Annotated in this window: 104 protein-coding genes, 1 tRNA gene and 1 pseudogene (2 of these 106 cut by a window edge); 80 read left to right on the plus strand and 26 right to left on the minus strand. The window is 46.5% G+C overall.

What is annotated here, in order from left to right; genetic code table 11:
* The 7 genes from FS818_RS01780 to FS818_RS01810 all read left to right on the plus strand — a co-directional run.
* A protein-coding gene (locus FS818_RS01780; protein WP_145329048.1) for a PrkA family serine protein kinase crosses the window boundary here: on the plus strand, window positions 1-1,470 show its 3' portion. The gene continues 426 nt to the left of window position 1, outside the view; the window shows 1,470 of its 1,896 coding nt (coding positions 427-1,896); its start codon lies beyond the left edge, outside the window; it ends in the stop codon at window positions 1,468-1,470.
* A gap of 240 nt (window positions 1,471-1,710) precedes the next feature.
* Window positions 1,711-2,706 carry a globin-coupled sensor protein gene (locus FS818_RS01785; RefSeq protein ID WP_145329050.1) on the plus strand — a complete coding sequence of 332 codons (996 nt, stop codon included), beginning with the start codon at window positions 1,711-1,713 and terminating at the stop codon, window positions 2,704-2,706.
* 141 nt (window positions 2,707-2,847) lie between these two features.
* Window positions 2,848-3,879: a LacI family DNA-binding transcriptional regulator gene (locus FS818_RS01790; RefSeq protein ID WP_145329052.1), complete on the plus strand. Its 1,032-nt coding sequence runs from the start codon at window positions 2,848-2,850 to the stop codon at window positions 3,877-3,879.
* Between the two features lie 368 nt (window positions 3,880-4,247).
* Window positions 4,248-7,508, plus strand: a complete 3,261-nt coding sequence (locus tag FS818_RS01795; protein ID WP_145329053.1) for an endo-1,4-beta-xylanase — start codon at window positions 4,248-4,250, stop codon at window positions 7,506-7,508.
* Window positions 7,509-7,799: 291 nt separating this feature from the next.
* Window positions 7,800-10,283 carry a bifunctional diguanylate cyclase/phosphodiesterase gene (locus FS818_RS01800; protein ID WP_145329055.1) on the plus strand — a complete coding sequence of 828 codons (2,484 nt, stop codon included), beginning with the start codon at window positions 7,800-7,802 and terminating at the stop codon, window positions 10,281-10,283.
* 200 nt (window positions 10,284-10,483) lie between these two features.
* The gene (locus FS818_RS01805; protein ID WP_145329057.1) at window positions 10,484-11,443 is read left to right on the plus strand and encodes a HipA domain-containing protein; all 960 of its coding nucleotides are present in this window, start codon (window positions 10,484-10,486) and stop codon (window positions 11,441-11,443) included.
* Window positions 11,440-12,165, plus strand: a complete 726-nt coding sequence (locus FS818_RS01810; RefSeq protein ID WP_145329059.1) for an HIRAN domain-containing protein — start codon at window positions 11,440-11,442, stop codon at window positions 12,163-12,165. Before FS818_RS01805 ends, FS818_RS01810 begins: the two co-directional genes overlap by 4 nt.
* Window positions 12,166-12,603: 438 nt before the next feature.
* Here the strand turns inward: FS818_RS01810 and FS818_RS01815 are convergent, their stop codons facing one another.
* Window positions 12,604-14,040 (minus strand): SpoVR family protein, encoded by a 1,437-nt coding sequence (locus tag FS818_RS01815; protein ID WP_145329062.1) that lies wholly within the window; start codon window positions 14,038-14,040, stop codon window positions 12,604-12,606.
* Window positions 14,037-15,203 carry a sporulation protein YhbH gene (gene yhbH, locus FS818_RS01820; protein WP_123065012.1) on the minus strand — a complete coding sequence of 389 codons (1,167 nt, stop codon included), beginning with the start codon at window positions 15,201-15,203 and terminating at the stop codon, window positions 14,037-14,039. Before yhbH ends, FS818_RS01815 begins: the two co-directional genes overlap by 4 nt.
* A gap of 257 nt (window positions 15,204-15,460) precedes the next feature.
* Here yhbH and FS818_RS01825 point away from each other — a divergent pair, with 257 nt between their 5' ends.
* The 9 genes from FS818_RS01825 (at window position 15,461) to FS818_RS01865 (ending at window position 25,405) form a co-directional block, all read left to right on the plus strand.
* A complete protein-coding gene (locus FS818_RS01825) occupies window positions 15,461-16,801 on the plus strand; it encodes an MFS transporter (protein ID WP_260984476.1) in 1,341 nt (446 codons plus the stop codon).
* Window positions 16,802-17,160: 359 nt separating this feature from the next.
* Window positions 17,161-18,429: a sulfotransferase family protein gene (locus FS818_RS01830; RefSeq protein ID WP_145329064.1), complete on the plus strand. Its 1,269-nt coding sequence runs from the start codon at window positions 17,161-17,163 to the stop codon at window positions 18,427-18,429.
* Complete coding sequence (locus FS818_RS01835) at window positions 18,426-20,357, plus strand: asparagine synthase-related protein (protein ID WP_145329065.1); 1,932 nt, start codon at window positions 18,426-18,428, stop codon at window positions 20,355-20,357. The genes FS818_RS01830 and FS818_RS01835 overlap by 4 nt, the downstream gene beginning before the upstream one ends.
* 41 nt (window positions 20,358-20,398) lie before the next feature.
* On the plus strand, window positions 20,399-20,536 hold the full coding sequence (locus FS818_RS01840; RefSeq protein ID WP_123065008.1) for a paeninodin family lasso peptide: 138 nt from the start codon (window positions 20,399-20,401) through the stop codon (window positions 20,534-20,536).
* Window positions 20,537-20,674: 138 nt separating this feature from the next.
* A complete protein-coding gene (locus tag FS818_RS01845; protein WP_145329067.1) occupies window positions 20,675-21,619 on the plus strand; it encodes a phosphoenolpyruvate carboxykinase (ATP) in 945 nt (314 codons plus the stop codon).
* On the plus strand, window positions 21,616-21,915 hold the full coding sequence (locus FS818_RS01850) for a lasso peptide biosynthesis PqqD family chaperone (protein ID WP_145329069.1): 300 nt from the start codon (window positions 21,616-21,618) through the stop codon (window positions 21,913-21,915). The genes FS818_RS01845 and FS818_RS01850 overlap by 4 nt, the downstream gene beginning before the upstream one ends.
* Window positions 21,916-21,919: 4 nt before the next feature.
* On the plus strand, window positions 21,920-22,402 hold the full coding sequence (locus FS818_RS01855) for a lasso peptide biosynthesis B2 protein (protein ID WP_145329071.1): 483 nt from the start codon (window positions 21,920-21,922) through the stop codon (window positions 22,400-22,402).
* Complete coding sequence (locus FS818_RS01860) at window positions 22,392-23,588, plus strand: nucleotidyltransferase domain-containing protein (RefSeq protein ID WP_145329073.1); 1,197 nt, start codon at window positions 22,392-22,394, stop codon at window positions 23,586-23,588. The genes FS818_RS01855 and FS818_RS01860 overlap by 11 nt, the downstream gene beginning before the upstream one ends.
* A complete protein-coding gene (locus tag FS818_RS01865) occupies window positions 23,585-25,405 on the plus strand; it encodes an ABC transporter ATP-binding protein (RefSeq protein WP_145329075.1) in 1,821 nt (606 codons plus the stop codon). Before FS818_RS01860 ends, FS818_RS01865 begins: the two co-directional genes overlap by 4 nt.
* A 124-nt stretch (window positions 25,406-25,529) precedes the next feature.
* Here FS818_RS01865 and cysC read toward each other — a convergent pair whose 3' ends face one another.
* The gene (gene cysC / locus FS818_RS01870; RefSeq protein WP_145329077.1) at window positions 25,530-26,168 is read right to left on the minus strand and encodes an adenylyl-sulfate kinase; all 639 of its coding nucleotides are present in this window, start codon (window positions 26,166-26,168) and stop codon (window positions 25,530-25,532) included.
* A gap of 150 nt (window positions 26,169-26,318) precedes the next feature.
* On the opposite strand from cysC, the gene FS818_RS01875 reads away from it, so the two are divergent.
* Complete coding sequence (locus FS818_RS01875) at window positions 26,319-26,726, plus strand: hypothetical protein (protein ID WP_145329079.1); 408 nt, start codon at window positions 26,319-26,321, stop codon at window positions 26,724-26,726.
* 99 nt (window positions 26,727-26,825) lie between these two features.
* On the plus strand, window positions 26,826-27,605 hold the full coding sequence (pdaA, locus tag FS818_RS01880; protein WP_145329082.1) for a delta-lactam-biosynthetic de-N-acetylase: 780 nt from the start codon (window positions 26,826-26,828) through the stop codon (window positions 27,603-27,605).
* A gap of 158 nt (window positions 27,606-27,763) precedes the next feature.
* On the opposite strand, the gene FS818_RS01885 is transcribed toward pdaA, so the two are convergent.
* Window positions 27,764-28,612, minus strand: coding sequence for a DegV family protein (locus FS818_RS01885; protein ID WP_145329084.1), 849 nt, complete (start codon window positions 28,610-28,612; stop codon window positions 27,764-27,766).
* A gap of 111 nt (window positions 28,613-28,723) precedes the next feature.
* Window positions 28,724-29,200, minus strand: coding sequence for a hypothetical protein (locus FS818_RS01890; protein ID WP_145329086.1), 477 nt, complete (start codon window positions 29,198-29,200; stop codon window positions 28,724-28,726).
* A gap of 184 nt (window positions 29,201-29,384) precedes the next feature.
* Here FS818_RS01890 and FS818_RS01895 point away from each other — a divergent pair, with 184 nt between their 5' ends.
* Window positions 29,385-29,771, plus strand: coding sequence for a DUF423 domain-containing protein (locus FS818_RS01895; protein ID WP_145329088.1), 387 nt, complete (start codon window positions 29,385-29,387; stop codon window positions 29,769-29,771).
* A gap of 152 nt (window positions 29,772-29,923) precedes the next feature.
* Here FS818_RS01895 and FS818_RS01900 read toward each other — a convergent pair whose 3' ends face one another.
* The gene (locus FS818_RS01900; protein WP_145329090.1) at window positions 29,924-30,523 is read right to left on the minus strand and encodes a hypothetical protein; all 600 of its coding nucleotides are present in this window, start codon (window positions 30,521-30,523) and stop codon (window positions 29,924-29,926) included.
* Window positions 30,524-30,796: 273 nt separating this feature from the next.
* Between FS818_RS01900 and FS818_RS01905 the strand changes: the two genes are divergently transcribed.
* The gene (locus tag FS818_RS01905; protein WP_090920088.1) at window positions 30,797-31,099 is read left to right on the plus strand and encodes a YunC family protein; all 303 of its coding nucleotides are present in this window, start codon (window positions 30,797-30,799) and stop codon (window positions 31,097-31,099) included.
* A 137-nt stretch (window positions 31,100-31,236) separates the two neighbouring features.
* Here FS818_RS01905 and mtnA read toward each other — a convergent pair whose 3' ends face one another.
* Window positions 31,237-32,301, minus strand: coding sequence for an S-methyl-5-thioribose-1-phosphate isomerase (gene mtnA, locus FS818_RS01910; RefSeq protein ID WP_145329092.1), 1,065 nt, complete (start codon window positions 32,299-32,301; stop codon window positions 31,237-31,239).
* A 23-nt stretch (window positions 32,302-32,324) separates the two neighbouring features.
* Window positions 32,325-33,542, minus strand: a complete 1,218-nt coding sequence (gene mtnK / locus FS818_RS01915) for an S-methyl-5-thioribose kinase (protein WP_145329094.1) — start codon at window positions 33,540-33,542, stop codon at window positions 32,325-32,327.
* A 296-nt stretch (window positions 33,543-33,838) separates the two neighbouring features.
* Here mtnK and FS818_RS01920 point away from each other — a divergent pair, with 296 nt between their 5' ends.
* From FS818_RS01920 to FS818_RS28665, 11 genes are all read left to right on the plus strand, one after another.
* Window positions 33,839-34,300: a Dps family protein gene (locus FS818_RS01920; RefSeq protein WP_090920097.1), complete on the plus strand. Its 462-nt coding sequence runs from the start codon at window positions 33,839-33,841 to the stop codon at window positions 34,298-34,300.
* A gap of 153 nt (window positions 34,301-34,453) precedes the next feature.
* The gene (locus tag FS818_RS01925; protein ID WP_145329096.1) at window positions 34,454-35,032 is read left to right on the plus strand and encodes a DUF1802 family protein; all 579 of its coding nucleotides are present in this window, start codon (window positions 34,454-34,456) and stop codon (window positions 35,030-35,032) included.
* Between the two features lie 441 nt (window positions 35,033-35,473).
* Window positions 35,474-36,256, plus strand: a complete 783-nt coding sequence (sufC, locus tag FS818_RS01930) for a Fe-S cluster assembly ATPase SufC (protein ID WP_145329098.1) — start codon at window positions 35,474-35,476, stop codon at window positions 36,254-36,256.
* A 24-nt stretch (window positions 36,257-36,280) separates the two neighbouring features.
* Window positions 36,281-37,585 (plus strand): Fe-S cluster assembly protein SufD, encoded by a 1,305-nt coding sequence (gene sufD, locus FS818_RS01935; RefSeq protein WP_145329100.1) that lies wholly within the window; start codon window positions 36,281-36,283, stop codon window positions 37,583-37,585.
* The gene (locus FS818_RS01940) at window positions 37,582-38,802 is read left to right on the plus strand and encodes a cysteine desulfurase (RefSeq protein WP_145329103.1); all 1,221 of its coding nucleotides are present in this window, start codon (window positions 37,582-37,584) and stop codon (window positions 38,800-38,802) included. The genes sufD and FS818_RS01940 overlap by 4 nt, the downstream gene beginning before the upstream one ends.
* Window positions 38,792-39,223, plus strand: a complete 432-nt coding sequence (gene sufU, locus FS818_RS01945; RefSeq protein WP_090920111.1) for a Fe-S cluster assembly sulfur transfer protein SufU — start codon at window positions 38,792-38,794, stop codon at window positions 39,221-39,223. The genes FS818_RS01940 and sufU overlap by 11 nt, the downstream gene beginning before the upstream one ends.
* 20 nt (window positions 39,224-39,243) lie before the next feature.
* Window positions 39,244-40,641, plus strand: a complete 1,398-nt coding sequence (gene sufB / locus FS818_RS01950) for a Fe-S cluster assembly protein SufB (protein WP_090920114.1) — start codon at window positions 39,244-39,246, stop codon at window positions 40,639-40,641.
* A 147-nt stretch (window positions 40,642-40,788) separates the two neighbouring features.
* On the plus strand, window positions 40,789-41,358 hold the full coding sequence (locus FS818_RS01955; protein ID WP_145329105.1) for a Crp/Fnr family transcriptional regulator: 570 nt from the start codon (window positions 40,789-40,791) through the stop codon (window positions 41,356-41,358).
* Between the two features lie 125 nt (window positions 41,359-41,483).
* Window positions 41,484-41,837, plus strand: a complete 354-nt coding sequence (locus FS818_RS01960; protein ID WP_145329107.1) for a darcynin family protein — start codon at window positions 41,484-41,486, stop codon at window positions 41,835-41,837.
* A gap of 163 nt (window positions 41,838-42,000) precedes the next feature.
* Window positions 42,001-42,714 carry a M23 family metallopeptidase gene (locus tag FS818_RS29465; RefSeq protein WP_145329109.1) on the plus strand — a complete coding sequence of 238 codons (714 nt, stop codon included), beginning with the start codon at window positions 42,001-42,003 and terminating at the stop codon, window positions 42,712-42,714.
* Window positions 42,715-42,858: 144 nt separating this feature from the next.
* Complete coding sequence (locus FS818_RS28665; protein WP_167375722.1) at window positions 42,859-42,999, plus strand: hypothetical protein; 141 nt, start codon at window positions 42,859-42,861, stop codon at window positions 42,997-42,999.
* 85 nt (window positions 43,000-43,084) lie between these two features.
* Here FS818_RS28665 and FS818_RS01970 read toward each other — a convergent pair whose 3' ends face one another.
* On the minus strand, window positions 43,085-44,131 hold the full coding sequence (locus FS818_RS01970; protein WP_145329111.1) for an HD-GYP domain-containing protein: 1,047 nt from the start codon (window positions 44,129-44,131) through the stop codon (window positions 43,085-43,087).
* Window positions 44,132-44,257: 126 nt separating this feature from the next.
* Window positions 44,258-44,998 (minus strand): molybdenum cofactor biosynthesis protein, encoded by a 741-nt coding sequence (locus tag FS818_RS01975; protein ID WP_145329113.1) that lies wholly within the window; start codon window positions 44,996-44,998, stop codon window positions 44,258-44,260.
* A 119-nt stretch (window positions 44,999-45,117) separates the two neighbouring features.
* On the opposite strand from FS818_RS01975, the gene FS818_RS01980 reads away from it, so the two are divergent.
* The 7 genes from FS818_RS01980 to FS818_RS02010 all read left to right on the plus strand — a co-directional run bounded on the left by FS818_RS01980 (window position 45,118) and on the right by FS818_RS02010 (window position 51,896).
* The gene (locus FS818_RS01980; protein ID WP_145329115.1) at window positions 45,118-46,548 is read left to right on the plus strand and encodes a bifunctional metallophosphatase/5'-nucleotidase; all 1,431 of its coding nucleotides are present in this window, start codon (window positions 45,118-45,120) and stop codon (window positions 46,546-46,548) included.
* Window positions 46,549-46,617: 69 nt separating this feature from the next.
* Window positions 46,618-47,739 carry an HD-GYP domain-containing protein gene (locus FS818_RS01985; protein WP_145329117.1) on the plus strand — a complete coding sequence of 374 codons (1,122 nt, stop codon included), beginning with the start codon at window positions 46,618-46,620 and terminating at the stop codon, window positions 47,737-47,739.
* Window positions 47,740-47,964: 225 nt separating this feature from the next.
* The gene (gene yfkAB / locus FS818_RS01990) at window positions 47,965-49,101 is read left to right on the plus strand and encodes a radical SAM/CxCxxxxC motif protein YfkAB (RefSeq protein WP_145329119.1); all 1,137 of its coding nucleotides are present in this window, start codon (window positions 47,965-47,967) and stop codon (window positions 49,099-49,101) included.
* Between the two features lie 46 nt (window positions 49,102-49,147).
* On the plus strand, window positions 49,148-50,494 hold the full coding sequence (locus tag FS818_RS01995; RefSeq protein ID WP_145329121.1) for a hemolysin family protein: 1,347 nt from the start codon (window positions 49,148-49,150) through the stop codon (window positions 50,492-50,494).
* 272 nt (window positions 50,495-50,766) lie between these two features.
* Window positions 50,767-51,057, plus strand: a complete 291-nt coding sequence (locus FS818_RS02000; RefSeq protein WP_145329123.1) for a spore coat associated protein CotJA — start codon at window positions 50,767-50,769, stop codon at window positions 51,055-51,057.
* Window positions 51,029-51,304, plus strand: coding sequence for a spore coat protein CotJB (locus tag FS818_RS02005; protein ID WP_090920142.1), 276 nt, complete (start codon window positions 51,029-51,031; stop codon window positions 51,302-51,304). Before FS818_RS02000 ends, FS818_RS02005 begins: the two co-directional genes overlap by 29 nt.
* Before the next feature lie 22 nt (window positions 51,305-51,326).
* Window positions 51,327-51,896 (plus strand): manganese catalase family protein, encoded by a 570-nt coding sequence (locus tag FS818_RS02010; RefSeq protein ID WP_145329125.1) that lies wholly within the window; start codon window positions 51,327-51,329, stop codon window positions 51,894-51,896.
* Between the two features lie 412 nt (window positions 51,897-52,308).
* On the opposite strand, the gene FS818_RS02015 is transcribed toward FS818_RS02010, so the two are convergent.
* The 4 genes from FS818_RS02015 to FS818_RS02030 all read right to left on the minus strand — a co-directional run bounded on the left by FS818_RS02015 (window position 52,309) and on the right by FS818_RS02030 (window position 55,919).
* Window positions 52,309-53,301, minus strand: a complete 993-nt coding sequence (locus FS818_RS02015; protein ID WP_145329127.1) for a 3-oxoacyl-[acyl-carrier-protein] synthase III C-terminal domain-containing protein — start codon at window positions 53,299-53,301, stop codon at window positions 52,309-52,311.
* 62 nt (window positions 53,302-53,363) lie between these two features.
* On the minus strand, window positions 53,364-53,705 hold the full coding sequence (locus FS818_RS02020) for a hypothetical protein (RefSeq protein WP_145329129.1): 342 nt from the start codon (window positions 53,703-53,705) through the stop codon (window positions 53,364-53,366).
* A 192-nt stretch (window positions 53,706-53,897) separates the two neighbouring features.
* On the minus strand, window positions 53,898-54,266 hold the full coding sequence (locus FS818_RS02025; protein ID WP_145329138.1) for a carboxymuconolactone decarboxylase family protein: 369 nt from the start codon (window positions 54,264-54,266) through the stop codon (window positions 53,898-53,900).
* A gap of 15 nt (window positions 54,267-54,281) precedes the next feature.
* Window positions 54,282-55,919, minus strand: coding sequence for a thiamine pyrophosphate-binding protein (locus tag FS818_RS02030; protein WP_145329140.1), 1,638 nt, complete (start codon window positions 55,917-55,919; stop codon window positions 54,282-54,284).
* A gap of 282 nt (window positions 55,920-56,201) precedes the next feature.
* Between FS818_RS02030 and FS818_RS02035 the strand changes: the two genes are divergently transcribed.
* The 9 genes from FS818_RS02035 to FS818_RS02075 all read left to right on the plus strand — a co-directional run bounded on the left by FS818_RS02035 (window position 56,202) and on the right by FS818_RS02075 (window position 67,353).
* Entirely contained in the window at window positions 56,202-57,182 is a 981-nt protein-coding gene (locus FS818_RS02035) for a Gfo/Idh/MocA family protein (protein WP_145329143.1), read from the plus strand.
* Window positions 57,183-57,211: 29 nt separating this feature from the next.
* The gene (locus tag FS818_RS02040) at window positions 57,212-57,898 is read left to right on the plus strand and encodes an HAD family hydrolase (RefSeq protein ID WP_145329144.1); all 687 of its coding nucleotides are present in this window, start codon (window positions 57,212-57,214) and stop codon (window positions 57,896-57,898) included.
* Between the two features lie 286 nt (window positions 57,899-58,184).
* Complete coding sequence (locus FS818_RS02045; protein WP_145329146.1) at window positions 58,185-59,075, plus strand: carbohydrate ABC transporter permease; 891 nt, start codon at window positions 58,185-58,187, stop codon at window positions 59,073-59,075.
* A gap of 22 nt (window positions 59,076-59,097) precedes the next feature.
* A complete protein-coding gene (locus FS818_RS02050) occupies window positions 59,098-59,979 on the plus strand; it encodes a carbohydrate ABC transporter permease (RefSeq protein ID WP_145329149.1) in 882 nt (293 codons plus the stop codon).
* Window positions 59,980-60,095: 116 nt separating this feature from the next.
* Window positions 60,096-61,841 (plus strand): cache domain-containing sensor histidine kinase, encoded by a 1,746-nt coding sequence (locus FS818_RS02055; protein ID WP_145329151.1) that lies wholly within the window; start codon window positions 60,096-60,098, stop codon window positions 61,839-61,841.
* A gap of 14 nt (window positions 61,842-61,855) precedes the next feature.
* Complete coding sequence (locus FS818_RS02060; RefSeq protein ID WP_145329153.1) at window positions 61,856-63,463, plus strand: response regulator; 1,608 nt, start codon at window positions 61,856-61,858, stop codon at window positions 63,461-63,463.
* 129 nt (window positions 63,464-63,592) lie between these two features.
* Window positions 63,593-64,993 carry an ABC transporter substrate-binding protein gene (locus FS818_RS02065; protein ID WP_145329155.1) on the plus strand — a complete coding sequence of 467 codons (1,401 nt, stop codon included), beginning with the start codon at window positions 63,593-63,595 and terminating at the stop codon, window positions 64,991-64,993.
* 93 nt (window positions 64,994-65,086) lie between these two features.
* Window positions 65,087-65,422 (plus strand): cupin domain-containing protein, encoded by a 336-nt coding sequence (locus FS818_RS02070; RefSeq protein ID WP_145329157.1) that lies wholly within the window; start codon window positions 65,087-65,089, stop codon window positions 65,420-65,422.
* On the plus strand, window positions 65,419-67,353 hold the full coding sequence (locus FS818_RS02075; RefSeq protein ID WP_145329159.1) for an alginate lyase family protein: 1,935 nt from the start codon (window positions 65,419-65,421) through the stop codon (window positions 67,351-67,353). Before FS818_RS02070 ends, FS818_RS02075 begins: the two co-directional genes overlap by 4 nt.
* 146 nt (window positions 67,354-67,499) lie before the next feature.
* Here FS818_RS02075 and FS818_RS02080 read toward each other — a convergent pair whose 3' ends face one another.
* Genes FS818_RS02080 through FS818_RS02100 form a run of 5 tightly spaced genes read right to left on the minus strand, consistent with a single transcriptional unit; the run spans window position 67,500 to window position 73,846 of the window.
* Window positions 67,500-68,678, minus strand: a complete 1,179-nt coding sequence (locus tag FS818_RS02080; RefSeq protein ID WP_145329161.1) for a YheC/YheD family endospore coat-associated protein — start codon at window positions 68,676-68,678, stop codon at window positions 67,500-67,502.
* Window positions 68,679-68,715: 37 nt separating this feature from the next.
* Window positions 68,716-69,822, minus strand: coding sequence for a YheC/YheD family endospore coat-associated protein (locus FS818_RS02085; protein ID WP_145332714.1), 1,107 nt, complete (start codon window positions 69,820-69,822; stop codon window positions 68,716-68,718).
* Window positions 69,822-71,195: a YheC/YheD family endospore coat-associated protein gene (locus FS818_RS02090; RefSeq protein WP_145329163.1), complete on the minus strand. Its 1,374-nt coding sequence runs from the start codon at window positions 71,193-71,195 to the stop codon at window positions 69,822-69,824. The genes FS818_RS02085 and FS818_RS02090 overlap by 1 nt, the downstream gene beginning before the upstream one ends.
* 11 nt (window positions 71,196-71,206) lie before the next feature.
* Window positions 71,207-72,448, minus strand: a complete 1,242-nt coding sequence (locus FS818_RS02095) for a YheC/YheD family endospore coat-associated protein (RefSeq protein ID WP_145329165.1) — start codon at window positions 72,446-72,448, stop codon at window positions 71,207-71,209.
* A 30-nt stretch (window positions 72,449-72,478) separates the two neighbouring features.
* Complete coding sequence (locus FS818_RS02100; protein ID WP_145329167.1) at window positions 72,479-73,846, minus strand: YheC/YheD family endospore coat-associated protein; 1,368 nt, start codon at window positions 73,844-73,846, stop codon at window positions 72,479-72,481.
* 233 nt (window positions 73,847-74,079) lie between these two features.
* Here FS818_RS02100 and FS818_RS02105 point away from each other — a divergent pair, with 233 nt between their 5' ends.
* From FS818_RS02105 to FS818_RS29170, 4 genes are all read left to right on the plus strand, one after another.
* A complete protein-coding gene (locus tag FS818_RS02105) occupies window positions 74,080-74,427 on the plus strand; it encodes a YlbF/YmcA family competence regulator (RefSeq protein WP_090920200.1) in 348 nt (115 codons plus the stop codon).
* A 109-nt stretch (window positions 74,428-74,536) separates the two neighbouring features.
* Entirely contained in the window at window positions 74,537-74,821 is a 285-nt protein-coding gene (locus FS818_RS02110) for a hypothetical protein (RefSeq protein ID WP_090920203.1), read from the plus strand.
* 211 nt (window positions 74,822-75,032) lie between these two features.
* Window positions 75,033-76,367 (plus strand): DRTGG domain-containing protein, encoded by a 1,335-nt coding sequence (locus tag FS818_RS02115; RefSeq protein ID WP_145329169.1) that lies wholly within the window; start codon window positions 75,033-75,035, stop codon window positions 76,365-76,367.
* 130 nt (window positions 76,368-76,497) lie between these two features.
* A complete protein-coding gene (locus FS818_RS29170; protein WP_260989765.1) occupies window positions 76,498-76,620 on the plus strand; it encodes a hypothetical protein in 123 nt (40 codons plus the stop codon).
* Window positions 76,621-76,658: 38 nt separating this feature from the next.
* Here FS818_RS29170 and FS818_RS02120 read toward each other — a convergent pair whose 3' ends face one another.
* From FS818_RS02120 to FS818_RS02130, 3 genes are all read right to left on the minus strand, one after another.
* The gene (locus FS818_RS02120; protein ID WP_186331516.1) at window positions 76,659-76,979 is read right to left on the minus strand and encodes a YtpI family protein; all 321 of its coding nucleotides are present in this window, start codon (window positions 76,977-76,979) and stop codon (window positions 76,659-76,661) included.
* A gap of 92 nt (window positions 76,980-77,071) precedes the next feature.
* Complete coding sequence (locus FS818_RS02125) at window positions 77,072-77,560, minus strand: sporulation membrane protein YtrI (RefSeq protein ID WP_123067379.1); 489 nt, start codon at window positions 77,558-77,560, stop codon at window positions 77,072-77,074.
* A gap of 20 nt (window positions 77,561-77,580) precedes the next feature.
* Window positions 77,581-77,910, minus strand: a complete 330-nt coding sequence (locus FS818_RS02130; RefSeq protein ID WP_090920214.1) for a YtrH family sporulation protein — start codon at window positions 77,908-77,910, stop codon at window positions 77,581-77,583.
* A 294-nt stretch (window positions 77,911-78,204) separates the two neighbouring features.
* Here FS818_RS02130 and FS818_RS29175 point away from each other — a divergent pair, with 294 nt between their 5' ends.
* The 8 genes from FS818_RS29175 (at window position 78,205) to FS818_RS02175 (ending at window position 88,758) form a co-directional block, all read left to right on the plus strand.
* Window positions 78,205-82,371, plus strand: coding sequence for a DNA polymerase III subunit alpha (locus tag FS818_RS29175; protein WP_260989766.1), 4,167 nt, complete (start codon window positions 78,205-78,207; stop codon window positions 82,369-82,371).
* 506 nt (window positions 82,372-82,877) lie between these two features.
* A complete protein-coding gene (locus FS818_RS02145; RefSeq protein ID WP_145329171.1) occupies window positions 82,878-83,369 on the plus strand; it encodes a phosphatidylglycerophosphatase A family protein in 492 nt (163 codons plus the stop codon).
* A 282-nt stretch (window positions 83,370-83,651) separates the two neighbouring features.
* Complete coding sequence (locus FS818_RS02150; RefSeq protein ID WP_090920220.1) at window positions 83,652-83,840, plus strand: glutamate decarboxylase; 189 nt, start codon at window positions 83,652-83,654, stop codon at window positions 83,838-83,840.
* A 340-nt stretch (window positions 83,841-84,180) separates the two neighbouring features.
* A complete protein-coding gene (gene accD, locus FS818_RS02155) occupies window positions 84,181-85,074 on the plus strand; it encodes an acetyl-CoA carboxylase, carboxyltransferase subunit beta (protein WP_145332717.1) in 894 nt (297 codons plus the stop codon).
* Window positions 85,075-86,178 carry an acetyl-CoA carboxylase carboxyltransferase subunit alpha gene (locus FS818_RS02160; RefSeq protein ID WP_145329173.1) on the plus strand — a complete coding sequence of 368 codons (1,104 nt, stop codon included), beginning with the start codon at window positions 85,075-85,077 and terminating at the stop codon, window positions 86,176-86,178.
* A 107-nt stretch (window positions 86,179-86,285) separates the two neighbouring features.
* Window positions 86,286-87,713, plus strand: a complete 1,428-nt coding sequence (gene pyk / locus FS818_RS02165; protein WP_090920229.1) for a pyruvate kinase — start codon at window positions 86,286-86,288, stop codon at window positions 87,711-87,713.
* Window positions 87,714-87,815: 102 nt separating this feature from the next.
* On the plus strand, window positions 87,816-88,352 hold the full coding sequence (locus tag FS818_RS02170) for an acyl-CoA thioesterase (protein ID WP_145332718.1): 537 nt from the start codon (window positions 87,816-87,818) through the stop codon (window positions 88,350-88,352).
* A gap of 1 nt (window position 88,353) precedes the next feature.
* Window positions 88,354-88,758 (plus strand): FxsA family protein, encoded by a 405-nt coding sequence (locus FS818_RS02175; RefSeq protein ID WP_090920522.1) that lies wholly within the window; start codon window positions 88,354-88,356, stop codon window positions 88,756-88,758.
* 122 nt (window positions 88,759-88,880) lie between these two features.
* Here the strand turns inward: FS818_RS02175 and ytvI are convergent, their stop codons facing one another.
* Complete coding sequence (gene ytvI, locus FS818_RS02180) at window positions 88,881-89,999, minus strand: sporulation integral membrane protein YtvI (protein WP_145329175.1); 1,119 nt, start codon at window positions 89,997-89,999, stop codon at window positions 88,881-88,883.
* Between the two features lie 494 nt (window positions 90,000-90,493).
* On the opposite strand from ytvI, the gene citZ reads away from it, so the two are divergent.
* From citZ to FS818_RS02200, 4 genes are all read left to right on the plus strand, one after another.
* Window positions 90,494-91,606 (plus strand): citrate synthase, encoded by a 1,113-nt coding sequence (citZ, locus tag FS818_RS02185; protein WP_123064199.1) that lies wholly within the window; start codon window positions 90,494-90,496, stop codon window positions 91,604-91,606.
* A 147-nt stretch (window positions 91,607-91,753) separates the two neighbouring features.
* Window positions 91,754-93,046, plus strand: coding sequence for an NADP-dependent isocitrate dehydrogenase (gene icd / locus FS818_RS02190; protein ID WP_145329177.1), 1,293 nt, complete (start codon window positions 91,754-91,756; stop codon window positions 93,044-93,046).
* Between the two features lie 28 nt (window positions 93,047-93,074).
* The gene (gene mdh / locus FS818_RS02195) at window positions 93,075-94,016 is read left to right on the plus strand and encodes a malate dehydrogenase (RefSeq protein WP_145329179.1); all 942 of its coding nucleotides are present in this window, start codon (window positions 93,075-93,077) and stop codon (window positions 94,014-94,016) included.
* 135 nt (window positions 94,017-94,151) lie between these two features.
* Window positions 94,152-94,577: a hypothetical protein gene (locus FS818_RS02200; protein WP_145329181.1), complete on the plus strand. Its 426-nt coding sequence runs from the start codon at window positions 94,152-94,154 to the stop codon at window positions 94,575-94,577.
* 270 nt (window positions 94,578-94,847) lie between these two features.
* On the opposite strand, the gene FS818_RS02205 is transcribed toward FS818_RS02200, so the two are convergent.
* Entirely contained in the window at window positions 94,848-96,413 is a 1,566-nt protein-coding gene (locus tag FS818_RS02205; protein ID WP_145329183.1) for a histidine kinase N-terminal 7TM domain-containing diguanylate cyclase, read from the minus strand.
* A gap of 422 nt (window positions 96,414-96,835) precedes the next feature.
* On the opposite strand from FS818_RS02205, the gene FS818_RS02210 reads away from it, so the two are divergent.
* The 12 genes from FS818_RS02210 to FS818_RS02265 all read left to right on the plus strand — a co-directional run bounded on the left by FS818_RS02210 (window position 96,836) and on the right by FS818_RS02265 (window position 110,340).
* Window positions 96,836-97,708: an SDR family oxidoreductase gene (locus FS818_RS02210; RefSeq protein ID WP_186331518.1), complete on the plus strand. Its 873-nt coding sequence runs from the start codon at window positions 96,836-96,838 to the stop codon at window positions 97,706-97,708.
* Window positions 97,709-98,056: 348 nt separating this feature from the next.
* Window positions 98,057-98,398 carry a cupin domain-containing protein gene (locus FS818_RS02215; protein ID WP_145329187.1) on the plus strand — a complete coding sequence of 114 codons (342 nt, stop codon included), beginning with the start codon at window positions 98,057-98,059 and terminating at the stop codon, window positions 98,396-98,398.
* Between the two features lie 277 nt (window positions 98,399-98,675).
* Window positions 98,676-100,505, plus strand: a complete 1,830-nt coding sequence (gene pnpS, locus FS818_RS02220; protein ID WP_145329189.1) for a two-component system histidine kinase PnpS — start codon at window positions 98,676-98,678, stop codon at window positions 100,503-100,505.
* A 138-nt stretch (window positions 100,506-100,643) separates the two neighbouring features.
* Window positions 100,644-101,372, plus strand: coding sequence for a response regulator transcription factor (locus FS818_RS02225; protein WP_090920260.1), 729 nt, complete (start codon window positions 100,644-100,646; stop codon window positions 101,370-101,372).
* A gap of 150 nt (window positions 101,373-101,522) precedes the next feature.
* Window positions 101,523-102,719 (plus strand): methyl-accepting chemotaxis protein, encoded by a 1,197-nt coding sequence (locus FS818_RS02230; RefSeq protein ID WP_145329191.1) that lies wholly within the window; start codon window positions 101,523-101,525, stop codon window positions 102,717-102,719.
* A gap of 252 nt (window positions 102,720-102,971) precedes the next feature.
* Window positions 102,972-103,727, plus strand: a complete 756-nt coding sequence (gene pstB, locus FS818_RS02235; protein ID WP_145329193.1) for a phosphate ABC transporter ATP-binding protein PstB — start codon at window positions 102,972-102,974, stop codon at window positions 103,725-103,727.
* A gap of 63 nt (window positions 103,728-103,790) precedes the next feature.
* Window positions 103,791-104,450: a phosphate signaling complex protein PhoU gene (gene phoU, locus FS818_RS02240; protein ID WP_145329195.1), complete on the plus strand. Its 660-nt coding sequence runs from the start codon at window positions 103,791-103,793 to the stop codon at window positions 104,448-104,450.
* A 247-nt stretch (window positions 104,451-104,697) separates the two neighbouring features.
* Entirely contained in the window at window positions 104,698-107,352 is a 2,655-nt protein-coding gene (gene polA, locus FS818_RS02245) for a DNA polymerase I (protein WP_145329197.1), read from the plus strand.
* 60 nt (window positions 107,353-107,412) lie between these two features.
* A complete protein-coding gene (gene mutM / locus FS818_RS02250; protein WP_145329200.1) occupies window positions 107,413-108,240 on the plus strand; it encodes a DNA-formamidopyrimidine glycosylase in 828 nt (275 codons plus the stop codon).
* A gap of 149 nt (window positions 108,241-108,389) precedes the next feature.
* Window positions 108,390-109,154 (plus strand): MntP/YtaF family protein, encoded by a 765-nt coding sequence (locus FS818_RS02255; RefSeq protein ID WP_186331520.1) that lies wholly within the window; start codon window positions 108,390-108,392, stop codon window positions 109,152-109,154.
* A 29-nt stretch (window positions 109,155-109,183) separates the two neighbouring features.
* A complete protein-coding gene (gene coaE / locus FS818_RS02260) occupies window positions 109,184-109,780 on the plus strand; it encodes a dephospho-CoA kinase (RefSeq protein ID WP_145329203.1) in 597 nt (198 codons plus the stop codon).
* Window positions 109,777-110,340 (plus strand): lytic transglycosylase domain-containing protein, encoded by a 564-nt coding sequence (locus FS818_RS02265; protein WP_090920282.1) that lies wholly within the window; start codon window positions 109,777-109,779, stop codon window positions 110,338-110,340. The genes coaE and FS818_RS02265 overlap by 4 nt, the downstream gene beginning before the upstream one ends.
* Before the next feature lie 97 nt (window positions 110,341-110,437).
* On the opposite strand, the gene FS818_RS02270 is transcribed toward FS818_RS02265, so the two are convergent.
* A complete protein-coding gene (locus FS818_RS02270) occupies window positions 110,438-110,659 on the minus strand; it encodes an alpha/beta-type small acid-soluble spore protein (protein WP_017689472.1) in 222 nt (73 codons plus the stop codon).
* A 115-nt stretch (window positions 110,660-110,774) separates the two neighbouring features.
* Here FS818_RS02270 and nrdR point away from each other — a divergent pair, with 115 nt between their 5' ends.
* Both nrdR and FS818_RS02280 read left to right on the plus strand, forming a co-directional pair.
* Complete coding sequence (nrdR, locus tag FS818_RS02275; protein ID WP_090920285.1) at window positions 110,775-111,242, plus strand: transcriptional regulator NrdR; 468 nt, start codon at window positions 110,775-110,777, stop codon at window positions 111,240-111,242.
* A 205-nt stretch (window positions 111,243-111,447) separates the two neighbouring features.
* Window positions 111,448-111,520, plus strand: a tRNA-Ala gene (locus FS818_RS02280).
* A gap of 74 nt (window positions 111,521-111,594) precedes the next feature.
* Here FS818_RS02280 and FS818_RS02285 read toward each other — a convergent pair.
* Window positions 111,595-112,045 (minus strand): annotated as a pseudogene (locus tag FS818_RS02285) (Lrp/AsnC family transcriptional regulator).
* Between the two features lie 341 nt (window positions 112,046-112,386).
* Here FS818_RS02285 and FS818_RS02290 point away from each other — a divergent pair.
* The 3 genes from FS818_RS02290 to FS818_RS02300 form a co-directional block, all read left to right on the plus strand.
* Window positions 112,387-113,856, plus strand: a complete 1,470-nt coding sequence (locus tag FS818_RS02290) for an MFS transporter (protein ID WP_260989768.1) — start codon at window positions 112,387-112,389, stop codon at window positions 113,854-113,856.
* Between the two features lie 222 nt (window positions 113,857-114,078).
* Window positions 114,079-115,041 carry a helix-turn-helix transcriptional regulator gene (locus tag FS818_RS02295; RefSeq protein ID WP_145329207.1) on the plus strand — a complete coding sequence of 321 codons (963 nt, stop codon included), beginning with the start codon at window positions 114,079-114,081 and terminating at the stop codon, window positions 115,039-115,041.
* Between the two features lie 106 nt (window positions 115,042-115,147).
* Window positions 115,148-115,343, plus strand: partial view of a type 1 glutamine amidotransferase family protein gene (locus tag FS818_RS02300; protein WP_145329209.1) — the 5' end (the start) only. It continues 431 nt past the right edge of the window; 196 of the gene's 627 nt are visible here — the first part of the coding sequence; its start codon is at window positions 115,148-115,150; the stop codon falls past the right edge of the window.

Here is a 115,343-nt window from a genome sequence, read left to right on the forward strand (position 1 = left end):
CTGCATCTTATTCCGCTGGAGCTTCGGCCTGATGTGGAGAAAGAGATCGGAGTGCGCATTGAAGGCAACCTGTGCCCTTCCTGCCAGATGAGACTTCGTACCGAGTATGGAGGGGACATCAGTAAAGTTCGGGTAGAACGTGTCATTATCTCAGAAGATAATCGGGTGGGTATTGGTACATTCAGTCCATCAGATCCGAAATCCCAGGACATTGCTGACCTTACAGGCAGTATAGATTTCTCCACCATTACCGAATTTGGATCGGAATCGGATCCACGGGCGTATCGTTTCGACGGGGAGTTAAATAAGGCCAACCGCGGTTTGATGGAGTTCCAGGAGATGCTGAAATGTGACGAAAAATTTCTGTGGAATCTGTTATCCCTGACACAGGAGGGCAACTTCAAAGCAGGACGGTTTGCGCTCATCAGTGCAGATGAAATGATTGTCGCACACACAAACGAATCGGAGTATAAGTCTTTTATCTCAAACAAGAAAAACGAGGCTTTACAGTCACGGATGATTGTAATGCCGATTCCGTATAACCTGAAGGTGTCGGAAGAAGAGAAAATTTACGCCAAGCTGATTCAGCAAAGTGATATGAAACATGTGCACATTGCTCCGCATGCGCTACGTACAGCGGCGATCTTTTCCATACTTACACGATTAAAGGAAACGAAAAAACAAGGCATGGATCTGGTGAAAAAAATGCGGATGTACGACGGCGAAGAGGTTGAAGGGTATAAAGAAGCCGATCTTCGAGAAATGCAAAATGAATATTTGGACGAGGGCATGTCCGGTATCGATCCGCGGTACGTCATTAACCGGATATCCAGCGCTTTGATTAAGCAAAACCTTCAGTGCATTAACGCGCTGGATATCCTGCGTGCGATTAAGGATGGGCTGGATCAGCATGCTTCGATCACTAAGGAAGAACGCGAGCGGTATTTGAACTTTATCGCGCTGGCACGTAAAGAGTATGATGAACTTGCGAAGAAGGAAGTGCAGAAAGCATTTGTATATTCGTTCGAAGAGTCAGCCAAAACGTTGTTTGAGAATTATCTGGATAACATTGAAGCGTTCTGCAACTGGTCTAAAATCCGTGATCCGCTAACAGATGAGGAGATGGACCCGGATGAGCGGCTGATGCGTTCCATTGAGGAGCAGATTGGTATCTCCGAGAATGCGAAGAAAGCGTTCAGGGAAGAGATTCTGATTCGGATCTCGGCATACTCCCGTAAGGAACGAAAGTTTGAATACAGTAGCCACGATCGTCTAAGGGAAGCCATTGAGAAAAAGCTGTTTGCTGATCTCAAGGACATCGTCAAGATTACGACGTCTACGAAAACACCGGATGCCACTCAATTGAAGCGCATGAATGAAGTCATCAAACGTCTTATCGAAGAGCATGGATATACAGCTGCAAGTGCCAATGAATTGTTAAGATACGTGGGAAGTTTGCTTAACCGTTAACCTGCAGCACCATTCCGAATTAGGTCCTGAAGATTTGTTGTGAGGCTCCTTCGCAACAGATTCAGGGCCTTTTTATATTAAAATGAACCAGTTAAAAACAATATTTGACAAATAAATATAATTAATCCCACATTAAATAGTTCTTAGGGTATATGTGTGTTTAGGTAGTTTAGTCTATAATCAATTAAAATTGTTTTAATTATTGGTTGAAAAGTGGATAAGGAGTTGATCCGATCGGATATGAGCAGCATTTCGGCAGAAAGGCAAAAACAACTGGATTATGTAGGGGTAACAGCCCAGGATTTGAAACTACTTGCCGATCATCGGCCTGTCTTCGAAAAAGTTGTTGAAGATGTGGTGGATCATTTCTACAAACATGTGGGGAAGTACCCAGAATTAACGGAGCTGATTGCCCGATTTTCCAATATTGAACGATTGAAGGAAACGCAGCGGATGTATTGGTTATCCATGACAGACGGCATCGTGGATGATGCATATATTGAACAGCGGATCACCATTGGATTGGTGCATTCACGGATTGGACTCACGAGCAACTACTATCTGGGTGCCTACATGGCTTACCTGGATATTGCCACAACCATATTTCAGCAACTCATTCCGGATTCCTGGCACTATGTCATCCATGCACTGAGCAAAATGTTCAATCTCGATTCACAGCTCGTTCTGGAAGCTTATGAAAAAAAAGAAAAAGAGCAGCTCCACCAGCTCGCTGCAGATCAGGATGATACACTTCAAGCGATTACTCAAATTACGCAGGAGCTTACCGGTATGATTACGGAATTAAATGAAAATGCATTGTCCATCTCCGCTGTAGCGAAGGAAACCGTCGTGTCTCAAGATCAGGCCAATGTGCTCTTGAAGGAATTAACCGAAGAGATGCAGCAGATCGAAAAAATGGGTGAACTGATTCGGGAAATTTCCGATCAAAGTCACCTTGTCGGCTTGAACGCTGCAATCGAAGCGGCACATGCCGGAGAGTTCGGACGCGGATTCGAAGTGGTCGCAAGTGAAGTGCGCAAGCTGGCGGCAAGCTCTAGAGATGCGCAAAGCAAAATCCAATCCAATCTGGATCAGATTATGGAGATTTTAGAAAGAGTGCAAAAAGAGTCTGATCGTACATCAAGCGGGGCGCAGAGTCAGGCTTCGCGTTCATCCGAACTTGCCGTTTTTGCGACAGCGATGGAGAGGCTTGCCACGGATTTGAGAAAACTGTAGACGTAATGTGAACCCCGGATATGCTTAGAACCTTCGATACCGTTTCTCGCTCTAATAAGCTATAATGGGTAGACAAACCTGCGGGTGTTATAGATCATATAGCCGGAGACAGGCGATTTAAAAAGAGGTCGAGGTGATTAGATGGCTTCTATCCATGATGTAGCCAAAGAAGCGGGAGTATCTGTTGCAACCGTTTCCAAAGTATTGAACGACTATCCGGACGTTAGCGAAAAAACACGTAAAAAAGTAAATATAGCCATCGAGCTATTAAAATATCAACCGAATGTGGTTGCTCGTGGACTGGTTAAACGCCGTTCATGGACAGTGGGGGTACTGCTTACCGTTCCGTTTACGAATCCGTTTGTATCGGAGTTACTTGAAGGGATCAAAACAGCCTTGGAAAATAGCGGTTATGATCTTGTTCGATTATCAACACGATTTGATGACCCTACATATTCTTTCATCAAGCATTGCCGCAGCCGAAATGTGGATGGTGTTGTTGTTTTCGGGGAAGGCCGGGAAAACAAAAGTATTCAGGAACTGGTTTCAGCAGAGATTCCAACGATGTTCATTGATACCGATCTGTTTGGCAAACGTGCAGGTTACATTACGACAGACAATGTAAATGGTGTTGCTATGGCAGTGAAGCATCTGTATGAACTAGGGCATCGTAAGATTGCCTACATTTCAGGTACGCTGGGACCTGCTGTTGCTAACCTTCGTTTAGACGGGTACAAGGAAGGGCTTCGTTTATGTGGTGTTCCTTATGCGACGATCTATCTGGAAGTCTGTGACTATTCATTTGATGGCGGTGCCAAGGCAGCTCGGCGTTTGCTGGCTCTTAGGGAACAACCTACAGGTATTATCTGTGCCTCGGATATGTCTGCTTTTGGTGCGATTCATGAGATTGAGAAACATGGTTTCAGTGTGCCGGAGGATATTTCAGTGGTCGGATTCGACAATACGTATTATGCTGAGGTGTTTAAGCCGGGTTTAACAACGGTGAATCAGAATATCTACACCATAGGTATTCGAGCGATTGAATATCTGATTGCGATGATTGAAAATCCAACCTATACACCTCCTGTCGTGACGGAACCATCGAATTTAATTGTTCGTCAGACGACAGCGCCAGTAAATGAAGTGTATCCGGAACTACCCGCACAGCCATAGGCTGTGCTTTTTTTGGTACCGAATAATACGTTATTACTACAGCGTGAAAGACACAGACGGCGATCATAAGTATAAAAAGAGGGGGGTGGACACTAAATTTCCATATGTACAGTAAAAGGCATGATGACATAAATTTGATAATGTAACCGCTTACTTAAAAGTAAAGCAGGTTCCCAAGGGCGCAATCAGGCTCACTTGAGGAGGTTAAGAACCGTGCATTGAAGTTCCTGATTCCATCCGTGCGACGTAATATGTTGCCAGTTAACAGACCAGCAGAGGAAATCCATGCATGCAGAAGTGTGTTGTGAAATGCCCGATGTTTGACCGCGTTACAGGATGGATGACGAAATTCACAAGGAGGAATTGACGTGCGGGGAAAATGGTTGAGGTTATGCTTGGCAGCAGCGCTGATTTTTAGTTTATTGCCAGGCATCGGAGCAGGAGAACAGAAGGCAAGCGCAGCAAATGCAGGCGACATTTTGTTGTCTCATTCGTTCGAGGATGGCACGACCCAAGGCTGGACAGCCCGGGGTGGAGTGACGGTTGGCGTGACTGGAGATCAGGCTTACCAAGGTACACGTTCTCTGAAAACAACAGGTCGTACAGAGGCCTGGAATGGACCTTCGTTGTCATTGTCGGATGTGGTGGACAAGAATGCTGTCGTTGAAATATCTGGTTACGTAAAACTGGTTGCAGGTTCAGCACCGGCTAATCTGAAATTCACCGTGGAACGCCGCGATGGCAACGGGGATGCGCAATATGATCAGGTTAACGCAGCCGAGCAAGTAACCGATCAGAAATGGGTGAAGCTGCAAGGACAGTATAGTTATGAACAAGGTAGTGGCCTGCAATTGTATCTGGAGAGCACGGATGCAACAGCGGCTTATTTGTTAGACGAGTTCCAGATCCGACTTGTTAAACCTGCTCCAGAGATTCCGGGTGAACCAGGAGAACCGGGCAAAGCCTTGTTTAAAGCGGACTTTGAAGACGGTAATATCGGAAACTGGAAAGCTCGTGGCACTGAAAAGCTGGAGGTAGTCAGCGGCATCGGACACAATAGTAACCGCAGTTTGAAAACCTCCTCCCGAACGGAAACTTATCATGGACCGTTGGTAGAGGTGTTGCCTTACCTGCAAAAAGGAAGCACGGTTCATGTGTCCTTCTGGGCGATGTATGATGAAGGGCCTGCAACACAGGTAATCAACGGCTCATTGGAGAAGGAATTTAATGGTGACGCAGCTAAGCTGGAATATGCGACCTTTGCTTCCACCACGCTGAATAAAGGCCAGTGGAAGAAGATTGAAGCGGATATCATCGTGCCGGCAGAAAGCACAGGTGTAAGCGGATTGCGGATGTACGCCGAGACACCGTGGAAGCAGTCTTCTGAAGTGACGGAGACAGACACAATTCCGTTCTACATTGATGATGTTCAGATTACAGCGACGGAAGCGATTGCAATTGAGAAGGATATCCCTGATTTGGGAAAAACACTGGGTACATCTTATGCGCTTGGTGCAGCGATTGACCAAACGGCTCTAAACCCACAAGATCCGCACTCGGATCTGCTTAAGAAACATTTTAAAAGTATTACTGCAGGCAACTTCATGAAAATGGATGCCATGCAGCCGACGGAGGGCAATTTTGTCTGGTCCGAAGCAGATCGTCTGGTTAACTTTGCTGCAGCGAACAATATGGAGGTCAGAGGTCATACGTTGCTCTGGCACAGTCAAGTGCCGAATTGGTTCTTTACCGATCCAAATGATCCATCCAAGCCAGCTACACGTGAGCAACTTCTGAAACGTATGAAAACACATATTCAAACGATTGTGAGCCGTTACAAGGGCAAAGTGCATACGTGGGATGTTGTCAATGAAGTCATCTCCGACGGCGGCGGTCTGCGTGATCAGGCGAGCAATTCGAAATGGCGGGATATCATCGGCGACGTAGACGGCGACGGAGATGACAGTGATTACATTGAACTGGCTTTCCGTTATGCGCGCGAGGCTGATCCTGACGCGGTACTGGTAATCAATGATTATGGTATTGAAGGTAGTGTCAGCAAAATGAACGACATGGTTAAACTTGTGGAGAAATTGCTGGCTAAAGGAACACCGATCGATGCTATCGGTTTTCAAATGCATGTGTCGATGTATGGACCGGATCTAAAGCAGATTCGTGAAGCGTTCAACCGCGCTGTTGCTCTAGGGGTTCATATTCAAGTGACAGAGCTGGACATGTCGATCTATTCAGGGAACTCGGAGCAGGAAAAACCGGTAACGGATGAGATGATGCTGGAGCAGGCTTACCGTTACCGTGCGTTGTTTGACCTGTTCAAAGAGTTTGATGATCGTGGTGTCATGGACAGTGTGACGTTATGGGGGCTTGCCGATGACGGCACATGGCTGGATGATTTCCCGGTCAAAGGCAGAAAGGATGCACCTTTGCTGTTTGACCGTAAGCTGAAAGCTAAACCGGCTTATTGGGCGTTAGTTGACCCGGCATCCTTGCCTGTATATCGTAATGAGTGGACAGCCGCGCAATCCAAAGTATCCTTGCCTGACCGTAAAGGGCAGGAGGATATTCTCTGGGGAGCTGTTCAGGCCAAGCCGGTTTCACATGTCATCGAAGGCACAGCAGGTACTACAGGTCAAGTGAAGACATTATGGGATGGAAAAAAACTGAACCTGCGCATTGATGTCAAAGACGCTACACGTCAAAAAGGCGATCAAGTAGAGGTGTTTGTCAGCCCGGAAGATTTGGCAACGAGCAAGAAAAACACGACACCGAAGGATGGGCAATACATTTTCAATCGGGATGGCGGCAAAGGCAAAGATCAGAAGCTGTACCAAGTGCAGGAGAATAAATCGGGATATATTGTTTATGCATCACTACCGTTCTCCGCAGCTGATCTAGCCGAAGGTAAGGTACTATCTCTGGATTTCCGCATTACAGATAAGCAGCCTAACAATAAAACTTCCGTTATTGTCTGGAACGATACGAATAATCAGCAACCGCAGAAAAAGGAAAGTCGGGGCAAGCTTAAGTTAGGTCCTGCATTAAAACAAGTCAAAGTTTCAAATGGAACTCCTGTTGTAGACGGTAAGGAAGATAAGCTGTGGAAAAAAGCAGTGACCATCACAACGGATGTTAAGGTTGCCGGAAATGGCGGTGCTAAAGCCAAGGCGAAGTTGCTGTGGGATGAAAAGTATCTCTACGTACTTGCTGATGTCAAAGATCCTTTGCTCAGTAAAAAAAGTGCTAATGCACATGAACAGGATTCCATCGAGCTATTCATTGATCTGAATAAAAATCAAACGAGCAGTTATGAAGACGATGATGCACAGTATCGGGTTAATTTCGATAATGAAACTTCGTTCGGGGGGAATGCCCGTAAAGAGTTGTTTAAATCAAGCACACGTCTGACGAAGGAAGGGTATGTGGTAGAGGCAGCTATTCCGCTGGAGAATGTTAACCCTAAGCAAAGTAAATGGATCGGGTTCGATCTGCAGGTGAATGATGACGGTGCTGGAGATGGAAAACGTAGCAGTGTTTTCATGTGGAGTGATCCTTCAGGCAATTCGTACCGCGATACGTCCGGATTCGGTAGTCTGCTATTGGTGAAGAAGTAGAGTTACTGACCAGGCTTTCGATTAAACTGTTTAATGAAGTGTAACAAATATGTGACTAGGGTGAAATGCGCTGTGCTTCTGGAAATAAGTGTTGATTTTCAGGGCTGGGACGTTTAGACTATAAACATTCATCATTAGCGGGTTTCATTGTATGCCAATCGGTTTATGACTAAGTCGCTAGTCGCAAAGTCAAATGCTACGGAGGGAGTGCCTGTCATCTAGGCAGCGCACTCGCTTCTTTTTTACATTTAACATACATATGAGCATTACCCGGCTGAAAGGACAGAGTGAGTGGAGCACATACATGGCACGTACAATCTACAACTTGTTATTTTATCCTATTTCATTGCGTCGTTAGCCTCTTATGCAGCACTTGATCTTGCAGGCCGTGTATCTTTGACGAGCGGAAGAGCGCGTCACTGGTGGGTTGCTTGCGGGGCAATCTCTATGGGACTGGGTATCTGGTCGATGCACTTTGTCGGCATGATCGCTTTTGTGTTGCCAATTCACGTTTCCTATTCCGTGGACAAGGTGATCTTGTCCGTTTTGTTAGCTATTATCGCGTCGGGGGTAGCATTGGAATTTGCAGGTCGCCCGTCCAACCGGATTAGCAAACTTGTGTTTGCCGGATTGTTGCTGACCGCAGGTATCACCTCTATGCATTATGTGGGCATGGCAGCGATGTCCATTCCGATAACTTACAAGCCGGGCCTTGTGGTGTTATCCGTTCTGATCGCGGCACTTGCTTCCTATGCAGCGCTGTGGCTGATGTTTTTTTTCAATCGTCCGGAATCCAGACATCATTGGGTCTATAAAATAGGTAGCGGACTCATTATGGGATTGGCTATTACAGGCATGCACTACACCGGAATGGCGGCAGCCCATTTTCATCAAGTTCAAGCAATCCCTGAGAGTCTAAGCAGACAGCTGGAGTCAGAGGTTCTTGCTTACCTTATTGCGGCGGGAACGTTTGTGGCCATTGGTCTCACGTTATTCGGTAATTTCATCAATCAACGGATGGTTCAGAAAGATCAACGTATTCGTGAAAATGAACAGTGGTATCATGCCCTGTACCATAATCATTCGGATGCCATCGTTTCTGTGGATCGCGAAGGTATCATTAAAGGCATTAACGCTGTAGTTACCACAATTACTGGATATTCTGAGAAAAGGGTGATTGATCGCCCGATTAATCAGATTATCGAACAGATTGATGTGGAGTGTTCAAGTAAAGATACCATTCACGCTTGGGATCAGCCGGATCTGGAACAAAGGCATTATATGGCGAAGATGAAAAATACACAAAATGAACTCCTTGACTTAAGTATTGCGGTCATTCCGGTCATTATTGATGACACCCATGTCGGAAGCCATATCTTGATTAAAGATATCACGGAAGAGACCCAGGCACAGCAAAACATTCGGCATCAGGCTCTGCATGATCCGCTTACGGGTCTGCCTAATCGACGCAAGCTGGATGAGGTACTGGCTAATACCATCCATGCGTGTGAACAAAAACAGCATAAGTTTGCTGTGATGGTTATGGATATCGACCGTTTCAAAATGATTAATGACTCCTTGGGTCATTCTATTGGCGACGTGTTTCTGAAGGAAGTTAGCCACCGTATTGTCACGACTATCGGTGCTTCTCATCCTCAGGCAACGACCAATGTTACGCTAGCCCGAATGGGCGGAGATGAGTTCACGATGGTGGTCACGGGGGAACAAGCGGATGAGAGGCAAGTGGTTTGTCTTGCCGAAAAAATTGTGGAAGCGATTAAGCAACCGTATCGTTTGAAGGAAAATGATTTTTACGTTACAGCAAGTATCGGTATTGCTATGTACCCTGAACATGGGGCAGGAACGGATGCTTTGATCAAACATGCGGACTCCGCCATGTATGAAGTCAAGAAAAACGGAAAGAACGGTTACCAGTTCTATACGGCTCAGCTCGACTCTGAGCTTTACGAACGGATTGAGCTCGAAGGTTATCTAAGGAAGGCACTGGAGCGCAATGAGATGGTACTGTATTATCAGCCGCAGATTCGTACGCTGGACAGCCGAATGATCGGGGTAGAGGCTCTGATTCGCTGGCAACATCCGCTTAAAGGGCTGCTTGCACCCGATGTATTTATCCCGCTGGCCGAGGAGACAGGCATGATCTATGATATTGGTAACTGGACGATTCGTGAAGCCTGCAGACAGATGAAGCTGTGGCACGCTAGTGGTGGGCCGCTGATTCCGGTGTCAGTGAACTTGTCCAGCCAGCAATTTCATCAATCGAACCTGGTGGAGCAGGTACAGAATGCTTTAATTGAGACAGGTCTGGAAGCCAAATATCTGGAACTGGAAATTACAGAGAGCATGATGATGGATGCAGCGGTGTCCACGGCGATTCTAAACGAGCTATCCGCTCTGGGTGTGAAGATTAGTCTGGACGACTTCGGCACAGGATACAGTTCACTAAGTTATCTGAAGCATTTCCCGATCCACAAACTCAAGATCGACCGCTCGTTTGTCACGGATATCACCGAAAGCCACAGCGATCAGGCGATCGTAGCCACAATTATTTCGATGGCCCAGAATCTTAAGATGGAAGTGATCGCTGAAGGGATTGAGACCAAAGGCCAGCTCGATATTTTGATGCAAAATGACTGTCGGGAGATTCAGGGTTATTATTTCAGCAGGCCGTTACCAGCAAGTGAAGTGGAAAACAATTTCTTTGTACCCCTGCGTTTGCTTGGGGAACGTAATACGGTATTTCATTCGGTATAAACGGCCAAGCGGCAAATCTCGAAGTAAGAGATTTGTCGTTTTTTGTTAAGTTAATAAGTAAGAGCTATATAAAATTCTTGTATGATATAATTGTTAGCAAGGAAATGAACTGTTGGTAAGTTAACATTGAACATTTTTTTAAGATAGTTATCCTTGCAAAAGAATTTAAGTTAATTTTGTACACGGGAGCAGATCAGTATATGAATACTATCCTTGATATTAGTGATTGGAAAAGCGAAACATTGAGTGTTTCTGGCTCCAAAGAAAAGAGATGGTACCGACATCCAGAAACGAATAAATTAGTGTTATTTAAATTGCCCGTGTCTTTGACAACCGGTAATAATCTCATAGAGGAAGTAACTGGGGAGATGTGGTCCGAGAAGTTGGCCTCTGATATCGGGGGATTATTAGATTTTAATGTGCATAAAGTTGATGTTGGCTGTATCAAAGCAAGCACTAGTTTCTTTCAAGATTATTATCTAGATGAATCAAGATTTAAGGACGTGTCTTTGATCTTTGGAGCTTTGTGTCATTCATTTATAGAAGAAGATCTCGAAAGTCTTATTGAGGGCGCTGATATGATTATGGAATTTGATGATAGTTATGATCGTCAGCGCTTAAAGGGAAGAAAAGAGATATATAGCTTCGATTTGTTATTAAGACTGTTTTCCCAAAGGAATATGTTGGATGATTTATATAAAATGATTATTTTTGATACTCTAATAGGGAACACAGATAGACATCAGGACAATTTCGGTATTATTAGGGATGAGGTTTCCTCAAGGATCACTTTTGCACCTTTCTATGATAATTCATCTTCACTAGGAAGAGAGTTGCCAGAACGTAGAATAGAACTTATGTTCAAGGATAAGCAAATGTTCGATGCATATCTGTTTAATAAGAAGGCGTCTCCGCAGATACGCTGGGGAAATATTGATAATAATACTAAATTAAATTTCTTTACGTTTTTGAAAGAAGTGATTAAAGTTTCTCCAGATATTAAAAAATTCGCTTCTTCACTTTTTAAATTATCAGATGATAAAATTAACGAATGTATAAATAGAGTACCTTCTATTGTAATGAGTGATATTCAAAAGGAATTTGTTAACAAATTCCTGATTGTAAGGCGTGACTTAATGTTAGAGGAGTTATTGAGATGAAACCAATTTATAATAAACTTTTAGTATTTTGGAAAGGTCCAAACGGAGAGAATTTCTTAGTGGGTATTTTAGAAAAGAAGAATAAACAATATATTTTTAGATACGAGAATAACTCTCTTAATGCTGCTAAAGAACATGGTTTTTCACCCTTTATCGGATTAAGTGACGAAAATAAAGTGTATAGAAGTGATAAATTATTCTCGGTTTTTGAGCGCAGAACGCCAGGAGCTAACAGAGGAGCATTTAAAAAGTTATTAGAAGAAAATAATCTTAGTGATGGAGAAGATTTAGTTTGGGATTATTTATGTTTAACTAAAGGGAGATTAGCGACAGATTCGCTCTCTCTAATCGCACCTGTTGTATTTGAGAATAAATCGTTATTCTTAGATAGCGAAGTTGCCGGATGGTCGTATACAAAGGAAAATAATACAGCACTTTCAAAGGATACAAGATTAATTTTGCAAGTCGATCGAAACAATGAAAATGATGACAAGGCTATTATGATTTTAAACTCTGACACAAAAGAAAAAGTTGGATATATTATGAAACCATTCAACTATCTATATTACTATTTGTTAGAAAAAGGGTTCTCTCTTGTGGCTAAAATTTATATTTTTGATAAAAAAGAAGGAAGACCTAGTTTTCTGATTTACTGTTCTGAAATTACAAAAGAACTGATTGAGGGAGAGAAGGAACTTCAATATTTAATTGAATATAGATAGGGCGAGTTTAGTGATGTTTATCGATAAGAGGTTGAGCCAAATGAAATTTAGTATGAGAACATTAGATGAAACTGTCATTGAACTGGATTCTGATTCTGATATACGACAAATGATCGAAATATCCGAGAATGATATTGAGGAAGGCTTAATATTTTCCTCTACAGATCTGATTGAACATATAAAGAACAGTGGATAGCCTCATTTAAACAAGGTGCGATGAATCGTAAATATCGATTTTAGTTTTAGAAAATTAAGTTTTAACGGCCAAGCGGCAAGTTCCTGAGTTGTATCGAGAACTTGCCGCTTTTTTTGTTTTCATGTCATATCCGCATATGTTTTAAGCGGAAGATAAGTCATTCTTTTTCTAAAGGCAAAGCTAAAGATTGGTACCATCTCACGTGGACTCATGCTCCACATACCCGGTTATGTCACTCCCGTTTATAAAAACTTGCGGTGGTGCTTTTTGCCGTCATAGGTGAACCAGATGGGTTTATCCTCCACACGGGTCTCCACGTGCACCGTACGTCCCCAGAGACGGTACAGATACGGGAGCGTGCGCTCCATGTATTTCAGATCCAGCTCGATGCCCTCATACTGATGTTTCAATACGAGTTCGCCTGTACGCAGATAGTCTGCATCCTGTACGACCAGATAGGGAGAGCCGCCGTTAATGCGGGAAAATACAAGCTGGTCGCGGATGTTTTCCCAGGACTTGTCGGTAATTTTCCAGTCCGGGCCTTTTTTCTCGAACACGTAGAGGTCGAGGTCTTCGGTTAACTTTTTGGTCATGTAATTACGGATGAAGGAGGTATCCGAGTCGAACTCGCGCACCTCGAACATTTTGGCCCGGCCTTGCCCAGGCTGGCGCCCCCATCGTTCCTGCTCCTCGCGCGTCGGGTGATCCCAGCGGCGTTCGATATCTTCAAAAATTTTCAGTCCCAGGTAATATGGATTCAGACTTTGTTTAGACGGCTGCACAACGGAAGAATTCAGCTTGGCAAACTCAATCGTATCCTCACTACTCAGGTCGAGTTCGCGTATAATACGTTGATGCCAGTACGAAGCCCAGCCTTCGTTCATGATTTTTGTTTCCATCTGAGGCCAAAAATAGAGCATTTCCTCACGCATCATACTCATAATATCCCGCTGCCAATCGGTGAGCACCTCGGAGAACTCTTGGATGAACCACATAATGTCTTTCTCCGGCTCTGGTGGAAAATGGTGTACCTGCAAACTGTCCGCAGGTTTTTCTTCGGTCTGCAGATTGTCGAGAGACCACAGGTCGTCATATTGGCCTTCCGGTTTAGGGGCTTTATCACCACGCTGTTCCCGAATTTTCATCTCCATGTAACGCTGTTTGTCGAGGTGCCGCGGTTTGATGAGTTGCGGGTCCACATGCTCCTGAATTGCGAGCACGGCATCGATGAAGGATTCTACCGCTTCGGTGCCATATTCCATCTCATAGTTGCTGATTCGATCCGCCGTGGCGGCCATGCTTTCAACCATATTGCGGTTGGATTTGGAGAAGCGTGCATTGTTTTTGAAAAAGTCGCAGTGTGCGAGTACGTGGGCGACGATTAATTTGTTCTGAATCAGAGAGTTGCCATCCAGCAGGAAGGCGTAGCAAGGGTTGGAGTTAATAACGAGTTCATAAATTTTGCTCAGGCCAAAATCATACTGCATTTTCATTTTGTGAAACGTTTTGCCAAAGCTCCAGTGGCTGAACCTTGTTGGCATGCCGTAAGCACCGAAGGTGTAGATGATATCCGACGGGCAGATCTCGTAGCGCATCGGGTAATAGTCGAGGCCGAATCCATCGGCAATCTCCATAATTTCAGCAATCGCGTATTCCAATTCGCGGATCTCATCGGTCATCCCAGGCTGCCCCCTTCTCTTTTTTGAAAAAAGCTGCGGAGCGCTTTATACACTTCGCCTTTTTCCTTGATGACGTAATACATAAACTGATCCATCTTAATATGACGGTAGGCAGACATCAGTGTACTGCTACGGTTGTATTGGTTCACTTCACCGTAACCAAACATGTTGCTGCGCTTCATTAACTCGCCGATCAGCTTCACGCAGCGCTCATTATCCGAGGTCAGGTTATCGCCATCCGAGAAATGGAACGGGTAGATGTTATAACTCGAAGGAGGATAACGTTTATCGATGATATCCAGTGCTTTCATATATACAGAGGAGCAGATCGTACCGCCGCTCTCGCCACGTGTGAAAAATTCCTCTTCCGTCACTTCTTTGGCTTCCGTGTGGTGAGCCAGAAACACAATTTCGACTTTCTCATACTGACGTCGAAGAAAACGCGTCATCCAGAAGAAAAAACTGCGGGCGCAATATTTTTCAAATGATCCCATCGACCCGGATGTATCCATCATGGCAATGATGACGGCATTGGACTGAGGGATGATTTTGTCTTCCCACGTCTTGTAACGGAGATCATCCGGACTGATGTGATGGATGCCCGGATTACCCGTTGTTGCATTGCGGCGCAGGTTCTCCAGAATGGTTCGTTTCTTATCGATGTTGGACTGCATGCCTTTTTTGCGAATATCGTTGAAGACCACGGTATGTGTCTCGATCAAATCTTTATCCTTTTGTTTCAGATCCGGCAATTCCAGTTCGGCAAAAAGAATATCTTCCAATTCCTCGATGCTGACCTCAGCTTCAACAATGTCATGACCTGGTTGATCGCCAGCTTTTTCACCTTTGCCCGGCTTCTGGGACGCAGGATCACGGCCAATGACATCACCAACCTGACTGTCACCGTCCCCCTGACCGACATGTTTTTGCTTCTGGTAGTTATACACGAAACGGTACTCATCCAGACTGCGAATGGGTACCTTGATGATTTGTTGTCCATCGGACATGATAATATTTTCTTCGGTGATCAGATCGGGCAGATTCTGCTTAATGACATCTTTCACCTTTTGCTGATGGCGCTGCTGGTCCTGGTACCCTTTGCGGTGAAGCGACCAATCTTCCCGGGATACGACGAACGAGTAAGGCTGGTGTGAATTTGACATGTAGGCACCCCCCATTGATTACGCGGCACAGTTTGGCCTGTCGGTAATTAAGTATATTCACGGGCGGGGACGATATGTGATGCGATCTGAACTAAAATGAATGAAATACGCTGCAACTGCCTTAGGATAGGTGAAAGTGGGGTACATGTTTAAATTTTACAAAAATCATGATCATATGTGATATCTTTCCTTTACAATAGAGAAAAAGGTCTGATTCTGAGCATCGAACCTTGGTGCATGTAAAGGAAGGATTAAGTGTGGATAAACGTGCAGTAAAAGCCTGGATTATGTATGACTGGGCCAATTCAGCTTATGCAACAACCGTGCTTGCGGCGGTGCTACCTGTATTCTATGCTTCTGTTGCTGCGGCAACATTGGATAAGGATACGGCAGCTTCTTACCTTGCTTATACACATTCTATTGGAATGTTGTGTGTGGCACTGTTAACTCCGCTGCTAGGAACGCTGGCTGATCTATCGGGACGAAAAGGGGACTTCCTGCGAGTTTTCGCGATAACGGGAATTGTGGCAACGCTCGGGTTCAGCGTGATCGGAGAAGGAGACTGGTTGCTTGCGTCTACCCTGCTTGTATTAACCACGATTGGTTTTGCCGGTGGAAATACCTTCTATGATGCCATGTTACCGGATTTAGTTCCTGTAGAGCGAAGAGATATGGTGTCCTCCAAAGGTTATGCCTATGGTTATATCGGCGGGGGGTTACTGCTTGCAATCAATCTGTTAATGATTCAGCAGCCAGGCTGGTTCGGCATGCCGAGTACACTTGCAGGTACAAGACTTGCATTCATTTCGGTATCGCTGTGGTGGTTGCTGTTCTCGCTTCCCATCTTCCGCTATGCACCTAGAAGACCAGCCTCGCCTGAGTTGCCTGCATCCGTGACAGGTTATGCAAAGATTGGTGTACGCAGATTACGGGAAACCTTCGGGCAGATCCGGCGTTTTCCACAGTTGCTTCGGATGTTGGTGGCATTCTGGTTTTTCAATGACGGGATTAATACCATTATTCTGATGGCTACAATCTATGGGACAAGCATTGGCATTGGCACATCGGATTTGATGTTGGCGTTGCTAATTACGCAATTTATCGGTTTTCCTTGTACACTGCTTCTAGGTGCTTGGGCGCAGCGGTGGGGAGCTAAACAGGTGTTATTGGTAAGTTTAAGTATTTATATTTGTATCGTTATACTTGGCTACTTTATGACCCAAGCTCTGCATTTTTATGTGCTCGCAGGGTTGGTTGGCGTGGTGCAAGGGATTAGTCAATCGACGGCGCGTTCCCTGTTTAGTAATCTGATGCCGGCTGCACGAACGGGTGAGTACTTTGGATTTGTTAACATTACAGGGAAGTTCGCTTCGATCTTTGGCCCATTTGTATTTGGTTACGTGGGACAGATTACAGGTTCTACCCGCTGGGGGATTCTGTCGCTGATCTTCTTCTTTGTAGCAGGCATTGCGGTTTTATTAACCGTGAAGGTACAGAAAGGAATGCAGGATGCTCAGTCAGCCGACCAGGAAGAGTTTGAACGTATGCAAGGCCTAGGTATGGCTGGAAAAGGGAAGGAGGTTACCTTTACCGGATAAGTTTAGTTTGGTTTCATTTGGTTAGGTTAGATTAGGTCAGTTTGGTTTAGATTAGGCTTGATATTGTAACCGTGCCGTGACTCTTATTGATTATCCCGGTCTCCGGATTCTGTTTATCTCATAACAGGATCTGGAGGCTTTTTTTGCATTGTTACGTACTTAGATCATTGGCAAGTGAATAAATTATGAAAAGGTGAAAATAAAAGATTGACATGATACATTTTGTATCATAGAGTAAAGATATAAATACATATTGTATCTTAGAGTGTCGAAATTCCCTGTCATTTCCAAGGTAATGATCATCCGGTCGATCCGATCCCACGGCATAATTTTATAAATTTACAGAGGAGAGGCTGCCATTGATAGATACGCAAGGAAACGGACTTGTCTTTTTATTATGCATTCCCCGCAGTGGCAGTTCGTTATCTACCGTTATGCTGCAAAATCATAGTCGCATATTTGCCACGCAGGAGATGTGGTTTCTGATGAATCTCGTCGATTTGTCCAAAGCCGATTCTCGCGCTTACGGTGGAAGTTCCATCATCCGTCAATTTTATCAAGCGATGGTGTCCGAGGATATTTTCGAAAAGGCGTGCAGAAGCTTTGCTCTTGAAATATATAATGGATTTTTGGAAGGGAGCGGAGCAGACTTCATCGTTGATAAATCTCCGCGTTATTATTATATGCTTGAATGGCTGGATCGGTTGTTTCCGCAGTCCAGACGCATTCATCTTCAGCGTAACCCCCTTTCTGTAGCGGCATCCTTTAAAAAAGTAAATCGCCACACCGGCGAAGGTTTTGATCTGATCCAGAGTCTGAATCATTCAAAACTCAATATGAAAGCCGTAGACCTGACACTTGGTCTAACTCGATTAAATGATTATTTTGCAGAGGCTCATCCTTTGGCCTACGAATTGAAATATGAGCAGCTTGTTATGAAACCTCAGGAAGAACTGGAGAAGTTATGTGCTTTTCTAGGCATAACTTATGAACAAGGAATGGAGCGGTATGGTCAGTTTGTTGATAGTACGAAATCTGACATGTTCTATAGTATGGGCGTTGGGGATCCCTTCCTATCTTCATATCAAGAAGCACATCAAGATTCTGTTAACAACTGGAAAAACATACTTGAGCGGCAAGAAGTTGAACTGTATTGCCGTGTACTCGGTGCGAATCTGTTCCACCGGATGGGGTACAGTGAACAGCTGCAAGAAGCTGAAGATTGGACAGGAGTCCAGTTTCAGGCAGAGCCGGATGCGGAGGTATTGGAGCGGCTCAAGCAACAGCTAGTACTGGCAACGGAGTGCCGTTGGCAACCAAATTACCGCATGGATGCACCGATGAATGGAGCCAAGGACCGGTCTCCGATCCACAGCGGCAGTGAGGAAAAGGAAAAAGCCAAGATTGACCCGTCACTAGCCGCTATGGCCACGATCAGACAGTTGCAGGCAGCACTTCGCGCAGCGGATCAGCGCCTGGAACGTGGCTATACGGAGCGGGAACGATTGAAGAAACAGCTGCATGCTGCCCATAGCAAATTGCAACGAATCAAATCATGGATACCATTTGGTCATCGAATTAGCGCATGGGCATCCCAGCGCAAGATTGTTCGGGGAGGAAAGTCATGAGCGCGATAGCCGGAATCGTACATACGGAAGGTCAGCAAGCGCTATGGGAGGACAGCTGGCGGCTCTACGCAAGTCTTGGGCATATCCCGGCAGATACAACAGGGGTATGGAAAGGGGATGAAGCCTTTCTTAGTTGCCATGCTCAGTGGATTACGCTGGAGTCCGTAAACGAGAAATTGCCTTTGTATGATGAAGAAAGTCAAATGACCATCACTTCAGATGCCATTTTGGATAACCGTGAGCAACTGGCCGATCAGTTGCAGATTTCACGAGCAGAGCTGGCTGGAATGGCGGACAGCGAACTGATTCTCCGTGCATACCAGCGCTGGGGAGAAGATGTAGCTAGTCACCTTCTGGGGGACTTTGTATTTGCGATCTGGGATGAACGCCGCCGCATGTTGTTTGCTGCGAGGGATATTACGGGCATGCGGGCATTTTATTACCGACATGACGGTTCACGATTTGCCTTCTGTACGTTAATGAAGCCATTGCTTGAGCTTGGAGGAGTGCAGAAGGCACTCGACGAAAACTGGCTATCCGAATTTCTGGCCATTCCCGACATGCATGATTCAGCTGATATTCATTCCACGGTGTATCGCGGAATGAACCAGTTGCCCTCTGCGCACACGCTGACGTTTCGAAACGGGAGGATCGAACTCAGGCAATATCATCGCTGGGATGATGTCGAACCGCTTCGACTCAAATCGGATGAAGACTATGTAGAAGCTTTTCGCGAGGTGTTTAGCCAAGCCGTAGGTTCACGCTTACGGACGCATAGACAGGTTGCGGCGGCGTTAAGTGGTGGACTGGATTCAGGAGCGGTTGCAGGATTTGCTTCCGGGACACTCCGAAGTCAGGGAAAGCAGCTTCATGCTTACAGCTACGTGCCAGTTCCGGATTTTACGGATTACACGTCGAAAACGCTACTAGCAGACGAGCGGCCATTTATTCGTTCCACCATTAATCACGTAGGCAATATCTCGGAAAACTATCTCGATTTTGAAGGACGCAGTCCGCTCAGTGAAGTAGATACGTGGCTGAACATGATGGAGATGCCTTACAAATACTTTGAAAATTCATTCTGGATCCGTGGCTTTTATGAAAAAGCGAGCGAGCAGGATGCCGGTATTTTGCTGACAGGCGCACGTGGTAATTTTACGATCTCATGGGGACCTGCACTTGATTATTATGCCAGTCTACTGAAAAGTGGCCGATATTTCCGCTGGTTCCGCGAGATGCAACAGTACAGCGAACGAACAGGGATGGCATTCTCACGCATCGCCCGAATCACAGGCCGTAAAGCGTTCCCGGACTGGTTCAAAGGAAATAACAAAGGGACAGCTCAGCCAGCAGGCGCACAACTGATTCATCCGGATTTGGCCCGAAGAACGGGCGTGCTGGATCGACTTAAATCCATCCTTGTACTCCAGGGCGGTGCACGGGCCGATGCACTTCAGGTGCGAGCCGACAAGTTTAATAATCTGGCAATCGCGAATAAAAATGGGGCCGTCGCCACCAAGTGTTCTCTCCGTTACCGGGCATGGGAACGTGATCCCACAAGTGATCCAAGAGTGATTCGATTTTGTCTCTCTGTACCGATCGAACAGTATGTAAGGCAGGGAACGGATCGTTCGCTCATTCGCCGGGCTACATCGCCGGAATTGCCGGACAAAGTAAGGCTTAATCAGCGTGTACGGGGCGTACAGCCTGCGGATTGGTTGCACCGTATTTTGCCTGACTGGCAGACGTTTACCTCGGAACTGCAAACCTTGTGTTCTGACAGTCAGGTTGCCGGCATATTAAACACGGATCGGATTAAATCAGCTCTGGCTAATTTTCCAAGTCCCAGGCCCGAACTCGCATCCCATCCAGATTTGCGTTTGATGATGCACAGTTTAATTGTATACCGATTTATTCAGAAGTTTTGATCCGAGGCCAAGGTATACGCTCTTGAAAGGAGGTGAAAACGATGCAAAACGAAAAAAAGGAATGGCAAGCACCTGTTCTTGAAGTGTTGGATGTGAATGAAACGATGGCAGGGGTAGGATACAGACAAATCGACTGGATTACTGTCCACGACGCCGACATGTACGATCCAACGTCCTAATTTTGTAGTTTCCCCAGCTAGTTCATACTTAAAGGGCGGAAATGCAACCCATCCAGCTTTTTCGCCTCCGCCCTAATATTGAGCTTGTGAATATCAGGGCTTTTTTCATATCTATAAATGAAGGAGGCGCCCTTACTGATGCCTTTGTACTATGAAGCTTATGGTTTACGCTGGTTGAGTCAGATTCCGATGCCCGAGTTGCAGCGGGCAACTCTGACTGCTGAAACGCAGCAGGATGTAGCTGATGTACAGATCGAGTCATTTGATCTGGCAGGGTTATGGCAGAAATGGGATGTTGGCAGCGACAATTTTGTGGCGCGAGACGGTTGTCTTTTTTTCAGAATCGAAGATACGGGTCTGTTTTTAATGGATCATGGCAAAAGAATCGTTGTCTCTCAAGTATCTGGTGCCGATCCGAAAAAAGTCAGGCTGTTTATCCTCGGGACATGCATGTCCGTGATTATGATGCAGCGTGGTATTCTTCCTCTGCACGGAAGCGCAGTTGTGATTGATGGTTGGGCCTACGCGTTCGTTGGGCATTCCGGCGCAGGAAAGTCTACGTTGTCCGCGGCACTGGCCTCGCGCGGATATCCTCTTCTCACCGATGATGTGGTTGCCTTGACCTGGGATGCTGGAGGCAGAGCAATCGTATCCCCCGGATATCCCCAGCAGAAATTATGGCAGCCTAGCCTGGAAGGCTTCGGAATGAAGCAGCAGGATTATGCAACGGTGCATGCTGAAATTACGAAATACGCCATACCGGTTCAGCACTACTTTCACGAGAGGGCTGTTCCACTTGGGGGAATCTACGAACTTGTACCTGAGCCGGACCAGGAATCCGGTTCTGTGCATTTGCAGGAGGTAAGTGGTCTGGAACGTCTGCACTTGCTCTGCTCTCATACCTTTCGCGGTGGACTGGTGAATCGCCAAGGACTCGCCCAATGGTTGTTTGAAACAGCTTCAAGACTTTCAGCCAGTGTGGAGATTAACAGAATTAGCAGAACGGGGCACCATTTTACAGCATTTGAAATGGTGGATCGGATCCTTAATCATATACGTAAAGGAGTGCATACAGAAATATGACAGCAATTACACCTATCGATGCGAATGACGTCGTAATCCGGAAGGAAGGCAACCTGGTCAGTGATATGGGTGGCGAAAAGGTGATGATGAGCATCCATTCCGGGAAATATTACAATCTGGGAAGTACAGGCGGGCGAATCTGGGAACTGATTGCAGAAGAGAGAACGCTGAATGAATTGATTGAGACGCTTGCTACAGAATATGACATTCAGGCAGAACAATGCCGTGATCAGGTTGTGGCTTTTTTGGAACACCTCTCACGTGAAGGTTTAATCAACATTTCGCGCGGAGTGTAAAAATATGTTTCGTAAAATGAAGTCCTATTTCTCGCTTCCAGGTACGATAAGGCGTTTGGTATGGGAAGCTTATATCCTGCTAGGATGGGCGAGAGTGCAAAAGGCAAGGCCGTTTGCCAAAATTGCTCCGAGGCTGGGTACGCCTATGGTCGAAACACCTGTCACTGGATTGAATCGGACTCAAGTGGCGGAAATAAGAAACATATCGAAAGCCGTTATGATTGCTAGCAAATATACGTTTTGGGAAAGCCAATGTCTTGTTATGGCGATAGCTGCAATGAAAATGCTGGAACGGCGTAATATCGCAAGTACATTATATATGGGGACTGCAAGGAATAAGCAAGGACAACTGATGGCACACGCCTGGCTGCGAAGTGGAAAACTGATCGTAACTGGAGCAGACACGATGGATCAATATACGGTCGTCGGCGTGTTTGGCAAACGATGTCCTGAGAAGGGATCTGGAGAGATTGTCTATGACGCATGAAACTGAACTGTATTCCACAGGGTTTCCGAAGGAGCTCAAGCTAATCTTGAGCCTGCTTAGAGATGATCTGGCAGATCTGACTTCCGAGGAGATCAAGGGCCGACTGCACGAGATGGATTGGCCACTTTTTTTACAGCTTGTGGTCCATCATCGTCTGTATTCTGTTATTTATGTAAAATTAAAAATGCTGGATTTGCGGTTTATTCCCGAAGCCGTTTTAGGGAGTTTGAAACAGCAGTATACGATTAATACCTTCCGTATGTTACATTTAACTGCCGAGATGGAGCAAGTGTGTGGAGCCTTTCGGGAGCGTGGCATTCGCACGATTACACTGAAAGGGCCTGCTCTGGCTCATGATCTGTACGGTGATGTGTCCATGCGGACTTCGAAAGATCTGGATATTTTAATTCCAGTTCAGAATGTGGAGGAAGCTGGGCGTATTCTTGACGACCTTGGATACCAGTGCAAAGAAGGAGAAAGGGCGCTTACTGTTCGTAGCTGGAAGTGGCGGGAACATCATATCTGTTATATTCATCCGGTCAAGCGTACTCAAGTGGAGATCCATTGGCGGCTTAACCCTGATTCTGGCCGGGAAACGGAGTTTGAACTGTTGTGGAAACGAAGCCGATTCAGTTCGTACACCCAGACACCTGTACGTATGCTTGAAAGAGAGGATTTATGGGTTTATTTAGTGACGCATGGTGCGAGACACGGCTGGTTCAGACTGCGGTGGTTACTGGATATCGATCAGATGATTCGTACGATGCCGCTCGATATGAAAAAGGTAGAACGTCGTTTGAAAGCAGAAGGACGTCTATCCATCGGTTCCCAAACATTACACCTCGTTTCGGATCTGTTGCATACCCCGCTGGGCGATCCGTATTTATCGATTATGGCTACGCGTGAGCGCACGGGAAAACGACTGGCGAGAGAAGGCGCGCTGTTTATGAACGAAATGTTAGACAGTCCAGAAGAGCTACACAACTATTCATCTTATTTATTCTCTCTTCGCAGTACGAGGCAAAAATGGTTTTTCTTTATTGAGCGGTTATATCCAAGTACTTGGGACGTGCATCAATTTCCGCTACCACGTTCTTTGTTTTTTCTGTATTTTCCGTTACGTCCATTTCTCTGGTTCTGGCGGCGCTTCAAAAAAAGCACGATGGCAGAGAGGGGAAAGGTATGATCTCCGAGTTAAATTATTTCATGCGAAAACTGCATCATATTTCCGGGCCTATTTTATATTGGAATCTGTTAGCTATGATCTTGATCGGTTTAATGGAAGGAATTGGCATATATATGCTTGTTCCTATGTTAAGTTTAATTGGTGTTTTTGAAATGGGCTCTTCTGGTATACATATCCCCTGGTTAACGGAGCTACTCCACCAATTCTCGGAAAATGGTCAATTGCTAATTGTTCTACTGGCTTTTGTATTTATCCTCTCGGGACAGGCTTGGATGCAGCGTCTTCAGACGATTCGCAATACCCGTATTCAGCAGCAATTCATACGAACGCTGCGCCTGGAAACCTACAGTGCACTACTTCGGGCCCAGTGGTCTTTTTTTCTCCAAAAACGAAAATCCGATTTCAACCATATATTAACTACAGAACTTGCCAGAGTAAGTCAGGGAACAAGTCTGATTCTGCAGATGGCAGCCTCGCTGATTTTTACAGCGATTCAGATCGGGCTGGCCTTCTGGTTATCAGCAAAGCTCACATCGCTTGTACTTGCCAGTGGTTTGTTGTTATTTGTATTACTAAGAAAGTTTGTTAGGCGTGCCAAACAGATTGGAGATCAGACTTCCGAATTCTCGCAGAGCTACTATTACGGGATAACGGAGCATTTCAACGGGATTAAGGACATTAAGAGCAATATGCTGGAAAGTTCCCATATCCGCTGGTTTGATCGCATATGCAGACAAATTGAGCGTAATGTGGTGCAGTTTAGTCAGCTAAACACAGGCACACAGCTCATTCATCGGGTGTCAGCAGCGATAATCATTGCGGCGTTTATTTACCTTTCTTTACAGGTGATGTCGGTGCCTCCAGCCAATCTGTTATTGATTATTTTGATTTTTTCGCGATTATGGCCAAGGTTTACTGCGATTCAGTCTAATCTGGAGTACATCAGTTCAATGTTGCCGGCATTTCGGATCGTGAGAGAGTTGAAGGATCAAACGGAGAAAAACCGTGAGATCCGTGATTCAAAGATAGAGAAAGGTACATCTGCTTCCCGGCCTATTGTTCCAATCGAACTGGTGGACGGTATCATGTGTGAGGATGTGAACTACCGTTATGAGGGAAGTGACACGTATGCATTAAAGAACGTGCAAGCATCTATTCCGGCTCAAGGCATGACTGCTATTGTTGGGAAATCGGGTGCAGGGAAAAGCACATTGATTGATCTGATTATGGGTCTGGTGAAGCCTGAGAGTGGTCGTATCCTGATTGACGGAAAACCTTTGACTGAGGAACAGTTATTGAACTGGAGAAGTTCAATCGGGTATGTGTCCCAAGATCCTTTTTTGTTTCATACCAGCATTCGTGAGAACTTACGTCTGGTTGATCCGGATGCAAGTGAAGAACAGATGTGGCGGGCACTACGATTTTCTTCCTCGGCTTCGTTCGTTCGCAAGCTTCCCCAAGGCTTGGACACGATTATAGGGGATCGCGGCATCCGCCTGTCGGGTGGAGAACGTCAGCGTCTTGTGCTGGCACGGACCATGCTTCGTAATCCCTCGGTATTGGTATTGGATGAAGCAACGAGTGCACTGGACAGTGAAAACGAACAGCAGATCCATGAAGCGCTTGAACGATTAAAGGGACACGTCACCATTATCGTCATTGCACATCGACTCTCCACGATCCGAACCGCTGACCGTGTCATTGTTTTGGAAGAAGGGCGGGTCATTCAAGAAGGCGGATATCAGCAATTATCTATGGATTCGTCAGGCACTTTCAGCAAACTGCTTCATATGCAAGCTGGTGCTGCTGGACAGTAAACCATAAATTGTATTCTTATTAACGAATTACAGAGAAGTGAGCGTTGCTAAATAGAAATAGAATGAAAAGAAGGCGTGCCGCCAAGGGACGCCTTTCATTTCTTTATTATTTACTTGAATTGAATTAATAAATCAGGGATGAGTTGGTCTGTACAGGAAGATGTAAGGCACCGATTCGTTGCAGATGTTGCACAATCTCTTGAACGGCTTCCTCAATACTGCATTGTTCGGTATCAATGACGAATGAAGGAGAGGTTGGGATATCATAGGGAGCAGATATGCCAGTAAAATGAGGAATTTCACCTTTGCGAGCTTTTTTGTAGAGACCCTTGGGATCACGCCGCTCACATTCTTCAATAGAACAACGAACATAGACCTCGATGAAATCCTCCGGTTCAAACAGCTGCCTGACCATCTCCCGATCCTGTGCGTGAGGGGAAATAAATGCCGAAAGCACAAGCAGTCCCGCATCTACCATCAACTTGCTTACTTCTCCGATGCGACGCAGGTTTTCCTGCCGATCTGCAGCGGTGAAGCCAAGATCCCGATTCAATCCATGCCGTACGTTATCACCATCCAGCACATAACAGCGGACACCTTGTTCATGCAAGGTTCTCTCTAGCGCAAAGGCAATGGAGGACTTACCCGCCCCGGATAAACCTGTAAACCATATCGTGCGACTACGGTGTCCGTTGTTATTCTCCCGATCCTGCCGATTTAAACTCGATGCTTGCCAAGTAATATGACGATCTTCCTTCGACATGTTATACCACCTCTTTTCAACTGATCCTATGTATAATATTTTAACATATTTTCTAGATTATAGACTATGAAAATTCTCTGCCAAAGAAGCGTGAACCATCTGTATATGGGGTATAGATGTTATACACAGAGAGAGCAGGAGGACAAGATCATGAGTGACAACATTCAAAATATTCAGGTAGGGTTCAACTGCCCTGATTGCGGGCAGGAAGTGAACACTTATTTCATGCAACAACAGGTGAACACGGTTCGCTGCGAGGGTTGCAATCGGGCTTATACACTCATGAAACCGACGATCGGAGATGAAATTTTGCTGGATTGGGAACAGGAGGCTCTGTATCATAAATTGCGTGCAGAACGCTCTGAAAAGGACAACCATAACATGTCAGCCCTCATCATCAAAGTGATAGAGCTTCTGACCTGGCGGGATCAGGGAGACGGTCAGACTCGTGCAATCCAGACGGTAAAAGATTGGCTGGCTACCAGCGGTAAACCTCAGACTTTGCTTGAGCTTTTCCATCAACCAACGCAGTCCTCACGCGAGAATAAACGGATGTAGCGCTAATGATTACATAATATAGACACTCTTGTGGCATATTACCTGAAGGTGTTTGTGGACCATTAACAAACTGAAATTTCAGGGACAGGAGCGGATAACATGAAGCGAACGATGCTATATCTGCTGCTCGGCTTGTTTACCATTAGCATGCTGGCATCACAGGCAGAGGCATCTCCCATCAACGGAGCATACCACTTTGGCTTTAAGAAAAGTCAGAATGGCGAACTGCCTTCCATTGATCAGGAAGGTTTTAAGTCTATTTTGGAGCAAAATCATGCCATTTTCTTGGGGGATACCAAACAAAAGGAACTGTATCTGACTTTCGATAATGGCTATGAGAATGGGTTCACACCTGCAATACTGGATGTGTTACGAGCGAAGAAGGTGCCGGCAGCTTTCTTTGTTACAGGACATTATTTGAAGGATCAGCCGGATCTTGTCAAACGTATGGCTGCCGAAGGGCACATTGTCGGGAACCATTCCTGGAGCCATCCGGACATGACTCGAATTTCCAATACACAAATTAAAGAGGAACTCGAAAAAGTGAAATCTGAAGTGCACCGTCTTACGGGGCAACAGGCTACATTTTTGCGTCCACCTCGCGGTATTTTCAACAATCGTACACTTGCCGAGAGTTATGCTCAGGGGTATGTCAATGTGTTCTGGTCTGTAGCCTATAAGGATTGGGACACGAATGTACAGCGTGGTGCACAATATGCTCATCAACAGGTGTTGAAACAGCTTCATCCAGGGGCTGTCATCTTGCTACACTCCGTTTCGAAAGACAATACGGAGGCACTTGGAGCAATCATTGATGAGGCACGCAAGCAAGGTTATGCATTCAAAAGTCTGGACGATCTGAAAACCAGGACCTATTAACGATCAAATAAAGCAGGTAAGACGAGCATGTATTAAGTTAGTTTTAGTTGAGGCCTGGGTATCAAAGAAATAAGCTTGTTTAGTTGTCATCTGCAACCCAATAAAGGACATGCCTAGCAACCTGCTGAGCATGCCCTTTATTTGTTGTTACCATTCGTCTAATGAATCGTGTTATAGATTATTCCGGTCGTTTTGGGTCCGCAATGACTGCAAATGACACAACCCGCCGTAGTTAATTCTACACGCGCTCCGGTTTGCTCCTGCAGCGTTTTTTTCAGGTTTAACGCATCTTCCTCAGCCATGGTATGAACAACAATGATTAAATCCCGATCAATCTGTTCTTTATTGCTGAGCGTGTTTTGAAGCATCTGTTCCAGCGCCTTTTCTCGTTTACCGCGTACTTTGTAGGCAGGGGACATCTTACCATCGGTTACCCGAATAACGGGACGGATTTTAAGTAAGCTGCCAATCAGATTTTGCATTCCGGAGCAGCGTCCACCTTTATACAAGTATTCCAGAGTATCAATAACAAACTCTGTACGCACCGTTGGTTTCATGGCTTCAATCTGCTGCGTAATCTGGGCCAGCGTTTTTCCTTGTTCTGCTGCATACACAGCCTTCATCACCATCAAGCCAATACCTGAGGAGAGATTTTTGGAATCCACTACGGAGATCCGTCCCTCTGGAAATTCAGAACTGGCGAGCAGAGCGTTCTGATAGGTTGAAGAAAGCTCAGAAGATAAGGAGATGTAAAAAATATCGTCGCCTTGTTCTATGTATGGTTGAAATGCGGTCATGAAATCAGCGGGTGAAGGTGCTGCTGTTTTGGGCAGAGAACCATGGCGACTTACACGTTCGTACAATTGCTCTGGTTTGATCTCTTGTCCGTCCTTCAGGGATTCTTCACCAAACACCACATACAAAGGAATGATGCCGATTTCGTACTGCTGGATCCACTCAGGGGCCAGATCACTGGTGCTGTCCGCAAAAATTTTAATTCGTGGCATGTCAATCTCCTTTAGAATTCAAAAATTTGGTCATGCATATGTTAAGTATAACGGGGCAAAGGTTAAGCCACCTAGCTTAATTATAAAGAACCGGGGCTCTCAAGGAAAGCTTTACGTAAAGTATATACCGCCAAGTACAAGCACTGTGAAAAACAAAATAAGGAGTCCACTCAGAATCGTGCCGATAACGGCAAAGACTTTCCTGCGATTTTTGAGCGCCAATCCAATAATCCCAAGAATGAGACCGATGAGATTAAGAATCAGGCAGACAAGGAAAGCTAGAGAACCTAGAACGACTGCCGGATGAATAGCGAGTTCTTCCCGGCTGATTGACGATCCGAGGAGTTCAATGGAGTTATTCAGCGCAAGAGACATCATCACAAATGTGATGAGATGCCCTAGAAAACCAACCAGTCCAACAACAAAACTCGCGATCCCCGGCCCTGAATGTTTGAGAGATATTCCATCGATTTCTGCTGATTCTGGTGAGAGTGTATAATCATTGTCACTTGTGTTATAGGGATTCGAATCGTCAGGATACGTTGAGCTGTTATGGTTACCTGCATTTGTTGAATTGTAATTATTCATTAGTGCACGTTACCTCCTTAAAAGATATCATGATTTATATAGGATACTGAAGGTTTATTACCCTGTATAGTGTCCAGCGATTCTGGATCAGGTATTCATGAGGCCTTTCTTTTACTTTAGAGCCTGAATTCGCTACAATATATAGAGTAATGGCGTTCGAAACGAATCAAGGGAGAGAATGGATATGCAACGGAGATGGATGACGCTTGGAGCCATATTAACGATGCTGTCGGTGGCAATTGGTGCATTCGGTGCACATATGCTTAAGGGCAAAATTGGTGCAAGTGCAATTGCTACATACGAAACAGGGGTACAATACCATATGATTCATGCGCTTGCTTTGATGATTGTAGGATTAACTGCAGGGCAGCTCGGAGCATCAACGAAGCTGCAATGGGCAGCACGTTTGCTGTTCACGGGGATTATCATTTTTTCAGGAAGCCTGTACGTACTTAGCATATCGGGTATCAAAATTTTAGGAGCGATTACACCAATCGGTGGCGTAGCTTTTATTGCCGGTTGGCTACTGTTTGCAATGGATGTCTGGCAACGAGGAAAGACCAGTCTGTAACAGTCCTTGTTACAAGAAAAATTGTATAATAAAAGCAACCTGTGCCCGAATGTTTACCGCATTCCAGATCAGGTTGCTTTTTTTGTTTAAAACGTTGGTAAGAATTTAATTTGAATTAAGCTCGTGTTAAGTATTTGATTAAATCTGTAAGGCTACAGCAAGAACTCATCGATTTCGTTTGTTCTGAATGTGTAGACTTGTTTTTCATCCACATGGTAAATGCTAACCACATTGTTATCCCGATCAAAGTTAAGTATCCGACAAGGAATGCTCTGATGTTTGCCATGTTTGTTGTTTACGACAATTCGGGTGAGGCGATTTTCTTTAATCAAGGATTCAATCCAGGCATCGAACGAATTCGAATCAGCGACATGGGAAGTGTCTGCAGTAGACTTTTTCTTGTCAACTTTTGAATTTGATTCCTTGGCAACGGATTGTTGTGGTTGTGATTTGGACGAAAGCGAACCAACGATCTGGTCTAACTTGCTGGAGGCTAACTCTTCATTAGATGGTTGTAGTGACTCCAGGAAATTTGGATTAGAGTCAGTAGAATTTGTTTTAGCCCGAGTCATAGCTTCAATGATTTGACCAAGCTCAATTCCGGAGTGAATCCGAAAGTCCGCAATTTGTTCTTCTTTGTTTATGAACTCGATCAGGGACTGCAGTGCCAATGCATTTGAACGGCTCTTAATAAGTATGTCGACATTAAATAAATAACCGACGTCATCTTGATTGGATAAGGTTTGTTTCATTCATCCCAGCCCCGTTAAATAATGTGTAAGCACGTATGTACTCTAATATACTATAGCACTAATATGATGGAAATCATAGTACCAAAGACTTAGAAATCGGTTAATTTTCTAACTTAGAATGATCCCATTTTTTCTTTATTATGTTGTCACTAAGAGGTTAACACACGTTAAAACTACCCACTTTTTGCTCATCACGGCAGGTGTCCACACGGCGATTGGCCAAAGGGCATACAATTATCGTGATCTGTTGAAGAGGAGGTGGATCGTGAGATTATGGTGACGATGGAGCCGATTGTGGTGGGAGAACACGTTCTGGTTGGGGTAGAAGTGAAACTTCCCAAAACGACACTGTTAACGATTAATACATCCAAAGGGTATATCATGTGCGGCGCCCTGGATGTGGGGTTATTGAATGAGAAGCTGGGCGATCGCAAGATTGTAGCCGCACGGGCTGTTGGCGTGCGAACACTGGAGCAGCTGCTTCATGCACCAATGGAATCGGTGACGACTGAGGCAGAGGCTATGGGGATTACAGTAGGTATGACAGGTGTAGAAGCGTTGTTAAAAATGATCTGAAGCACGTGCCGGTTTTTTCATACGGCACCATAGAAATAGAACAGAAAAAAAGGGACGAAGTCGGAGGCATCCGTCTTGTCCCTTTTCTTTACAGACCCACAACAATGGTTGCTATATGGGTTGTCTTATATATCTTTTTATTCCGCAAATAAAGCCGCGAGGTTCTCTTGGAAAGGGGCACGAACAATACCTTTTTCCGTAATAATTGCGGTAACATATTCGTTCGGGGTAACGTCAAAGGCTGGATTAAACACCTTAACGCCCTGCGGTGCAGTACGCTTGCCAAACCCTTCGGTAACTTCCTCAGCAGCACGCTCTTCGATTGGAATCAGATCGCCGGACGCTGTGGACAGGTCAATGGTTGATAGTGGACTTGCTACATAAAAAGGAATATTATGCGCTTTGGCCAGTACAGCCAGGCTGTAGGTACCAATTTTGTTGGCGACATCCCCGTTTGCTGCGACCCGATCCGTACCCACAATGACAGCTTGTACCCACCCTTTAGACATGACCATACCCGCCATGTTGTCACAGAGTAACGTTACGTCAATTCCGGCCTGCTGCAACTCAAAAGCAGTTAAACGAGCGCCCTGCAGGACGGGACGTGTCTCGTCAGCAAATACCTTCAGATGAATGCCACGCTCTTGAGCAAGATACATCGGAGCAGTTGCCGTACCGTATTTCGCTGTCGCCAGACCTCCTGCGTTACAGTGTGTAAGTACACCCATACCATCCTCAAATAAAGGCAGGGCATGTTCACCGATCATGCGGCATACTTCTTCATCTTCCTTCTGAATCAACAAAGCTTCTGCTTCAAGCGCATCTGTGCTTCCATCCAGACTTAGACCAGCTTCTACAACTTGGTTAGCCTTTTGCATCATGCGATCTAATGCCCAAAAAAGATTAACCGCTGTCGGACGTGATGTTGCCAAATGTGCACAGACGGATTTCACATGATCCAGCCAGCCTTGAATAGCGATGCCATCATAAGCTTTGGCTCCGAGCACTACGCCGAAGGCCGCCGCAATACCAATGGCAGGCGCACCGCGTACTTTCATGGAATGGATGGACTCCCATACTTCCTCAGGAGTGTACAGTTTCAGCATCAGAATCGTTTCGGGCAGCAGACGCTGATCGAGCATTTCAAGCTTGTCCTTTTTCCAGTTTAGCGAAGACAGAGGCTGATGTTCAGGGGTTGTCATGGATGTTCCTCCGTTCAATAATGTTAGACTTTAACCGTTGTGAGAGCAGAAGATACCAGATCCAGCACCTCACCGATTGTATTTACTTGACGATTGCTCTTAATCAAGGTTTTACCAATGGCCAGTGCCTTGCGCTGTGCATGTTCACGTTCAGTAGCATCCGTAATGGTGTCGATGTCAGCGACGTGGGCAAGTCCTACGATGCGACGTACCATTTTAGCCCCGGCAAAACCAATCGTATCTCGAAATAGCTGCTGTACATACAGGTCTTGATAACCCGGCGTTTTAGCCATCGGATCAATGAGATCAGTACTCCACAGTGCGCGGAAACGAGTATCGAATTCAGTCCAGACATCACGTACCATGTCCAGCAACTCTGTTTCACGTTTATTTCGCGTTGAGTTATCCTGAAAACGGCCGGACAGCGAAACATAATGAAGCAGCAGGTTGGCCAGCACGGCACCTACGTCAAAACCCATCGGCCCATAGAAAGCAAACTCCGGATCAATGACCTTGGTCGACTCCGATGTTACAAAAATACTGCCTGTATGCAAGTCGCCGTGAAGAAGTGCTTGGCCATGGGTCAGGAACTTTTCCCTGAGCAGGGCGATCTCCAAATGAAGTGCTTCGTCTGTACGAAGCGCCTCGGCCTCGTCTTCGATCGCTGCTTCATAGTTGTTATTTTGTGCAATCCGATACGGTTCATCAAAGATCAGGTCTTCTGTTATTTTACATTGGTCAGGGTTGACGAATCGTCCCTGCTGTTCTTTCTTCTGTTGTTGGTTCATGCCGAGGTCTGAAGTGAAGAAGAGGGTTCTCGCCATAAACTCCCCGATATGCCGGACGAAAAGAGGGTAGGAAGCTCCGTCAATCAGACCCTTGCGCATAATAACATGGTCACTTAGGTCCTCCATGACCGTTAATGCAAGATCATCGTCATAATGATACACTTCGGGCACCATTCCAGGGCACAGACGATATTCTTCCTGCAAAATTTCACGTTCAATGCGAGCACGTACGAGGGAAAGAGGCCAGGATTCGCCAACCACTTTCGCATAAGGAAGCGCCTGTTTGATAATGATACTTTTATCGGAGTTCTGATCCGTGATATGGAAAACGAGATTCAGGTTGCCGTCACCGATCTCACGACAATCCAGATTCGCATCTGCCGTAAATGGACCCGGTAAAGTTTTGGCTAATTCGATCGCTTCTTGTGGGGTTAAGGGATGATATTGAGTCAAAGGTGCCACCTCCATATATATGAAGAAACAGGAAAACCCACTTCTTTGCTTGGTTTATGACAGTATATCGGATAAAGCACGTTTTTTGAACTTTTTTTTGAGACAAGTCCGGGTTACGGTGATTCGAAGATCAGGCTCACGGGTAAAAGTGAATAGGCCGGACGGTTGAACAAAACCGCGCCGCATAACACTTCCGCGAACTTGGCGGGTGCTGACATTTACTCTCTGTCTTGCATCCAGGGTGACCTGAGATGACTTGGGCAGACTACATTTTAAATTAAAGGATGGGATTGAATATGGCTACAAAAAACAAAACAGACCAAGCAAAATCCGTTGAACAAGTACTTAATCGTCAGGTAGCTAACCTGAACGTGCTGTATGTCAAAATCCATAACTATCACTGGTATGTAAAAGGCCCGAACTTTTTCACACTGCATGTGAAATTTGAAGAGTTCTATAACGAAATCACCGTTCAAATGGACGAAATTGCTGAGCGTTTGCTTACATTGAAAGGCAGCCCGGCAGCAACGATGAAAGAGTATCTTGAGATGGCTTCGATCCAGGAAGCTTCCGGCAAAGAAGATGCGAACGCTATGGTACAAAACCTGATTGAAGACTTCGCAACTCTTTCCAATGAGTACCAGGAAGGTATTGATTTGGCCGATGCGGCTGAGGATCAACCGACTGCTGATATGCTGACAGGCTTTAAAGCGGATCTGGAGAAACATATGTGGATGCTTCGTGCATACCTGGGATAAAGCATTTCAGGGCGGACTCAGATCCGTCTGTCTGTAACCCATTCGCGGCTAATGAGTTCATCCGTAAAAAGTCCAGTGTTGCTTGCTAAAAGTTGTCAGATAAGTGTTAAGCGTCTATACTGCTGTCAAGAGTGACAGGGGAGGGCGAACACGATGTTAGACACAGCAGTAATACCGGCATTAAAAGAATGGGCTTCCGCAATCCAAGCGCTTGAAAACGGTCGCCAGATTATGGTGATGCGCAAAGGCGGGATTGTGGAGGAAACGAAACATTTTGAGTTGAAAAGTCCAGCATTTTACCTGTATCCGACTTATGAGCATCAGCGTAAAGAACTGATCAAGTCCTCGGATCAATCCTATGTTGAAGAGTCGCTGGCCGAATGGGTGCCTGAAGCTTCAACCGTCCGCATTACATCGTATGCTGAAGTAACGCAGGATTTGGAGATTCGAGATCAGGAGATGCTGGATCGACTTCTGGAATATCATATGTGGACAGCGGATTTTGCCGAATCCCGTTTGAAGTGGAAAAAGAAAGATCCGCTCCACGTGTTGATTTTACGTGTGTACCGTTTGCAGGAACCGATGGAAATACCCGTTTTACCTGAATATAACGGTTGCCGTTCATGGATTTCCATTCCGAATGGTTTGGTGCCGCGCGAAATGACGCCGGTGCTGAACGTTGCGGATTTTGCAGAACAGGTACAGAAGATTAACGAGACACTCAGAATGTAATCTTTTCATTTGCGAAAACTTGTGTGAAAAAAGTATAAAGGACTTGTCCAGAAATGGATAAGTCCTTTTTCATTTCGGGTGTGCAAGCGGAACAAACTGTGAAATTTGTGATTTATATCACTGTGTAACAAATGAAAAGTTGTTTTCTAATTTGATTCAAACAGTCATTTATTATAGAATCATAAGGAATGAAGTTTCCTGAGAAGGACAAGAATTGATAGGAAATGACTTGATAATCATTGAGAATCAGTTTAGAATTATTCTAAAGTGATTGTTACTCTATAGCTTATGATGAATGAGCATTAGAGTAACAAGGAGAAATTGCTTTACAGATGTATGATGAAACAGAGAAAGTCAGGGGAAGCCCTGTTCAGATATAATAGGTGCTTTTTCGTTTTCGACAGTAAACATCAATTTAATCAATGGAGGGAAACAATACACATGACTACGAATTTCGTCATTGAAGGTCTGAAAGCGACCATTGAAGGTAAAGAAATCCTGAAAGGCATCAACCTGGAAATGAAAGGTGGAGAAATCCACGCGATCATGGGACCGAACGGAACAGGTAAATCCACGTTGGCTTCTGCTCTGATGGGACATCCTAAATATGAAGTAACAGACGGTACAGTAACTCTCGATGGCGAAGATTTACTGGATATGGCTGTAGATGAGCGCGCACGTGCCGGCCTCTTCCTGGCTATGCAATACCCGAGCGAAATCGCGGGTGTAACAAACTCCGACTTCTTGAGAAGTGCAATCAACGCTCGTCGCGGTGAAGGTAACGAAATTTCCCTGATCAAGTTCATCCGTCAAATGGAAGGTAAAATGAAAGAACTCGATATGAACCCTGAGTTTGCACATCGTTACCTGAATGAAGGTTTCTCCGGTGGTGAGAAAAAACGGAATGAAATTCTGCAAATGATGCTGCTGGACCCTAAAATCGTCGTACTTGACGAGATCGACTCCGGTCTGGATATCGATGCTTTGAAAATCGTTGCAGAAGGTGTAAACGCAATGAAGAGCGAAGATCGCGGCTTCTTGATCATCACGCACTATCAACGCCTGCTTAACTACATCACTCCGGACTATGTACACGTAATGATGCAAGGTCGCATCGTGAAATCTGGCGGACCTGAGCTGGCTCAACGTCTCGAGGCTGAAGGTTATGACTGGGTTAAAGCGGAACTGGGAATTACAGACGAAACTGTAGGTCAAGAAGCGTAAAGACAAAACGGAGGAGGATAATAAATGACTACACAAACAATTCTTCCGGTTGAATCTGAAGCGCTTCGCGCCTTGTCGGAAAGTAACAATGAACCCGGCTGGTTGACTGAGCAGCGGCTCGAGGCTTTGAAGCTTGCGAGTGAGCTGGCGCTTCCCAAACTGGAAAAACAAAAAATCGAACGCTGGAGTATCAGCGAGTACGGCACATATAAAGCAGAAGCAACAATTTCTTCCTTGGAAGAAGTGCCTGCTTCCATCAAAGAGCTGGTTCAGGATCAAGCAGAGGGTAGCCTGGTGATCCAGCGCAACTCTGGTGCAGTATATTCCAAATTGTCTGCTGATCTGGCAGCACAAGGTGTCATCTTCACGGATCTGGCTACTGCTGTTCGTGAGCATGCTGATCTGGTCAAGCCTTACCTAAACACAGCGGTCAAAGCCGATGAACATTCCATTGCCGCATTGCATGCAGCGTTGTGGAATGGCGGGGTGTTCCTGTACGTTCCGAAAAACGTGAACATCGAAGTTCCACTGCAAGCTGTATTGCTTACAGATGATGCTTCCGCAACATTTGCACCTCACGTACTCGTTGTTGCCGAAGCAAACAGCTCGGTTACTTACGTAGACAACTATGTGTCTGGTGAGCTCTCTGCACCGGTATTCCATAACGGAGTTGTCGAAGTATTCGTAAAAGCGGGTGCAAAAGTACGCTTCGCAACGGTTCACCAACTGAATGTTAATGTAACGGATGTATCCTTCCGCCGTGCTGTTCTGGAAAATGACAGCTCCATTGAATGGATCGTTGGTGAAATGAACAATGGTGATACGGCTAGCAACACGATGAGTGTTTTGAAAGGCAATGGGTCCACTTCGGATTCCAAAGTGATTGCGGTTGGTTCCGGTTCACAGAAGATTAATTACACAACTGAAGCACGTCACTTCGGTAAAAATACGCCAAGCCAAATGATCACACGTGCGGTTATGCGTGAAGAGGCTTCGGCAATCATTAACGGTATTACGAAAATTGAGAAAGGCGCTACAAGAGCGGATGGACAGCAAACCGAGAAAGTATTGATGCTTAGTCCTAAAGCACGTGGAGACGCCAACCCGATCCTTCTGATTGACGAGGATGATGTAACAGCAGGTCACGCGGCTTCTGTAGGTCAAGTGAATGCAGAGCAAATTCATTACTTGATGTCTCGCGGGATTAACCGTACGGATGCGGAGCGCCTGATCATTTATGGCTTCCTTGCACCGGTGGTGGCGGATATTCCTTTGGAAGCACTGCGTACCCAATTGCAGTCCCTGATTGAGAAGAAGCTGGGACAATGAACCCATCCATTCGCGAGCAGTTCCCGATCCTCCACCAGGAAATCAATGGACACCCGCTCGTATATCTAGACAGTGCTGCGACTTCGCAAAAGCCTCGTGCTGTGATTGACGCGGTTAAACATTATTATGAATATGAAAACTCCAACGTGCATCGAGGTGTGCATACACTCGGAAGCCGGGCAACGGACGCTTATGAAGGCGCTCGTGAGAAGGTTGCCAAGTTTATCAATGCTCGTCGCACGCAGGAGATCATCTTTACACGCGGCACAACGACAGCCCTGAACCTGGTGGCTTCGTCTTATGCACGCGCCAATTGTAAAGAAGGCGATGAAATTGTCCTTACACAGATGGAGCATCATAGTAATCTGATCCCTTGGCAGCAAGTGGCCAAGGAGACAGGTGCTACATTGAAGTACATTCCGCTTCAGCAAGACGGCCATATTGAGTTGTCTGATGTGGAGCAAACAATCACCAACAAAACTAAAGTTGTCGCGATTGCCTATGTATCCAATGTAATGGGGATTGTGCATCCCGTGAAACAAATCGCTGAGATAGCCCATCGCAACGGTGCCGTTATCGTTGTGGATGGTGCACAGAGCACGCCTCATATGAAGGTAGACGTGCAAGATCTGGACTGTGATTTCTACGCACTGTCCGGTCACAAAATGTGCGGGCCAACCGGTATCGGTGCACTCTACGGCAAAAAGGCGCTGCTGGAGTCCATGGAACCGATTGAATTTGGCGGTGAGATGATTAATGACGTAGGACTGTACGACTCCAACTGGAAAGAACTGCCGTGGAAATTTGAAGGTGGAACCCCGATTATTGCGGGAGCAGTAGGTTTGGGGGCTGCCATTGATTTTCTTGAACAGATTGGTATGGACGAGATTGCTCACCATGAAGGTGTACTCGCTGCTTATGCCACAGAACGTCTCGCTGAGATTGATGGTCTAACGATCTATGGTCCGGCTAAACGCCATGTTGGTGTAGTGACCTTTAACTTGGGAGATGTCCATCCCCATGATGTGGCAACTGTGCTGGATGCGAGCGGTATAGCGATTCGTGCAGGCCACCATTGCTGTCAGCCGCTGATGCGCTGGCTTGAAGTAAGCTCAACGGCTCGTGCGAGCTTTTATCTATACAATAACGAACAAGATGTAGATCGGCTTGTCAGCGCCTTAATCCAGACAAAGGAGTATTTTGGCGATGCAACTTGATGATCTGTACCGACGTGTTATAATGGACCATTACAAAAACCCGCGTAACCGCGGAACGTTTGACAATGACGTCGTCACGGTGAATTTGAACAATCCAACGTGCGGCGACCGGATTTCACTGCAGCTGATGCTGAATGACGGAATCGTTCAGGAGGCCAAGTATACGGGAGAAGGCTGTTCGATCAGCATGTCTTCGGCATCGATGATGACCGAGGCTGTCAAAGGCAAGACGATTGAACAGGCGCTCGATCTGGCTAACCGTTTCTCCTCATTGATGCAAGGGGAAGAAGTCGATTTCGACGATTATGAAGATCTCGAAGCCCTATCCGGTGTGAACAAGTTCCCTGCACGCATCAAATGTGCCACTCTGGCCTGGAATGCATTACGCAAAGGAATTGACGAAGAGGACAATGTACAATAACGATAGGGAGGTCGAGCAAGATGGCTAAAAAAGCACCAGAAATGGAAGAGTATAAATATGGTTTTCGCGATGAGCATAAATCCATCTTTCAAACCGGCAAAGGTCTGACAGCGGAAGTTGTAACGGAAATTTCTAAAATCAAGAACGAACCGGAGTGGATGCTGGAATTCCGTTTGAAATCCTTGAAACAGTTCGAGAAGATGGCTATGCCTAAATGGGGCGGCGATCTGGATGGACTGGATTTCAATGATATTCAATACTATGTTCGTCCTTCGGAAAAACAAGGAAAAACATGGGAAGAAGTTCCTTCCGAAATTAAAGAAACATTTGATAAACTGGGTATTCCAGAAGCGGAGCAAAAGTTCCTTGCTGGGGTATCGGCTCAGTATGAGTCCGAGGTTGTATATCACAACATGCAGAAGGAACTTGAAGACCAAGGCGTAATCTTCATGGATACGGATACGGCTCTGAGAGAGCACCCGGAAATCCTGCGTGAATATTTTGCTACCGTTATTCCGCCAGCAGATAACAAATTTGCTGCGCTGAACAGTGCGGTATGGTCCGGAGGAAGCTTCATCTACGTACCAAAAGGCGTAAAATGTGAAGTGCCTCTTCAAGCATATTTCCGGATTAACTCCGAAAATATGGGCCAATTCGAGCGCACATTGATTATTGCAGACGAAGACAGCTTCGTTCACTATGTAGAGGGTTGTACTGCTCCAATTTACAGCACAAACTCCTTGCACAGTGCGGTAGTTGAGATCATCTGTAAGAAAAATGCCCGCGTTCGTTACACAACGATCCAAAACTGGGCACCAAACATCTACAACCTTGTTACCAAACGTGCGGTTGCTGAAGAGAACGCAACGATGGAATGGGTCGATGGTAACATCGGTTCCAAACTGACGATGAAATATCCTGCAGTTGTACTGAAAGGCCGTGGAGCTAAAGGTTCCGTTCTGTCCATCGCTGTTGCAGGTAAAAACCAGCACCAGGATGCAGGCGCGAAAATGATTCACCTCGCTCCGGATACAACTTCGACAATCGTATCCAAGTCGATCAGTAAACACGGCGGGAAAGTAACGTACCGTGGTCTGGCTTCCTTTGGACGCCAAGCTGAAGGCGCGAAATCCAACATCAAATGTGATACCCTCATTCTCGATAATGAGTCCACATCGGATACAATTCCTTACAACGAAATCATGAATGATAACATCATGCTGGAGCATGAAGCAACGGTATCCAAAGTGTCGGAGGATCAACTCTTCTACCTGATGAGCCGTGGTCTGACCGAAGCGGAAGCAACGCAGATGATCATCATGGGCTTCATTGAGCCATTTACGAAAGAACTGCCAATGGAATATGCTGTTGAGATGAATCGTCTCATCAAGTTCGAAATGGAAGGCTCCATCGGTTAAGTAATAAATTTAAAATATTCACAAGAGAAGACGAACCATTCTGGTTCGTCTTCTTCTTTATTTGCCTTTTTAGTACAATAAAGTATATATCAAATGTGAATGTAAGATGAGATGACGTTTATATTGAGTCTAATGTAGGAGGTGTGTATGCAGTATCATTACGAAGCCCTTCACACGGCTACCTTGGAGGCCGGAATCTCAGCAGAAGAATGGGAATGGTTTGTGCAGGGAACCTCAGTGAAAGAAATTCCCAGGGGAACGACCTTGATTCGTGCAGGAGAGAGAGTGCAGCACGCATATTTTTGCATTCAAGGATGTTTTCGATTATATTACACGATGCCTGATGGCAAAGATTTTAATGTAGCCTTTACGGTGGAGCAGGATTATGCCACATCCTATGCGGCAATGGTTTCAGGTGCTGAATCACCGTATACCATTGAAGCGCTGGAGGCTGCTACTGTCATTGTAATTCCTTACGATGCGCTACTGCACTTCATGGAAGCCAGTCATCATTGGGAGCGCTTTGTGCGTAAGGCGGTTGAGCGACTGTATATACGCAAGGAGGAACGAGAGCGAGAACTGTTATCTTTATCAGCACTGGAGCGTTATGAAGCATTCCTGCACAAATATCCTGGACTCGAAAACAGAATTCCTCAATATCATATTGCCGCGTATATCGGCATCTCTCCTGTTTCCCTTAGCCGCTTACTCGGGTAAACGGACGTGCCCCTCATGTCATTAACCTATGTTAATGCTTGACGGCTACAGTGTGCGTTACACTATGACTAGTTAAAAGGGGTGTAAATCCACTCCCGGATCAGATGCACAAGGAGAGATGAGTCATGAGACATATGATGATTGTATTACTTGAATTTTATCCTTCCTGGCTAGCTTTGCCACGGGAACAGCGTAGAATGCATGCTGCTGCTTTACAGACTACAATCGAAAAGTACAGCGGTCTGGTAAGCGTTAGATTTTTCGATGCAGAGGCATTGCCAGGTAAGGACTACACCGATTTTGTTGTATGCGAGACAGAGGATCTCAAAGCCTATCATTATTTATGGGAGGAAATTCGGGATTCAGAACCGTATACAAAGGGATATATGAAAATCAAAGATGTCATCATGGGATTAGAGAATGCATTTCAAGCATATGAACGGGAAGCTTTAGGCCTGCCTGAGAAAGGGGGAAACTGATTCGCATCAAAATAATAATATACTGACCTCACAAGCGCTGCCCCGAAGATATATACAATCGGGGCGGCGTTTTTGGTTGAATTAATCCTTCTCCGCAGCAGGATACAAGCACAAGCCAATTCATAGAGTCGAGCATTTGATAATAGAAAAAGGATGTGATGCTATGAATGCAAACCCTTTCGAAGGGTATCGGATTACTAGTTCATTCGGTTATCGAATTCATCCTATACATGGAGGCCAGACCTTTCATCGAGGAGTAGACCTGGTCACCGAACCTTGGAATGGGCCTGTATCTGCTTTTCTTGAAGGAACGGTACGTTTTGCAACGGAAGGACGCACAGGCTCCGGTTTTGGCGGTTACGGGCTTACTGTGGCACTGGAGGATCATCGTGGATACTTGCATTGTTATGGCCACCTTTCCCGTATTGCCGTTAATGTTGGTCAGCGAGTGAGAAAAGGACAGCTGATCGGTTATCAAGGCAGTACAGGACAGAGCACAGGGCCCCACGTACATTATGAGATTCGTAAAACAAGCTCGCCTTCGTACGGGTATACTGCAAGTGAAGATGGCGTTGTGGAACCAACGGCGTATTTGTTAAACGAATACGGAACGATCTCTCAAGAAGAGGAGGGCCTACCCATGACAAGTCAGGAAAAGCAGTTGTTCACGCTTATGCAGAAGCAACTGGAGCTTCAAGGAAGCTGGATTCAAGAACAGAAGCGATTATCCAACATGAGTTGCCCTGACTGGGCGCAGGAGGCATTGGCTTATTATCGTCCCTATATTCAGGATGACAGAGGGAACTATGACTTTTGGAGAATACTTGTGATCATGCATCGGAAGGAAACGGGAAAACAGGTGCCAAAAGAGGATTGAAGCTTGAGCCAAGGCCAGTAAAAGAGCAAACCACTTACATCCTATGGGCTAAGAACCAAATTGCGAAGAATGCCGTTTCGCCCAGTTCCTCCGGCGGGGAAGCGTCATATGTTAGGGTATACCTGATAAAGAGGAGGCAATCACATGAGCGAAGTAGGTTATGGCTGTAAAGGCAACGTTGGTGGTGTAGGCGGTGTAGGTGGATACAATCCATGTACGTCGGTTGGCGCGATCTTGGTACTGTTCATCCTGTTGGTTATCATCACAAAAGCATTCTGTGTGTAACTCCATCGGCTGAATATAAGCAAGAGGGATCAAAGGAAAGCTCAATCGAGCTTCCTTTGATCCCTCTTTACTCTTCATGTGAGATTTATTGGACGTAAATCTCAACAATGGCAATGTCTCTTTCTTTCGCTAAATCGATAAAGGCCGTAGAGGTCTGAACAAGTGGGCGGAAGTAGTCAGCTGGATTGTTCATTACAATGACACCGGTTTGTCCTGTCGTGAGAAGTACTTTTTTACCAATAAAATTCGGAAGCATATGTTTGATCAGTTCCTGGGTTGCTTCGCCATTCAACTGACCAAAACTGAGGCTGTACAGTTCGCATAGAACAGAAATTAGCTCCTGTTTGGTCTGATACACCCGATTCGTTGTCATTGCGCTGTAAACGTCGGCTACAGCAGTTATACGAGCATAGGGGTGAATCTCATCTCCTCGCAGACCATGCGGATAACCACTGCCATCCTCACGCTCATGATGTTGAAGAGCAACCAAGGCGATGATCTCGTCCTCTGTTGAAGCTTTGATAATATCGTAACCATAAAAGGTATGTTTTTTCATTTCTGCGAATTCTTCTGTCGTTAGTTTGCCTGGTTTATGTAAGATTTCAGAAGGAATTTTAGACTTGCCAATATCATGAAGATATCCTGCCTTGGCTACCGTAAGACATTCATCCGGGCTATAACCCATCCAGTTAGCAATATAAAAAGCGAGCATACCAACCTGCAAGGAGTGGTTGTAGGTGTAGTCAATGTCTCCATCCAGCATAAGTAACAGGGAGACAACATCTTTTTGTTTTTCTAGCTGTCCCGTTAGGGTGCCTAATATTTCGTCAACCTGTGATTCATCAATAAAGCCTTTTTCTATGGCTTGTTCGAACAGAGATTCTGTGCCTTTGATCGTGTCGTTAAACAGATTGGTTAACAGACGGGTCTGATCGGAAGGCAAGTTTTGTTCATTAGAGTGAAGGTCGGATGATTGTTCTACATCTGCGAAATCAATTCCATGCTGCAGCAGCTTAGATATATCATCTTCGCTGAGAACGGAACCTTTCATCAGCATGTGGAGACCTGAAGTATTGTAGATATCATTTTTTAGCAGGTCGCCGGGTTTAAGATCTGTAACATGCACTCTCACGTATAAACCACCTTTTCCTCGACTAATATCGACACATATCATTATAATAACAAGAAAAAAATGGGTTGACAACGACTTATTTACTGTTCATTTGCCTCTGTAAACAGCGGATAGACTCATTTTTTTCTAGTCCATGGGGTTCCAGGGTCCTAGTTGATGCCCCTTCCACTCCGAACCGTCTTCCCAGATTTCCTTTTTCCAAATCGGTACGGTTTGTTTCAGTCTTTCAATGGCGTAACGGCTTGCATCGTAACAGTCACTGCGATGAGGCGACGATACCGCGATAACGACACTGATTTCGGCCACGTCAACTTTGCCGATTCGATGACTGATCGCACAGCGGACACCTGGCCAACGTTCTGCTATCTCCGTGCCGATCGCAGCCATATGGGACAGCGCCATGGGTACGTACGCTTCGTATTCCAGATAAACCGTGCGCTGTTCGCCAGTCATTTCCCGTGTCGTTCCTACGAAAGTTAATGCAGCGCCATGATTGGCTGTGATGACCAAGTCGGTCGTTGCCTCAACGGACAAGGGTGCATTGGTAATTAGAAACATACCATCTTCTGTGCGATGCTCTTGTGTACGAGGATGATCTTTACTCTCGTCCGTCGAACCGTCGCCTCCGGATACAGGCGGGATCAAAGCCAGTTCATCATCTGCCTTAAGTAATGTATCGGCAGGAGCGTACCTCTGGTTTACTGCTAAAAATGATGAACGAATCTGCGTGGCAACCTCAGGATAAGCCTGGCTCAATTGTTCTTTAAGCACAGCAGCTGTAAGCGTATCACCATCATACTCAAATGCAAGTTGGGATGTATTTAAACGTTCTGCAATACCTGCAAATAGTTGAATTGTCAATTTCATGGAATGAATCGCTCCTTTTTGATCTCTAAACCTTATAAATATATCATAACGACGTAGAAAATGTTATGCTTATCCATTAGAAGAATGTACGTTTAATGAACGGCAGGGGAGGCAGTGTAATGCGCGGCAGCGAGAAGCAAACATTAACTATTCTGCACACCAATGATATACATAGTCATTTCGGCTCTATGAGTGCGATCGCTGCTATGATCAATGAGGAACGTGCCCAAGGTGGACATCTGCTTGTCCTCGATATTGGAGACCATATGGATCGAATGGCTGTTGAAACGGAAGGCACACTCGGAAAGGCGAACGTAGATGTGCTCAATCTGACAGGCTATGATGCCATTACGATTGGAAATAATGAGGGGCTAACCTTTACGGCTGACCAACTCGCTCAGTCCTATACGGGGCTCCTTTGCCCGATTGTGTGCGGCAATGTGTTTGAAGAGGATACAGGACGTCCTCCAGCCTGGATGAAATCTTGGGTTATTGTCGAAAAAGGACCGTTTCGCATTGGCCTGCTAGGAGCAACAGCCCCGTTTAACACCTTCTATGAACTGCTGGGCTGGCAAGTGACGGACCCTGTAGAAACCTTAAGAGATCAGGTTAAGGTACTGCGTGAGCAGGTGGACGTGATCGTTGTTTTATCTCATCTGGGTCTTTCAACGGACAAAAAACTGGCGGAACAGGTTGAGGGCATTGATGTTGTTCTGGGCGGACACACCCATCATGTTCTGGAGGAACCCTTGCTGATTGGCAATACCGTGCTGGGTGCGGCAGGTAAATTCGGACAATGGCTCGGGAGAGTTGTGCTGGAAAGAGCAGGCCAAGCAGAGCCCGTACAGCTGGTGAGCAGCGGTTGTGTGCCAGTACACAGTAGCATGCTGGAAGAGCAGGTGTCTCTGGCAATTGCTACGAACCGTACGGAAGCTGAACGATTGCTGGATCAGACGGCCGTGATCACGGATCGAACCTTGCCCGTTTATTATGAGCGGGAATCTCCTTTTGCTATCTTGCTTGCGCAAGCTGTACGGCACTTTACAAAAGCGGAAATATCGCTTGTGAATGCGGGCCAGTTACTCGGAAACCTGCCAAAAGGCGACATTACGAAAGGAATGTTACATTCCCTATGTCCATCTCCAATAAATGCTTGTACAATATGTTTGAATGGTGATCAGATTCGTGAAGCGCTTGAACAGTCACTGTTGGAGGAATTCTTCTCTAAACCCATCGTGGGATTTGGCTTTCGGGGACGTATTCTCGGGACGTTATGTGTGGATGGAATAGAGGTTCTTTACGACCCCAGTGCGCCAGCGTATGATAAGATCCAATCCATTTATGTTAACGGTATACCTATGGATGGGAAGCGTGAATATGTGGTTGGAACGCTTGATATGTTTACGTTTAATGTGGGATACCCTTCTTTGGCTCAAGGAAGCAATATACAATATTACCTTCCGGAATTTATAAGGGATTTGCTGGAAGAAGAATTAAAACGACCAGGAGCGCTGGAGGAGAGCCTGCGTAATCGCTGGTTACCAAGCTAGAACAAGACTGCCTTCTGCTGATGCGGCGGCTAGTGTTCATTACATCTATGGAGCGGGAGAGGATAGGCTGTGCGTTTAGTACATATAAACTTATTGCAGCCTGGCATGAAGCTGGGGAAACGAATTTTTAGTGAGGAAGGTCTGGTTTTACTCAGTGAGGATGTAGAACTGACGAGTCGGTTAATCGGACGGTTGAAAGATCTTGGGATTGGATATGTATATATTCAGGATGCTGCCACAGAAGACATTATCGTGCCCGAAATGTTACAGGAAGAGACCAAGCGAAGAGCTCTTGTGGAGATCAAACAACAGTTTCAACATATGTCCGGCTTCAAAAGTAAAAACCAGATCACACATTTTGGTAAAGCGCTTAGTGGTGTAATGAACAGCATTCTTGAGGACATTGGTGGTCAAAAGGAAGCGATGATCATGTTAATGGACATGAACTCCAGCGATTTTGACCTGTATACTCACTCACTGAATGTTTGTGTGTATACTCTTGTTCTCGGTGTGGCATCAGGTTATACCCGTCAGCAACTCATGGAGATTGGTCTAGGCGCCCTGCTCCATGATATTGGAAAAACGCAGATTCCCTCCGATATTTTACATAAGCCTTCACGTCTGAGTGATGAGGAATACAAGATTATTCAACAGCATACCACGTACGGACATCGAATTCTCAAGGATGAACCAGGCATCCCTCTGCTCGCAGCACACTGTGCACTGCAACATCATGAGCGAATTGATGGCAGTGGCTACCCATTTGGATTGAAAGGCAATGAAATCCATGAATATGCGAAGTGGATTGCTCTTGCCGATTCATATGATGCCATGACGACCAACCGGGTCTATCGTCAAGCTTTATTGCCGCATCAAGCCGTAGAGGTATTGTATACAGGTTCTGGAACGCTTTATGAACAGTGGATGCTTGAAAAGTTTAGGGATTGTGTAGCGATCTATCCCGTAGGTATATCCGTAAAACTGAGCACTGGAGAAGTTGGCGTTGTCGCTGCAATTCAACCCCGCGTGCCACAACGGCCATTGATTCGTGTGATCAAGGATGCAGAAGGACAGGTCCTTACAGCCCCCTACGAAATAAATCTTGCTACGAAGCTATCAGTCATGATTACAGGGGTGGAGGGTGCGGAAGATTCTGCTACACTTATGAAGCATGAACAGCTGAATAGTTAAGCTAGCGAAGTTATAGAGCAGGCGCTCAGGTGGTCATATCGGGAAAGTGAAGCCAGGTTAATTTCCGATGATTCATGAGCGTTTTTTGTCATGTAATGGTCAGGGTTTGGCTGTGCAGGAAGATTCATAATTGTGCTATGATAAAAGATAACTCCCAAAAAAGTAATCTCGGATATGATGTAAATAAAACTTTTTAGGTTAATAAAAGGAATAAGGTGAAGAACAATGACCATGCTAAACTCAGGATCGGTACAACCGATGCCATTATCGCCAACGAATGATCCGTGGGATCCGATTGGCTCTCTGCGTGCATATGGCCGGCATGTGCTGACCAGTGTAGAAATGACAGTGACACATCTATGCAATATGCGATGTGAGCATTGTGCCGTAGGGGATATGCTTACGATGCAAGAGGCACCTGCACTGCCACTCTCACTCATGTTGAAACGACTTGATGAGGTGGAGCACCTGCAGACTATCAGTCTGACAGGCGGTGAACCCAGCTTTAGCCAAAAGACGGTGGACGAGATGATCATTCCTCTGCTTAAATATGCGAAGGAACGCGGAATTCGCTCCCAGATCAATTCCAATCTGACACTGGATATCAGCCGTTATGAAAAACTTCTCCCGTATCTGGATGTGATGCACATCTCCTTCAATTATTTGAATGCAGATGATTTCCATCAGGTGGGATTCGCCAACAGCGGTAGACCGGTAAAACGTGAAGTAGCCGTGAAAATGTATGAAAAGATGATGGAGAACTCTCGCAAGCTAAGTGAGGCCGGAATGTTTATTTCCGCTGAGTCGATGATTAATTATCGTACGCATGATAAGCTGGACGGCATTCACCAGTTGATTCGGGAAATGGGCTGTGTACGGCACGAAGTGCATCCGATGTACAACTCTAATTTTGCATCCTCTCTTCCAGTGTTATCGCTGGATCACATGAGGAATGCCATTCATCGCTTGCTTGATGTGCGCGACAAAGACATGTGGATGCTTTTCGGAACACTGCCGTTCTTTGCATGCAGTGCAGCTGAGCAGGATCGTGAACTGATTAATCGCTTGTACAGCGAACCGAATGTAACGGTTCGTAATGATCCGGACGGGCGCAACCGTGTTAACGTCAACATGTTTACAGGCAACGTGTACGTGACTGATTTCGCGGATATTCCTGCATTCGGCAACATCCATGACCGAAAACTGGATGACGTATTCCACGAATGGTCTGCGGAGCATCCGCTTAATCAGACGGTAAACTGCCATTGTGATGCTGCGTCCTGTTGCGGGCCAAATCTGCTTGTGGCCGATATGTATTATAAAGGCGTGGACTTCAAATCAAGAAAAGCTATTTTACGCTAATATTCCAGGTGCATTCCTGAAATAGACAGAGAAGGGGAGTTACATCTTGGGCATTCATACCGAATTTCATCTTGGACAGCTGGTATTTAATCTGGTCTGTGTCTTTTTGCTCGTATTTTTGAATGGTGTATTTGTCGCGGCAGAGTTCTCTCTCGTCAAAGTAAGACAGACACGCCTGACACAATTGCAGAGTGAGGGAAACCGTCTGGCTGGTTATGCCCTGAAGGTGAACGGTAAACTGGATGCCTATCTGTCGGCAACGCAGTTCGGGATTACACTGACATCTCTCGGACTGGGTTGGCTGGGGGAACCTGCAATCTCCAAACTGCTTGTGGAACCGCTGATGTTTAAGCTTGGCGTTTCCGATACAAGCTTGATTACAACGGTATCCGTCATTATCGGTTTCTGTATCATCACGTTTCTGCACATTGTACTTGGTGAGCTGGCTCCTAAATCGCTGGCAATTCAAAAAACAGATGGAGTGGCGTTGCTTTTATCGGCACCGTTATTACTATTTTATAAAATTTTCTTCCCGTTTATCTGGATTCTTAACGCATCAGCGAATGCTTTATTACGTCTGGCTGGTATTGAACCCGCGAGTGAAAGCGAGGCCCATTCGGAAGATGAGCTTCGCATCCTGATGAAACAGAGTGCCAAAAGCGGGGTCATCGACAAGGATGAGATCAAGCTGATGGATAATATCTTTGATTTCTCTGACATGCTGGCTCGTGAAGTTATGTTGCCTCGTACAGATATGGACTGTTTGTATACCCATCTGTCACTGGAGGAAAATCTAAAGATCATCAACGCAACGAAGCATTCCCGTTACCCGGTTGCAGTAGAAGATAAGGACGAGATTATCGGATTTATTCATATTACGGACTTGCTTCTGGCAGAACCGGAGCAACAACAGGATCTGGCTTCAATGGTACGTCCGATTCTGAACGTGCCCGAGTCTATGGAGATTAGCCATGTATTACGTTTAATGCAGAAAAAGCACTCCCAGATGACGCTTGTAGTCGACGAATACGGGGGGACAGCAGGATTGCTGACGGCTGAAGAGATTTTGGAAGAGATCGTTGGGGATCTGTATGATGAATTCGAGGATGAGCGGCCGCATATGGAACGAATCGGTGAGGCTTTTTCGATCGATGGACGTTCGTTGATTGAGGAAGTTCATGAATGGACCGGAGCGATCATCGAGGATGAAGAGGTGGATACGATTGGCGGCTGGCTATTCAAAGAACTGGAAGGCAGTCCGGCCAAGGGAAAAACACGTGAGCGAAACGGCTATGTCTTCGAAGTCGAAGAGTCTACACGTTTACGAATTAACCGGGTCAAAGTGTACAAGCAAGTGAAAGAACAAGATGAATCTATCGAAGAGGATCAGTGATTTTCTGTTGTCTCAGGATGATGATCGACGTGAAAAATAGCGAATAAGCAAGACCTTTAAGCAGGACCTTTGAAGTGGTGGTATGACACCTTTCAAAGGTCTTTTTTGCATGGCAGGAATAAGCGTAAGCTTGGGCTAGAATGGCAAAATCCTTGTTTTAGTTTCCGTAAAAAGGGATTATCTTGATCATCTCGACATATTGTTATAAGGACAGGAAATGATGGGGATGTATTGTATGCCTTATGAAGCAATACCGGAATACATGTAATTGCATGATAAAGGAGGCGTTTCGATTGAAAGATCCTCTGAAAGATCCTCAGGTTCGGGCTTATGTTCCTTTTGTGGGTCCATTTGATCCGTGTAAACCTCTAGGTATTCGTACGTATCTGGTTCCGCCGCAACTATTTATTCCTTTTCAACCGATGGGCTGGCCACAATACAGTCCGGCTGAAGCTTTAAGAATCGGCACATTGTGGCCAGCACTATACAGTCCGTATACCTCGAAAAAAACGAAGGAAAGGGCGGTGGTGAACGATGGAGAAGGAACAGCCGAAAGCCTGTGACGCCAAATATTACGAACTGCTGGAGGAACTACAGGCACTGGATTTTGTCTTGGTTGAGCTGAATCTGTATCTGGATACGCATCCGGGAGATTTTCAAAGTATCGAACAGTATAACAAATTCAGCCAGGAACGGATGCGCGTTGCGCATGAGTTTCAGCAGTTATATGGTCCGCTGACGAACTTTGGTCATGCCTTTTCCAAATATCCGTGGGAGTGGTCCCAGACACCTTGGCCTTGGCAAGTATAAAATCGAAGGAGGCGTCCTGTGCATGTGGGTGTATGAAAAAAAATTGCAATATCCGGTTCGGGTGAGTAAATGTGATCCTCATATGGCGAAGCTACTGATGGAACAATATGGCGGTGCGGATGGAGAACTCGCGGCAGCCCTGCGATACCTGAATCAGCGTTATACCATTCCCGATAAAATTATCGGTCTATTGAACGACATTGCGACGGAGGAATTTTCCCACCTGGAGATGATTGCGACGATGATTTACAAGCTCACCAAGGATGCCACGATTGAGCAACTGGAGCTGGCCGGATTGGATGCTCATTATGCAGCTCATGATAAGGCCCTCTTTTACAACAATGCCGCGGGAGTACCTTTCACGGCCACGTATATTCAAGCGAAGGGTGATCCCATCGCCGACTTGTACGAGGATATCGCAGCCGAAGAGAAAGCTCGGGCTACATATCAATGGTTAATTGATTTAACCGACGACGTGGACTTACAGGACAGTCTGAAATTTTTGCGGGAACGCGAGATTGTGCACTCCCTGCGGTTCCGGGAGGCCGTTGAAATTCTGAAGGATGACCGGGAGACCAAGAAAATATTTTGACGATGAGCCAGGCAAATATGTAGCGAAAGATATAAAGGCAGTCCAGGTGGGTGGGCTGCCTTTTATGTTTAGGTACAATGATATAAGTTGAACTTTTCTTTTACACTTTAACGGAGAGGACAGAAAAAACCTGGAAAAGCGAAGCGCTCGCCTGAAAGCTTTCTGAAAGAAAGCTACATCGGAAGCCTACGCTTATCACTAGGATTTTTCCCTTTGGAAAAGGGAATTCAAAAAAATCTGGGGATAACAGCGATTGGAAGGTTCTTCTGTTATCGGAGTGGACTGTGTAAAATCTATAGTTCAACTTATATTGATTGAAAAATAAGATCAAAAAAAGGACGATGAATGAAGGGTTGCTCCTCAAGGTCGTCCTGCAGATTGAACATATAAGTTTGAAGAAGTGCTTTTGCTCTTAGTATTCCACGACCATGGCAACATTTTGCCACCCGGCGCCAACGGTCCAGAACAACACTTTGTCACCGCGCTGCAGCTTTCCGGAGCTAATGGCTCGATGCATGGCTATAAACGGACTACTGGTCGAGGTATAACCAAATTCGTCGCCAATATATACAGCAATGTCATCAGCAATCCCGATGTTTTCGGACACTGCACGAATGTTAGCAATGGACAGCTGAGAGAAACAGGCGGCTTTAATCTCATCCGGTGTGATTTCGTTCCGCGTTAGCAATGTTCGAATGGACTCAGAAGCCGCATCGACACAGATCGAATCGTCAAACGGTGTGAATTTTACATGGAAAGCTCCTGCATCAACACCCGTGCTTCCGAGCTTTGCGAGTCCTTCGGCTGGAAAGAGTGAATTTTGATATACACAGGTATCTGTCTGATAGATCGAATCAATAAAGCCAACGGCATGTTCATCCCGTTCTACAATTACGGCTGCGGCTGCATCTCCGAAATTTGCAAAATAAACCGGGTCATCCGGACTGGCATGAGGAGCTACGTAGTCTGAGCCGATAATTAATGCCCGTTTGATCCTTGGATTACCAAGCATCTGCCGACTGACCTGTTCGAAAGCTGCGGTCATCCCTGCACAGTTGGCATTGCTATCAATACAGATGGTGTGGGCTGCCCCGCGGATCAGATGATGAATCATTAAGGAATTCGTAGGGAAAATATATTCCGGTGTTTGGCTTGCATACGCAATCAAGTCAATATCTTGTGCGGTTAACCCGGTTTTAGCGAGTAGCTTTCGGGTTGCCTCGAAGGCCATGGTCAGTGAGTTTTCGTCATGCCGATCAATTTTGTAACGTGACTCCCGCCCGAGTGCTTTTAACAAACCACGAATATCGACCCCTCTGGCATCAAAATGTTCAATATAAAAATCATTGTGCACCTTGGTTTCAGGGTGGTACATATCGATATCTACAATACGAATTCCAGCCATCGTCATCCTCCTCATAAGTGGAAAGGCAGAGCTGTCATTAAAGCATCATACAAACCAGGGAGCTACGCCGAAATAATTTCAAGATTGTCCAGCCCTACGGTCCGACCAAGTCTGGCCAGCTGCATTTTCAGAATGGCATTGTTCTCCAAGGTTAACACCACTTTTTTGTATTCGTCCTTTTTGAACATGGCCAGGCATCCCTCCAGAAGAGGTACAATCTCAGGGGCAGTGACATTCAACTTTTTGCAGTCAATATCCAGGTTATATTCCTTGGTGTTAATGGAAGCAATCGTATCCTGATACGCCGAGATTGAACGAAGACCGTCCTCTTGAGAAAAAGAACCTTCCAATTCAATGTGCAACACCTTGTTTGAAGCATCCGTTTTTAGATTGAAATTTCCCATTACGTGTTCTCTCTCCTTTGTAATATGAGTGAAAGCTATCCTCTATGGAATGAATGATGCAGTCCATTAGACCCTAAAGCGAGCGGTACCAGGTGGTAAGGCTGGAAGGATAATTTACCCATATTATAAAGGTAATAATGTAAAAAGATCAATAAAAAGGTCGAATGATGTATAAAAATGTAGAACGTTGAATTACTGGATTTCCTCAAGCGTGGATAGTAATACATTAAATGCACTGATAATACGTGGAGCACCAACACACGGTGCCAGGTGAAGCAGAACTCCCTTAAGCTCCTCAACGGTAATACCCACACTTAAGGCCATGGCATAATGCACACCAAGCTGTTCGAATTGTCCCTGTGTAATTAACGACGAAATAATGGCGACTTCTTTCCACTGATCCGTAATGGTGGTTCGCTGAAAAATATCACCATATGCTGTTCCCATAATAAATTCGGACAGTTCGGGAAAATGCTCCTTAATCGGGGCAAGTGCCTTTGCACCAAACTCCCCGGAAAGCTTGGCAAAACGATCTAACCCTTGATTCACTTGTTCACTCATGATTCGTGCCTCCTGCTAATTCAAATTGACAACCCGATGAGCCGTTGGAGGGATCTCGTCCCGATCGGTTAACAGCTCGATGACAGCGACTTGATTTAACTTTAAAGCTGCCTCCAGTGCGCCAGAGAACTGTGGTAACGTTTCTGCACGGAAAGCCTTAGCTCCAAGGGACTCGGCAAATTTGACTGCATCCATGGGAACCTCGAAGAGTGTGCCATCGATACGTCCCGTCGTTTTTTCCATCCCTTTCAGAGCCATATCCAGTTGTTTGTTGTTTACAACGATAAAAATGACGGGAAGATCCTTGCATACGGCTGTGTTAATTTCCGTGCCCAGCATCATAAAACATCCGTCTCCGGTGATACATATTACGGTTTCTTCAGGTGAAGCAGCTTTGGCACCAATGGCCATGCCGATGGCATTCCCCATGCAGGCAAAGTAGGCATCAAATATGAAACTGCCGGGTTTCTTCACTTTGTACCGCTGAACGGCATGAAAGCCGTGGCTTCCGTCATCAACAAACAGTTTGTGGTCATAGGGAAGCAGTTCGCTCATCTGATCGAGAACGGCAGCGAGTGACAGATGTGGCAGATCTGGTAATGGGGATTGATATTCAAAGGACTTGGCGACACCTGTAGAAGCAGTTGCAAGAGAGAATGGCAAGGTGCTAAGCAGGTATTGCAGATTATCTTTGATATCCCCTGTTAGTTGTAAGGTTTGAGATTGAAGAATTTTGCCTACGAAAGTTGGATCGGTATCGATTTGAATCAGCTGTGCCGGATGGTTATGCGGCTTGAGATTACAGAGCGTCATATCGCTCAGTCTGGAGCCGAGGACAATATAGAGATCACTTTGATTCAACATCTCGTCTCCGTGTGGGAATCCGCCAACACCACAGGGGCCATGATATAAGGGGTGATCCCAAGCTATGGCTCCTTTACCTCCAGGAGTTGTCACGACTGGAATATTAAACGTTTCGGCTAGCTGCCTTAGTTCCTCATGTGCCCCGGAACGAGTTACACCTTTACCTGCAATGATTAATGGACGTTCGGCTTGATGGATTAAAGGCAGGCATCGATTCAAACCAGAGATGCTGAGCAATGGCTCAGGTTCGGGAATAACAATGTGACACGATTGAAGCTGTTCCGTTTGTACGTCAAAAGGCAGGCAAAGATGGACAGGACCTTTGTTTGGGCCAAGTGCAATCGAAAGGGCGTGATTCAAAATGGTTCCGAAGTGATCTCCACGTTCGACCAGTTTGCTGAATCGTGTGGCAGGTCTGAACATTTCGGCCAGATCGGCCAAATAAGAAGAGGAGTCCTGACATTGGGGGATGCCCAGTTCCTGAATAGATTGATGGCCGGTAAGAAATAAAACGGGAAGATTATTCGCCTTGGCATGGGCCGCCGCGGTAAGCAGATTGGTTCCTCCAGGACCGGAGGTGGCAAAAGCGACTCCCAAGCGGCCTGTCTGCAATGCGTAGCCTGATGCGGCAAAGCCTGAACTGGCTTCGTGGCGACCAGGGATAAACTCCAAACCGTAATCTACCATTTTCAGAAGAGCGGGACAGATGGATTTTCCGATAATACCAAATACATGAGTGACACCCAGATTGCGCAACGTTTCTGCTAAATAATCCGCAACAGTTCTCACGCGTGGACACCTCGTTTCAAGTAGTAGGTTTTTAGAACCAGGCGGCTTATCCGATTGTGCATGTTGGTATTTGTCTAAGGTTGTAAGAGGAAGAATTCCTTGGTATTAGAAATGGTATCTTTTTTTGTGGTTTTTTGTCAATCCTTTTCCTGATTCTAATTACCCGAGGCTATTTACCTATACATATTGACGTGATGAAGCAGTGATAGGTTAACGCAATGCATAATCAACGGTTCTAATCCACGTTTTCTGCTATACTGAGAATGAATTGGAGGGAATGGAATGACATCATTGAAAATGGCTGTGATCGGCCTGGGTAAGATGGGTTTACATATGATTCATCAAGCGGAGAATACGCCAATGGAAATCCCCGTGGAGATTACTGCGGTTTGTGATGCGAATGAACAAGGATTGCAGGAATTTGCGGCAACTCGTCCATCGGTGAAAACATATCTTGATTATAAACAGTTGCTGGATGAACAGCAGATTGACCTCGTGTACATTGCTGTACCACCCAAATATCATTATCCGATCGTGATGGAAGTGTTGAAGCGTCGAATTCATGTGTTCTGTGAGAAGCCGCTCGCCAACAGTCTAGAGGAAGCGCGCAAAATGGTCGAAGCTGCAGAGCAAGCTGGTGTGGTTCACGCGGTTCATTTTTCGATGCCGCATGAATCTGCTGTGTTGAAGCTGCAAGAGATGGTTAAACAACAGGCAGTGGGTGACATTCGCAAAATTGACCTGATTCTGCAGTTCCCGCAGTGGCCGCGCTCATGGCAGCAAAATGAATGGATCACAAGCCGGGATCAGGGAGGTTTTATCCTCGAAGTTGGCATTCACTGGATTCATATGATCCAGAACGTATTCGGGCGGCTACGTGTGCTGGATGCTCAAGTGCTTTATCCTGCCGATCAACCAGATGCGTGTGAACAGGAAGTGCAGGCTGTGCTTGAAGTACAGGACGGAACCCGAGTTCATCTGCAAGGGATTTCTCAATTTGCTGGCGAAGAGCGTGTGTCCATGGTTGTATATGGCACCGAAGGCACCATTGCGCTGGAAAATTGGGAGGAACTCATGAGTGGCAAGATCGGACAGCCGTTGTCCCCCGTGGAAGTGCTGGAATCTTCCAGCGAACTGCCCGTGTTGAAACATGTCATTGCCCGTATTCAGGACAAACCGGGTAAGATCTATACGTTCCACGATGGGTACGAGGCACAACAGGTGCTGGAAGCACTTCGGAACAGTAATTCATCTACAATTTGACCAATTTCACTCCGAAAGGAACTTTGAATATGACCAATAAAGCGGGTTTGCGTAAACCGGAAGCGATGATTTTTGACATGGATGGCACGTTGTTTCAGACAGAGACCTTGCTTCTACCTGCGTATCATCAGTTATTTGATACGTTGCGTGCAGAGGGCTACTTTGAAGGAGAAACTCCGCCGGAAGAACGGATGCTCGGAAGTCTGGGCATGCTGCTTGAGGATATCTGGAAAGTTGTTATGCCTGAAGCATCCGACGCGGCTCATCGTCGTGCCGATGAATTATTGCTGCAACTCGAGATCGAAGGACTCGATGGAGGCGATTCCAAACTGTATCCCGGTGTCAAAGAAACATTGACAGAACTGAAAGCCCAAGGCATTCGTCTGTTCGTTGCCAGCAACGGGCTTGAGGATTACGTCAAGGGGGTTGCGTTCGCACACGAAATCATGCCGCTGTTTGAAGGGGTATACAGTGCGGGTCAGTACAAGACCCCTTCCAAAATTAATCTGGTGCAGATTCTGCTGCAGAAACACCGGATTCAGGATGCCTGGATGGTAGGCGATCGTTCTTCGGACGTCGAAGCGGGCAAAATGAACAACCAGACCGTTATAGGCTGTGCTTATGCCGGATTCGGCAGGGATGAAGAACTTGCCGGATCCGATGCACTGATCTCGGATTTCACGGATTTGCTTCGTCTATATGAAGAAGCAGAATAAGTGCTTTAACGCTGCATGATCATGGCAACACCCCTGACAAACACAAAGCTAGCTGACCTTCATATCTATGTCTGAGCACCAGCAAAACAGTGCATAAACAACGGCTATATCAACGATTCAAAGCTCTTTACCACATACCTGTATGGGCGTTTTTTGCGCCTGTGCAGGTTTGTTTGCTTTTAGCACGAAGTCACATTCTCCCCTGTAGAAAGTTGATTTCCCTATCCCGCATGTAATGTAAATCCCTCTATACTTTCATTCAAAAGCTATAGGGGGTCTGATTCTGATGAAACCATCCAAACTGAACGCCTACATCTTCATCATCCCAAGTCTCTTTCTCACATTGGTATTTGGAATCTATCCGTTGTTATGGGCTCTGCGCTACATGTTCTATGATTATCAGGGCATCGGTAAGCCGATCTTCATCGGACTGGATAACTTTGCGCGCATTATGCGTGATGGACAGTTCTGGGACTCGGTCAAAAATACGGGCATCTATGCACTGGGTAAACTCGTTATCACCATTCCACTGTCTCTGATTCTGGCGATTATCCTGAATCGCAAATGGCGTGGACGCTCCTTGTTCAGAGCCGTTTTTTATCTTCCAACCATTTTTAGTGCATCCGTCATGGCGATTGTCTTTTTCATCATTTTCAATTCATATAACGGCATTTTGAATCAATTGCTACTCAAGTATCACATCATCTCCTCGCCGATTGGCTGGCTGGATGCGAATCATGCCATGCTCACAACGATCATTATTGCTATATGGGGTGCTGTCGGTAACTACATGTTATTGTTCATTGCAGGTCTGCAAAGCATTCCGGAGGAGCTGTATGAGGCCGCATCACTGGATGGAGCAAGCGAATTCCAGAAATTACGCAATGTAACGATTCCGCTGCTCGGACCTGTAATGCAGATGATCATTATGCTAGCGATCACGACAGCACTGAAGGGGTACGAGAGCATTATGGTCTTAACCGAGGGCGGACCTTATGGCAAAACAGAGGTCATGTATTTATACCTGTTCAAACTGTTATTCCCTGTTTCGGCTGACACGCAATCTTTGCAACAGCTGGGTTACGGAAGTGCAGTCGGATTCACAACAGCTCTCATTGTAGGGGCGGTGACGCTCATTTACTTCCAGATTTCCAAAAAGCTTAATGATGTCTACTAATCTTGATTAGGAGGGAACGATGATGACTCAAACCGTGCTTGCACCCGTATCTTCGAATTCAGGTTCATTCCGCTGGACTCGCTGGACGAAGCGAACCATCCTCTTTCTATTTTTGCTGATCATTGCGATCTTGTCCCTGTTCCCGATCATCCTCGTGTTACTAGGATCGTTCAAAACCAATCAGGAACTTACCGGAGGAGCAACAATCTGGCCGAAAATATGGCAGTTCTCGAACTACAGCCAGGCTTGGAAGACGGCGAATTTTTCCGGATTTACGTTGAACAGCATCTTTGTAAGCATTGCCACAACGGTAGGAACACTGATCGTATCGTCCATGGCTGCTTATGCAGTGGATCGGGTGAATTTTAAAGGCAAAAAAGCGTATACCCTGCTCATGGCATCCACACTGTTTATTTCGATTGGTGCGGTGGTACTTAGACCACAATTTGATCTCATGGTCAAGCTGGGTCTGAACAATTCGCTGTGGGGTGTCATCATCATATTAATCAGTGCCCATGCGGCAACCTATTTTATTCTCGTTGGGTTCTTCAAGAGTATCCCCCGTGAACTGGATGAGGCTGCGATGATTGATGGCTGTAACTTCTTTACTACCTACTGGCGGATTATCCTGCCACTTCTGCGTCCGGGTCTGGCTGTGGCTGGACTTGGTGTTTTCCAGAACTCTTGGAATGAATATATTCTTCCGTTTGTATTCACGATGAGCAATCCGAAGCTGCAGACCTTGCCGGTTGGTCTGGCAAACCTTCGCTACGGCATCGGGGCCGCAGCCGAAGTTCAATTAATGATGGCCGGGGCCTGTCTGTCCATTTTACCGCTGCTCGTTGTCTACATTTTTGCGAATAAATCATTCATGCAAGTTACGCTGGGTGCTGTCAAAGGTTAGGGCGGTAAAGCTGAGGAAGAGATTTCGGGGAACGGTATTCCGTGCAGATTCCGCTGTGCTATACTCTTTTTAATTACAGCGGACAGGGCCAGTCCTTGTTCAAGGAGCGACCGTCTATGATGTCGTATTTCTACAAAATGTCTCTGAAAAAACGGATACAGCTCATCTACATTTTTCTCGTTGTTTTGTGCATCAGTGTGACGGGAATTTGCTCTTATCTCTTCGCTGCCAAAAGCATAGAGCGGAACGCGCTTGAATTAAAAAAGAGCATTCTGAACAAGTCCGTACAGGTGATGGATGAGCATCTGCGTCATATCGTCGTTTCATCCTATTCGTTCATGCTGAGTGACACGTTCACACAGGTGATGAAGGATGTGCGTAATCATAATGAGGGGCGTTATTATCAGAATCTCTCGCTGCTTCAGACCACATTTGCCCAGCTGAAGCTGGTAGAGCCGCTGATTGATACCGCCTATTTGAAGACACCGATCGGCAATTTTTTCTCGACAAAAGACTTCCCGAATCAAAGCACTGCGTTTGACAAGGAATATGGAGAAGTTGTCAAAAAAACCGGCTGGAATACGATGTGGTTCGGTTCACATCCCAGCGAATTATTCCAATCCCGGGGGAATGTGTTGTCACTGCTGCTCAAACCGATTGTGATCGACAACCATACCTTCTCGGAGGTATACATGGTCGTTAACATGAAGGAAGCTGCGATGAGAGATATTTTAAATCAGGATCTGATGAACAGTCAGGTGCAATTGTTTTTACTTCATAAAAACGGTAGTGAGGTCATCCGCCCAGGGTCGGGGACATTTAATCTGGTGACGGAACCTGGTTTTGCACAACGATTAAATCGTGAAGCAGGTGATTTCACGTATACCAACGTACAGGGACAAGAGATGTTGGTGAATTATTCGGCTCTATCGATGAATGAAGACTGGGTTATGGTCAGTGTTCAGTCCAAGGCCGATTTGTTATCTCCGCTGAAAAAGATTCGCTGGCTGGTCATCCTGATTATGCTGTTCTGTATCCTGCTGGCGCTCGCATTGTCCGACCTGTTATCCTCTGCGCTTCTGAAACCGCTGAACAAATTGCGGCGGCTCATGGTTGAGGTAGAGTACAACGACTTGGAAGTACGCTTTCGCAGCAAATATGACGATGAGGTCAGTGCCGTAGGGCATCGCTTCAATCGGATGCTGGATCAGATTCAGGTTTTGTTTGAAGAGGTGCGGGCCACCGAACAGGACAAGCGAAGGTTAGAAGTGAAGGCGCTTCAAGCCCAGGTTGATCCTCATTTTCTGTACAACACGTTAAATACGATGTTCTGGAAAAGCGAGAGCGGGGAGAAGAAGGATGTCAGCGCCATGATTGTCTCTCTCTCCCTGCTATTCAGACTCGGGTTGAATGATGGGAAAGACATGACCACCGTGGAGCAAGAGATCAAACACGTCGAGCAGTATATGCAGTTGCAACAGCAATGTTACGAAGACTTGTTCGAATACCGGATTGAAGCAGAGGAGTCCTGCAAGGGAATCGAAATTCTAAAAATTTTGCTCCAGCCTCTGGTAGAAAATTCGATCCTGCATGGTTTTAATGATAAGGAAGATTTGGGACGCATTCTCATCCGAATTCTTCGTCTTGAAGATACACTCCGTTTGGAGGTCACGGACAATGGATGCGGCATGGATGTAGCGAAAATGAATGCGGAAGAAGCAACAGAGGGGAACCGGAAAGGATATGCTATATCCAATCTGGTTGATCGATTAAACCTACAGTATGGTGAGCAAGCTTCACTTGTGTTCCATAGTGAAATAAACGTGGGCACGACCGTGGTCATCACCATTCCGATTAGCTAGGAGGGAGCGTACGTATGGAGCAACGGACGATGTGTGTTATGGATGATATTCAGGCTGTGGTCAAGGGCATCGTTTCCACGATTCCGTGGGAGGAGCATGAGGTTCGGATTGTGGGCACAGCGAACAATGGAGAGCAGGGCTGGTCGCTTCTGGTCGAACAGCAACCGGACATTGTCATTACGGATATCAAAATGCCTCGGCTCAGCGGACTCGAACTCATGAAGCGGGCAACGGATGCCGGACTGCGCTCCAAGTTTATTTTTATCAGCGGATACTCCGATTTTCAATACGCCCAGGAAGCGATCAAGCTTGGAGCCTTCGATTATCTGCTCAAACCGTTTACCCCGGAAGAAATCTTGGGTGCGGTGCTAAAAGTGAGAGAGGTCATTGAGAGTGAACAGGCGAAGTCGCAGCAACTTCAAAAGCTGAAACAGAAAGCGGTTAGCAGCAGTGAGTACGAACGTCACAGTTATCTTCTGGGTCTGCTTCGGCATGAAATCGGGGGATATCTGAATGAAAGCCGGTGGGACGAGCTTGACATGGAGCTGGATTCCTCCAACCTCAATGTCATGGTCATTGAGGTGGATGGCTATACACGCTACGGATCAACGATGCACCTGGATGCAGAGATCGTTCCGTTTGCGGTTCAGAATATCGTCAGCGAGACATTGAATCGGTATACGAGAAGTGTTGTACTGCGTGAAAATCGTTACCGGCTGGCCGCTATATTTAATACATCCGACCAGATTGAGGTATCCGAGCTCATGGAGCAATGCCGTCGCAATGTGGAGCAATATAGCAAAAAGACCATATCCATTGGAGTCGGCACAATGGCCCGCAGACCACAAGAAATATGGATATCTTATGCCAATGCGGATAAGGCGATATCCTATCGTTTTTACAGTGAAGGAAACTGCATTTTCCAGTATGCAGAACTGGAGAAGCAGGATGTCGTGGCTCCCGTCTATCCGTTGGAAAAGGAAAAGGAGCTATTTTACGCATTGAAATGCGGCAATGAAAGTTCGTGTCACCGAATTATCGATGACATTTTGGAAGTTTGGCAGAACGCCAAAGGTTTTCCCGAACCACTGACGATGATCCGTCTGTTGTCCGGGCTCGCATTCGCGATCTACCGGGCGTTCTGTGATGAGATCACAGAAGAAGAACGTCTTCGTCTGGAAGCAGACCTGACTGTGCTTGAAGCGATGCGTTCGTTGACGTTTGACGGCTGGGGAGCATACATCAAGCATTTCAGCAGTATGGGCTGCGAGATCATGGAGAAGAAACGGCTTACAGATGTCAAACAGGCGATCAGCAAATCCCAAGAGTTTATCAGCATGAATCTGTCCGAAAATCTGACATTGCAGACTTGTGCCCAGTCGGTTCACTTAAGTCCAAGTTATTTTGCCAATGCGTTCAAGAAGGAAACGGGGTTGACGCTTATTCAATATATTACGAAGTTAAGAATGGAGAAGGCGAAGGAACTGCTGGTTGCTGGGGTGCAAGTACAGGAAATATGCCAGATGCTGGGGTATGAGGATAGACCGTATTTCAGCGGTCTGTTCAAGAAGTATTGCGGCATGACCCCTACACATTTCCGGCAGATGTATGAGAACGGATAAGACAGAGATCGTCATTTTTCCCACCTTGCATAGTCAGAATGTCCCTCACTTCGATATAAGTGGAACGTTTATCATTACGTTAACGGGGAACCGGACAGGTTGTCCAGACAAGCATAAGGGGGCATTTCAATGGTTAAAAAGTGGATGATGACTACACTAAGTGCTGTGCTTGCATTAACGGTAGCTGGTTGCTCGACAGACAGTAGAACGACAACGGGCAGCGGGGCTGCAGCTGGCGGCGGAGAACAGAGTAGTGGCAAAACGAAAGTGGTCTATTGGACCCCGGACCGCCACGATGCTGATTTTATGAAATCCAAGATTGATCAGTTCAACCAGACCAACAAAGACAACATCGAAGTGGAAATGACCGTCATGGGTGATAATTATCCGCAGGCCGTTGATATCGCTTTTGCGAGTAAACAAGCTCCCGATGTGTTTCAAATCGACGATTTCCAAACGTATTATCAAAAGGGGTATCTTGCTCCAATCGACGGATATATGAGTGATGCCATGAAGGCAACGTTCAAGGACAGCCTGATCGAAAATAAAAATACGATTGATGGAAAAGTATATACCCTTCCGAATACGGGCCAGATCTGGAGACTGGTATACAATAAAGATATTTTCCAAAAAGCAGGCATTGCTTCTCCGCCTAAAACCATTGCCGAGATGGTAGCTGATGCAAAGAAAATTACGGAAGCAGGTAAAAGCGAGGGCATCTATGGCTTCGCCAGCCCATTCAAAAGTGGTAGCGGTTTCTGGAGAGCGGCGAACACCATTGCCGGTGCAAGCACGAACGAAGGTATCGACGGCTTTAACTACAAGACAGGTCAGTTTGACTTCAACATGTACAAGTCGATTGCCGAGGCACTTCGTCAGATGAATCAGGATGGAAGCATGCTCCCGGGTGTGGAAAGCTTGGATATTGACCCGCTGAGAGCACAATTTGCACAAGGCAAAATCGGGATGTACATTAATCACTCCGGTGAGCCAGGGGTATACAAAGATCAATTCCCGACCAAAGAAAATTGGGGTGCTGCTCCTGTGCCAACAGATGATGGTACGATTAAAGGGGCTTCGCAAGTCATTGGTGGTTCCTATATCGGCATCAATGCGGACTCGAAAAACAAAGAAGCAGCTTGGAAGTTCATGGAGTACGTATACAGCACGGATCTGCAAAGCGAGTACTATGAAAAAGGGTATGGTATTTCCTTAATCCCTGCAGTACTCAGCTCGGATAAAAAACCTAGCATTCCAGGCATTGAAGGTTTCTTGCCTAAAAAGTATGATGCGATCTTCCCTGCCAATCCAAGTGTGATTACAGAGAGCTCGTTGGAAGGCATGAAATGGGCTGAAGCTTTCTCAGCCTATGTATTTACTGGTGGTGATCTGGATGGCGTGATCAAGGATCTGAACACACGGTATAATGCAGCACTTGAGAAAAGCAAAGCGGCTGGCCTGACAAAAATTGAAGCTGATCCATCGTTCGATTCATCCAAGCTTCAAGGTAAACTGTCCAAAGAAGAGTAAAACCTAAACATGGCGGCCGTCGTATTCATACTTCGGTCGCTTCACTTTACTGAGACGATTAAATCATTTTTACCTGGGAGAGGGGAATATCCAATGATTATTGACACGAATTCCGTAAAACCTCATATCATTAACGAGACAAGTTCGCGTAAAATTCTGGGAATGGGCGGAACACTCATGATGGTGGAAGTTACCTTTGCCAAAGGTGGGATCGGCGAAGTTCATTCCCATGATGCGCACGAGCAAGTCAGTTATATTGTTAAGGGCAGCTTTGAGGTTCAGGTAGGTGAGGAGACCAAGGTTCTCAGAGCGGGAGATAGCTTCTATGCCGGCTTGAATGTGCCGCACGGGGTAAAGGCGCTGGAAGATGCGATTATACTGGATGTGTTCACGCCGTTCCGTCAGGATTTTCTTGAGGCAGGCCAATGAGTGATTTTTACCTTTCAGCAGACGATCTGCAGCAGGCAGCCGTATACTATCAGGAGCATTTTCCAGAGGAAGCCCGAAATTCGGTGATGATTGCCAACCGTGCTATTCTGAATGAATTTATTGTGCCATATACGAATGATCTAACTAACTGGATTCCACTGGGTACGCCGGTGGACTGGCTTCACAATCCGACCAATGATCTGGAGTTCACGTGGGGCATTAACAGGCACTGGCATATGCTTGATTTGGGCAAAGCTTATCTGATGAAAGGCAACCCGTTATATGTGACTACCTTTATCGATCACTATCGTACATGGCGAGAACAGAATCCGGTGCCTGTTCATCTGGCATATGATGAAGCTGTTTTTTTTCAGAAACCAGGTCCTTGGCGTTTGCTTGAAACAGGTCTGCGTGTGCAATCCTGGATTGCCGCGTACAAATATATGGAATCCAGTCCACAACTGGACGATGCCTTTCGGGACGAATTTTTGCAAGGGCTGGAGGAGCACGCGGAATTCCTGACCCATTATCTCGGCAGTACGGAGATCAACCACGCCATTATGCATATGCAGGGTTTGTTTATGATTGCAGCTTTCTACAAGGAGCATTCACGCAGTCCATTCTGGCGTCAAGTGGCTACCGAACGGCTGGAGCTGTGTCTGCTGCATCAGTTGAATGAAGAGGGAATCCAGGTCGAATTGAACACCCACTACCATAACGCGAGTATTGAGATGTTTGGTACACCGTATCTGCTGGCAGGTATTTCGGGACATCCATTCTCGGCGTGGTATGGAGAATGTTTACGGAATATGGCCGCGTTCACCGAAGCCATGATCAGACCCGATCATCAATCGACGGGCATTGGAGATTCGGACTGGCTTAGTGATGGACGACAGCGGTTGACCCTGTTAGGTGCGATTCTGGGAGACGAGGATCTCATGGCTCGCGGAACCGACAGTTCAGAATGCCTATGGCTGGTGGGGGCGGCAAAATATGAGCAATGTGTCAGACTGCAGGCCGGTGCTTCCCGTTCATTGACAAGCCGTACATTTCCCCAGACCGGATATTATGTGATGAGGGATGAGAAGCAATATTTGTTTTTTGATGCAGCTCCGATGGGTGGTGCTCACGGTCATGCGGATGCCTTAAACATTGAATGGATGTGGAATAACCGACTGTTTTTTTCGGATACCGGACGTTATACGTATGAAGAAGGGCAGTGGCGTCATTATTTCAAAAGCACGCGCGCACATAATACGATTACCGTAGACGGGACAGATCAGACGCCTTATGTATCGACTCAGCAATGGGGGGAGCCGGAAGCAGAAGCGAGAACACACCGCTATGAGAGTCGCGCAAGCTATCACTTTATCGATGCTTCACAAGATGGATATACACATCTACCCGATCCGGTTAGCCATCGCCGGTGGGTGCTTGCAGGCAAAAGTGTACCTCTGCTTCTGGTGGTGGACTGGCTGGTTGCTAAAGAGAAACATACGTTGGAGCAACGATTCCATTTGCATCCGGAAGCAAGCCTTGTATTGCGCAAGGAAGATCGTGCGAAACAGCGAGCAGGCATTCGGTTTGACGATTCTTCCACGAAGCTGTGCATTAAATTTTTAATGGCGGGGGATGGCAGTGAAACGTTTGAGGTGACAGAGCAGGTGGGCTGGATATCCGAAATCTATGGCTCGAAATCGGAAACGGCCGTTATTCAAGGCAAAGCTGAATTTGCTGGCAAAGTGGGCGTTGTGGCCATAGGCCTACCGGCTGACGAATCAGAAGAAGCTGTGAAAGTTACAGGCTGTGCACTGGAGCCGGAACAAATGAGGTTCACGCTAGATTACGAGTACCGCGGTCAGGAAGCTCGGATTGTGATCGACGAACATCAGGTGGACTGGAAGTCGTTAGAACCTGATTGCATATGCTGAAATTTATAAAATGATAAGCTCCATGCTACTAACTAGATAGGTGGAGAAGAACTGAAAAAGGATTGAAGGCTCGATGTACTGCCGAACCTTCAATCCTTCTTCAGTTACCCAGCCTGGAGGCTACGCTGTAGGATCAGCTAGCTGGTTTATTTCACTCTCCGGCCTCGCTTCAACCTCGCTGCTTTAGAAGTGACGGGCCTGGGAGAGGGAGGTTTTCTAACCGTTTGAGCAGGACGGTTGCGGTATACCCACAAGGCATATTCGAGCGGCTGTGTGATCGCTTTATAATAAATGCTTCGTTCACCAATTCGGGCAAAAACTTCACGGGCAGGTTTGGGGTTGACCTCAAGCAGGTAGATCTGACCACTTTTGTCTATCGCCAAATCCAGTGCAAGCTCGCATAGATCCCCATACGTATCCTCCAGGAACGAAGCTACATCAATGCCAAATTTTGCTGCCGTTGCTGTCACTTCTTCTCGCAGTTCTTCTTCGGGAATCCATTGTTTCATCAATCGCTGCATGGCTATGGCCTGCCCGCCTCCATGCAGGTTCGAGGTTACGCTTTTCTCAGCGCCCATGCGCCCTGCACATCCTGTGAGTTCCCATTCACCTTCTCCGTTTTTCTGAACCAGCATACGGTAGTCGTGTACCCTGCCGTTAGGAAGCTGGAGCTGAATCCCTTTCTGCACCAGATATTTATCTTTCATGTTCCAATGCTGGAGCAGGGGGCCGAGCCTTGATAGATGAACCTTACGCGGTGTAATAATGCGGCGTTTCTGATCGCGGCCTTGAACGAGCACTGTACTGGGTTCCTTGCTGCTACGTTCTACGCGCAAAATGCCGCGTCCGCCTGTGCCGTTGATCGGTTTCAGATAGATCAGCGGGGACACCTTGAGCATTCGGTTTACATCGGACATGTCCTGAAATAAAATCGTTTCCGGCAAATGCTGCCGGAAGGCGGATTGCTCGGACAGGGTTTGATGAATGGTCCATTTATTGCGTAAAGGCCGGTTCAGAAAGAGCAGATGTCCGTATTTTTCACGAAAGGCAAGGAGCTGCTGGAAACGATGGTTTCGCTGAATGCGACACCGGTCAAAAATCAGATCCGGGAATGCGCGCCATTCCCTGGACCAGCCATTCTTTTCGTCATACACCATCGCTTCGATCTGCCTGCCGCCGGAATGGACATCAGCAGGTGTGAATACATAGATATCAAGTCCCCGTTTGCGCCCCTCCAGAATCATTCGCCGATAGATGCTTCGTTCTTCCAGAGCGCGGTGTTCATTCAGATACAATGTCATAATGCCCAGAACAGGTGAGGACACAAACAATCACCTTCTTTGTATGCAGTATTCCTGCCCTTCATCGTACAGACTGACGGGCAAGATAGGCGCTGTACTGGAAAATGCGTTCCAGTGAACGCCGCCTGATCTGTGGTTCATCAAATTTCATCGGCTTCGCGTTGGCTTCAAAAAACCAGATCTCACCCAGGTCATCCACGCCAAGATCCATTGACATTTCACCAAGTGTATGTCCGGAACCACGCTCAACCTGTCTGGCAATCATTAAGGAGGTAGACTTCACTCGTTTCATCAGTGCTGTAGTCATTTCTTCCCCGAATAACTCGGTGAGCAGCTTCTCCGGGTCTTCTACACTTCCGCCGCGAGGCACGTGAGTCGTAATGCTGCGTGAGCCTGCCAGTCGTGCACCGATGCCAGTCACACTCCATTGTCCTTTGCCATTTTTCTGCACAAGCACACGAAGGTCGAAAGGTCGTTTGTGGGAAGAAGCGAGCTCGATGCCTTGTTGCATGATATAGGGCGTATGTCCGGTTTCTTTGCGAATTCGGGCCCATAACTTGGATAGCGTTGCCGCCTTGTACGTCATACTTTTTCGAGTATTCTGTATTTTAAGTCGGTAAGGCAGCTTTTCTTTTTCTTGAAATTTGAGCATCATGATGCCTTTGCCAGCTTTGCCGCTCTCCGGTTTCAGGTACAAATAAGGATAGGTGCGAAGCACCGTACCCAGTGAAGATGCGCTGCGCATCCGCCGGGTATGGGGAATCAGTTGCTGCGTGGACTTGGATTTTTTGAGCCATTCGAACAGATTCCATTTGTTGAAAAAAAACGGGTTATACAGCTCGATGCCGGACTGCAGACATTCTTCAATTTTACGTTGAACCGAAGGCTTGCGTTCGTCTTCCCGGTTAGGTATACGGTTATAGAGCACATGAGGGAGGGGGAACGGCTTTGAAGTCCATTTGCCGCTCCCTTTGTTGTACGTATATCCTTTCACGGTAGGTCCGGTTACATTAAGGTCACGAACCGTCACGATATAAACGACATATCCCATGCTTTCACCTGTTTGCAAAATGTCCTGAAAATTTTGATGATTCCCTCTGAACATACGCTGCTGATCATGCATGGTGAGCACGGCGATCACAGGTTTGAAATCATCATGAAGGCTCATCAAATGCTGTCCTTCTTCCGGAATTTGCTCAAATACAGGCAATGCTCCAAAATGTGTTCCACCGACGATTTGCCCTCCACCCGGAGTGAAGGGTGACGGAAGATGGAGCGCCCGGGTTTGGCGTTCGCTTCGAACATCCATACATGTTCCTCCTGATCAATGCCCAGATCAAAGCCAATCTCACCAATCAGATGCTGGTGCTGGGACTCAATCGCCTGGGCCAGTGTAATAGCGACCGATTTCGCCTGCTGCAGAACCTCGCCCGCACGTTCCCCGAAATTGCGGCTGAGCGCCTGTTCAGGGGTCATAAGAGAGCCGCCATTTTTGATATGAGTTGTGACACTTCCGCGTCCCGCCTTTTTGGCACCGATGCCAACAACAACCCACTGATTGTTCCCGTTCTTATGCATGTGGAAACGAAAATCAATAGGGCATTCGTCGATCTCAATCAGTCGTATTCCCTGTTGAACAACATAACCGCGTAACTGCTTGCCGTGTCTACCCTGAAGCATGCGCATCAGGCTATTAAATGAACCAAAGCGTAGCAGGGCGTTACCCCCTTTTTTGCGATAACGTGCAAAATATCCACGTTTAGGTGAGTAGGTTAAGCGGTAGATCCCGTTTCCAAGGCTGCCAGCGGTAGGTTTGTAATAAACGAACTGATGGCGCTCAAGCATTTCCCTCATCTGGTCAATGGTAGGGTTGGTGATGGATTCCGGGATATAACGTCCTGCGGTTGGTTCGTTCTCCAGCAATTTGTAAATATCCGATTTATTGAAGAAGCTCCAGTTGAAAAAAGGAATTTTGCGGCGGATAAATCGTTCCCGGAGCTGATTGATTGCTGGCGAAAAGTCGGAGCGGCGGCTCGGCAAACGATTGTAAACCACATCGGGCAGTGGCACCGTCCTGCGGAAGAAGCTTCCGCTCTCATTGAGGAAGTACCCGGAAACGGTCTCGTTCTGCCAGTTGATATCTCGCGGAGTGAAGGCATAGATATATGATTTACGGCTTCCTTCCCGAAGCAACTGCTTGATGAAACCGGTACGTGAGCCGAACGGATTCGAGCTTGAAGAAGAACCGTCGGACAGCACCCCGATGAGCGGTCCCAGCTGCACTTCATCATTCTGGAGATTGCGAAGATAAATGCTGCCACGTTTGGGAACGTTCATTAAGTTGCGGATGCCTGATGCCAGATACAGATGTTTCCCCGGTTTGCGAATCGGTTTGATGGTGGCTGGCACGCGATCACGTCCGAAACGCAGATGTATCGTTTTTTTGCCGGACAGATTAAGGCTTTTCATTAAAGCATTAGATACGTACACCACTTTTTCGGGTTTTTGGGTGAAATGCAGATTACAAAAGGTCAAACTCATGATTTATCCTCCTATCCTGAAAAAGATCCTTGTGCTCCATGGCATGCAGGCATTACAGGCCCCTTGCTGCCTGGAATCGGGATGCGTTTCAGGCCAGCTTTGCTGGATGAATTCGGCATTTTCATTGGACGTAAGACGTCCGCGAGAACATGTTGTTGCAGCAGATAACGGGCGTAAGCAAGCGGTTGAGTATACGTCAAGGCATGCATGCGTTTATCATCTGATTCCGCAAATGAGGTGCGGCCTGGTTTTGAATTCACTTCAATCAACCACAGCCTGCCGGCCACATCGGCTCCAAAATCAAGACCAAGTTCCGCAAGTCGGCCGAAACGGCTCTCCAGCGTCGGAGGAATGAGAGCGGCAGCATGTTTGATCTGTTGCAGAAGCGATGAAGCTTTGTCTTTGCCATATCGTTTGGTAAGGTATGCATCAGCAGGATAAGCGTTACCCCCGCCGTGAAGATTCGAGGTCAGAGAGCCTTCTGCTCCTTCCCGAATCATACATCCCGTCAGCGTCCAGCGTCCTTGCCCGTTTTTTTGTACCAGTGCCCTTATATCAAATGCTCTTCCGTGATGGCTAAGCTCCAGATAAGGCTGCACAATCATGTTTTGTACAGCCTGATGTGATTCCAGCCAGGAAGATACATCCGTTGCTTGATGAAATAACTTAACATAGTGTTCGTTGCTTCTATTACGCCCCTCCACAATCCAGGAGAATGGTAATCCTCCTATGGATAAGCGGAAGGTGTTTTTGCCATGAGTTCCTGAAGCGGGCTTGAAAAATAAACCTTTGGGCCAGCGGGCAAGCCATATTTCCCAGGGAATAGTCGACCTTACCCGAGTGGTTGGAGCAAGTAGTCCCCGAAGCGTGGTTGACTTCGATAGAGCGCGATGCACTTCCCATTTGCCAGGAAGTGCACTTGACCAAGAGCGCTGGCGAAGACTGGAGGTATGAGGTAGATAGCGTTCCAGCTGCTGTCTGGTATTTCTGGAAAGTGGATTCAGGCATCGGTTCATCACCAGATCGATCATAGGCATACGAATAGCTTTCCATTCCTTTTGATGGTAAGTGTATGCCCTCAGAAGAGTGCCTCCGGTATATTCGGCCAGAATCGGAATGACGATAGTTCGTAACCCGTACTTGGAACTTTCCACGCAAAGCGTGCGGCAGAAGCGTTCATCTGCAAAAGGAGGTGAGCCTTCTGCTTCACGGATGAGTATAGCCATGGTGCTGTTTTGCGGCGATGTAAACATCTTGCTGCACCTCCTTCATGAGATCAAACTTCAGAATCCGGCCAGATATGTGGAGTATTCAAGCATTGCTTTGACCGACGGGCGAATTTTGCTCTCGCTCAGCGGTGTATTATCGTTCTTGGATGGTTTTGAATTCACCTCAAGCAGCCATACGCGTCCACTTGTGTCTAGTGCGAGATCGATACCTAGCTCACCGAAATGGGCAGGAATAGCACTCTCAATTCCTTTGGCGATATCAAGTGCTGCTGTATGCAACCCTGCATAGGCCGAAGCTTTGGCAGAACTGGACAGCTGCGTTTTGGCTACGGCTTCTTTGACGGTGCTGAGGCTTCCGCCTCTCGCCAGATTGGAGACGTAATGACTGCCCCCTGCAATACGGGCAACGATGGAAGTTACACTCCACTTTCCCGTCTTATTCTTTTGCACGAGCGCGCGGAAATCAACGGGCCTGCCGCTGTTGTCAATCAGGGTCAGCCCTTGCTGAATCTGATAACGCGTTGTTTTCATTTTTCCGGACATACTGGCATAGAGTTTATCCAGAGAAGCATAAGATTGTTTGCGGGTACCTCCGACACTTGTCGCCAGAGTTAGATACCCTCCTTCTGGCTGACGGGAAACCCGGATAATGCCTTTGCCCAGTGAACCACGAACCGGCTTCAGGAAGATGACCGGATAACGTTGGCACATCGCTTTGAGAGTCGCTGATGATTTGAGCAAATGGGACTCCGGCAGCACCCGTTTGAGTGTCGTGATCGACTTGAGTGCGTCAAACACCTCATTTTTGTCCAGGAACTTTTCGTTAAAGGTGTGTGTACCGTATAGCGATTTTACTTCTTTCATAAAATGCTGTACGCTAGGTTTGTTCTCGAGTTTGCGGGACGTCAGCCGGTTATTGACCACATCTGCCACAGGCAGAACGGTTTTTTTCCAGCCGTCATCATATACCCAGCCTTGCATGTAACCAGTTACTGCTCCGATGTCCTCCGGTGTGAAAAAGGATACATAGGCGCCCTGCTTTCGGCAGGCATGCACTAATTCCTGGCAGAACATCGTAATCGAGCCAAAGGGCCGATCGGGTTGATCGGGGTAATCCTGGCTGACCATAACGCTGATGTAGGGTCCCAGGCGAAGCGTATGGCTGGAAGCACGGTAAGATACCCTCAGGACTGAACGGGGCACAAGTCCGGTTTTGTTGGCTACCGTCTGATTGAGTCTTAATCCGTCATACCGGGGAACCGGAATAACTGTAACTTCACGGCGGTACGAACCGAATTGCAGTTGAAGAGGTCTTCCCGAAGGAATCTTGAGTGCTTTGAGAACCCCTTCGCCCAGCATGATGACGTCGTCCTGCAGGATGCCCGAGCCGGTAACCTGTATCGTTACTTTTTTAGTGGACATCACGGATCTCCTTCCGGGCGGCAGCTTGATGTCTGATCTTGAATTTGAACGGCATCTGAACATGGCATGTGCTTCATCATATGAGGACATATACCCCTTGGTGATTGACCCAGCCGGATTTAAATGTGTTTGATTTGGGGCGTTTTTGGGCGGCCTGATCCAGAACCTTTATTTGAGAGCATAGAATGCGTGTTCTTACACGGATGAACAACCAATTTAGAGGAGGAATTATAATGAATATTTATGACAAAGCCAATGATTTGGCAAAAGCACTAAGAGAAAGTAGCGAGGTAGAGGAGATTACCTCTGCGATGAAATTGATTGAAGCCGATCCAGAGGCCAAAGCGATGCTGGACAACTTCCGCAACCAACAGATGGAATTGCAACAACGCATGATGAGCGGAGATATGCCAGCACCCGATGAGATGGAAAAGATGGAAAAACTCTTTGAAGTATTGAGTCTGAACCTGAACATCCGCCGCCTGTTTGATGCAGAGCGTCGCCTTAGCGTCATTATCGAGGATGTAAATAAAATTATTGCAGATAGCCTGGCTCATCTGTACGGCGGAGCAGAAGCTTAAGCTATAAGCTTAATAAGCATATACTTGTCAGTTTTTTTCTCCGATCCTCTCATATTCCCTCTGAACCGTTCATAGACTAGCTATATATGGAACGAAGGAGCTGTGAATAGTGAAGAGGTTGAAAAAAACAAAACATGTCATCTATCTGCTGATTGCATTGTCGATGCTGGTTATTGCGCTTCCGCGCATTTCCTTTGCTGGCGGAATGGACTGGGTTAATATTTTCGGTATTGTGTGGGTGCTGTTCTCGCTATTAATTGTAGGCGCACACCTGCATTTCATTCTTGGCGTAGATGAGGAGAAAAAACGTGCGCTGGAGGCTGTACGCCGGGCGAAGTTACGGCAGTGGGAGATGAAACTGCTGGACAAGCAGGAGCGTAGCGAATCCGTATAAATAAGTTATAGATAGACCGAATCCTGAAGTGTGCGGGGTTTCGGTCTTATTTGTGTGTTTAAGCAAAGCACACAGGAGCAGATCATGCAGAATTATTAAAAGTGAGAAGTTTTTTTGCAGGTCAGGACTCTAGGTCAGATGGGGTTATTTTCCTAAGGTCGTGTTATAATAGATACAGTATAGTACAGATGCAACCTCGGGGGTGGTACAGTTGGACGGACAAGAAGAAAACGTCACGAAGCATGAACAGCTTCTACAGCATATTGAGCAATTGAAGGTGGGCAGCAAAATCTCGGTACGCAGGCTTGCACGTGAACTGGGGGTAAGTGAGGGAACAGCTTATCGTGCCGTTAAAGAGGCGGAGAACTTCGGACTGGTCGTGACGAAAGAGAGAATCGGAACGGTGCGGATCGAAAAAAGACCTCGGGGCATGTCGGAGCAACTCACCTTTGCCGACGTGGTCACGATTGTGGAGGGACATGTGCTTGGCGGCAATGAAGGACTAGCCAAACCTTTGCACAAGTATGTGATTGGGGCGATGAAGGAGCAGGCGATGGCGCGTTACATCGATGCTGGCAGCCTGCTTATTGTCGGTAACAGGGAAGACGCTCATTCCCTGGCACTGGAACAAGGAGCTGGCGTATTGATTACGGGTGGCTTTGGTACAAGCAGGGATGTAAGAATTATGGCAGATGAACTGGGACTGCCGATTATCTCCTCCAGACATGATACCTTTACCGTGGCCTCTATGATTAACCGTGCGATCTTCGACAGGCTGATCAAGAAAAAAATCATGCTGGTGGAGGATATTATCGGCCAGAAACCCCGTCTGCAAGTGCTCAAAGTAACGAGTTCTGCTTCGGATTTTCATTCGCTGGTGTCGGAGACAGGGGAGCACCGCTTTCCGGTTGTAGATGAATGGAACCGGGTCATCGGTATTGTGAGTCTGAAGGATGTCAGTGAACTGCAACCGGATCAAAGCATTGAAAAGTGTGTCGTTCGCCGTCCGATAACAGCATCGTTACAGACCTCCCTTGCTTCTGCTGCGCAGATCATGACCTGGGAAGGCATAGATTTCCTGCCCATTGTGGATCGTAACCGTAAGCTTATTGCTTCCGTTACACGTAAGGAAGTACTGCAGGCCATGCGTGATGCGCAAAAGCAACCCCAGCTTGGCGAGACCTTTGATCATCTGATCTGGAACGGATTCGCAGAAGAACGTGGGGAACAGAACGAACTGTTGTTCCACGGCTTCATTATTCCCCAGATGGCCACGGATTTGGGCACGATCTCGGAAGGCGTGCTATTGAATGTGATGACACAAGCTGCCCGAAGAGCAGCATGGGACGTCACAGGCAACGACCATGTGGTTGATAACGTAACGACGTATTTTGTCCGTCCGGTGCAGATTGAAGATCAGATTATGGTGCGTCCCATGATTCTTGAAACGAGCCGAAGAACATGCAAAATGGATATTGTCATTACCCGTGAGGGCAGTGTGGTGTGCAAGGCAGTCATGACGCTGCAGTCCATAGACCATGCTTAGAATAAATGCATAATATGTATTCAAGAGAGATTGTCTATAAAAATATATCCCGGCACATAAAAAAGAGAGCGATTGCCCGTCAGGGGAAAAAGTGAGCCATTGATCTGTTATACGGCATTTGCACTTTGACATGTACGATAAACATGTACAGATCACAGCAATGCAGCAAAGTGCATGCGGCTTACTCTATTCACCTCAAGATTGTTCGGGTGTGCTCTCTTTTTTTGCCGATATGTTGTCCAAACCTGACTGACTTGTACCGAAACGCTTCGAAATGTGCAACGATTAACTCTAAGCCGGTGTATTGCCGGAATGCTGTTTAAGTCTGGCGTAGTAACTGCGATTACGGATACCAGCAAACACATTGTAAGCTCCCATGATCAGGAAGAGCGCTTCCACAATGACAGATAGCGTAGAACCGGTAAAAACAAACATCAGGATCAGTGCGAGAATGACAAGCATGCAGCCCATCCAGATATTCGTCCAGGAGCGGTACAAACCGGCAACATGTCGGTCAGTCGTCCGGCGTGAACGAATGCTGTTCATGGCAGAACAGATCATAGCGATGGCGAAGAGGGCGATCAGAATATACTTGAATACTTCGATCAACACGCAGAAGCAACTCCTTTTTTGAAAAACATAGACTGCCCTTATTGTAGCATGTGACCATGCAGACCAGGGCAGTTTTTTGCATTTTTCGGAGATTATGCCGGAACATGCATGCGGATCTGTACCCAGACTTGTAAAACGCCCTCCATGACAAGCATCGTTTTGACCTGAACGGAATATTCTTTTTCTCTGACTTTATAAATTTTCTGATTAAGCATGATGCGTGTCATTTTGCTATATTCGTCGATGTTAAATACATCTCTTCCACGCAACACTTCAAGCTCATCCCCGAGCTTCTGTAACATCAGTTTTAATGAAGCCTCATCGGGGCCTTTATCGGATTCTTCGGCACGAACTTTGATCTCTTTGATAACCGTTTGGCGCTTGCTGTATTTTTTCAGTGTTTTTATATCCTCCTCGTTCTGGTGTAGTTGAAGTTGCAGCTCCTGATTATTTAGCCACAGTTTGTTATAACTGAGATGAAACACACCGTTATACACAACACATCCAGCGATCATTCCGAGCACAAATACGGCAGTCATACGCATCAACGGGCGGTAGCGGGAGAAGGGGGGAAGTCTCATGCAGGGTCATCACGGGTCATCTAACCCCGGCCTCCGCCGCACACCCATTTCACCAGTTCGGTTCCCATATGTGCACCCATAAAGGCTGAGATCAGGTACAGGATTTGTTTTACTGCCGGTGACAGGTTGCCATCCAGGAAATTACTCTCAATGACTCGCATCGGATCGATCGTACCACCCACAGCTGCAGCGAGTGCCCAGATTTTAATTTTGCCAGAAATATCGAGCATTGTTTGGGTCGGAGGCTGAAGGGAAATGACTGCACCTATACCCCCAATCATCGCGCCGCCCAGCACGATCCCGAATGCAATAAAGAAGTCAAGAATGGCTTTGGATAAAAAAGTGCTCACCCACAACACCCCTTTCAGACCAGCAGCATACCGCCTGTTTTGGATTTGTGTAACAGGGGAGCAGCTTGTACTTCTATTGTATGGGCGAGCCCCCTGACGTTATGATAAAATAGAAGAATAAACTCTTTCATTTGTTTGATTATTTAATTTTAGAGGAACTATTCATATAATCGCAGGTATATATTGATTTTTTAACAGATTCAACACTTGTGCATGGTATATAGCACACCAGGGAGAGCACAACGGAAGTAATGAGAGCTGCCACTGTAAGAAGGGGAAAGGAAGTAAAAAGACATGAGTTCTTTTGTGCATTTGCATGTTCACAGTGAATATAGTTTGCTGGACGGCGCTGCGCGTATTCCGGATCTCGTGGATAAAGCCGCAGATCTGGGGATGACGACACTTGCGCTGACCGATCATGGCGTCATGTATGGGGCTATCCCGTTTTATAAAGCCTGCGTCGAGCGGGGAATCAAACCGATTATAGGCTGCGAAGCATATATGACGGCAGGTTCTCGCAAAGAACGGGGAAGCCGGAAGGATCAACCGATATATCATTTGATTTTGCTGGCGAAAAATATGACCGGTTATCGGAACCTGATGAAGCTGTGTTCCATTGGACACCTCGAAGGTTTCCATTATAAACCGCGTATCGACATGGAGAGTTTGGCGGCACATCATGAGGGGATTATCTGTCTCAGCGCTTGTCTCGGCGGCGAAGTCCCGCAACATCTGTTACATGGGCGTGAAGAAGAGGCGCGTCGTGCTGCGCTACGTTACAAAAACATCTTCGGCTCCGACTTTTATCTGGAACTACAGGATCATGGACTGGCTGAGCAAAAAAGAGTCAATCCGCAACTGATCAAACTCGCTGCTGAATTGGAAATTGAACTTGTGGCAACGAATGATGCTCACTATCTATCCGAAGAGGATGCAGAACTGCAGGATGTCCTGATCTGTATCGGGACAGGTAAAACGGTAGAAGATGAGACCCGTTTGCGGATCGGAACGAACCAATTGTATTTGAAGAGCGGCGAGCAAATGGCTCGTCTGTTCCCTCATGTGCCGGAGGCCATCGCTAATACAGCCCGCATCGCCGATTCTTGCGAATTGGAGCTGGAATTTGGCAAATCGATTTTACCGGAATACCGTCCATTGCCTGAAGGTTCGAGTCCGTCTGCATATCTGCGTCAATTGTGTGAAGAGGGCATGATTGCCCGGTATGCAGAGTCCGATCGGTGGAACGACACGGCGCTTCGCACAGAGCTGGAGCAACGGCTGGACTATGAGTTGCGCGTGATTGACAGCATGGGCTTCTCGGATTATTTCCTGATCGTGTGGGATTTTATCGCTTATGCGCATGAGCAGGGAATTGTTACCGGACCGGGTCGGGGTTCGTCGGCAGGAAGCCTGGTGGCCTATACACTTCGCATTACGGATGTCGATCCGATGAAATATAACCTGCTCTTCGAGCGTTTTCTCAATCCTGAGCGGATATCCATGCCCGATATCGATATCGATTTCAGTGATGAACGTCGTGACGAGGTCATCGATTATGTGGCACAGAAATACGGCAAAGCCCATGTTGCCCAAATTATTACGTTTGGAACGATGGCAGCCCGGGCTGCGGTCCGTGATGTTGGGCGGGCGCTGAATGTGCCATATGGCGAAGTGGACAAGGCTGCAAAACTGATTCCTGCACAACTAGGCATTAATATTGAACGAGCCATGGAAGCTACGCCGGAGCTGAAGGCGTTATATGAGACGAAACCCAAGACACGTGAGCTGCTCGATATGGCAATGAAGGTAGAAGGCATGCCCCGTCATGCTTCCACGCATGCTGCGGGTGTCGTCATTTCACGAGATCCGCTGACGGATGCCGTTCCATTGCAGGAAGGTAGCGAAGGAACAGCTTTGACGCAGTATTCCATGGAAAATCTGGAATCGATAGGGCTGCTTAAGATGGACTTTCTCGGCCTACGAACCCTCTCCATTATAGAACGCTGTCTGCGCTGGATTGGGGAGCGTGCGGAAGTTCCTGATTTTACACGGATTTCCGATGATGATTCTCCGACTTATGAGATGTTAGGCAGAGGGGATACGATGGGTGTATTCCAGCTGGAATCCGCAGGTATGCGCCGGGTTCTGAAAGAATTAAAGCCAAGTGTATTTGAAGATATTATCTCCGTTCTGGCCTTGTATCGTCCGGGTCCGATGGAGTTCATTTCGAAATATATTCAGGGGAAGCACGGGCAGATTGAAGTGGATTATCCACATGGCGATCTGGAGCCGATTTTGAAAGATACGTACGGCATCATTGTATATCAGGAGCAGATCATGCAGATTGCATCCCGTATGGCAGGGTTTTCCTTGGGAGAAGCGGATTTGTTGCGCCGAGCTGTTTCCAAGAAAAAAAGAGAAGTGCTTGATCTGGAACGGGGGCACTTCGTTCAGGGCAGTCTGAAACAGGGATACAGCGAAGCGGAAGCGGATCTCGTGTACGATATGATTGTCAAATTTGCCAACTACGGTTTTCCACGTGCTCACGCAGCTGCATATGGTGTTCTTGCATTCCAAACGGCTTACTTGAAGGCGCACTATCCTGTGCATTTCATGGCTTCTATGTTAACCGCCGTTATGGGGAGCCATCGTAAGGTTGCAGAGTATGTAGTGGAATGCCGTCACATGCAGATTGACGTGCTCCCGCCGGACGTAAATGAAAGTGGCATTTTGTTCACACCTGTGTTTGCTTCGTCTGCTGTGAAGGAGAAGGATGAATCAAGGGTAACGGGTGAAGCTCCCGAAGCCCGTAAAGATGCTTCTTATGATAACTATGAGGAACACGGGGATTACGGAGGGGTGCCGTTACCGGATGATCCTGGGCCTATGCCGGAGGATAACGAACACTTAACGGAAATGGAGATAAGGGGATACGACGAAGGTTGGCAGTCTGTATCTGCTAAGTCAGATTCGAAAACATCCGGTCTTCAGTTAGACCCGGGTCTGGTGAAAATATCTGTATCGGACACTGTGCTTGGATCGGAACAGGTTCATGATCAGCAAAAAATGCGGGATCATGATAGGTTGCATGGGGCCGAGCATGCTCAGTCTGAGGATGAGACGCACAACCAGAATCCCGATCAGGCGTATGGACAGATTCAGGAAAAGGCAGCTGAAATAATCGATGAGGAGAGTAGCGCAGTAACGCGATGGTCTTCAGGAGCCATACGTTTTGGGCTGGCTGCAGTGAAAAATGTAGGCACGCAAGCGATGGAAAGCATTATGGCCGTCAGACAGGAAAAACCGTTCGACAGTTTACTCGATTTTTGTCGCCGTGTTGATCTGAGAGTGTGCAACAAACGTGTTATTGAATCACTGATTCAGGCTGGTGCATTTGACAGCCTGCCAGGACATCGTGCTCAATTGCTCGCAATGCTAGACGAGACTGTTGAAGCGGCTCTGAAATGGCGTAAAGAGCGAGAGGACTTGCAGATTCAGCTGTTTGACTTTGTGGAGACACCCAACTGGGAGATTGAATATCCCGAAATCCCGCCGTTCTCGGCAAGTCAGCAACTGGAACTGGAGCGTGAACTGCTGGGTCTGTATCTGTCCGGCCATCCACTGGATGACTACGAAGATGTGCTCGAATCGAGCGGGGCTGACCGGATCATGGAATTGACGGAGGCGGCTGACGATACGATGGCCGTCGCCGCAGGTATGGTAGTGTCCGTGAAGTCGATTACGACGAAACAGGGCAAGGCGATGGCGTTCATGGAGCTGGAAGACCAGGTCGAACGCTGCGAAGTGGTTCTCTTTCCCGAGGTATGGCGGCGAAGCCAGCAGCATGTCGGGAAAGGCGAACTGCTCGTCGTGCGTGCCAAGGTGCAGCAGCAGGACGAGGGCTTTAAGCTGCTGGCCGAGGAAGTGTCGCCGCTGACACCGGCGGCACTGGAACAGCAGCTGCGCAGCCGCGACCGCCGCGGCAAGCCCGGCAGCGGCAGCGCTTTGAGCCCGGCGCAGGCGGCTTCGCCGCAGCGACCCGCGGGCGCGGGAGCCGCAGCGCAGCGCAGCAGCGCAGGCGGTGACGCTTCCGCTGCGCGTGCAAGCGGAAGCCGCAGCCCTGCCTCGGCGCGCAGCGAGGCAGGCACAGGCGCCGCAGCCAGCGCACGCGCGGGCAGTGCGGCGCCTGCGGCGGCTAGCGCGGCGGAGCAGGGCCGCGCGCCGCGTGGGACCGAGCAGCGGGTGTTCGTGAAGCTCACCCCGCAGGCCGAGAAGCCCGAGCTGCTGGCGCGTCTCAAAGAGCTGCTCCAGCAACACCCTGGCCCGGTGGCGACCGTGCTCTTCTACGAGCAGCAGCAGAAGCTGCTCGCCCTGAGCGACGCCTACCGGATCAAACCTTCACCGGCACTGTTCTCCCAAATGGAGAAAATGCTTGGTGAAGGGACAGTCAAAATCAAATAAAGCTGAAGGGTTTTACCACCTTTAGCAAGAGCATGTCCACCGTTTACATGATAGAAAACGGTGGACATGCTTTTTTTTATAAAAGTTCTGCCAAACATGTGTCCCTTCGGCTGAGTACTATCGTTCACCAGAAGCCTTTGCGCGAATGCACATATTGCCAGTTGTAATAATCACGAGAATGGTTATTCCGGTGAAAAACAGCAAAATGCGCCGGGAAATTCTATTTTATGAGGAATTGTGTTCGCCCTGGTTACTAGAATCTCTCTCCTGATTTATATGCATCTCTAAATGAAACTGCAAGATGAGAAGATGACCTGTTTGAAAATTTAACCAATGGTCGTCAGCTATACTTGCACATGCTTGCCAACAGAAGATCGGTATAGCGTAACGTTCACTCGTGCGTGTACATTCGCACATTTTATGAACATTTTGGAAGTTCACTGCATACACTTGAGAACACCGAAGAACCTTGAAGTTCTCGGGGGATTGATGCGGGAGGTCGAGATATGTCATATGAGATCGCGGAAGCTATGCTGGCCCGGCGAGGTGTACACATTGATGCTATCGCAGAAATTGTATATCGTTTGCAGAAAGGGTACCACCCGGAATTGACCATGGACGACTGCGTAACCAGCGTAAAATCCGTTTTGCAAAAAAGAGAGGTACAGTACACACTGTACACGGGCATTGCACTTGACGAACTGGCTGAAAAAAAGCTTCTGCCCCAACCGCTGCAAGCGATAATGGAGGCGGATGAGTCACTCTATGGAGTGGACGAGACTCTGGCTTTAGGGATAACGCATGTCTACGGCATGATTGGTTTAACCAGTTTTGGCTATCTGGACAAGGAAAAAATAGGTGTGATTCATGATTTGAATGAACAAAAATCGGCCGTTCATGTGTTCCTGGATGATCTGGTTGCAGGTCTTGCTGCAGCTGCCTCCGCGCGGATTGCACACAAAAATATTAAAGCCAAGAAATACTCTTCCGACCTGTAAAATCCATTAATACCAACAGAATACTGTGGTTACCATCTCAATCTGTCCCATAGGATTAAGGGCGGCTAAGGCTGCCCTGTAAGGTTTTTGCCTGTTAGGAAAAGTCTGCGATTTATATCACATGACCATGACCATTTGGCTTGCCAAGCAGGGGTCAATGTCCCGAATCATCCGATTTTCTCCTGAAAGGTCTTCAACCCTTCCTTGCAGAAAAAAACGGAGGTATGGTATCATTAGTCCAATATACGGGCTCTGAACATTAGCTTAGGGGGCGGACATGGCATGTGGACGGTGATTTACATTGCGCCGACAGCAAAGGTTGCGGACAAGATCAAGACCAAGCTTTCGGAAGAAGGTTTTCTGGTACAGACCCGTCCCATCAGTTTATCCAAGCAACAATATGAGATTCGCGTCCCTTCTGGGGAATTGGAAGAGGTTCAGGAAGTGTTGAATTCCATTCTGCATTCCTGATTCTCGATATTGAAGTGCCTTGGCAGATAACAAAAAGTACCACTGGTACATAAGGGACTTACCGCGAAAGCGGAAAGAGGAATCGACTTGCATGTGTGTAATGCTACTGTCCTTCCTTCTTTTTTTGTTAATCGGTTATTGCAGGTAACATCAATTTTGCGGAGAGTAGCCGTTGATTTTTGCCTTATATCGGAGGAATTTTGTTCTGAATGCTAGTTAAGGTATAAGTCTTTGCATGAGTTATAAGCGTAAGCGGTTCACCGCAGCATGCAGATCAAGCTGATTGTTACAGCGGACTGTAGCCTGCGGCCATCAAATTATTGGCTGGAGAGGTGTAGTTGTGTTCAAAGATATATTCCAAAAGAAACGGAAGTACGCTACCATACCTTCCGAGCGTGCAAATCCAGGTGAACGGCAGGAAGCCGTCGAGCGCCCAAAACGCGAAATACCTGAAGGACTCATGAACAAGTGCAGCAAGTGCGGCACCATTCAATATAGCAAGGAACTGGAGAAAAACCTGAAAGTATGTCCTGCCTGCGGCTACCATATGCGTCTTAACGCGATGGAGCGAATTGCCATGGTGCTCGATGAAGAAGGTTTTGTTGAGCATGATGCCGATATGGTTTCGGTTGATCCACTCGGATTCCCGGGATACAGCAACAAGTTGGAGCAGCAACGTCTGAAGTCCGGTTTGAAAGAAGCTGTTATTACGGGAGAAGGCACGATTGAAGGTCTGCCAGTTGTTGTCGCCGTGATGAGCTTTGATTTCTTCACAGGCAGTATGGGATCCGTTGTCGGAGAGAAGATCACCCGTGCGGTTGAACATGCTATTGAGAAGAAGCTTCCTTTGATTATTTTCTCTACTTCAGGCGGTGCCCGGATGCAGGAGAGTATCCTGAGTCTGATGCAGATGGCGAAAACGAGTGCGGCTTTAGCGCGTTTGGACGAGCAAGGCGGGCTCTATATTTCCGTAATTACCGATCCGACGACAGGCGGGGTTTCGGCTAGTTTCGCGAGCCTTGGCGATATTATTATCGCTGAACCTGGTGCGGTATTTGGTTTTGCGGGCAGAATTGTTATTGAACAAACGATCCGTCAGAAGTTGCCGGATGATTTCCAGACCGCAGAATTCAACCTCCAGCACGGTCAGCTGGATATGGTTGTTCACCGGAAAGAACTTCGGACAACCCTTGGCAAGCTTCTCGATATGCATAGTGAAAAGGGAGGGGTCTAAATGGCGGGTGGTTTGCCATATGAAGCGCCTCTGATTGAGATGCGCAAAAAAATTGAAGAACTCGTTCAGTTTGGACAGGAGAAGGGAATTGATTTCACCGAAGAAATCGCCCGTCTGGAAGAACGTTATCATAGACTTGAAGAAGAGATTTACACCAACATAACACCGGCTCAGAAGATGCATTTGGCTCGTCACCAGCAACGGCCAACCGCGCTCGACCTGATTCAGCTTATTTTTACCGATTTTACCGAATTGCACGGTGACCGTATGTTCGGCGACGACCTTGCGGTGGTTGGTGGACTTGCCAAGCTGAATGGACAGACCGTAACGGTTCTTGGACAACAACGCGGAAAAGACACGAAAGATAATATCGCCCGCTTTTTTGGAAGTGCTCACCCGGAAGGTTTCCGTAAAGGGCTACGTCTGATGAAACAGGCTGACAAATTTGGCCGCCCGATTATTACGTTTGTTGATACTAAAGGAGCGTATCCGGGTAATACTGCAGAAGAGAGAGGTCAATCGGAAGCGATTGCCCGTAATTTGCTGGAGATGGCTAAGCTGTCCGTTCCAGTCATTGTTGTTGTTATTGGTGAAGGTGGAAGTGGCGGTGCCTTGGCTATGGCTGTAGGTAACCGTGTGCTTATGCTTGAACATGCCATCTACTCGGCAATTTCTCCGAATGGTGCTGCTTCTATTCTGTGGAAGGATGCATCGAAGGCAGATCAGGCTGCTGAGGCGATGAAAATTACAGCGAAAGACCTGCTGGAGATGGATGTTATCGAAGAGATTATCCCTGAGCCGCGCGGCGGGGCTCACCAGGATTACGATACAGCTGCAGCGGCGATCTCCGAAGCTCTTGTTCGTCATCTGGAAGAGATGAAAGGGTGGAGTGCGGAGCAATTAAAGCAGGATCGCTACGAGAAATTCCGCAAAATCGGTTCAGTAACCTTTGAAGCACCAGCCTCTGCGGTAGAACCTACTGAAGAAACTGAGTCTGCTGGTAAAGTAGAACCACAAACCGGAGCAGAATCTGTCCAAGTGGAAGCATCGGAACAGCCGCTAGAAGCAGAACCTGTGAGAAATTTGTCGGGAAATGCAGAATGATGTGACGAATTTCCTATACAAATGACTAAAAGTATAGTAAATTTAATAGTTGGAAAAAGAAAAATAGAGATATAAAGTTAGACCTTTAAAATCGGAGGAAACCCAAAATGCGCAAAACGAAAATTGTATGTACGATTGGCCCATCCAGTGAATCCCTGGAGAATACCAAGAAACTGATTATGGCTGGCATGAACGTAGCCCGTCTGAACTTCTCCCACGGTGATTTCGATGAGCACGGCGGACGGATCGTTGCGATTCGCCAAGCATGTGAAGAGCTGAACAAAACTGTAGCGATCCTGCTGGACACCAAAGGACCGGAAATTCGCACGGGTAAACTGGAAGTTGAGCCTATTGAACTGGTTCAGGACGAGTACATCACTTTGACGACAGAAGAAATTCTGGGAACCAAAGATCGTCTTTCCATTACGTATGCAGATCTTCCTAAAGATGTTGAAGCGGGATCTACAATTCTGATCGACGACGGTCTGATCGGACTGACTGTGGTAGAAGTACAAGGCACTGAGATCAAATGCCGTATCGTTAACGGCGGTACGATCAAAAGCAAAAAAGGTGTTAACGTTCCAGGCGTTGCGATTTCCCTGCCGGGCATCACTGAAAAAGATGCTAACGATATCGTGTTTGGTATCGAACAAGGTATCGATTTCATCGCAGCTTCTTTCGTTCGTAAAGCAAGCGACGTGCTTGAAATTCGTGAATTGCTTGAAAAACATAATGCAGGTCACATTCAAATTATCTCCAAAATCGAAAACCAACAAGGTGTTGACAACCTGGACGAAATCCTTGAAGTGTCTGACGGCCTGATGGTTGCTCGTGGAGACCTGGGCGTAGAAATCCCTGCGGAAGAAGTACCACTGGTACAAAAACGCATGATCGAAAAATGTAATGTTGCGGGTAAACCGGTTATTACAGCTACACAAATGCTGGATTCGATGCAACGTAACCCGCGTCCGACTCGTGCGGAAGCAAGTGACGTAGCAAACGCAATTTTTGACGGTACAGATGCAATCATGTTGTCCGGTGAGACAGCTGCCGGTAAATATCCGGTAGAGTCCGTGCTGACCATGTCCCGTATCGCAGAAAAAGCAGAATCTGCTCTGCCTTACCAAGAGCTGTATCTGAAACAACGTGTTGCACAACAAACAACGGTTACTGAAGCGATCAGTCAATCCGTTGCTCTGTCCGCTCAAGATTTGAACGCAAAAGCGATCATCACTTCGACAGAATCCGGACATACCGCACGTATGATCTCTAAATATCGTCCAGAAGCTCCAATCATCGCTGTAACGACAGAAGACAGAACTTCCCGTCGTTTGGCACTGGCATGGGGTGTAACTCCTGTTAAAGGCAGATTGGTTGATTCTACGGATGCTTTGTTCGAAAATGCAATTGAAGGTGGCGTAAAATCTGGACTGGTTAAAGAAGGAGACCTGGTTGTGATTACAGCAGGTGTACCTCTGGGCCGCTCCGGTTCTACAAACCTGATCAAAGTAAGCCAAATTCCAAACAACGCTTAATTTTAGCGTATGATTCGGTAAGTAACATGAAAGAAGCAATGGGGCTTGATGTCCCGTTGCTTTTTTTCCATCTTCATGACACGATTCTGTGATTTGAAGCGTATGAATGGTAGAGCCAAGGAGGGTGAGAACGTGCAAAAAGAAAGTAATGGTAACTGGTATACAGCCCGTCTTCGTGTACGTTATCAGGAAAGTGACCAGATGGGTGTTGTCTATCATGCGAACTACCTGAACTGGTTCGAGATCGGTCGTACCGAGATGATTCGCCAAATGGGGTATACATATCGTAAAATGGAGGAACAGGCACTGTTGCTTCCTGTAACCGGTCTGGATGTGAAGTATCATAAACCGGCGCGGTACGATGATGAGATCATCATTTTCACTCGAATTACTGCTTTTAGCGGCCTGCGCCTGAATTACGAGTACGACATCAGACGTATGCCTGAGGAACATGATGCTTCACTCGCTGTCGGCGAACGGGTGTGGGCACATGATGAATCACTCCCAGGTGAACGATTGGTGACGGGATCTACCCAGCATGTGTGGGTGAATACAGACTGGAAGCCTGTTAGACTGGATAAGGTCTTTTCAGAGCTATACAGCGCGCTTGAAAAGGTGTGGTTTTCAGGAAAGGAGTAACATATCAATGCGAAAATGGATGTGGGCTTTACTTTTATTAATTCCGGTGATTGAGCTGTTTGGTTTCATTCTGATGAGTGATTGGATCGGAGCCGGAAAAACATTGCTTCTTATGATTCTCACGTCCTTGATTGGTATAGCCATGTTGCAGTTTGAAGGGCGAAAGGTATTAATGGATGCCAAGCAGGAGATGGAGCGCGGTAAGGTGCCTGGGCGGAAAATGGTCGACGGCCTTTTTGTTTTTGTCGGCGGATTTCTGCTGTTGATCCCTGGTTTTGTGACCGATCTCATCGGTTTTACGTTAGTATTTCCATTAACACGTCCGGTATATCGGTTATTCTTCCTGGGCTGGTTGGAGAAAAAGATGAGAAACGGCAGCATTACATTTTATCGCCGTCCGAAATAAGAGAGCATCTATCTCGTTAAAAACAAAAGTCTCCGTTCTGCAGACAACTTCTGCTTGGAACGGAGACTTTTTTTGCATTAGTTTAACTGGAGCACGATGGTGGTTAAGCTCTTCAATCAGACTCATCGGACTCTGCCGTTAATAATATAGGTCCTGAGGTCACGAAGTACATTGGCACGATTAAAGGCATCGAGGATCACAAGACTGACTGGACCGATAATGAGGCCTAACACGCCAAACAGCTTTAAACCAACAAACATGCCTACTAACGTTGCAAGTGGGTCTAGACCAACACTACTGGCAAGAACTTTCGGTTCAATGATCTGCCGGGCAATAAGCAGGATAAGATAGATCACACTAATACCGATGCCAAGATAGATATCTCCATTCATGAACAAATAGGCCGCCCAAGGCACCATCACCAGACCTACACCGAGATATGGAAGAAGGTCAACCAGACCAATCAGCAGAGCGATCGTGAACGCTGACTTCACTTGAAGGATGAGCAGTCCAATCATGACGAACAGAGCGGTAATCGAGATCATGATCAGCTGTGCGCGTACATAACCAAAGAGAGCTTTTTTGAGATCATTCCAGATATCAGAGATCGGTTTGCGAACTGCGGACGGAACCCAGCCAGAGACGGTAATGCTGTGACGTGTCCAGCCTTTGCTAATGAAAAAGGTAGATAGCAGCACCACGATGAGAACTGCACCCATATTAGGTAGCGAGGTCAGCAGGTTTAGAATCAGGTTGAAAAAACCAGTAACGAGGTCACTTACTGCTGATCCGACGGTCTCTGTTGTTTTGCTTATGTTGCTGTTAATGGTTTCTTGATAATTCGGGTTTTCTTTGTAAAAATCGTTAATCTGCGCTATCAAACTCTGGATTGTATCGTTTTGTGTCCAGCGTACAAACGTTTCTTTGATTTCATCCACATGCAGGTCGAAACTGGTGGTTAGTGAAATGACTTCTTTAACCATACGAGTAACAGCCGCAGATAAAATTACAGCGATTGCTCCAAAATACAATAGGAGTGACAAGGTTACTGCTAACCAGCGCGGAAAACGAAGTCTGTTCTGGAGCAACTTTACGAGCGGATTCATGGCATAGGCGATAATCCAGGCAATAACAAAAGGATATAAAAGCGGGAACAACAGATATACGGCTACAGCGATCAGAAAGGTAGCCACAATAACCCACAGACCGCGAAGCAGACGTTTGAGAATGATTCGATCCAAGGTTCAACTCTCCTTTATTCAGTCAAGAGCTTATCTTATTAATATAGAGCAATCGTAAGCTTTTGAAACGCAATAAGAACAGTCTGCAATTATGTGCTGGAATGCTACTATGTACATCGTCTGCCTAAAGTATGCCTGAGGTTTACAAATTATAGCAATAGATTTTGTGACTATATTTTTGTTTGAATTCGCTAATGACATGAATTGTTTAATACACATTAAATGTCAACCTTGCTTGTGTAAAGGTTTTCAAAAATGCTTTATCACTCCGATAAATATGTTTGATGTGCGAATGAACTCTCATCATGTTCACATAAACGACAAAATCCAGTATGATGATATAAGTAAATACCGATTGACAGATAAGAAAACCGAATTTTGACAACTTAGGTCATTTTTAAAATGAAACGGTTTACAAAAGAGGTTAGGTGCACTTCGGCACTGATATGACTTAGAATGATTTCTGATTTCGCTTATTAAAGGAGAGATGTAATATGACAGCTACCAAAGGTCTGGAAGGCATCGTTGCAACAACCTCTTCGATCAGCTCTATTGTAGACGGTGTGCTTACATACCGTGGATACGATATCGATGATTTGGCTGAACATGCAAGTTTTGAAGAAGTTGCTTATCTGCTCTGGTTTGGCAAGTTGCCAACAGCAGATGAACTGAAGTCACTTCGTAAAAGTCTGAGCGATTATGCACCGATTCCAAGCGAATTGATCGCCCAAATCAAGTTGTATCCAAAACACATCAGCACGATGGCAGCTCTACGCTCTGCAGTCTCCGCACTTGCGCTCTATGATGAGCAAGCCGACGAGATGACAGAAGCTGCGAACGAAAACAAAGCGGTGAAGCTGCAAGCGCAATTGCCAACCATTGTAGCGGCGATCTCACGTATTCGTAAGGGGCAAGAGCCTGTGGCTCCAAAAGAAGGCGCTTCCATCGCTGAGAACTTTTTATACATGATGACAGGAGAAGAGCCGTCCGAAACCGCGGTAAAAGCACTTGATCAAGCACTTGTTCTGCATGCAGATCACGAGCTGAATGCTTCGACATTTGCTGCCCGCGTTACGGTAGCGACCCTGTCTGATATTTACTCAGGCGTAACTTCTGCGATCGGTGCACTCAAAGGGCCTCTGCATGGTGGTGCAAACGAAGCGGTTATGAAAATGCTGGACGAGATCGGTACACCGGATCGTCTGGAAGCGGCTATTCAGGAAAAACTGAATAACCGTGAGAAAATCATGGGCTTTGGACACCGTGTATACAAAAACGGCGACCCACGTGCGAAGCATTTGCAGAAGATGTCCAAAGAACTGGGTGAGATGAACAACGATACCCGTTTGTATGAGATGTCCGTGAAGATTGAAGAAATCGTGACCGGTCAAAAAGGTTTGAAGCCAAATGTCGATTTCTATTCCGCTTCCGTTTACACTCAACTGAAGATTGATCAGGAATTGTTCACACCGATCTTTGCGATCAGCCGTGTGTCCGGTTGGACAGCGCATATTCTGGAGCAACTTGCAGATAACCGCATTATCCGTCCGCGTGCCGAGTACACTGGCCCAACAGATCAGAAATATGTTTCCATCGATCTTCGCTAAACTTTAGCAAAAACAGTATAATCATATAGATGAGGTGAGGGGCTTGTGAATACGAGGCTATACTGCCGAGTGGAGACAGCCCTTCCTTCCTGCAAAAATGTGGTATGCTTCATACTGTGAAACCAAAACTTAGGAGGAATTGTAATTATGAAATTGGAAAAATTTGCACTCCCAACTGAAGGCGAAAAAATTCAAATTGACAACGGTACGCTTCAAGTACCTAATAATCCAATCATTCCATTCATCGAAGGTGACGGTACAGGCCGTGACATCTGGAAAGCTTCTGTACGCGTTCTGGATGCAGCGGTAGAAAAAGCATATAACGGTACTAAAAAAATTGCTTGGTATGAAGTGTTTGCTGGTGAGAAAGCATTCAATACATACGGAGAGTGGTTGCCGAACGATACGCTCGAAGCGATTCGTGAGTACATCGTAGCAATCAAAGGACCTCTGACTACGCCAATCGGCGGCGGTATCCGTTCCCTGAACGTGGCACTGCGTCAAGAGCTTGACCTGTACACTTGCCTGCGTCCTGTACGTTATTTCGATGGCGTACCTTCCCCGGTTAAACGTCCTGAATTGGTAGATATGGTTATTTTCCGTGAAAACACAGAGGATATCTATGCAGGTATCGAGTACGCTGAAGGTTCTGCAGAAGTGAAAAAAGTAATCCAGTTCCTGCAACAGGAAATGGGCGTTAACAAAATTCGTTTCCCTGAAACTTCCGGTATCGGAATCAAGCCGGTATCTTCCGAAGGTTCCAAACGTTTGGTTCGTGCAGCGGTTCAATACGCGATCGACCACAACCGTAAGAGTGTTACACTGGTACACAAAGGTAACATCATGAAGTTTACTGAAGGTGCCTTCAAAAACTGGGGTTATGAAGTAGCCGAAGAAGAATTCGGCGATAAAGTGTTCACTTGGGCACAATACGATGTAATCAAAGAAAAAGACGGTACAGATGCAGCCAATGCCGCTCAAAAAGCAGCTGAAGATGCTGGCAAAATCATCGTAAAAGATGCTATCGCTGATATCGCTCTGCAACAAGTATTGACTCGTCCAGCTGAATTCGATGTAATCGCTACATTGAACCTGAACGGTGACTATCTGTCCGATGCTCTTGCAGCGCAAGTTGGCGGAATTGGTATCGCACCTGGTGCGAACATCAACTACGTAACTGGACATGCTATCTTCGAAGCAACACACGGTACTGCACCTAAATACGCGGATAAAGATGTCGTGAACCCTGGTTCCGTAATCCTCTCCGGCGTAATGTTGCTTGAGCACCTGGGCTGGCAAGAAGCGGCTAACCTGATCTACAAAGGCATGGAAACATCCATTAACAATAAAACGGTAACCTATGACTTTGCACGTCTGATGGACGGCGCAACAGAAGTGAAATGTTCCGAATTCGCTGATCAAATCATTAGCAACCTGTAACAAAAACCTGTAAGGGGAGATGTGAATCGTGACTATTCAGCGCAAAAAAATCACAGTCGTTGGCGCCGGTTTTACCGGTGCTACAACTGCACTGATGCTTGCCCAGAAGGAACTCGGGGATGTTGTTCTGGTTGATATTCCTCAACTGGAGAATCCGACCAAGGGTAAAGCACTCGATCTGCTGGAGGCTAGCCCTGTGCAAGGGTTCGACAGTCATATCGTGGGAACTTCCAACTACGAGGATACAGCTGGTTCGGACATTGTGATCATTACAGCCGGAATTGCCCGCAAACCGGGCATGAGCCGTGACGATCTGGTGAATACGAATGCAGGTATCGTGAAGTCCGTGTGTGAAAATGTGAAAACATATTGCCCTGAGTCCATTGTCATTATTCTGAGCAACCCGGTAGATGCAATGACATATGTAGCGTATCAGACACTCGGTTTTCCCAAAAATCGTGTGATCGGACAGTCGGGTGTTCTCGATACCGCCCGATACTGTACGTTCATTGCGCAGGAGTTGAACGTATCCGTAGAGGATGTACGTGGTTTTGTGCTTGGCGGTCACGGTGACGATATGGTACCGCTTGTTCGTTATTCGAGTGTAGGCGGCATTCCCATCGATACCCTGATTCCGGCGGATCGCATTGATGCGATTGTGCAACGTACCCGTGTAGGCGGCGGTGAGATCGTTAACCTGCTGGGTAATGGCAGTGCATACTATGCTCCGGCAGCTTCACTGGTTCAGATGACGGAGGCCATTTTGAAGGACAAAAAACGCATTATTCCAGTTATCGCTTATCTTGAAGGTGAGTACGGATATCAAGATCTGTTCCTCGGTGTGCCAACCATTCTGGGAGGCAACGGAATTGAGAAGATTTTCGAACTGGAGTTGACGGCGGAAGAAAAAGCAGCACTTGATACGTCTGCAGATTCGGTGCGTAACGTCATTTCAATCGTTAATATTTAAGTTTTGAAGACTTTTTGAACATGAAAAGTGAGAAAACCTCCGTAAATACGGAGGTTTTCTTTTCTTTGGATAAGTTCCCCAGTATAATAAAATGTGATATACAGCACAGCGAATATGTTGAGGAGGATGAAAATTTTGACAATGATTATGTATTTGCTCCATATCGTCGGAGCACTGGCCATGGGATTTTATCTGATTTTGCCATTCGTGGTCGGTAAAATTCGCACATTGAGCTTGCCAGCACAGGAGGGAGCATTCGCGTCACTTCGTTCCTTAAACAAAGTTGCACAGTATGCACTTGTTATTCAGCTCCTTACAGGTGGTTATCTGATGACAAAGGGGAATTACTCCCACATCTGGATGGCTGTTGTCGTTGTACTTCTTCTCGCAATTGCAGCCATTGGCGGAATTATGGGTAAACCGTTACGTCTTGCCGCAGAAGGTGTAAAAAATAATAAGGATGTAACACCATACCAAAGCAAGATTCGTACGTTCAGTACGTTGCTTGCCGTGTTCTTGCTCATCATGGTGTACCTCATGGTGGACAGATCGATTTTTTAACAGGAGAAATAAACGGCTTCATGCTCTAATGCTGATGCTAAGACTATAACTACGAGTATAAGGTGAAGCGTTTGCACATGCCCAAGACGAGTGATAGTGCTGAAGCTATGACTAAGGAAACATGTACGTTTACAGTCATGTGGGGTAAGTCACGACCGTTTCTCTTGAATCAAACCGTATAGACAGACATACAAACAGACAGCCTGCATAGGCTGTCTGTTTGTTTTGTGATCTTTTATGAAATGACTGCCAAGAATTTAACCCCGCTACTCATAATGAACGAACACTTGCAGCATGAACTCGTACAGCATTTCGGCCATTCCGTTTGGACTCATATAACGCATGATCAGCGTCACGTAGCAAGGATTCAAGGGTGTCCGTCTCACTGCTGATTTGAGATACGCCAAAGCTGGAAGTGATCGGAATGGACTTGTCCTCTAGGTCGAGCGGTTGATTTAACAATGCGATTCGCAACTGTTCTGCAAGAGCATAGGCTTCCTGAAGTGGCGTGTTCGGCAGAGCGATAACAAATTCTTCTCCTCCGTACCGGGCGAATAACATCTCCGTATCTAAATAACGATTGCACACAGATACTACATGAATGATGGCCTGATCTCCCACATCGTGTCCATAGGTATCGTTGATCTGCTTAAAGTGATCGATGTCAAACAAGATGAAGGAGACGGGTTGAAGATTAAGCCGGGCTTCTTGAAGCAATTCCTTTCCTTTGTTCAAAAATTGAGTCCGATTATATATCTTGGTTAAACCATCGAAATAAGCCAGTTGCTTCAACTGCTCTTGTAGAAAGCGTTGTTCGGTAATATCGATTAGCATGATGAGAATACCGACAACTTGAGGATTTTTGTTGAATACATAAGACGTCCTGACCTGGTAACAGACGGTTTCTCCGTTTAATTGCCAGTACAGGTCCGTTTGTAAACCTTCTCTTCCATATTCAACGGGAAATGTCTCTCCTGCGAGATCAAGCCATATGTCATTCAAGGGTTGTCCAACCATCGTTGTTTCAATCTCAGGTAACATCAGTCTCAGCGATCTGTTGAAATCGACAAGACGATAGGAACTGTCCAGGACAAGAACCCCTTCACGCATGCTCTCAAAAATGCTTTCTTTGGCAATGGGCACAATCGTCAGCAGTCTGGAGGACAGAATCGCCCAGATGTACATCGCGGAAGTGACACACATCAGGATCGGAACCGGGTCTAAACCAAACGGTGTCAAGCCAAGCAAGTACACGAAAGCAGCAACCATCGGTATAATTTGCGAAACAATTAACGTAAGCAGTTGACGACGATACATCTTTTTGGTGTGACGCCATTGCCCAATCAAGATAAGGCCAGCACATAAAAGGCAGGAGAACGTAAAGGCACCATGGACAACATACCATTGACCGATATCCATCGCCATGACAGGAACGGTGCTATCCTCACGTAACCACACTCTTTTGTAATAGAGATGATGCCAATCATTCGTAGCAACCAGAAAAACCGTAATGGAAGGAATGATGAACAGGGCTGATGTCAGCCATGTAGACAGCTTTTTTCCAGTGTAATGAATCATGAGAAGCAGACCAAGCGGTGCAGAGACTGGCATACCAATATACTGAATGATATTCCAGAACTTCATCTGTTCCAATGTATTACTGGCGAGACCAATGGCATATCCGAAGGTATATACGGACAGTGAAGCAGTGTACAGTATAAAGATGTTGGCATTTGGAAAATGGGCTCTTCTGAAGTACGTATACATACACAGAAACAAATTCAGCACGGCTGACGTGGTCACCAGTGTAATGTATGTAGTAATATGCGATTCCATGTTCAGATCTCCATGTCAAATTAGATTGTTGTAGTGCTTGAACAAATATTGTGATGCTCTTAATCGCACTAGATGACTGAGAAAAAAGAGGCATAAAGCTCTCTACATTGTACATTGTACATCAGCCCTATCGGCTTAGGAACACTATTTAGATCATGAAACAGGTTAATTTCGAAAAAATTTCGAATATTTGAGAAAAGCAGATTGTCACGAAATGCAAGTTTGGATTTCCATATATGTGGTAAATAAGGAATAACAGTAATATAAGTGGGTTCGCATTGCTGTCCAGTAGAAGAATAATCTGGTCGGTTCATGCCATCCTACAGAATGAGACATATGACGAATGAAAGACAAGGGAGCATGTTGATTGTGTCCAAGTCTTCTTGAAATCAAACATGTTCATTTTGAAAGGAGAAGATACTATGTCAAGCACTACCCAGCAAAAACAACAAACGATGCCTGCACAACATCAGGATCAGCGTCCGGGAATTGAATCCAAGATGAATCCCAAGCCTGAATTCGAGAAGCCGCAGTACAAGGCGGCTGGCAAACTAATGGACAAAGTGGCTTTGATTACAGGAGGGGACAGCGGGATTGGACGCGCTGTTGCTGTGACGTATGCCAAGGAAGGCGCGGATGTGGCGATTGTATACTTAAGTGAACATGAGGATGCAAAGGAAACAAAACGTCAGGTGGAGCAGGAAGGGCGCAAGTGTGTGCTTATCGCAGGTGACATCGGTGATGTGAATTTTGCGAAGAAAAGCGTGCAACAGACAGTCGATGAACTTGGCAAACTCGACATCGTGGTTAACAATGCGGCTGAGCAACATCCGCAACAAAACCTGGAAGATATTACACCGGAGCAACTGGAAAAAACGTTCCGTACCAACATCTTTGGTATGTTTTATGTTACACAGGCAGCTATGCCCCATCTGAAACAAGGGAGCACCGTCATTAACACAACATCGATAACCGCTTATCGGGGAAGCCCGACGTTATTGGATTATTCGTCGACCAAAGGGGCGATTACATCCTTTACTCGTTCATTGTCGATGAATCTGATTGAAAAAGGGATTCGTGTGAATGCCGTAGCCCCTGGCCCGATCTGGACACCTCTGATTCCTTCGACATTTGATGAGCAAAAAGTAAGTGAATTCGGAGCAACGCAACCGATGAAACGTCCTGGACAACCGGATGAGCTGGCACCAGCTTATGTATATCTTGCTTCCGATGACTCTTCTTATGTCAGCGGACAGGTGATGCATGTGAACGGCGGCGAAGTCGTTAACGGATAGGTGATGCCCTGTGCTGCTGATATTGCGGTACGGGTAAGGATATGTGCTGTATCGAGAAAGACGGAACGCTGAATTATCGTTAGCGTTCCGTCTTTTTTTGTTTCTTTTTTCTAATAAGCAGAGGGTTCCGGACAGGGGAGGAAAATTGAAGTCCTATCTATTGTAAGATGCGATTTACAAAAGTCTGTATCTGCGTTGATATATCTATGATACCTTATACAGGTCTGACTTTAAAGCAATGGAGTGAGTCAGAGGGGAAGAAGGCAGATGTATTGCTCATTTTACTCGGAAAGATATCTCATTAGATGTGATATGATAAACCGGATAACATATTCGGGAGGCACTCATATGAAAATTAGCAAACAAGAGGCATCACATTATATATGGGGAGCTCAGTGTGATGGTTGGCATCTGGTTCAGGGAGAGACACTTAGTGTGATTCATGAGCGAATGCCCGCAGGCACGACAGAAACAAGGCATGTACATGTGAAGAGTCGCCAATTCTTTTTTGTTCTTAGCGGTGAGGCTTGTATGGAGCTGAATGGAGAGACCTATGTACTGGAAACACATGAAGGCATCGAAATCCCGCCGGGAGCACCCCATCAGATGCAAAATCGAAGTGCACAAGATGTGGAATTTCTAGTCATATCACATCCAACGACACGCGGTGACCGCACCGAAATAAATTGATAAATAAAGGTTTGTTTTCATCATTTGAATTTAATATTCACTTATTTACATATGAACGGAGAGGACAGAAAAAACCTGAAAAAGCGGAGCTAAAAGCTTTCTGAAAGAAAGCTGCATCGGAAGCATAAGCTTCGCCTTTATCACCGGATTTTCCCCTTTGGAAAAGGGAATCCAAAAAATCTGGGGATAACCGCTACTCTCCAGGTTATTCTGTCATCGGAGTGGCTATGTAAATGTTTTGTTCAACGGATTAAAATATAACAGAAGGAAGAGATTAATGAGACCGTTTCGCGTTCGCCTCGCTCTAATCATGATGGTGCTCATTGGCGTATCCGTCATTGTCGCAGGGTATACAATGGGCAGAGTTTTCAAGACTACTCACATCGCCGCACTGGAACAAACAATGGTGCGTGAGATTAATTTGTTAAAAGCGACTTTCCCGTTTCACGATGCTTCGAATCCAACCTCATCCGAAACACGGAAATATTACTCGGATCGGGCGTTGGAACTGGACCGTCTGACAGACTCACGGGTAACCTTTATTAATAAAGACGGTGTCGTCATCGGCGATTCCGAGAGCGACCCTGCGACAATGGATAATCACCTGAATCGGGAAGAGATCCGGACGGCTACGGAAGGGACTTTTGGACAGTCCATCCGATATAGTGCAACGTTAGGCCAGGACATGCTGTATGTTGCGCTGCCTGTTAATTCGGATCAAAGTGACATGATTGAAATGCCAAGTGGCAAATTCGACGGTTTTATTCGTCTGTCTATGAGTTTGCAAGCGGTGGATCAAGGACTGCAACGCGGATGGATGATTATGTTTGCTGCCCTCGGCCTGCTTTTTCTCATTGTGGCATTTGTCAGTTACCGGGTAGCTAGAGGTTTAACATCGCCCATCGAGCATATCACCAAAGTGGCACACCGGATTACGAAGCTGGAGTACGATGCAAGAGTAAAAGTAACACGCAGGGACGAGATCGGCCAATTGGGTCTGGCAATTAACGGAATGGCAGATAGTCTGCAGTCCCAACTCAAAACCATACGAGACAATGAAGCATTGCTTCAAAGTGTCTTGGCGAATATGACGGGCGGGATCGTCATGATTGATGCAACGCAGTCGATTGCACTGGTTAATCGGGAAGCAGAGCGTATGCTCGGCATTCAGGCCGTGAAGGTTACAGGTAGACCTTATACGGAACTCAAGCGGCATTATGAGCTGACACGCACGATTGAAGAGAGCGTAGCTAATCAGGAACGGATGCACGAAGAAGTAAGTGTATTTAACCCGGAAGAACGGTTGATAAGGCTGGATGGCGTGCCGATGTCGGAAGACAATGGCGGATATCGGGGAATGTTATTCCTGCTCCAGGATGTAACCGCGATTCGCAGATTGGAATCCATGCGTAGCGAGTTTGTGGCCAATGTCTCTCATGAACTCAAAACACCTGTGGCAGCAGTGAAGGGATTTGCAGAAACCTTACTAAGCGGCGGTGTACAGGATAAGGAAACGGAACGTTCTTTCCTGCAGATTATTTATGATGAAGGTGATCGACTAAACCGCTTGATTGGAGATATTCTCGAGTTATCCAAGATTGAATCGAAACGTGCACCGCTGGAATGTTCACCAGTGCATGTGCATTCCTTCTTCGAAATGGTGCTTGGAACTTTGTCCAAGGTAGCGGAGAAAAAGCAGATTCGTCTGGAAATGAATGTACCGGAGGAACTGTATATTGAAGCGGATGAGGATAAAATGAAGCAGATTTTCATTAATCTCTTATCCAACGGCATAAATTATACACCTGAGGGTGGAAGAGTGAAGCTCCAGGTGAAGATGGATCAGACGAGTGAGGAAGAGCAGGTGGTTTTCTCGGTCTCCGACACAGGAATTGGTATTCCGAAGAAGGATTTGCCGCGAATCTTTGAACGTTTCTACCGTGTAGACAAAGGTCGATCACGGAATTCGGGAGGAACGGGACTTGGACTCTCTATCGTTAAGCACCTGGTGGAGCTACATCACGGAAAGGTGTCGGTTAATAGTGAACTGGGCATGGGAAGCACCTTCCGTGTCACCCTACCATTAATTCAGGAGGAAGAAATCTAGTTTACTTCAAGAAGAAATGTAGGCGTATAGAAGCAAAATGTAAAATGAGTCTTTTGCTTTACACAGCGTTAACAAATTAGTGCTATGATAGAAAAAGTGTTGTGGCAACAGACAACCTATGAAGAGAGAAGGGGTATCATGGCACAGCGTTTGCTGGTTATTGAAGATGAACCGACATTATCGAGATTACTTACGTATAACCTGACACAGGAAGGTTATGACGTAACGGCAGAGGATCATGGGTCAGCAGGATATGACCGGGCCTTGTCTCAGGATTTCGATTTGATTCTACTGGATCTGATGCTGCCAGGCATGAATGGTCTGGATATTCTGAACAAACTGCGTATTCAGGGAGTAAGCACTCCTGTCATTATCCTTACCGCCAAGAACGGTGAAGCCGAGGTTGTGCAAGGGCTGAAATCGGGTGCAGATGATTACATTACGAAACCGTTTGGTGTATCCGAGCTTTTGGCACGGGTAGATGCGGTACTCAGACGTTATTCGAATGGCGACGATTTACCGCAGCCTGAGGATAAAGACGGCTCACGTATTATTCTTGGCGAACTTGAAATTTATCCGTTGAAGTATGAAGTGACTTTGGGCGGACAATCGATCAGCCTGCGTCCGAAGGAGTTCGAAGTCCTGTTATATCTCGCTAAAAAGCCTGGCGTGGTGCTCACCCGGGATGACCTGATGAATGCCGTATGGGGTTTTGATTATATCGGAGGCCAGCGGACCGTGGATGTACACGTCAGTTCATTACGTAAAAAGCTGGAGCTTGATCCTGAATCCGTTCATATCGATTCCATCCGCGGCGTAGGTTATAAATTGGTTGTCAAAAGAAAAACTCCCCATCATTCTAGTTAAATGATCGGGGAGTTTTATTTTTACCTCCTTTTTACACAAAGGAAGATTTTTCTTCATTTATGGGGAGTAGGATGAAGTTATCCAAGTGATACTTTGTACCTAAAAACCCACCTTAGGGCGGAGCTAACACGTAAAGGAGAATGTGTAATTATGCCCATGTTGTTAGAGGTTAGACCTGAGAATCTGGATGTTAGTTTACCAAAAGAGGAAGAAATGGTGTTCGTACCTGAGTTGCAATCGGACGAATCAACAAGTGAAGTTCAGGAAGAACATGCCGTTTCTATAAACGAATATTTCCGTCAGGTGCCTGTAGCTAGAGGAGATACTACCTGCGGAGAGGCTGCGGCGATGTTAAGTGACGGACTGGAGCATCCGTGTATTGTGCTCTGTGATGAACACATGAAACCGACAGGATTATTGATGCGTGAGAACTTGTATCGTTTACTGAACGGAAGGTTCGCAGCGGACTTATTTTATCGTAAACCGATTATGAATGTAGCTAACGCATCACCGGTTATTGTAGATATACATATGGAACCTGCAGCAATTATTGATGCCGCGCTTCGGCGGGATGAGGATCATTTTTATGACTGCCTGCTCGTAACGGAACAGGATCGCTTGCTTGGGGTACTGACGATCCGTGATGTGATGTCTCTCTCCCGTAAGCTCCAGCAGGAGGCATCCGCAGACCGTATATCTACCGTGACGGAGAGTGGACAGGAAATCTCACGCATTCATGAGGCCGTAACCAAACTGGTTCAAGCGGCGAATCAGACCGTGCAAGAAGCAGGGCAGGTTATCAGGTTATCCAATGAGGGAGAAGGGCGTCTGCGTCAAGTTGAGTCTTCCTACCTTCAGGTTCATGAGCATATGGAAGATCAGGGCAAACACGCAAGTCAGATGCTCGAATCTATCAAAACGGGTGCAGGAATGGCACGTTCCATTCGAACGTTGGCGGATCAGAGCGGGCTTTTGGCACTGAATGCATCGATAGAGGCTGCGCATGCCGGAGAGTACGGCCGGGGGTTCCAGATTGTTGCCGGAGAGATCCGGGCACTTGCCAAACAGACACGGGAAGTGGCTGGAAACATGACCGTATTGCTTCAGGATATTGAAAGCTTAACCCAGAAGACCGTATCCCTCATTCAGGCGAGTGGAACTGAAATCGATGAGAGTGCGAAGTATGTGCAGGAAGGTGCGGCAGCGTTTGGGAAGTTGAATCATGCGGTAAATGCTTTGTCCTGCATCGTTGGAACCATTGCTACCGAAGGCGAGGAAGCTGGCAGGGTCGCAGCAAATATTCAGTTGAAGCTGAAGACTATGATTACGGATCATTCCGAGCTATGAATTAATGTATAACCGAGGCATAGAGTATAACGGAATTCGTGCAAAGCAAAAAATGAGAGACCTGGGAATTTGATATAACGGCTAGGTCTTCTTCAGGTGTTTTTACATTCCGTTAACATGAAGGTGGTACTGTTTTTACAATGTTACGTTAGGATATTAAAGATGACTGTGCTGATTGTTAGAGAATATGAACGCCGGTCTCAACGTAAAGGGAATCCGATGATCCCTGCAGCGAAGGAGAAGTGAGCATCCATGAAAGACCTCATTCACATTGATGGGCTTAATTTATACTATGATACGCATCACGCGCTTAAAAATATATCGATGGATCTGCCGGAGAAAACCGTTACGGCGTTTATCGGGCCGTCAGGCTGCGGTAAGTCAACATTGCTCCGCACATTAAACCGGATGAATGACATGATTCCGGGTGTTCGTGTGGAAGGACAAGTTATGCTGAACGGTTCGGATATTTATAGCAATGAGATTGAAGTGGAGACGCTTCGCAAACGGGTAGGCATGGTATTCCAACAGCCGAATCCTTTTCCAAAATCCATTTATGATAACGTAGCATATGGACCGCGTCTGCACGGCGTAACCCAAAAAGCAGAACTGGATCAACTCGTCGAGCAGAGTCTGGTGCATGCGGCGCTGTGGGATGAAGTCAAGGATGTGCTGAAAAAATCGGCGTTAAGTCTGTCTGGTGGACAGCAACAACGTCTGTGCATCGCACGTGCACTTGCAGTACAACCGGATGTGTTGCTGATGGACGAAGCAACTTCGGCGCTGGACCCGATCTCTACGCTGAAAATCGAGGAATTGGTCAAAGAGTTGCATCATAAATATACCATCGTCATGGTTACGCACAACATGCATCAGGCCGCGCGAGTATCTGGACGAACGGTATTTTTCCTGAATGGTGAAGTGGTGGAGGCAGCTGATACGGAGACGTTATTCTCCACACCGCAAGATTCCCGGACCGAGGACTATATATCCGGCCGGTTTGGATAAGGCGAGCTGAACAGGATGATCCCGGCTTACCCGGAGATGATGGAGAAGGAGGACATGAAATCTATGATTCGCAGAAAAGAATTTGATCAAGAGCTGGAAGAACTGCGCACCCTGCTTAAACAAATGGGGGAACATGTAGGAAATGCCTTGGACGGTGCTATTGAGAGTTTGCAGACATTGAATGTGGAGAAAGCTCAGATCATCATTAAGAATGATGCGAATCTCAATGCCCTTGAGGACAAAATCATGGAGCTGGGCTCCAAGCTGATTATTACACAGCAACCCGTTGCGAAGGATTTAAGACGCATTATCGTGGCCTTCAAAATCTCCAGTGACTTGGAGCGTATGGGGGATCTGGCCCTCGACGTGGCAAAGGTAACGATCCGCATGGAAGGTCAAGAGCTGATCAAGCCGCTGGTGGATATTCCGCGTATGGCTGAAGTGGTGAAATCCATGATTGATGAGTCCATTGAGTCCTATCTGAAAGAAAACACGGATCTGGCCTATAAAATGGCACAAACGGATGATCAGGTCGATCAGTTGTACAGCAACATGATTCGTGATCTCTATACGTTGATGACGGATCATCCAACGAATGCATCTCAGGCGATGTTGCTCTTGATGGTTGGACGTTACATTGAACGTATTGGTGATCACGCGACCAACATTGGTGAGAGCACCGTGTATCTGGTGACAGGTCAGCGTCCGGACCTGAACCAGTAAGTTGTTCCGGGCAAGCTCTGCTGCACAAGCAATGAAACATGCACATACAAGATAAGAGTTGATGATCGAAATGGGGAACTTTCTTCCGGCTGGCCTGTGCACAGGCTAACTGGGAAGGAGGTTCTTTTTTTGCGGAAGAAATGTGGTAAAAAGGGGTATGAAGTTTTTTTGATGTAGGTGGCAGGTATGGTATCATGAGATTAGGTATGTAAGTACAGTCTGACCATATGATACGCGAGGTGCTGGAATGGACAAGTTTATTCTTATAGATGGAAATAGCATTATTTATCGGGCATTTTTTGCAATGCCTCCCCTGACGAATTCGAAAGGACTGCACACCAATGCGGTGTACGGCTTTACGACGATGCTGCTGCGCTTGCTGGAAGAACACAAGCCTACACATGTGATGGTGGCGTTTGATGCGGGTAAAGTGACGTTCCGTCATGAGGGATATCAGGAATACAAGGGTGGACGGGAAAAGACACCGCCGGAGTTGTCCGAGCAGTTTCCTTTGCTCAAAGAACTCTTGCAAGGACTCGGGATTGCCCAGTTTGAACTGGCAGGTTACGAGGCGGATGATATTATCGGAACGCTGACCAAACGCGCGGATGATGCAGGAAGACAGGTTCTCGTGGTGTCGGGTGACAAGGATATGCTGCAGCTTGCTTCCGAGCATGTACATATCGGTCTGACGCGTAAAGGGGTTACAGAGATTGAACTGTATGACCCGGCTCAGATCAAGGAACGTTACGGTCTGACACCCTTGCAGATTATTGATCTGAAAGGTCTGATGGGCGATGCTTCGGATAATATTCCGGGTATTCCGGGTGTCGGGGAGAAAACGGCGCTGAAGCTGCTGCACCAGTTTGGATCGGTGGAAGAAGTGCTGAACGGTACGGGTGAACTGAAAGGCAAGATGAAGGAAAAGATTGAAACCCACGCCGAGGATGCACGCATGAGCAAACAGCTGGCGACTATTCACCGGGAGGTTCCGCTCGAGCAGACGTGGGAGGACATGCAGTTTGACGGATTGAAGGAAGCAAGTGCGGGACCGGCGCTTGCCAAGCTGGAATTTAAATCGTTGCTGGAGCGCTTGTCTTTTAGCGGCAGCGTGGCTTCCGAGCAAGAGGCTGTTCCGGCGGCTGAGGTTGAATCTACGATTGCAACAGAAGATAACATAGCTGATTTGATTGATATGTTGGATTCGATCGATGTGCTACATGTTGAGACCCATGGGGACAATCCGCATCAGGCGAAGCTTGTTGGTCTTGCTGTAGGTGCCGGGGAGAAATATACGTTCATATCTCCGGAATTGCTAAAGTCTGATCCGGCAACTCCTGTAAGGGAATGGCTTGCAAGTGCTGACCAGCCGAAGCGCGGATATGATCTGCATCGTGTGGATTTGGCTTTGCATGCACATGGCATTGAATTCGCAGGTGCATCCTTTGATGTGCAGCTTGCTGCTTATTTGCTTGACCCGACCGAGTCGAATCAGACAATCAGCGGTTTGACGTCCAAGTATGGGCTGCCTTCACTGGTTGAAGACGATAGTGTTCTGGGGAAAGGGGCTAAATACAGAGTACCAGAGGCGGAAGTTCTGGGCGATTTCCTGTGCCGGAAAGCCGCTGCACTGGCCGCGATTATTCCCCTTCAGGAACAAGCGCTGGAGAGCGATGAGATGAACTCACTGTTCCATGAGTTAGAGATGCCGTTATCCCGTATTCTTGCCGACATGGAGAAGCAGGGAATCAAGGCGAATACTGAAGACTTACAAGCCCTTGGTCGTGAATTTGAAGGACAGATCGGCAAACTGATGGCGGAAATCTACAAGTTGTCCGGTACGGAGTTTAATCTGAACTCACCAAGACAACTCGGTGAGATTTTGTTTGACAAGCTGGGCCTGCCTGTCGTGAAGAAAACAAAAACAGGCTACTCCACAGACGCTGAAGTGCTCGAAAAGCTGGCTCCGTATAACGACGTGGTGCAGCACATTTTGCAATATCGCCAGCTTGCCAAGCTGCAATCCACTTATGTGGAAGGTTTGCTGAAAGAGATATCGGAACGGGACGGCAAGGTGCATACGTTCTATCGTCAAACCATTGCAGCAACAGGACGACTGAGTAGCCAGTTTCCGAACTTGCAGAACATTCCGATTCGTATGGAAGAAGGACGCAAAATTCGTAAGGTCTTCGTACCTTCAGAGCCTGGTTGGTCTATTTTGGCAGCCGACTACTCCCAGATTGAACTGCGTGTTCTGGCTCACATCTCGGATGATGAGCGTCTGAAAGAAGCTTTTGTACATGATATGGATATCCATACGAAGACTGCCTCCGATGTATTTGGCGTGAAGCCGGAGGATGTGGACAGCGATATGCGTCGTTCTGCGAAGGCGGTTAACTTCGGGATCGTATACGGCATCAGTGATTATGGTCTATCGCAAAACTTGAACATTACGCGCAAAGAAGCGGCACAGTTTATCGATCAGTATTTTGAAATATTCCAAGGTGTGCGCCGTTATATGGATGATATTGTGAAGGATGCACGCCGGGACGGTTTTGTGAAAACGATGCTGGAACGCCGCCGTTATCTGCCCGAAATCAACGCAAGTAATTTCAATCTGCGTTCCTTCGCGGAACGTACCGCGATGAACACACCGATTCAAGGTACTGCGGCTGATATCATTAAGCTGGCTATGGTACAGATGGACGAGGCGCTGCGCGAACGTAAGTTGCAGAGTCGTATGTTACTTCAGGTACACGATGAGCTCGTGTTTGAAGTGCCGGCGGATGAACTGGAGCTAATGAAGGAGCTTGTGCCTTCGGTGATGGAAAAGGCGCTTCCGCTGTCGGTGCCGCTGAAAGCAGAGGTTAGCTTTGGTGAGAACTGGTATGAAGCAAAATAGATAAGAAGGGGTAACGCTGAGCGCCATCTTCCGTTATAATATAAGGGAGGTGAGAACATCATGCCGGAACTACCGGAAGTCGAAACAGTCAGAAGAACGTTGAATCAACTTATTGTAGGTAAAACGATTGAACAAGTTACCGTTAATTTGCCGCGAATTATTCAGCGGCCTGACGATATAGAAGCATTTGCATTGGAACTGGCAGGACATACCGTAATTGGTGTAGAGCGCCGGGGCAAGTTTTTACGTATTTTGTTGGACGGGCTTGTGCTGGTCTCCCATCTGCGGATGGAGGGACGTTACGGTGTGTATCATCAGCACGAAGAGGTAGAGAAACATACTCATGTCATCTTCCATTTCAATGATGGCACGGAATTGCGATACAAGGATGTTCGTCAGTTTGGAACGATGCATCTGTTCAGCGCAGGCGAAGAACTGGTTTCGAAACCGCTTATGAAGCTTGGACTGGAGCCGCTGGATGAGGCTTTTACGGTGAATGCATTCCGCGATGCAGTGGGGAAACGAACCACCAAAATCAAAGCTGTTTTGCTGAATCAGGCATATGTGGTTGGCATCGGGAATATTTATGTGGACGAGGCTCTCTTCCGTGCAGGTATACATCCCGAGACGATTGCCAAGACGCTGACCGAAGCACAGCTGAAGGTTTTGCATGAAGCCATTGTGGCTACGTTGCAGGATGCGGTGAATGCAGGAGGCTCCTCGATCAAGTCATATGTTAATGGGCAAGGCGAGATGGGCATGTTCCAGCATCAACTGAAAATTTATGGTCGCAAAGCGGAACCTTGTGTTACGTGTGGTACGTTGATTGAAAAAAGCGTCGTTGGCGGACGTGGCACGCATTTTTGCCCGAATTGTCAGCGACTTTGATCTCACGAACCAGAACTGAATCAATGAAATGATGAAATCATAGCACCCTTGGATTCCTCCCTCCATATACTGATATGGCAGAAATAAGCGGGCATATACCCATACTGACTTCATCAGTTGGCACGTACCGCACAGGGGAGGAATCCGGGGTGCTGCATCATTTTATTTCATTACTGGCGCTTGCTTTTGCAGTGAGTTTAGATGGTTTTGGAGTTGGGATTACATATGGACTTCGGAGGACCAAGATTCCGCTCTTATCCATTGCTATTATTTCACTTTGTTCGGGATTGGTTATTGCAGTGTCTATGCAGGTTGGGGTGTTATTATCTCATGTCGTGTCGCCAGGTGTAGCTTCGATTGTGGGTGCTGTCATTCTGATTGTGATCGGTGCGTGGTCGCTCTTGCAACTGATCAGGCGGAGGGGCAAAGAACGTGAGGAAGCAGAGAGTGGATTGGTGCAAGAGAGATTACTTCTGGAAAATGGAGCAACGGATTCGGGGCTTTCATCCAGAGGCAAGAATCAATTAATGGTTCTGGAAGTGCAACCTTCACCAACGGATGGTTCGGTGGAGCGCATGGTATTTACACTGGAGCTGCGCAAGCTTGGTGTGGTCATTCAAATTTTGCGTAGCCCCTCCAAGGCGGACATGGATAACTCAGGCAGTATCTCCGCACAGGAAGCAATGTGGCTCGGAATCGCGCTGTCATTAGACGCCTTTGGAGCAGGTCTGGGTGCGGCATTACTTGGATTCCCTACGCTGTGGACAGCACTGGTGATTGCGTTGTTTAGCGGGGCGTTTCTGTCACTTGGCATGAAGGTAGGATTACGGTTTGCAGCACAGCGTTGGATGCAGAAGCTTTCCATTCTGCCAGCCCTGCTGTTAATGATTATGGGAATATTCAAGTTGTTTTGAGGAGTAATTAAGTGTTATGAGGTGAGACGATGAATATAGGCTTAACAGGCGGAATCGCAACAGGCAAAAGCAGTGTTTCCGCCTATCTGGCCAGTAAGGGAGCGCTGCTCATCGATGCAGATGTTATTGCCCGGGAAGTCATGTTGCCTGGGCATCCCGTTTTGGCTGCCGCTGTTCAGCGGTTTGGACAAGCCATACTGAATGAGGATGGAACGTTGGATCGGAAAAAGTTAGGGAGTATTGTTTTTCAGCACCCTGAGGAACGTAAAGCGCTTGAGGCCATCACTCATCCCGCCATACGGAAGGAGATGCGTGAGAGAGCGGCTGCATATGAGTTGAACCATCCGGACAAGCTGGTAGTATCGGATATTCCTTTGTTGTACGAGTCGGGTCTGGAAGATGGTTTTACGGAAGTTATGGTCGTATATGTACCTAGAGCAGTACAACTGGAACGACTGATGAACCGCGATCAGATGAACCAGGCTGACGCCGAAGCACGCATAGCGGCACAGATGGATATTGAACGCAAAAAAGAGCGGGCAGATATCGTGATTGATAACAGCGGATCATGGGCTCAGACGGAGAAGCAGCTTGAATTATTTTTAACGCATAAGGGTTTGTTATGAAAATATTGCGTAAAAAACGTGTACTGCTGATCATGTTTGTTTCCTTTGTACTTGTGTTATTTCTAAATACGAACTGGATGGCCTGGTTTTATCCGATTGAATACAAGGAAGAGATTCGGGCACAATCCCAGAGTTATGAGGTTGATCCGTTTCTGATCGCCTCCATTATCAGGGTGGAGACCAATTTCAAAACAAGCAAAGAATCCAAACGTGGTGCAATCGGACTGATGCAGCTCATGCCGGATACGGCGAACTGGATATTGGAACAAGCCAAAATTCCGGATACTTCGCTGGAGGAATTGAAACATGAACCCGGGCGAAATATTCAACTGGGGACATGGTATCTGCGTAATCTGTCAGACCAGTTCGGTGGCAACGAAATCGTGATGATTGCCGCTTATAATGCTGGACCGGGGAAGGTCAGTAGCTGGTTGAAAAATGGTGTATGGGATGGCACGCTTGAAACGGTAAAAGATATTCCTTTTGGTGAGACACGCCACTATGTACAACGGGTTATTTACTATTATAATCAGTATGTGAAGATCTACGATACGTTTTAGAGCGATTGCTGGGAAAAGATAAGGAGAAGCACGGAGCAGACCGGTAGTGTACCGGCCGCACCATGCTCCTCTGTGTAACGTATTACGATGCAGATAATTATTGGTATTGACCTGCCAATTGCTGTTCTGCAATTGTTACCAGACGCTTCGTGATGTATCCACCGATCGAACCGTTCTCGTAAGAAGTCATGTTACCTTGGTACCCATCTTGTGGGATGCTGATTCCGAGTTCTTGAGCGACTTCATATTTCATTTGCTCCAGGGCTGCGGAAGCTTTAGTTACAACCAAGTTGTTGGAGTTACCGTTGCTTTGTGCCATTGCTGTTCACCTCCTCGCGGGTTGGTAAAAGTATTATGTGTCGTGAATGCGATTTTCATAACAAAATATGCTCAGGGAATATGTGGTAAAAAGTAAAAGTGGGAAGTGATCTAAGTTGAAATGTCCTTATTGTGGTTATCTAGGTACCAAAGTGTTGGATTCCAGACCAGCCAATGAATCGAAATCCATTCGCCGCCGCCGCGAATGCGAGCAGTGCGCGAGAAGATTCACAACTTTTGAAATGATTGAAGAAACCCCTTTGATTGTCATCAAGAAGGATGGCAGTCGGGAAGAATTCAGCCGTGACAAAATTCTTCGTGGATTGATCCGTGCGTGTGAGAAGCGTCCTGTCTCTGTAGAAACGCTGGAGATGATGGTATCTGAAGTGGAGAAATCACTGCGTAACACAGCCGAGGCTGAAGTGGAAAGCCGCCAGATCGGTGAGCTTTTAATGGAACAGCTGTTTCCGGTGGATGAGGTGGCGTATGTGCGATTTGCTTCTGTGTACCGCCAGTTCAAAGACATTAACATGTTCATGAAAGAACTGAAATCACTGCTGTCCAAGGAAGATCTGGAGGACTAATGTAGTGGGGGAAAAGGAGAAGAGCAATCCGGAGCTGCATTCTGGTATATGCCATGCCGTGTGTGCCCGTAACATGAATGTTCTTCTCCATAGATTTCGGTGCTTCAGAAGGGTATTGACAGTCCAGAAGGGATTTTATATGATATAGAAGTCGCCTGTAAAATGAGTTTTTAGCAGTGCTGGACAAGATGTAACTTCATATCCTGGGGCCTTAGCTCAGCTGGGAGAGCGCATCGCTGGCAGCGATGAGGTCAGGGGTTCGATCCCCCTAGGCTCCATAACTAAAGAACGCCATCACGTCATGTGATGGCGTTTTTTTCTATAGATTTCATAGGGACAGCTCAGAGATTCATTAGTCAACCATCCGCGCATCTTCAAGAGAAGGAATAAGATTTCTATGATCGATTGGTGAAGACATAACAATCAGGATTGTATATGTTCCATATTTATCGCACTGGTTTCCAAACTCTTCAAGAGCACGCGTGGATTCGGTCACTACTTTTAATAAGTAACTGTGTTCCCCGCTTATGCGGTGGCACTCGGCAACATGAGGAGATGCATGGACAAAATCAAGAAATGCCAGGCAGTCTCTAGTCCGGAACAGCATGTAAGCGGCCGAATCCTTCCCGATTTTTTCAGGGGATATGACGGTGCGATATTCCTTTATAACTCCACTTTCCTATTCTTCTGACTCGCTCCGTTACAGCTGGTTGGGACAAACCCACACATTTACCCAGCTCCGTCATTGATATCCTTGCCTGATTTTGAAGAAAAAAGAGAATTTGCTTATCTCTTTGATCCACTTCAAATGTCCTCCTTTAATTTTAAGGTGTAATCTAAAAAGACGTTGAATTATTAAGTGTAGTAATCATAATGCATTTATTATGTCATGTAAAATGGCTGATTTAAATTATATAATTACCTCACCCCAATATAGTGATTAATTGAGAAAAAGTTAGAGAGGATGTTTACCATTGAGCAAATCTGATTTAGGCGAGGTAGAAAAGGATGATTTCTGGGCACAAATTGAGAAGGTCAATGTTTGTATGAGGTATGCTTCAATTTGCAATTCTAAGTCTGGAGGGAACCATTAATGCTTCTCTATCCCTCCAACAAAAATATAATTGCATTGGCAGCTATATGTTTGTCAGCGCTAATGTTTGGTCTCGAAATTTCCAGCGTGCCAGTGATACTGCCAACACTGGAGAAGATACTGCATGGTAATCTCAAGGATATGCAATGGATTATGAATGCTTACACGATTGCTAGTACAACGGTTCTGATGGCTGTTGGAACGCTGGCTGACCGGTTTGGGAGAAGGCGTATTTTTATTATCAGCCTCGTCCTGTTCGGCATTACATCCTTGATTTGTGGCTTGGCACAAAGTTCGACGATACTCATTATTAGCCGATTTCTTCAGGGAGTAGGCGCAGGAGCGATGCTAATATGCCAGATAGCCATTCTTTCGTATCAGTTTAAGGAAGGAAAAGAACGAAGTAAAGCCTTTGGCGCATGGGGAATCGTATTTGGTATTGGCCTCGGTTTTGGACCCATTATCGGCGGCTTGATTATGGCCGTTTCCAGTTGGCATTGGGTTTTCCTAGTCCACGTCCCATTGACCATTCTTACTTTGCTCTTTGTTTTAGGTAGCGTACAGGAGTCTAGCGATCCACAGGCCAAAAAGCTGGACATTATCGGTATCGTCACGCTTTCATGTACCGTTTTTGGGCTGGCATACTTTATCACACAAGGGCCTGAACTTGGCTTTACCAGCATAGCTGCGATTAGCATACTTATTGCAACGGTATCATGTTTCATTATATTTTTGTTTTCAGAGAAGCTCAGTCCCCATCCGATGTTCGACTTTTCCGTATTCAGGATACGTAATTTTTCTGGTGCTCTTTTTGGCTCCGTCGGCATGAATTTCAGTTTCTGGCCGTTCATGATTTACTTGCCAATCTATTTCCAGAGCGGCCTGGGTTACAGCACGGTGGCAGCTGGACTGTCACTCTTGGCTTATACGCTGCCCACTCTGGTGTTTCCACCTTTGGCAGAGCGCCTTTCGCTCCGTTACCAGCCAGGTATAGTCATTCCATCGGGTCTATTCATGATTGGTACAGGCTTCATTTTGATGAAATTTGGCAGTGGCATGGATCACGCTAGCTGGTTGACCATGCTCCCTGGTTCTCTACTCGCTGGCATTGGGCTTGGTTTAACAAACACACCTGTAACCAACACGACGACCGGCTCGGTTCCAAGTACTCGTGCAGGTATGGCTTCCGGCATAGACACGAGTGCCCGATTGATCAGTCTAGCCATCAATATTGCCGTGATGGGATTCATTCTGCAGGAAGGTATCCTTTCCTATTTGAAGCGGGTTCTTCCTGGGACAGACGATGTAACGCAATTGCGCGCTTTGGCCGAGAAAATAGCCGCTGGAAATACATCTCTCCATCAAAATTTTCCAGAGCTGACCTCACTTGATGCATCTGGAACTGTGGTTCACACGGCTCTTGTGAACGGATTTGGTTGGGTGATGCTCTATGGGGGTATAGGCGTGTGGGTGTTGGCCGCAATCAGTTTTATAATTTTTGCACCAAAGAAATCATTGTAGCAAAAGTAGAGTGTAAAGACTATCACTGGCGGCGATGAGGTCAGGGGCTTGATCCTTTAATTTCCATAAGAGTGTAACAAAAAACGGCAGAGATGCCGTTTTTTTGTTGGAATCAATTTTTCTTTAACAGCAGGTAAATTTGTTTCTCTGTAGCTAATAACGAATTAAGGCAATTGACGTACGTGGAATTCCTAATATGATGAAATGGGGGAGGGTTGTTTTATGCCGAAAAATGATAATATGTTAGCCATGCTATGGATGTTAAATTCGGGAGAAAAGTTAACTGCAAAACAAATATCCGAAAAGTTAGAAGTAAATATAAGAACTGTCTATCGCTACATTGATGCATTATGTTCAAGTGGAGTGCCTATCATATCCGACGCAGGTCATCATGGTGGATACAGTCTGTTGAATCATTTTATCAGAGCGCCTCTACTATTTGATATGGAAGAAAAGAAGACACTTCTTCATGCTGCTGTTTTTGCAAAAGAAGCCGGATATCCATTGACTGAGACATTAGAGAATGCGACAGTCAAGTTGAAAATGTATTCGAATGAGCAACAGGTGAGTGCACTAAACCAACAATTATCTGGGTTTGAAGTGATAAATCGGATGGCCAGCCCTTCGAGTCAGCTCGTATTAGCGGAATTGGAGCATGCTGTTGAAAAGGAAATCACTGTAGAGATAGATTACCGTACAAACCATGAAGAGAAGCCAAAGAACAGGATGATAGATCCCTATGGGATCGTTTACTGGAACAATAAATGGTATACAGTTGCATTTTGCCACCGAAGGAATGAAATACGAAGTTTTCGGGTAGATCGGATTTTACAAATCAAGCGAACTCAACTAATCTTTACGCGTCCTGAAGCATTTTCTAGCCGTGACTTTTTTATGAAAAACCTGTTACCTGATCTTGTGGGGAAGGAAGGGTTAATTTCTTTAAAGATCGAAGGCAGGCAGGAAGCGTTAGACGAACTAAGCATGCATTGGTTTTTCGGTCATCATCTGCAAGAGCGAACATCTAATCAAGCCATCTTTTTATTTGAGGAAAAATCCATTCAACATTCTGTCCCTTATTTTCTTCTACCCTATGGTACATCCATTCGAATCATCGAACCCCAGCGTGTGAAAGACAGGCTTGTTGCTATTGCAGCAGAGTTAATGGAATATTATCAACAATAATAGCTTCACTGACAGCGGATGTCAGTGAAGCTATTTTATAATGAGATAGTCAGTGATTATCGATGGATTGTAGTCCGTGATAGATAAGAAAAGGGAGAAATTCAACATGAAAAATACAGTATATCTTTATGTTTTTGACAGTATGTCCGATTGGGAAATAGGTTATTTAACTGCTGAGCTGAACTCAGGAAGATACTTTAGAAAGGGACTGGCTCCAGTACAAATCGTTACTGTTGGGCTCGAAAAGACTCCGGTAATTACAATGGGTGGGTTGAAAATAATACCTGATATTACAGTGGATG

The sequence above is a fragment of the Paenibacillus xylanexedens genome, from assembly GCF_007680605.1.
GTDB lineage: Bacteria > Bacillota > Bacilli > Paenibacillales > Paenibacillaceae > Paenibacillus > Paenibacillus xylanexedens_B.

Bases quoted from the DNA above. Each gene is read 5' to 3' on its own strand.
- FS818_RS01785 (WP_145329050.1), top strand. From the start codon at position 1,711: ATGAGCAGCATTTCGGCAGAAAGGCAAAAACAACTGGATTATGTAGGG.
- FS818_RS01790 (WP_145329052.1), top strand. From the start codon at position 2,848: ATGGCTTCTATCCATGATGTAGCCAAAGAAGCGGGAGTATCTGTTGCA.
- FS818_RS01805 (WP_145329057.1), top strand. From the start codon at position 10,484: ATGAATACTATCCTTGATATTAGTGATTGGAAAAGCGAAACATTGAGT.
- FS818_RS01810 (WP_145329059.1), top strand. From the start codon at position 11,440: ATGAAACCAATTTATAATAAACTTTTAGTATTTTGGAAAGGTCCAAAC.
- FS818_RS01815 (WP_145329062.1), bottom strand. From the start codon at position 14,040: ATGACCGATGAGATCCGCGAATTGGAATACGCGATTGCTGAAATTATG.
- yhbH (WP_123065012.1), bottom strand. From the start codon at position 15,203: ATGTCAAATTCACACCAGCCTTACTCGTTCGTCGTATCCCGGGAAGAT.
- FS818_RS01835 (WP_145329065.1), top strand. From the start codon at position 18,426: ATGAGCGCGATAGCCGGAATCGTACATACGGAAGGTCAGCAAGCGCTA.
- FS818_RS01840 (WP_123065008.1), top strand. From the start codon at position 20,399: ATGCAAAACGAAAAAAAGGAATGGCAAGCACCTGTTCTTGAAGTGTTG.
- FS818_RS01845 (WP_145329067.1), top strand. From the start codon at position 20,675: ATGCCTTTGTACTATGAAGCTTATGGTTTACGCTGGTTGAGTCAGATT.
- FS818_RS01850 (WP_145329069.1), top strand. From the start codon at position 21,616: ATGACAGCAATTACACCTATCGATGCGAATGACGTCGTAATCCGGAAG.
- FS818_RS01855 (WP_145329071.1), top strand. From the start codon at position 21,920: ATGTTTCGTAAAATGAAGTCCTATTTCTCGCTTCCAGGTACGATAAGG.
- FS818_RS01860 (WP_145329073.1), top strand. From the start codon at position 22,392: ATGACGCATGAAACTGAACTGTATTCCACAGGGTTTCCGAAGGAGCTC.
- FS818_RS01865 (WP_145329075.1), top strand. From the start codon at position 23,585: ATGATCTCCGAGTTAAATTATTTCATGCGAAAACTGCATCATATTTCC.
- cysC (WP_145329077.1), bottom strand. From the start codon at position 26,168: ATGTCGAAGGAAGATCGTCATATTACTTGGCAAGCATCGAGTTTAAAT.
- FS818_RS01875 (WP_145329079.1), top strand. From the start codon at position 26,319: ATGAGTGACAACATTCAAAATATTCAGGTAGGGTTCAACTGCCCTGAT.
- pdaA (WP_145329082.1), top strand. From the start codon at position 26,826: ATGAAGCGAACGATGCTATATCTGCTGCTCGGCTTGTTTACCATTAGC.
- FS818_RS01885 (WP_145329084.1), bottom strand. From the start codon at position 28,612: ATGCCACGAATTAAAATTTTTGCGGACAGCACCAGTGATCTGGCCCCT.
- FS818_RS01890 (WP_145329086.1), bottom strand. From the start codon at position 29,200: ATGAATAATTACAATTCAACAAATGCAGGTAACCATAACAGCTCAACG.
- FS818_RS01895 (WP_145329088.1), top strand. From the start codon at position 29,385: ATGCAACGGAGATGGATGACGCTTGGAGCCATATTAACGATGCTGTCG.
- FS818_RS01900 (WP_145329090.1), bottom strand. From the start codon at position 30,523: ATGAAACAAACCTTATCCAATCAAGATGACGTCGGTTATTTATTTAAT.
- FS818_RS01905 (WP_090920088.1), top strand. From the start codon at position 30,797: ATGGTGACGATGGAGCCGATTGTGGTGGGAGAACACGTTCTGGTTGGG.
- mtnA (WP_145329092.1), bottom strand. From the start codon at position 32,301: ATGACAACCCCTGAACATCAGCCTCTGTCTTCGCTAAACTGGAAAAAG.
- FS818_RS01920 (WP_090920097.1), top strand. From the start codon at position 33,839: ATGGCTACAAAAAACAAAACAGACCAAGCAAAATCCGTTGAACAAGTA.
- FS818_RS01925 (WP_145329096.1), top strand. From the start codon at position 34,454: ATGTTAGACACAGCAGTAATACCGGCATTAAAAGAATGGGCTTCCGCA.
- sufC (WP_145329098.1), top strand. From the start codon at position 35,474: ATGACTACGAATTTCGTCATTGAAGGTCTGAAAGCGACCATTGAAGGT.
- sufD (WP_145329100.1), top strand. From the start codon at position 36,281: ATGACTACACAAACAATTCTTCCGGTTGAATCTGAAGCGCTTCGCGCC.
- FS818_RS01940 (WP_145329103.1), top strand. From the start codon at position 37,582: ATGAACCCATCCATTCGCGAGCAGTTCCCGATCCTCCACCAGGAAATC.
- sufU (WP_090920111.1), top strand. From the start codon at position 38,792: ATGCAACTTGATGATCTGTACCGACGTGTTATAATGGACCATTACAAA.
- sufB (WP_090920114.1), top strand. From the start codon at position 39,244: ATGGCTAAAAAAGCACCAGAAATGGAAGAGTATAAATATGGTTTTCGC.
- FS818_RS01955 (WP_145329105.1), top strand. From the start codon at position 40,789: ATGCAGTATCATTACGAAGCCCTTCACACGGCTACCTTGGAGGCCGGA.
- FS818_RS01960 (WP_145329107.1), top strand. From the start codon at position 41,484: ATGAGACATATGATGATTGTATTACTTGAATTTTATCCTTCCTGGCTA.
- FS818_RS29465 (WP_145329109.1), top strand. From the start codon at position 42,001: ATGAATGCAAACCCTTTCGAAGGGTATCGGATTACTAGTTCATTCGGT.
- FS818_RS28665 (WP_167375722.1), top strand. From the start codon at position 42,859: ATGAGCGAAGTAGGTTATGGCTGTAAAGGCAACGTTGGTGGTGTAGGC.
- FS818_RS01975 (WP_145329113.1), bottom strand. From the start codon at position 44,998: ATGAAATTGACAATTCAACTATTTGCAGGTATTGCAGAACGTTTAAAT.
- FS818_RS01980 (WP_145329115.1), top strand. From the start codon at position 45,118: ATGCGCGGCAGCGAGAAGCAAACATTAACTATTCTGCACACCAATGAT.
- yfkAB (WP_145329119.1), top strand. From the start codon at position 47,965: ATGACCATGCTAAACTCAGGATCGGTACAACCGATGCCATTATCGCCA.
- FS818_RS02000 (WP_145329123.1), top strand. From the start codon at position 50,767: ATGATAAAGGAGGCGTTTCGATTGAAAGATCCTCTGAAAGATCCTCAG.
- FS818_RS02005 (WP_090920142.1), top strand. From the start codon at position 51,029: ATGGAGAAGGAACAGCCGAAAGCCTGTGACGCCAAATATTACGAACTG.
- FS818_RS02010 (WP_145329125.1), top strand. From the start codon at position 51,327: ATGTGGGTGTATGAAAAAAAATTGCAATATCCGGTTCGGGTGAGTAAA.
- FS818_RS02015 (WP_145329127.1), bottom strand. From the start codon at position 53,301: ATGGCTGGAATTCGTATTGTAGATATCGATATGTACCACCCTGAAACC.
- FS818_RS02020 (WP_145329129.1), bottom strand. From the start codon at position 53,705: ATGGGAAATTTCAATCTAAAAACGGATGCTTCAAACAAGGTGTTGCAC.
- FS818_RS02025 (WP_145329138.1), bottom strand. From the start codon at position 54,266: ATGAGTGAACAAGTGAATCAAGGGTTAGATCGTTTTGCCAAGCTTTCC.
- FS818_RS02035 (WP_145329143.1), top strand. From the start codon at position 56,202: ATGACATCATTGAAAATGGCTGTGATCGGCCTGGGTAAGATGGGTTTA.
- FS818_RS02040 (WP_145329144.1), top strand. From the start codon at position 57,212: ATGACCAATAAAGCGGGTTTGCGTAAACCGGAAGCGATGATTTTTGAC.
- FS818_RS02045 (WP_145329146.1), top strand. From the start codon at position 58,185: ATGAAACCATCCAAACTGAACGCCTACATCTTCATCATCCCAAGTCTC.
- FS818_RS02050 (WP_145329149.1), top strand. From the start codon at position 59,098: ATGACTCAAACCGTGCTTGCACCCGTATCTTCGAATTCAGGTTCATTC.
- FS818_RS02055 (WP_145329151.1), top strand. From the start codon at position 60,096: ATGATGTCGTATTTCTACAAAATGTCTCTGAAAAAACGGATACAGCTC.
- FS818_RS02060 (WP_145329153.1), top strand. From the start codon at position 61,856: ATGGAGCAACGGACGATGTGTGTTATGGATGATATTCAGGCTGTGGTC.
- FS818_RS02065 (WP_145329155.1), top strand. From the start codon at position 63,593: ATGGTTAAAAAGTGGATGATGACTACACTAAGTGCTGTGCTTGCATTA.
- FS818_RS02070 (WP_145329157.1), top strand. From the start codon at position 65,087: ATGATTATTGACACGAATTCCGTAAAACCTCATATCATTAACGAGACA.
- FS818_RS02075 (WP_145329159.1), top strand. From the start codon at position 65,419: ATGAGTGATTTTTACCTTTCAGCAGACGATCTGCAGCAGGCAGCCGTA.
- FS818_RS02085 (WP_145332714.1), bottom strand. From the start codon at position 69,822: ATGAGCCTTCATGATGATTTCAAACCTGTGATCGCCGTGCTCACCATG.
- FS818_RS02090 (WP_145329163.1), bottom strand. From the start codon at position 71,195: ATGAGTTTGACCTTTTGTAATCTGCATTTCACCCAAAAACCCGAAAAA.
- FS818_RS02095 (WP_145329165.1), bottom strand. From the start codon at position 72,448: ATGTTTACATCGCCGCAAAACAGCACCATGGCTATACTCATCCGTGAA.
- FS818_RS02100 (WP_145329167.1), bottom strand. From the start codon at position 73,846: ATGTCCACTAAAAAAGTAACGATACAGGTTACCGGCTCGGGCATCCTG.
- FS818_RS02105 (WP_090920200.1), top strand. From the start codon at position 74,080: ATGAATATTTATGACAAAGCCAATGATTTGGCAAAAGCACTAAGAGAA.
- FS818_RS29170 (WP_260989765.1), top strand. From the start codon at position 76,498: ATGTACGATAAACATGTACAGATCACAGCAATGCAGCAAAGTGCATGC.
- FS818_RS02125 (WP_123067379.1), bottom strand. From the start codon at position 77,560: ATGAGACTTCCCCCCTTCTCCCGCTACCGCCCGTTGATGCGTATGACT.
- FS818_RS29175 (WP_260989766.1), top strand. From the start codon at position 78,205: ATGAGTTCTTTTGTGCATTTGCATGTTCACAGTGAATATAGTTTGCTG.
- FS818_RS02145 (WP_145329171.1), top strand. From the start codon at position 82,878: ATGTCATATGAGATCGCGGAAGCTATGCTGGCCCGGCGAGGTGTACAC.
- FS818_RS02150 (WP_090920220.1), top strand. From the start codon at position 83,652: ATGTGGACGGTGATTTACATTGCGCCGACAGCAAAGGTTGCGGACAAG.
- FS818_RS02160 (WP_145329173.1), top strand. From the start codon at position 85,075: ATGGCGGGTGGTTTGCCATATGAAGCGCCTCTGATTGAGATGCGCAAA.
- pyk (WP_090920229.1), top strand. From the start codon at position 86,286: ATGCGCAAAACGAAAATTGTATGTACGATTGGCCCATCCAGTGAATCC.
- FS818_RS02170 (WP_145332718.1), top strand. From the start codon at position 87,816: ATGAATGGTAGAGCCAAGGAGGGTGAGAACGTGCAAAAAGAAAGTAAT.
- citZ (WP_123064199.1), top strand. From the start codon at position 90,494: ATGACAGCTACCAAAGGTCTGGAAGGCATCGTTGCAACAACCTCTTCG.
- icd (WP_145329177.1), top strand. From the start codon at position 91,754: ATGAAATTGGAAAAATTTGCACTCCCAACTGAAGGCGAAAAAATTCAA.
- FS818_RS02205 (WP_145329183.1), bottom strand. From the start codon at position 96,413: ATGGAATCGCATATTACTACATACATTACACTGGTGACCACGTCAGCC.
- FS818_RS02210 (WP_186331518.1), top strand. From the start codon at position 96,836: ATGTCAAGCACTACCCAGCAAAAACAACAAACGATGCCTGCACAACAT.
- FS818_RS02215 (WP_145329187.1), top strand. From the start codon at position 98,057: ATGAAAATTAGCAAACAAGAGGCATCACATTATATATGGGGAGCTCAG.
- pnpS (WP_145329189.1), top strand. From the start codon at position 98,676: ATGAGACCGTTTCGCGTTCGCCTCGCTCTAATCATGATGGTGCTCATT.
- FS818_RS02225 (WP_090920260.1), top strand. From the start codon at position 100,644: ATGGCACAGCGTTTGCTGGTTATTGAAGATGAACCGACATTATCGAGA.
- FS818_RS02230 (WP_145329191.1), top strand. From the start codon at position 101,523: ATGCCCATGTTGTTAGAGGTTAGACCTGAGAATCTGGATGTTAGTTTA.
- pstB (WP_145329193.1), top strand. From the start codon at position 102,972: ATGAAAGACCTCATTCACATTGATGGGCTTAATTTATACTATGATACG.
- phoU (WP_145329195.1), top strand. From the start codon at position 103,791: ATGATTCGCAGAAAAGAATTTGATCAAGAGCTGGAAGAACTGCGCACC.
- polA (WP_145329197.1), top strand. From the start codon at position 104,698: ATGGACAAGTTTATTCTTATAGATGGAAATAGCATTATTTATCGGGCA.
- mutM (WP_145329200.1), top strand. From the start codon at position 107,413: ATGCCGGAACTACCGGAAGTCGAAACAGTCAGAAGAACGTTGAATCAA.
- coaE (WP_145329203.1), top strand. From the start codon at position 109,184: ATGAATATAGGCTTAACAGGCGGAATCGCAACAGGCAAAAGCAGTGTT.
- FS818_RS02265 (WP_090920282.1), top strand. From the start codon at position 109,777: ATGAAAATATTGCGTAAAAAACGTGTACTGCTGATCATGTTTGTTTCC.
- FS818_RS02270 (WP_017689472.1), bottom strand. From the start codon at position 110,659: ATGGCACAAAGCAACGGTAACTCCAACAACTTGGTTGTAACTAAAGCT.
- FS818_RS02295 (WP_145329207.1), top strand. From the start codon at position 114,079: ATGCCGAAAAATGATAATATGTTAGCCATGCTATGGATGTTAAATTCG.